Origin of the sequence: Mucilaginibacter oryzae (assembly GCF_003148845.1) — a bacterium.
GTDB classification, from domain to species: domain Bacteria; phylum Bacteroidota; class Bacteroidia; order Sphingobacteriales; family Sphingobacteriaceae; genus Mucilaginibacter; species Mucilaginibacter oryzae.
Genome location: NZ_QGHA01000008.1, coordinates 57,672 through 173,014, shown reverse-complemented (window position 1 = coordinate 173,014; position 115,343 = coordinate 57,672). Strand labels below are relative to the sequence as shown.

At 44.6% G+C, this 115,343-nt stretch carries 99 protein-coding genes and 1 pseudogene (2 of these 100 cut by a window edge); 57 read left to right on the top strand and 43 right to left on the bottom strand.

The window, feature by feature from the left end:
* Positions 1–162 carry the end of a cysteine synthase CysM gene (gene cysM / locus LX99_RS19345; RefSeq protein ID WP_109609353.1) on the top strand. It extends 711 nt beyond the left edge of the window, so 162 of the gene's 873 nt are visible here — the last part of the coding sequence; its start codon lies off the left edge, out of view; the stop codon is at positions 160–162.
* Positions 163–341: 179 nt separating this feature from the next.
* Here cysM and LX99_RS19340 read toward each other — a convergent pair whose 3' ends face one another.
* From LX99_RS19340 to murQ, 3 genes are all read right to left on the bottom strand, one after another.
* Positions 342–947, bottom strand: a complete 606-nt coding sequence (locus tag LX99_RS19340; protein WP_109609352.1) for an HAD family hydrolase — start codon at positions 945–947, stop codon at positions 342–344.
* A 307-nt stretch (positions 948–1,254) separates the two neighbouring features.
* On the bottom strand, positions 1,255–1,821 hold the full coding sequence (locus tag LX99_RS19335) for a hypothetical protein (protein ID WP_109609351.1): 567 nt from the start codon (positions 1,819–1,821) through the stop codon (positions 1,255–1,257).
* A 95-nt stretch (positions 1,822–1,916) separates the two neighbouring features.
* The gene (murQ, locus tag LX99_RS19330; protein WP_109609350.1) at positions 1,917–2,726 is read right to left on the bottom strand and encodes an N-acetylmuramic acid 6-phosphate etherase; all 810 of its coding nucleotides are present in this window, start codon (positions 2,724–2,726) and stop codon (positions 1,917–1,919) included.
* A gap of 105 nt (positions 2,727–2,831) precedes the next feature.
* Here murQ and LX99_RS19325 point away from each other — a divergent pair, with 105 nt between their 5' ends.
* Positions 2,832–4,418, top strand: a complete 1,587-nt coding sequence (locus LX99_RS19325; protein ID WP_109609349.1) for a S41 family peptidase — start codon at positions 2,832–2,834, stop codon at positions 4,416–4,418.
* Between the two features lie 129 nt (positions 4,419–4,547).
* On the opposite strand, the gene LX99_RS19320 is transcribed toward LX99_RS19325, so the two are convergent.
* Positions 4,548–4,838 (bottom strand): hypothetical protein, encoded by a 291-nt coding sequence (locus LX99_RS19320; RefSeq protein WP_109609348.1) that lies wholly within the window; start codon positions 4,836–4,838, stop codon positions 4,548–4,550.
* 479 nt (positions 4,839–5,317) lie between these two features.
* Between LX99_RS19320 and LX99_RS19315 the strand changes: the two genes are divergently transcribed.
* From LX99_RS19315 to LX99_RS19275, 9 genes are all read left to right on the top strand, one after another.
* Positions 5,318–5,917: an outer membrane beta-barrel protein gene (locus LX99_RS19315; RefSeq protein WP_022833659.1), complete on the top strand. Its 600-nt coding sequence runs from the start codon at positions 5,318–5,320 to the stop codon at positions 5,915–5,917.
* Between the two features lie 174 nt (positions 5,918–6,091).
* Entirely contained in the window at positions 6,092–7,534 is a 1,443-nt protein-coding gene (locus LX99_RS19310; RefSeq protein WP_109609347.1) for a sigma-54-dependent transcriptional regulator, read from the top strand.
* 3 nt (positions 7,535–7,537) lie between these two features.
* Positions 7,538–7,738 (top strand): hypothetical protein, encoded by a 201-nt coding sequence (locus tag LX99_RS19305; protein WP_109609346.1) that lies wholly within the window; start codon positions 7,538–7,540, stop codon positions 7,736–7,738.
* Positions 7,739–7,905: 167 nt separating this feature from the next.
* Positions 7,906–8,940, top strand: coding sequence for an AI-2E family transporter (locus tag LX99_RS19300; RefSeq protein ID WP_109609345.1), 1,035 nt, complete (start codon positions 7,906–7,908; stop codon positions 8,938–8,940).
* Positions 8,941–9,103: 163 nt separating this feature from the next.
* Entirely contained in the window at positions 9,104–9,370 is a 267-nt protein-coding gene (locus LX99_RS19295) for a YtxH domain-containing protein (RefSeq protein ID WP_022833663.1), read from the top strand.
* A 61-nt stretch (positions 9,371–9,431) separates the two neighbouring features.
* Positions 9,432–9,782 (top strand): phage holin family protein, encoded by a 351-nt coding sequence (locus tag LX99_RS19290; protein WP_109609344.1) that lies wholly within the window; start codon positions 9,432–9,434, stop codon positions 9,780–9,782.
* A gap of 3 nt (positions 9,783–9,785) precedes the next feature.
* Positions 9,786–10,232: a hypothetical protein gene (locus LX99_RS19285; RefSeq protein ID WP_109609343.1), complete on the top strand. Its 447-nt coding sequence runs from the start codon at positions 9,786–9,788 to the stop codon at positions 10,230–10,232.
* Positions 10,233–10,571: 339 nt separating this feature from the next.
* On the top strand, positions 10,572–11,231 hold the full coding sequence (trmB, locus tag LX99_RS19280; RefSeq protein WP_022833666.1) for a tRNA (guanosine(46)-N7)-methyltransferase TrmB: 660 nt from the start codon (positions 10,572–10,574) through the stop codon (positions 11,229–11,231).
* The gene (locus LX99_RS19275; protein WP_109609342.1) at positions 11,231–11,563 is read left to right on the top strand and encodes an MGMT family protein; all 333 of its coding nucleotides are present in this window, start codon (positions 11,231–11,233) and stop codon (positions 11,561–11,563) included. Before trmB ends, LX99_RS19275 begins: the two co-directional genes overlap by 1 nt.
* Positions 11,564–11,829: 266 nt before the next feature.
* Here LX99_RS19275 and LX99_RS19270 read toward each other — a convergent pair whose 3' ends face one another.
* Positions 11,830–12,192 (bottom strand): VOC family protein, encoded by a 363-nt coding sequence (locus LX99_RS19270; RefSeq protein WP_109609341.1) that lies wholly within the window; start codon positions 12,190–12,192, stop codon positions 11,830–11,832.
* A 51-nt stretch (positions 12,193–12,243) separates the two neighbouring features.
* Positions 12,244–12,624, bottom strand: coding sequence for a VOC family protein (locus LX99_RS19265; protein ID WP_109609340.1), 381 nt, complete (start codon positions 12,622–12,624; stop codon positions 12,244–12,246).
* A 103-nt stretch (positions 12,625–12,727) separates the two neighbouring features.
* Between LX99_RS19265 and LX99_RS19260 the strand changes: the two genes are divergently transcribed.
* The 8 genes from LX99_RS19260 to LX99_RS19225 all read left to right on the top strand — a co-directional run bounded on the left by LX99_RS19260 (position 12,728) and on the right by LX99_RS19225 (position 23,101).
* Positions 12,728–13,075 (top strand): carboxymuconolactone decarboxylase family protein, encoded by a 348-nt coding sequence (locus LX99_RS19260; RefSeq protein WP_109609339.1) that lies wholly within the window; start codon positions 12,728–12,730, stop codon positions 13,073–13,075.
* A 61-nt stretch (positions 13,076–13,136) separates the two neighbouring features.
* Positions 13,137–13,769: a biopolymer transporter ExbD gene (locus LX99_RS19255; RefSeq protein WP_109609338.1), complete on the top strand. Its 633-nt coding sequence runs from the start codon at positions 13,137–13,139 to the stop codon at positions 13,767–13,769.
* Positions 13,769–14,332 (top strand): DNA-3-methyladenine glycosylase I, encoded by a 564-nt coding sequence (locus LX99_RS19250; RefSeq protein ID WP_109609337.1) that lies wholly within the window; start codon positions 13,769–13,771, stop codon positions 14,330–14,332. The genes LX99_RS19255 and LX99_RS19250 overlap by 1 nt, the downstream gene beginning before the upstream one ends.
* Positions 14,333–14,492: 160 nt before the next feature.
* A complete protein-coding gene (gene polA, locus LX99_RS19245) occupies positions 14,493–17,300 on the top strand; it encodes a DNA polymerase I (RefSeq protein ID WP_109609336.1) in 2,808 nt (935 codons plus the stop codon).
* Between the two features lie 224 nt (positions 17,301–17,524).
* On the top strand, positions 17,525–19,990 hold the full coding sequence (locus LX99_RS19240; RefSeq protein WP_109609335.1) for a TonB-dependent receptor: 2,466 nt from the start codon (positions 17,525–17,527) through the stop codon (positions 19,988–19,990).
* A 169-nt stretch (positions 19,991–20,159) separates the two neighbouring features.
* Positions 20,160–21,584 carry a glycogen synthase gene (locus tag LX99_RS19235; protein WP_109609334.1) on the top strand — a complete coding sequence of 475 codons (1,425 nt, stop codon included), beginning with the start codon at positions 20,160–20,162 and terminating at the stop codon, positions 21,582–21,584.
* Positions 21,581–22,843 carry a glucose-1-phosphate adenylyltransferase gene (locus LX99_RS19230; protein WP_022829563.1) on the top strand — a complete coding sequence of 421 codons (1,263 nt, stop codon included), beginning with the start codon at positions 21,581–21,583 and terminating at the stop codon, positions 22,841–22,843. The genes LX99_RS19235 and LX99_RS19230 overlap by 4 nt, the downstream gene beginning before the upstream one ends.
* A 72-nt stretch (positions 22,844–22,915) precedes the next feature.
* Positions 22,916–23,101: a hypothetical protein gene (locus LX99_RS19225; RefSeq protein WP_109609333.1), complete on the top strand. Its 186-nt coding sequence runs from the start codon at positions 22,916–22,918 to the stop codon at positions 23,099–23,101.
* Positions 23,102–23,242: 141 nt separating this feature from the next.
* Here the strand turns inward: LX99_RS19225 and LX99_RS25930 are convergent, their stop codons facing one another.
* The 3 genes from LX99_RS25930 to LX99_RS19210 form a co-directional block, all read right to left on the bottom strand.
* Complete coding sequence (locus LX99_RS25930; RefSeq protein ID WP_211319057.1) at positions 23,243–23,527, bottom strand: FAD-dependent oxidoreductase; 285 nt, start codon at positions 23,525–23,527, stop codon at positions 23,243–23,245.
* A 406-nt stretch (positions 23,528–23,933) separates the two neighbouring features.
* Entirely contained in the window at positions 23,934–24,644 is a 711-nt protein-coding gene (locus LX99_RS19215) for a LytR/AlgR family response regulator transcription factor (RefSeq protein ID WP_109609332.1), read from the bottom strand.
* Positions 24,641–25,660 carry a sensor histidine kinase gene (locus LX99_RS19210; RefSeq protein WP_109609331.1) on the bottom strand — a complete coding sequence of 340 codons (1,020 nt, stop codon included), beginning with the start codon at positions 25,658–25,660 and terminating at the stop codon, positions 24,641–24,643. The genes LX99_RS19215 and LX99_RS19210 overlap by 4 nt, the downstream gene beginning before the upstream one ends.
* 235 nt (positions 25,661–25,895) lie before the next feature.
* Here LX99_RS19210 and LX99_RS19205 point away from each other — a divergent pair, with 235 nt between their 5' ends.
* Positions 25,896–26,708, top strand: a complete 813-nt coding sequence (locus LX99_RS19205; protein WP_146203165.1) for a DUF3108 domain-containing protein — start codon at positions 25,896–25,898, stop codon at positions 26,706–26,708.
* Positions 26,709–26,791: 83 nt separating this feature from the next.
* Here the strand turns inward: LX99_RS19205 and LX99_RS19200 are convergent, their stop codons facing one another.
* Together LX99_RS19200 and LX99_RS19195 are read right to left on the bottom strand one after the other, a co-directional pair.
* On the bottom strand, positions 26,792–28,186 hold the full coding sequence (locus LX99_RS19200; RefSeq protein ID WP_109609329.1) for a glycosyl hydrolase family 18 protein: 1,395 nt from the start codon (positions 28,184–28,186) through the stop codon (positions 26,792–26,794).
* A 302-nt stretch (positions 28,187–28,488) separates the two neighbouring features.
* Positions 28,489–29,907, bottom strand: a complete 1,419-nt coding sequence (locus LX99_RS19195; RefSeq protein WP_109609328.1) for a glycosyl hydrolase family 18 protein — start codon at positions 29,905–29,907, stop codon at positions 28,489–28,491.
* Between the two features lie 601 nt (positions 29,908–30,508).
* On the opposite strand from LX99_RS19195, the gene LX99_RS19190 reads away from it, so the two are divergent.
* The 3 genes from LX99_RS19190 to LX99_RS19180 all read left to right on the top strand — a co-directional run bounded on the left by LX99_RS19190 (position 30,509) and on the right by LX99_RS19180 (position 36,488).
* Positions 30,509–31,039: an OmpA family protein gene (locus LX99_RS19190; RefSeq protein WP_022830216.1), complete on the top strand. Its 531-nt coding sequence runs from the start codon at positions 30,509–30,511 to the stop codon at positions 31,037–31,039.
* Positions 31,040–31,222: 183 nt separating this feature from the next.
* Positions 31,223–33,673, top strand: coding sequence for a TonB-dependent receptor (locus LX99_RS19185; protein ID WP_109609327.1), 2,451 nt, complete (start codon positions 31,223–31,225; stop codon positions 33,671–33,673).
* Positions 33,674–34,007: 334 nt separating this feature from the next.
* Entirely contained in the window at positions 34,008–36,488 is a 2,481-nt protein-coding gene (locus LX99_RS19180; RefSeq protein ID WP_109609326.1) for a glutaminase family protein, read from the top strand.
* 574 nt (positions 36,489–37,062) lie between these two features.
* On the opposite strand, the gene LX99_RS19175 is transcribed toward LX99_RS19180, so the two are convergent.
* Positions 37,063–38,103, bottom strand: coding sequence for an NAD(P)-dependent alcohol dehydrogenase (locus tag LX99_RS19175; RefSeq protein WP_109609325.1), 1,041 nt, complete (start codon positions 38,101–38,103; stop codon positions 37,063–37,065).
* Positions 38,104–38,191: 88 nt separating this feature from the next.
* Positions 38,192–39,079, bottom strand: coding sequence for a helix-turn-helix domain-containing protein (locus LX99_RS19170; protein ID WP_109609324.1), 888 nt, complete (start codon positions 39,077–39,079; stop codon positions 38,192–38,194).
* 245 nt (positions 39,080–39,324) lie between these two features.
* Between LX99_RS19170 and LX99_RS19165 the strand changes: the two genes are divergently transcribed.
* Positions 39,325–41,484 (top strand): glycoside hydrolase family 3 C-terminal domain-containing protein, encoded by a 2,160-nt coding sequence (locus LX99_RS19165; RefSeq protein ID WP_109609323.1) that lies wholly within the window; start codon positions 39,325–39,327, stop codon positions 41,482–41,484.
* Between the two features lie 64 nt (positions 41,485–41,548).
* Here LX99_RS19165 and LX99_RS19160 read toward each other — a convergent pair whose 3' ends face one another.
* The 4 genes from LX99_RS19160 to LX99_RS19145 all read right to left on the bottom strand — a co-directional run bounded on the left by LX99_RS19160 (position 41,549) and on the right by LX99_RS19145 (position 48,491).
* Positions 41,549–43,105: a RagB/SusD family nutrient uptake outer membrane protein gene (locus LX99_RS19160; RefSeq protein ID WP_211319056.1), complete on the bottom strand. Its 1,557-nt coding sequence runs from the start codon at positions 43,103–43,105 to the stop codon at positions 41,549–41,551.
* 12 nt (positions 43,106–43,117) lie between these two features.
* Complete coding sequence (locus LX99_RS19155; RefSeq protein ID WP_170122747.1) at positions 43,118–46,453, bottom strand: TonB-dependent receptor; 3,336 nt, start codon at positions 46,451–46,453, stop codon at positions 43,118–43,120.
* Between the two features lie 238 nt (positions 46,454–46,691).
* On the bottom strand, positions 46,692–47,780 hold the full coding sequence (locus LX99_RS19150; protein ID WP_109609320.1) for a FecR family protein: 1,089 nt from the start codon (positions 47,778–47,780) through the stop codon (positions 46,692–46,694).
* Between the two features lie 117 nt (positions 47,781–47,897).
* The gene (locus tag LX99_RS19145) at positions 47,898–48,491 is read right to left on the bottom strand and encodes an RNA polymerase sigma factor (protein WP_109609319.1); all 594 of its coding nucleotides are present in this window, start codon (positions 48,489–48,491) and stop codon (positions 47,898–47,900) included.
* A 371-nt stretch (positions 48,492–48,862) separates the two neighbouring features.
* Between LX99_RS19145 and LX99_RS19140 the strand changes: the two genes are divergently transcribed.
* From LX99_RS19140 to LX99_RS19125, 4 genes are all read left to right on the top strand, one after another.
* Complete coding sequence (locus LX99_RS19140) at positions 48,863–49,414, top strand: hypothetical protein (RefSeq protein WP_109609318.1); 552 nt, start codon at positions 48,863–48,865, stop codon at positions 49,412–49,414.
* Positions 49,415–49,713: 299 nt separating this feature from the next.
* Positions 49,714–50,253: a carboxymuconolactone decarboxylase family protein gene (locus LX99_RS19135; RefSeq protein WP_109609317.1), complete on the top strand. Its 540-nt coding sequence runs from the start codon at positions 49,714–49,716 to the stop codon at positions 50,251–50,253.
* Between the two features lie 71 nt (positions 50,254–50,324).
* Positions 50,325–52,550 (top strand): CRTAC1 family protein, encoded by a 2,226-nt coding sequence (locus LX99_RS19130; RefSeq protein WP_109609316.1) that lies wholly within the window; start codon positions 50,325–50,327, stop codon positions 52,548–52,550.
* 42 nt (positions 52,551–52,592) lie between these two features.
* The gene (locus LX99_RS19125) at positions 52,593–52,955 is read left to right on the top strand and encodes a hypothetical protein (protein WP_109609315.1); all 363 of its coding nucleotides are present in this window, start codon (positions 52,593–52,595) and stop codon (positions 52,953–52,955) included.
* Between the two features lie 213 nt (positions 52,956–53,168).
* Here LX99_RS19125 and LX99_RS19120 read toward each other — a convergent pair.
* A pseudogene (locus LX99_RS19120) lies at positions 53,169–54,431 on the bottom strand (IS1182 family transposase); the annotation flags it as partial.
* Positions 54,432–54,575: 144 nt separating this feature from the next.
* Here LX99_RS19120 and LX99_RS19115 point away from each other — a divergent pair.
* From LX99_RS19115 to LX99_RS19105, 4 genes are read left to right on the top strand one after another with little or no spacing between them, the layout of a single operon-like run.
* Entirely contained in the window at positions 54,576–56,291 is a 1,716-nt protein-coding gene (locus LX99_RS19115) for an IlvD/Edd family dehydratase (protein WP_109609314.1), read from the top strand.
* A 6-nt stretch (positions 56,292–56,297) separates the two neighbouring features.
* Positions 56,298–56,432: a hypothetical protein gene (locus LX99_RS26295; protein WP_281270979.1), complete on the top strand. Its 135-nt coding sequence runs from the start codon at positions 56,298–56,300 to the stop codon at positions 56,430–56,432.
* 25 nt (positions 56,433–56,457) lie between these two features.
* The gene (locus LX99_RS19110) at positions 56,458–57,225 is read left to right on the top strand and encodes an SDR family NAD(P)-dependent oxidoreductase (protein ID WP_109609313.1); all 768 of its coding nucleotides are present in this window, start codon (positions 56,458–56,460) and stop codon (positions 57,223–57,225) included.
* 53 nt (positions 57,226–57,278) lie between these two features.
* Positions 57,279–57,722: a hypothetical protein gene (locus tag LX99_RS19105; protein ID WP_109609312.1), complete on the top strand. Its 444-nt coding sequence runs from the start codon at positions 57,279–57,281 to the stop codon at positions 57,720–57,722.
* 45 nt (positions 57,723–57,767) lie between these two features.
* Here the strand turns inward: LX99_RS19105 and LX99_RS19100 are convergent, their stop codons facing one another.
* The 9 genes from LX99_RS19100 to LX99_RS19060 form a co-directional block, all read right to left on the bottom strand.
* Positions 57,768–58,625: an NAD-dependent epimerase/dehydratase family protein gene (locus LX99_RS19100; RefSeq protein WP_109609311.1), complete on the bottom strand. Its 858-nt coding sequence runs from the start codon at positions 58,623–58,625 to the stop codon at positions 57,768–57,770.
* Positions 58,626–58,628: 3 nt separating this feature from the next.
* Complete coding sequence (locus LX99_RS19095) at positions 58,629–58,922, bottom strand: GNAT family N-acetyltransferase (RefSeq protein ID WP_109609310.1); 294 nt, start codon at positions 58,920–58,922, stop codon at positions 58,629–58,631.
* A 52-nt stretch (positions 58,923–58,974) separates the two neighbouring features.
* Positions 58,975–59,304, bottom strand: coding sequence for a hypothetical protein (locus LX99_RS19090; protein ID WP_109609309.1), 330 nt, complete (start codon positions 59,302–59,304; stop codon positions 58,975–58,977).
* Between the two features lie 156 nt (positions 59,305–59,460).
* Positions 59,461–59,829, bottom strand: coding sequence for a hypothetical protein (locus tag LX99_RS19085; protein ID WP_146203164.1), 369 nt, complete (start codon positions 59,827–59,829; stop codon positions 59,461–59,463).
* 108 nt (positions 59,830–59,937) lie between these two features.
* On the bottom strand, positions 59,938–60,771 hold the full coding sequence (locus tag LX99_RS19080; RefSeq protein WP_109609307.1) for a universal stress protein: 834 nt from the start codon (positions 60,769–60,771) through the stop codon (positions 59,938–59,940).
* Positions 60,772–60,973: 202 nt separating this feature from the next.
* Positions 60,974–62,419, bottom strand: coding sequence for a PQQ-dependent sugar dehydrogenase (locus LX99_RS19075; protein WP_170122746.1), 1,446 nt, complete (start codon positions 62,417–62,419; stop codon positions 60,974–60,976).
* A gap of 16 nt (positions 62,420–62,435) precedes the next feature.
* The gene (locus LX99_RS19070; RefSeq protein WP_109609305.1) at positions 62,436–62,936 is read right to left on the bottom strand and encodes an RICIN domain-containing protein; all 501 of its coding nucleotides are present in this window, start codon (positions 62,934–62,936) and stop codon (positions 62,436–62,438) included.
* Positions 62,937–63,344: 408 nt separating this feature from the next.
* Positions 63,345–64,616 carry a DUF1501 domain-containing protein gene (locus LX99_RS19065; RefSeq protein WP_109609304.1) on the bottom strand — a complete coding sequence of 424 codons (1,272 nt, stop codon included), beginning with the start codon at positions 64,614–64,616 and terminating at the stop codon, positions 63,345–63,347.
* An 18-nt stretch (positions 64,617–64,634) separates the two neighbouring features.
* The gene (locus tag LX99_RS19060; RefSeq protein WP_109609303.1) at positions 64,635–66,554 is read right to left on the bottom strand and encodes a DUF1800 domain-containing protein; all 1,920 of its coding nucleotides are present in this window, start codon (positions 66,552–66,554) and stop codon (positions 64,635–64,637) included.
* Between the two features lie 168 nt (positions 66,555–66,722).
* Between LX99_RS19060 and LX99_RS19055 the strand changes: the two genes are divergently transcribed.
* Positions 66,723–67,094 carry a Spy/CpxP family protein refolding chaperone gene (locus LX99_RS19055; protein WP_109609302.1) on the top strand — a complete coding sequence of 124 codons (372 nt, stop codon included), beginning with the start codon at positions 66,723–66,725 and terminating at the stop codon, positions 67,092–67,094.
* A gap of 158 nt (positions 67,095–67,252) precedes the next feature.
* On the opposite strand, the gene LX99_RS19050 is transcribed toward LX99_RS19055, so the two are convergent.
* Positions 67,253–69,079, bottom strand: a complete 1,827-nt coding sequence (locus LX99_RS19050; protein ID WP_109609301.1) for an FAD-dependent oxidoreductase — start codon at positions 69,077–69,079, stop codon at positions 67,253–67,255.
* A 90-nt stretch (positions 69,080–69,169) separates the two neighbouring features.
* Here LX99_RS19050 and LX99_RS19045 point away from each other — a divergent pair, with 90 nt between their 5' ends.
* On the top strand, positions 69,170–69,706 hold the full coding sequence (locus LX99_RS19045) for a YfiT family bacillithiol transferase (protein ID WP_109609300.1): 537 nt from the start codon (positions 69,170–69,172) through the stop codon (positions 69,704–69,706).
* A gap of 109 nt (positions 69,707–69,815) precedes the next feature.
* Here the strand turns inward: LX99_RS19045 and LX99_RS19040 are convergent, their stop codons facing one another.
* From LX99_RS19040 to LX99_RS19025, 4 genes are all read right to left on the bottom strand, one after another.
* Positions 69,816–73,553: a sensor histidine kinase gene (locus LX99_RS19040; RefSeq protein WP_109609299.1), complete on the bottom strand. Its 3,738-nt coding sequence runs from the start codon at positions 73,551–73,553 to the stop codon at positions 69,816–69,818.
* 89 nt (positions 73,554–73,642) lie between these two features.
* Positions 73,643–74,530 carry an ACP S-malonyltransferase gene (gene fabD / locus LX99_RS19035; RefSeq protein ID WP_109609298.1) on the bottom strand — a complete coding sequence of 296 codons (888 nt, stop codon included), beginning with the start codon at positions 74,528–74,530 and terminating at the stop codon, positions 73,643–73,645.
* A gap of 90 nt (positions 74,531–74,620) precedes the next feature.
* Positions 74,621–75,262 carry a GTP cyclohydrolase I FolE gene (folE, locus tag LX99_RS19030; RefSeq protein WP_109609297.1) on the bottom strand — a complete coding sequence of 214 codons (642 nt, stop codon included), beginning with the start codon at positions 75,260–75,262 and terminating at the stop codon, positions 74,621–74,623.
* Positions 75,263–75,271: 9 nt separating this feature from the next.
* On the bottom strand, positions 75,272–75,688 hold the full coding sequence (locus tag LX99_RS19025) for a 6-pyruvoyl trahydropterin synthase family protein (protein ID WP_031266389.1): 417 nt from the start codon (positions 75,686–75,688) through the stop codon (positions 75,272–75,274).
* A 75-nt stretch (positions 75,689–75,763) separates the two neighbouring features.
* On the opposite strand from LX99_RS19025, the gene mqnB reads away from it, so the two are divergent.
* The 5 genes from mqnB (at position 75,764) to LX99_RS19000 (ending at position 79,308) form a co-directional block, all read left to right on the top strand.
* Positions 75,764–76,384, top strand: coding sequence for a futalosine hydrolase (gene mqnB, locus LX99_RS19020; protein ID WP_109609296.1), 621 nt, complete (start codon positions 75,764–75,766; stop codon positions 76,382–76,384).
* A gap of 11 nt (positions 76,385–76,395) precedes the next feature.
* A complete protein-coding gene (locus LX99_RS19015; RefSeq protein WP_109609295.1) occupies positions 76,396–77,265 on the top strand; it encodes a menaquinone biosynthesis family protein in 870 nt (289 codons plus the stop codon).
* A 7-nt stretch (positions 77,266–77,272) separates the two neighbouring features.
* Complete coding sequence (locus LX99_RS19010; RefSeq protein ID WP_146203163.1) at positions 77,273–77,566, top strand: hypothetical protein; 294 nt, start codon at positions 77,273–77,275, stop codon at positions 77,564–77,566.
* A complete protein-coding gene (locus LX99_RS19005; protein WP_109609293.1) occupies positions 77,563–78,024 on the top strand; it encodes a type II toxin-antitoxin system VapC family toxin in 462 nt (153 codons plus the stop codon). The genes LX99_RS19010 and LX99_RS19005 overlap by 4 nt, the downstream gene beginning before the upstream one ends.
* Positions 78,025–78,102: 78 nt before the next feature.
* Positions 78,103–79,308 carry a hypothetical protein gene (locus LX99_RS19000; RefSeq protein WP_109609292.1) on the top strand — a complete coding sequence of 402 codons (1,206 nt, stop codon included), beginning with the start codon at positions 78,103–78,105 and terminating at the stop codon, positions 79,306–79,308.
* Positions 79,309–79,310: 2 nt separating this feature from the next.
* On the opposite strand, the gene hflX is transcribed toward LX99_RS19000, so the two are convergent.
* Positions 79,311–80,495: a GTPase HflX gene (gene hflX, locus LX99_RS18995; protein ID WP_109609291.1), complete on the bottom strand. Its 1,185-nt coding sequence runs from the start codon at positions 80,493–80,495 to the stop codon at positions 79,311–79,313.
* A gap of 418 nt (positions 80,496–80,913) precedes the next feature.
* Here hflX and LX99_RS18990 point away from each other — a divergent pair, with 418 nt between their 5' ends.
* The 7 genes from LX99_RS18990 to LX99_RS18960 all read left to right on the top strand — a co-directional run bounded on the left by LX99_RS18990 (position 80,914) and on the right by LX99_RS18960 (position 88,467).
* The gene (locus tag LX99_RS18990; protein WP_109609290.1) at positions 80,914–82,848 is read left to right on the top strand and encodes a DUF3857 domain-containing protein; all 1,935 of its coding nucleotides are present in this window, start codon (positions 80,914–80,916) and stop codon (positions 82,846–82,848) included.
* An 8-nt stretch (positions 82,849–82,856) separates the two neighbouring features.
* The gene (locus LX99_RS18985; RefSeq protein ID WP_109609289.1) at positions 82,857–84,794 is read left to right on the top strand and encodes a DUF3857 domain-containing transglutaminase family protein; all 1,938 of its coding nucleotides are present in this window, start codon (positions 82,857–82,859) and stop codon (positions 84,792–84,794) included.
* A gap of 13 nt (positions 84,795–84,807) precedes the next feature.
* On the top strand, positions 84,808–85,446 hold the full coding sequence (gene aat, locus LX99_RS18980) for a leucyl/phenylalanyl-tRNA--protein transferase (RefSeq protein WP_109609288.1): 639 nt from the start codon (positions 84,808–84,810) through the stop codon (positions 85,444–85,446).
* 20 nt (positions 85,447–85,466) lie between these two features.
* Positions 85,467–86,051, top strand: a complete 585-nt coding sequence (gene ruvC / locus LX99_RS18975) for a crossover junction endodeoxyribonuclease RuvC (RefSeq protein ID WP_031266390.1) — start codon at positions 85,467–85,469, stop codon at positions 86,049–86,051.
* A 267-nt stretch (positions 86,052–86,318) separates the two neighbouring features.
* Positions 86,319–86,885: a hypothetical protein gene (locus LX99_RS18970; RefSeq protein WP_109609287.1), complete on the top strand. Its 567-nt coding sequence runs from the start codon at positions 86,319–86,321 to the stop codon at positions 86,883–86,885.
* Positions 86,886–87,000: 115 nt separating this feature from the next.
* On the top strand, positions 87,001–87,657 hold the full coding sequence (locus LX99_RS18965) for a metal-dependent transcriptional regulator (RefSeq protein WP_109609286.1): 657 nt from the start codon (positions 87,001–87,003) through the stop codon (positions 87,655–87,657).
* 114 nt (positions 87,658–87,771) lie between these two features.
* Positions 87,772–88,467, top strand: coding sequence for a molybdopterin-dependent oxidoreductase (locus LX99_RS18960; protein ID WP_109609285.1), 696 nt, complete (start codon positions 87,772–87,774; stop codon positions 88,465–88,467).
* 83 nt (positions 88,468–88,550) lie between these two features.
* Here the strand turns inward: LX99_RS18960 and LX99_RS18955 are convergent, their stop codons facing one another.
* Both LX99_RS18955 and LX99_RS18950 read right to left on the bottom strand, forming a co-directional pair.
* Positions 88,551–89,042, bottom strand: a complete 492-nt coding sequence (locus tag LX99_RS18955) for a hypothetical protein (RefSeq protein WP_109609284.1) — start codon at positions 89,040–89,042, stop codon at positions 88,551–88,553.
* Between the two features lie 158 nt (positions 89,043–89,200).
* Positions 89,201–90,184, bottom strand: coding sequence for a pyruvate dehydrogenase complex E1 component subunit beta (locus LX99_RS18950; RefSeq protein WP_109609283.1), 984 nt, complete (start codon positions 90,182–90,184; stop codon positions 89,201–89,203).
* 380 nt (positions 90,185–90,564) lie between these two features.
* Between LX99_RS18950 and LX99_RS18945 the strand changes: the two genes are divergently transcribed.
* The gene (locus LX99_RS18945) at positions 90,565–92,454 is read left to right on the top strand and encodes a DUF4153 domain-containing protein (protein WP_109609282.1); all 1,890 of its coding nucleotides are present in this window, start codon (positions 90,565–90,567) and stop codon (positions 92,452–92,454) included.
* Positions 92,455–92,463: 9 nt separating this feature from the next.
* On the opposite strand, the gene LX99_RS18940 is transcribed toward LX99_RS18945, so the two are convergent.
* Both LX99_RS18940 and pdxA read right to left on the bottom strand, forming a co-directional pair.
* Positions 92,464–93,651 carry a DUF5009 domain-containing protein gene (locus LX99_RS18940; RefSeq protein ID WP_109609281.1) on the bottom strand — a complete coding sequence of 396 codons (1,188 nt, stop codon included), beginning with the start codon at positions 93,649–93,651 and terminating at the stop codon, positions 92,464–92,466.
* An 81-nt stretch (positions 93,652–93,732) separates the two neighbouring features.
* Positions 93,733–94,788 carry a 4-hydroxythreonine-4-phosphate dehydrogenase PdxA gene (gene pdxA, locus LX99_RS18935; RefSeq protein ID WP_022833650.1) on the bottom strand — a complete coding sequence of 352 codons (1,056 nt, stop codon included), beginning with the start codon at positions 94,786–94,788 and terminating at the stop codon, positions 93,733–93,735.
* A 282-nt stretch (positions 94,789–95,070) separates the two neighbouring features.
* Here pdxA and rsmA point away from each other — a divergent pair, with 282 nt between their 5' ends.
* Positions 95,071–95,850, top strand: coding sequence for a 16S rRNA (adenine(1518)-N(6)/adenine(1519)-N(6))-dimethyltransferase RsmA (gene rsmA / locus LX99_RS18930; RefSeq protein WP_109609280.1), 780 nt, complete (start codon positions 95,071–95,073; stop codon positions 95,848–95,850).
* A gap of 475 nt (positions 95,851–96,325) precedes the next feature.
* Here the strand turns inward: rsmA and LX99_RS18925 are convergent, their stop codons facing one another.
* Positions 96,326–97,087 (bottom strand): phosphosulfolactate synthase, encoded by a 762-nt coding sequence (locus tag LX99_RS18925; RefSeq protein ID WP_109609279.1) that lies wholly within the window; start codon positions 97,085–97,087, stop codon positions 96,326–96,328.
* A 275-nt stretch (positions 97,088–97,362) separates the two neighbouring features.
* On the opposite strand from LX99_RS18925, the gene LX99_RS18920 reads away from it, so the two are divergent.
* The 4 genes from LX99_RS18920 (at position 97,363) to LX99_RS18905 (ending at position 101,315) form a co-directional block, all read left to right on the top strand.
* Positions 97,363–97,707, top strand: coding sequence for a four-helix bundle copper-binding protein (locus LX99_RS18920; protein WP_022829751.1), 345 nt, complete (start codon positions 97,363–97,365; stop codon positions 97,705–97,707).
* A 58-nt stretch (positions 97,708–97,765) separates the two neighbouring features.
* A complete protein-coding gene (locus LX99_RS18915) occupies positions 97,766–99,046 on the top strand; it encodes a replication-associated recombination protein A (RefSeq protein ID WP_109609278.1) in 1,281 nt (426 codons plus the stop codon).
* 63 nt (positions 99,047–99,109) lie between these two features.
* Positions 99,110–100,585, top strand: a complete 1,476-nt coding sequence (locus tag LX99_RS18910) for a DUF5687 family protein (protein ID WP_109609277.1) — start codon at positions 99,110–99,112, stop codon at positions 100,583–100,585.
* Between the two features lies 1 nt (position 100,586).
* On the top strand, positions 100,587–101,315 hold the full coding sequence (locus LX99_RS18905) for an ABC transporter ATP-binding protein (RefSeq protein ID WP_109609276.1): 729 nt from the start codon (positions 100,587–100,589) through the stop codon (positions 101,313–101,315).
* 358 nt (positions 101,316–101,673) lie between these two features.
* Here the strand turns inward: LX99_RS18905 and recA are convergent, their stop codons facing one another.
* The 4 genes from recA to LX99_RS18885 form a co-directional block, all read right to left on the bottom strand.
* Positions 101,674–102,693 (bottom strand): recombinase RecA, encoded by a 1,020-nt coding sequence (gene recA / locus LX99_RS18900; protein ID WP_022829901.1) that lies wholly within the window; start codon positions 102,691–102,693, stop codon positions 101,674–101,676.
* Positions 102,694–102,848: 155 nt separating this feature from the next.
* On the bottom strand, positions 102,849–103,607 hold the full coding sequence (gene nth, locus LX99_RS18895; protein ID WP_109609275.1) for an endonuclease III: 759 nt from the start codon (positions 103,605–103,607) through the stop codon (positions 102,849–102,851).
* Positions 103,608–103,921: 314 nt separating this feature from the next.
* Entirely contained in the window at positions 103,922–104,116 is a 195-nt protein-coding gene (locus LX99_RS18890) for a hypothetical protein (RefSeq protein WP_022829899.1), read from the bottom strand.
* A 242-nt stretch (positions 104,117–104,358) separates the two neighbouring features.
* Positions 104,359–104,943: an RNA polymerase sigma factor gene (locus LX99_RS18885; RefSeq protein ID WP_022829898.1), complete on the bottom strand. Its 585-nt coding sequence runs from the start codon at positions 104,941–104,943 to the stop codon at positions 104,359–104,361.
* A 495-nt stretch (positions 104,944–105,438) separates the two neighbouring features.
* Here LX99_RS18885 and uvrA point away from each other — a divergent pair, with 495 nt between their 5' ends.
* The 3 genes from uvrA to LX99_RS18870 all read left to right on the top strand — a co-directional run bounded on the left by uvrA (position 105,439) and on the right by LX99_RS18870 (position 110,065).
* Positions 105,439–108,327 carry an excinuclease ABC subunit UvrA gene (uvrA, locus tag LX99_RS18880; RefSeq protein WP_109609274.1) on the top strand — a complete coding sequence of 963 codons (2,889 nt, stop codon included), beginning with the start codon at positions 105,439–105,441 and terminating at the stop codon, positions 108,325–108,327.
* Positions 108,328–108,628: 301 nt separating this feature from the next.
* On the top strand, positions 108,629–109,222 hold the full coding sequence (locus tag LX99_RS18875; protein WP_109609273.1) for a glycoside hydrolase family 19 protein: 594 nt from the start codon (positions 108,629–108,631) through the stop codon (positions 109,220–109,222).
* A 42-nt stretch (positions 109,223–109,264) separates the two neighbouring features.
* Positions 109,265–110,065: a Fic family protein gene (locus LX99_RS18870; RefSeq protein ID WP_245927965.1), complete on the top strand. Its 801-nt coding sequence runs from the start codon at positions 109,265–109,267 to the stop codon at positions 110,063–110,065.
* Between the two features lie 126 nt (positions 110,066–110,191).
* Here LX99_RS18870 and purD read toward each other — a convergent pair whose 3' ends face one another.
* Positions 110,192–111,466, bottom strand: coding sequence for a phosphoribosylamine--glycine ligase (purD, locus tag LX99_RS18865; RefSeq protein ID WP_109609271.1), 1,275 nt, complete (start codon positions 111,464–111,466; stop codon positions 110,192–110,194).
* Positions 111,467–111,544: 78 nt separating this feature from the next.
* Here purD and LX99_RS18860 point away from each other — a divergent pair, with 78 nt between their 5' ends.
* Complete coding sequence (locus tag LX99_RS18860) at positions 111,545–112,081, top strand: hypothetical protein (RefSeq protein ID WP_109609270.1); 537 nt, start codon at positions 111,545–111,547, stop codon at positions 112,079–112,081.
* Positions 112,082–112,385: 304 nt separating this feature from the next.
* Positions 112,386–115,343, top strand: partial view of a preprotein translocase subunit SecA gene (secA, locus tag LX99_RS18850; RefSeq protein WP_109609268.1) — the 5' portion only. The gene runs 354 nt beyond the window's last position; only the first 2,958 of its 3,312 coding nucleotides appear in the window; its start codon is at positions 112,386–112,388; its stop codon lies off the right edge, out of view.

The window sequence follows — 115,343 nt, the reverse complement described above, 5'->3', positions numbered from 1 at the left end:
GCCCGCCAAATGGCCAAAGTTGAAGGAGTATTTGCCGGGATGAGCAGCGGTGGTGCACTTTCTGCAGCTATACGATTAGCCGGGGAATTGGAAGAAGGCGTGATTGTATTTATTTGCTGCGATAGAGGGGACAGGTATTTAAGCAGTGAATTGTTTGGATAACATAATGTTGCATAGTATAAAACTCTTGCGCTAGTTTTAAACGGGCGCTTAACATGGGTTGGCGTTTGTAACGCCATTAACAAAGCTTGCGTTACAAACGCCAACCCATTTTAAGCACTCATCAAAGATGAGCGCAAGTGTGTCAAACTTTCGCGAGGCCGTGTCTCCACGGCCGGTTGCTATAAAATTTTCAGCCTTTTCAACTCCTCTTCCAAAGCTTCCGAAGATGCAAAATGGATACTCTTAATCCCCATCTCTTCGGCTGCTAAAATATTGCGGTAGTTATCATCAATAAACAGAGCCTCACCTGCATCAACGTTATACCTGTCCAGCAAAACCTGGTAAAAGGCAGGCGTTGGTTTGCGCATCTTCTCCGTGCCGGATACCACAATGCCATCAAACCATCCTAAAAAATCAAAGCGTTCCAATGCCATCGGGAAGGTTTCGGCCGACCAGTTGGTTAAAGCGTAAATCTTGTATTTGCCGCTGGCTTTCAGCTGCCTGAAAATTTCTACCGTACCGTGCAACGGCTCTCCCAGCATCTCAATCCAGCGGCCATAAAAAGCCCTGATGTTGGCTTCATGCTCCGGATATTGTGCCACAAGCAGATCGGTGCCCTCCTGCAGCGGCCTGCCTGCGTCCTGTTCTTCATTCCAGTCGGAAGTACAGATATTGGCCAGGAATTCTTTCATTTCCTGTTCGTTGCTAAACAGGGTGCGATACATGTAGTGAGGGTTCCAGTCAATTAAAACGGCGCCCAGATCGAATATGATGGTGTTGATCATTGAAGGCAAAAGCTTAAAACGAATAAACTGTTTAAAGTTAAATTAGTAAATTAGATTATTAAATAGTTGATGATGCTGACCAAAAAAGAAGTTTTGAAAACAGTGAATGAGCTCCCCGGTGAGTTTACTTTTAATGAGATATTAGCAGACTGATGCTATTGAATAAAATAGATGTTGGTATTGAACAATCAAAAAATGGCGAAATATTTTCAACAGAAGAAGCTAAGGCGAGCCTGGGTAAATGGTTGAAATAAACTGGACTAAGCAGGTTATTGTAGACACTGGTTCCTGACCTCCCGCCTCTCCCCTAATTCAATCTCCTCATCAACTGCTCTTCAACCTTCTTGAAAACCTGGATAGGTTTCAATGTTCTCCAGCCCAGGTTATCCAGTTCGCCGCCAAAGTTGATGTAATAATCGATGTTGTTGTTTTTGAACTCATCTATTACATGTTCGCGAAAATTAACTCCGGCAATCCAGCCATCTTCCACATCCTGGAACCATTCCTCATAATAGCAATCATCGCTTGAATGAAAGTTGAGCACATTTTCACCGATCAGGATAAAATGACTGATGCCGTTATCAACCATCAGGTCTAACAGCTCGCGTTTTAGCATCATAATATCGTTATTAATGGCATCGTTCCACTCGCCAATCAATTCGATAATGGTATAGCCTTTATCATAATCGGCAAAAAGTACTTTTAAATAAAGGGTATTGGAGCCGAACGAATCCCATTGCGGGTGCAGCAGGTAATTGTATACCTGCTTGTCAAATTCAAACTCGCTGTATTCTGTCGCGTAAAAAGGCGAAAACTCATCTTCCGATGCTACGTAATCGTCTCTCCAGCGATAATATGGTTCAATCTCGTGCATTGTTTTTATTCGATTTCAAATTTCGGATGTGCAGATGTGCGCATGCAAATCAAAATCATCTGCACATCCGGGATTTGCACATTTGCACATCGAAACTACTTTTTAAAATAATGATCAACAGCGCTCCTTACGCTGCCGTATTGTTTCAGCATCCCGGCTGCTTCTTCTTCACTTAGCCCGGTTGCTTCCATTACCATGTGGGTGCCCCTGTTCACCAATTTGTGGTTGCTTAACTGCATATCAACCATCCTGTTCCCTCTAACGCGGCCAAGCTGTATCATTACGCTTGTGCTCAGCATATTTAAAACCAGTTTTTGCGCGGTACCGGCTTTCATCCTGGTGGATCCTGTTAAAAACTCCGGACCGGTTACCACTTCCACCGGGTATTGCGCTGCGGCGGCTACCGGGCTGCCGTTATTACAAACAATGCAACCTGTAACTATATGGTGTTCATTAGCAGCCCTTAAGCCGCCTATAACGTATGGCGTAGTGCCCGAAGCAGCTATGCCCACCAATACATCCTTATCATTAATACCATAAGCCTGCAGGTCGATCCATGCTTGTGCCGCATCATCCTCGGCAAATTCAACAGCCTTGCGGATGGCAGTATCACCGCCCGCTATCAACCCCACCACCATATCAAACGGAACACCAAAGGTTGGCGGGCATTCTGATGCGTCAACCACACCTAACCTACCGCTGGTGCCCGCGCCTATGTAAAATAAACGGCCGCCGGCCTTCATCCTTTCGGCAGTTATCGCAGCCAGGGCCTCTATCTGCGGCAATGCCTTTTCAACAGCCAGCGGAACGGTTTTATCTTCATTATTAATATGCTCTAAAATTTCCCTTACGGTTTGTTTTTCGAGGTCTTTATAGTGCGATTCCCTTTCGGTAGTGGTTTCCATAGGCTATTTTCAAATAATTTATAACAAAATTCGGTAAAAAACATCAAATGCAAGGTTGCCGGTAAAAATTATTGGCCATGCAATTGTTAACTTTGTGTTATAACTATGAAGAGGACCGCGGGTGTAATTTTCCGGACAATGATCCTGTTATTTTTGGGGATAATGATAGGCTTGTTGCTTAACAGGGATTTTGCTACACATAACCTTGGCCTTCCATTTGCCGGCAACAGCAAAATTGCCAAAGTGCTGCAACTGGTTGACCGTAACTATGTAGATAGTGTTAATATCGACAGTATTGAAGGCGTATCGGTAAATAACCTGCTCCAAAACCTCGATCCACATTCCCTATACCTGCCGCAACAGCAGGCGCAGTCTATCAACGAACGTTTGGATGGCGGCTTTAACGGCGTAGGCATTGAATACCAGGTGCTGCGCGATACGTTAGTGATTACCCAGGTTTATGCCGGCGGACCTGCGGAAAAGGCTGGCTTGCAGGTTGGCAGCAAAGTGGTTACCGTAGATGGCGAAAAATTTGCAGGTATAAAGCTTACCCCGAAAAAAATCAACAAAATATTCAGGGGCGATAAAGATGCTGAAGTAAAACTTGGCGTACTCCCCCCTTTAACAACAGCTGTAAGAAATATAAACATCAGGCGCGGCCATGTTGATTTGAGCAGCGTTGATGCCGCTTACATGGCCGATGCCAAAACCGGCTACATCAAAATCAGCAAGTTTTCGGCCACTACGGATGTTGATTTCAGGAAAGCCCTAACCAGCCTTAAGGTTGATGGCATGGATAAATTGATGCTTGACCTGCGCGGCAACGGCGGCGGCTACCTGAACGCGGCAACGTCACTGGCGGACGAATTTCTGACTGCTAAAAAGCTTATTGTTTATACCAAAGGTGTTCATGAGCCCCGCACTGATTACTTTGCCACAGATTCGGGAATGTTCCAGAACGGGAAAGTGGTTGTACTGATTGATGAGTATTCGGCTTCGGCCAGCGAGATCCTGGCAGGCGCCCTGCAGGATCTGGACAGGGCTACCATTGTTGGCCGCCGTTCGTTTGGCAAAGGCCTTGTACAGCAGCAGTTTGGTTTTGAAGATGGCTCGGCCGTGAATTTAACTGTGGCGCGGTATTACACGCCATCGGGCCGGTCTATCCAGAAATCATATAAAAACGGTGTGGATAGCTATCGGGCCGAACTTGCGCAGCGCATGCAAAAAGGCGAGCTTTTTTCGGAGCAAAGCAATTTGAACGATAGTATTTTTAAAAGCCCGTCTGATTATCATACCTCCGGCGGGCGTAAAGTTTTTAGCGGGGGCGGGATTATGCCCGATGTTTTTGTGCCTGCTGATACCACCCGCAACACTATGCTGATCCAGGATCTGAGCCAGCAGCAATTGTTTACCGCTTATGTGATAGACATGCAGCAACAACTGCTAAAAGCGTATCCTACCGAAGAGGCGTTCTTAAAACAGTATAACGTTACCGATGATGATGTAGACAAGTTTATCCGGTATGCATCGCAAACCATCAGGGAAATGGATTCGCGCGAGATAATGATATCCCGCGAGCCGATTAAAACTATCCTTAAAGCACAAACAGCCCGCTTTAAATGGGGCGATAACGCTTATTTTAAAGTGGTGAATGGTGATGATGTTACCTTTAAAAAAGGATTGGAGCAGTAGGCTTTTAAACCCAAGTTATCTCAATTCATAAACAACAGCCTCATAAGGTAATAACTTTCGGTTTTTTGATGGCTACCTGTAATTCCCCGTTAAAACCCTGCTTTTTGCAAAATCAACGCCGTGTTCGTGTCAACAGGTTTGTCCCTGAAGTTTAGTATGACCAATAGTTTTTTTGCAATCCAGTTCTCGCGTATAGGTGTAGGCATCCGGGTTTTGCGCGTCAAGCAGTATATATTTATCACATACCAGCACCAGGTTGTCTTTCCTGAGTTTCACCAACCGCCTGAAATAATTTAACGGGCTGTTCGGGTCTTTTTTCTGCAGCGCGGCGTTAATGATTTTATAGTTAGGGTTCACTTTTATGGTACACACAACTTTTAATATAGTTAAACTTGGATATGATTCCCCTTCAAATCTCATGGTAGTAACTTTTGGTATCAGCGCAAATCATGTCGGACCCGTAAACGGTAAATCATCATAGAATACATCCACCTGCTTTTTGCTTTCAGGCGGTTTACATAAGTTTGATTTTTCAAACCATTTTAGTGATACTGCTAATGTAACCGTGTAGCAAACTTTACTGTATTCAACCTCTCTTTTACGTTACCCAAAACAGGAATACTTTTTTGGGTTAAACCCCGGATTTTGCCAATTTCACGCAGATTTCATCTTGTTTCACCCTAAAACCCCATGTTAAGCCAATGTTAAATTTGACAAAAGAAAGGCAATTCCCAATCTGTTTGACAATAATCTGACCATTAAACCCATATGGTCAAAAATTAAATTATTATTAATCAATCGATTAAATATTCGTGACTTTCGGATGAAAAATCTGATTTATTTTCTGTTGTTACTTTGCCATGTGTTTAAATCACAATATCAAAAACACAACATTAGTCATGAAAAATTTATTTAAAATTTCAGCATTAGCCCTTGCATTTGCAGGCTTATCATTTGGAGCAAAAGCACAAACATCTACACCTGCTCCGGCAACTTCTGGTACTACTACTCAAAGCGGCATCCGCTACAGCATCGGCGTTGAAGCCGGTTTACCGGTTGGCGATTTCAAAGACAACTACAAATGGAACTTAGGCGGTTCGGTACAGGCGGATATCCCGGTTGTTTCAAACCAGTTATTTGTTACTGTTAACGCTGGTTACAACAACATTTTCGGTAAAAAAGATCTCGGCGGTGTTCAAGGCCTTGATGTAACCAACTTTCACCTTATCCCGGTTAAAGCAGGTTTAAAATACTTCCCTGTAAGCAACTTTTATGTACAAGGTGAAGCAGGCGCAGCGTTTTTATTAAACAAATCTGACGTTAATGCCAACAAATCAACCGCCTTTGTTTATGCTCCGCAAATTGGTGTTCAGTTCCCGGTGAGTGCAAGTAGCTTTATTGATGCAGGTATCCGTTACGAAGCAACTACCAAATACGCAACCGGTGTTGATGCAAGTAAAGTGAATTTTATTGGTTTACGTGTAGCGTACGGCTTTTAATATATGGCCCTACATGTACCTTATTAAAAAAGGGGAGCCCCAACCGGCTCCCCTTTTTTATTGTTTATTTTTTTAGTTGAGCCCAACCCTATAATTAAATAAATCGTATAAATTAGCACATTATTTGTATTTTAACACCTACAATACATTTACCGCTAACACTGATTGCCGAATATGAAGAGGATTCTCATCATTGATGATGAAGTTAATGTGGCGTTATTGCTCTCGAAGTTTTTAACGCGCAACGGGTTTGACGTAAGTACCGCATCCAGCGGTACCGGGGGGATGGAAGCGCTTAAAAACGGCGAATTTCAACTCGTGCTGTGCGATTTCAGGCTGGAAGACACGGATGGCCGCGAGATGCTGCGCAACATTAAACAGCAATATCCTAAAACCGGCGTTATTATTATTACCGGCTACTCGGACATTAAAATGGCCGTGGAGCTGATTAAGATGGGGGCTTATGATTATATTACCAAACCCCTTTATCCCGACGAAATATTAAATACTATTAATAAGGCTTTTGAAACCCATCATGCACTGGTTGAGGTTGATGAAGAGCCGCAGGCCGCTATAGTGCCCGAAAAAACCAAAGCCGCTAAAGACGCCAAAAAAACCGTTTTTGCCGCCGAGTTTGTTACCGGATCAAGCAAGGCATCAAAGGAACTGGCCCGCCAGATTGAACTGGTAGCACCAACCAATTACAGCGTTATTATTTTGGGCGAGAGCGGCACCGGTAAAGAATCGGTTGCCAAAAGCATCCACCTTAACAGCCCGCGGCATAACCAGCCTTTTATAGCGATGGATTGCGGATCATTAACCAAAGAACTTGCAGCGAGCGAGTTTTTTGGCCATGAAAAGGGATCGTTTACGGGCGCGCTGTACACCAAGATCGGTCACTTTGAAATGGCAAACGGGGGCACCCTGTTTTTGGACGAGGTAGGCAACCTGTCGTACGAGATCCAGGCGGCCCTGCTGCGTACCGTGCAGGAGCGCAAGGTAAAAAGAATAGGCAGCACCAAAGAGATTGATCTGGATGTGCGGATCATTATAGCCACCAATGAGAACTTACAGGAAGGCATCCAAAAGGGGCGTTTCCGCGAAGACCTTTACCATCGCTTTAATGAGTTTAGCATTTATATGCCGCCATTGCGCGACAGGGGGCAGGATATTATACTACTTGCCGAGCATTTCTTAAAAATCGCCAACCAGGAACTGGGCCGCAACGTAGAGTCGTTATCGCAGGAGGTGATTGATTGTTTTATGAATTACCGCTGGCAGGGCAATATCCGGGAGCTGAAAAACGTAATGCGCCGCGCCACCCTGTTAACCGAGGGAAACGAAATTACAATGAAAGCATTGCCGCTGGAGATGTCGACCTATAAATTATCGTACGAGCCATCCTCATACAGCGCCGGGCAGTACAACACGCAAAATGATGTGCCGGAAACGAAAGAAAACCGCCATGATTTGAAAAACGCCGCGCTCGAGGCCGAGTATGAAACCATTATACGCGTGCTGCGGGAAGTTAATTTTAACAAAACCAAAGCTGCCGAGATCCTCAACATCGATCGTAAAACTCTTTACAATAAAATGAAGGCCATTAACCTGAAATAAGAAATGACGGTGGATGAAGCAAACAATGACGAGGCTTTACGTAAGCTGCGGCATGATATCAAAAATCAGCTATCAAACATTATACTGGCACTCGAACAGCTGCGATACGAGATCCCTGAGCCCTCGGCCGATATTTTATTTTATATCGATACGATAAGCATCAGTACAAACCGGATAAACGCCCTGCTTAAAAATAACGAATAGTGATTTATAAGCCGAAATCTGAACCGTTAAGCCGGAAGTGCAAGGTTTCTAACTGGCTGCATTTGAAACTTAAGAATCAGTATTTTACACTTCAAACTTTAACTAAAAAACGCCAAACCTTTTGGCGTTTTTTTTCTTTTTAGCAATGTATTATCACACCAATCAAAATGTCGGTTTTTAATTATAAACAGCGCAACAACATTATCCTGGCCAGTATCATTATACTCGGCTGCTTTTTACTTTACGCACTGAGCGGTTTATTCAGTTCCATACTCGGCGCTATTGTGCTGTTTACCATATTCAGGCCGCTTTATATCAACCTTGCCGAAAAGCGGGGCTGGAACAGTTCGCTTGTAGCTTTGCTCATTATCTTTATTTCGCTTATCGTTATCGTGATACCTTTTGTTACCCTAAGTATCATGGTGGTGGGCAAAATCACCTCTATCAATATCAAGGATTTACCTATCGACCAGTGGACAACCAAAATAGATACCTTCGCTGCCGCTAACCTTAACCAGCCGCACCTTGCCGAAGAAACCCTGCAAAAATTAGGTGGTTTTGCAACCGGTCTTTTCCCGTCTATACTGGGCAGCGCAGCAAACTCTATCATCACACTGCTGGTGCTGTATTTTATTTTGTATTTTATGTTTACCCAAATGCGTGAATTTGAGGCTGGGTTGCTTAAATACGCGCCTTTTCGTGAACAACATGCCCGACGATTTGCCGACGCCCTGCGCGATTCTACGTATTCGAACGTTTTAGGGCAAGGCATCATCGCGTTAACCCAAGGTATTTTACTTGCCAACGGTTTTTGGATTTTCGGCATCCCCGATCCTATTTTTTGGGGCGTTATCGCTATCTTTATTTCGTTTTTACCTGTGGTTGGCGCACCAACGCTGTGCATACCGGCCAGCGTAGTTCTTTTTGCCCAGGGACAAAACTGGCAGGGCGTACTGTTACTGGCTTACGGCCTGCTGTTTATAGGCAATATTGATAACTTTTTGCGCATGATCATTAACCGCCGGGTAGCCAATACGCACCCTATTATATCCATCATAGGGGTATTTATCGGGTTACCGCTTTTTGGTATTGTGGGTTTGGTTTTCGGGCCGGTGCTGTTATCGTACTTTTTATTACTGATGGAAATTTATGAAACCAACCGTTTGGCGGCCGACAGGCTGGAGCGGATTGCCAATGTATAATATTAAGCGTACAGTGCTGCACAGTTTTGTGAACAACAGGTAAAATTTAGTGCGTACCTGAAAATTAATTTATACTTAAATAAAAATAAATGGGCCAAATACACATATTTGGCAGGATATTTACAACTAATAAATCAAGTGTTCAACTTATAATTATATTACAATGAACGATAACTCAAAAATAGTTGTTGCATTATTGGCCGGTTTGGCGGCCGGGGCAGCGTTAGGAATTTTGTTTGCACCAGATAAGGGCAATGAAACCCGCGACAAGCTTAGCGAATCATTAAAAAATCTTGGCGAATCTATCAAAGATACCGCCGCTGCCGAAATCGATAACCTTGTTGGTTTAAAAGACAGGGTTGTAGAAAACATCAAAACCAAAATTAAAGGCGCCGAAGAGGAATACCAGGACGACCTGGAGCACGCTTAAACATCATTATACCCCGTCCCGGTGTTAGCGTTAGATAACACCGGGATAAATAACCATACCTATGGAAGAGAAAAAAGATACCACACCACCCGTACCTCCCATTATTGATCAGTTAAAAGAATATGCCGAACTGCGGTTTAAGCTTTTAAAGTACGAAGCAATAGAAGGCGGCACATCCATTTTGGCAAGCATCATTGCCGATCTGGTTGTTGTGATCAGCATGGTGCTGGCCTTTCTTTTTGCCAGTGTTACGCTCGGTTTCTTTCTGGCCGGTTTATTTCATTCGTATTGGATTGGGTTTGGTTGCGTAGCCATGCTTTACTTTTTGATAGCCATTTTTATCAGGATATTTAAACGAAGCCTCGAGAGGCCGCTTATCAACATCTTTATTCAAAAAATATTTAAACGATAAACAATGGATCTTCATATCACCAATATAAGCGATTTACAGGCCGAAATATTCAGGCTGAAAGCCCTCGAAAAAGAACAGGCCATTGCGCTGAAAGCAAGGGTTAACAGCCCTTCGGCCGTTTTTTCAACGGTTTTAACCCTGTTCCCGCGTTCAAACGATACCGACGGCATCAAAGGCACCAGCATTTTCCACCCGGATATGCTGAACCTGATATCCCGGTTCATTATTCCCCTGGCTTTAAATAAAACACTGTTTAAACACTCCAACTTTTTAGTGAAAACCCTGGTCGGGCTGGTATCGCAAAAAGCATCAAACTACGTAAGCGAAGAAACCGTAACAGGCGTTTGGGATAAGGCCAAAGCCCTTTTTGCCAAATTTGTTAAAAAGAAAGAGGAAAAGACGTATAAACCTGCACCCTATGTTAAACCGGCTGGCGGAGCGGTAGTTTAATTACTGACACTAATTATTTGAATTAGATCGAATTTCACGAATTGAACAAGCGGCGATCCTCGTTTAAAATTTCTCCACGAGTTTTTACGAATTAACGAATTACATAAATTCTCTTAATTAGTTTCTGTTTAAAACATTCGTTTAATTCGATTAATTGTTATTGGATATGCAAATCAATTCGTGTAAAAAGTTCTATCACGAATTTTGTCAACAATCCGAATATCTAAAATCTACCTCAAACAAAATAATCCCTGTAATTCGTTTTAATTACTCAACACCACACAAATCATTCGTGTTAAAATAATTCAATACTTTTGCGCTTTATTTCAAAAAATTAAAGTGGGAAAAGATAAGTTAAGGCGCTTTGCCGAAGTTGAGACTTTTAGCAATGTTTTACAGTTAGATGCCGGTAAGCCATTTAAAGGCCAGTGGAGCCGCGATTTTTTTAAAAATGATAACCCTGTAGTGCTTGAACTGGCCTGCGGCAAAGGCGAATACACCGTTAACCTTGCCCGCTTATTTCCTGGTAAAAATTTTATCGGTATCGATTATAAGGGGAACCGCATTTGGCGCGGGGCAAAAACCGCTATTGAAGATGGCGTGCCTAACGTTGGTTTTCTCCGGATCCAGATAGAAAACCTGCTGGATTACTTTGCACCCGGCGAAGTGGATGAAATCTGGATCACCTTCCCCGATCCGCAGCCACAATTAAGCCGCGAAAAAAAGCGCTTAACTTCACCGCGATTCCTCGAAAAGTACGTCAGCATCCTTAAACCCGGCGGCTTCGTTAACCTGAAAACGGATAACGACGGCCTACACGCCTACACCGCCGAAAAAATTGAGGAGTTGAAATTAAACCTGCACATAAAAACAGAAGATTTATATCATTCGGAATATGCCGATGAGGTGCTTTCAATAAAAACCTACTACGAGAAGAAATATTTAAAGGATAACAAGAACATTAACTACCTTAAGTTTTCATTTCCTGAAAACGCTTAATGGAGGACATTAATTTTTTTGAAAAAGTGTACCAGGTTGCCAGGCTTATACCATGGGGCAGGGTAACGTCTTACGGTGCTATTGCAGCTTACCTGGGTACCAAAGGTTCATCGCGCATGGTAGGCTGGGCTATGCAGGCGGCTGGTAACGTTAAACCACCGGTTCCGGCACACAGGGTGGTAAACCGGGTTGGTTTGCTAACGGCCAAAGGGCATTTTGGCGGCAACCGTATGGCCGAGATGCTGGAGAGCGAGGGCGTTAGGGTGGTTGATGATCAAATCCAGGATTTTAAAACCCATTTCTGGGACCCCGCGGTTGAATTGGCGTTGTAATGATCACAAAAAGTGTACAACCGTTCTCTCCAGCCGGGTGGCAACTACCCCAAGGCCTCTTCCCTACACCGCTTCGGCGGCCAGAGCCCGCCCTTATAGTCGACACTCGGCCGGATTTTGGATGCTTTAGAGCCTGTGGTCGGTGTTTTCACCGCACCACTTTCGGGGTAGGTTGTTGTCGTTTTGATTAGTGTAACATCTGATCACCGACCACAGGCTTAAGTTAACGGCTATGGTTGTAGCCAAGCGTCTGGACTTTGGATGCTTTATCTATCTGTAAACTGCAGCAACTCCATCCTGTTGCCAAACGGATCAATAAACGAAAACCGGCTACGCCCCGGAATAACCGGCTCTTCCCAAAATTCAACCCCATAGCTTTCTAAATGCCTGCGGGCCGCGGCAATATCCTCAACCTCAAAAGCGGTATGGCGTGATGACCGGGGGAGCGCCTCCTCGGTACTTAAATGCAACTGGATATCGGCTATCCGGAACCAATATCCTTTTGAATTGAAAGCAGGGCGTTCAATACGCTCCAGACCTACAACATCGGTATAAAAAATCCTTGCCTCTTCCAGCCGTTCCAACGGAACGCATACCTGAATGTGATCGGCACGTTTAAAATTGATCATAACACCCTCTAAATCTCCCCCAAGAAGGGGAGACTTTAATAAACAATTCAATTAAGCCTCGTGCTCCGCAAAAGTAAGTACGTAGCCGTTGTTATCTTTTATCGAAAACTCGGTAGCTCCGTAAAAAGTTGCTTCAAGCCCTTTTAATACAGTTACCTTATCTTTGATCTCGTCAAAAAATCCGCGGATATTTTTCAGGTTGATGTACAGCAGCAACGAGCCGCCATCGGTGCGGTGTATTTCGGGCAGCTCTCCGGCAAGGCTTTCATAAGTTTGGAACATTATGGTTACGTTGCCATTGGTCATCATGGCCCAAACCAGGTCGGCGCCGGTTTCGGGTACGGTCATCACGGTTGTAAACCCCAGCAGCTGGTAAAAGCTGATGGTCTCGTTCATATTGCTCACAAAAATATTGGGCGAAAGGCTTTCCATAACAGTTACGTAAAATTTTGATTTGTGCCGATAAAAATAATCATCAATATTTTAAAATGCTAATTAATTTAGCTTTATTAGCTTAATATTTATTCAACATCCCATGGGAAAATTAGTAGAAGAATTTGATGCCTATCGTACCAAAATGAACGACAGGATCATGGAAACCGCCAACACCAATATTAAACGCTTTTTCGCGCTCGATACCACCAGCTACGCTGAAGGCGCACTGGATGTTAAAACCAAAGAAATGCTGGGCCTGGTAGCCAGCATGGTTTTGCGTTGCGACGATTGTATCAAATACCACCTGGGCAAATGTTTTGAAGCCGGTGTAAAGCACGATGAAATGAACGAAGTGTTTATGATCGCTAATTTGGTTGGCGGTTCTATAGTTATCCCGCACTATCGTAGAGCGGTAGAGTACTGGGACGAGTTGAACGAAGCGAAATAAGTAGACCAACAGCAACGTTATAAGGAATAATCGACTAATATAAGATTCACCCCTTATAACGATGCTGTTTAATTCGTTACTTAACCTTTCACATATGTATAAATCTAAATCCCGCAGAAAGCATTTCGGTATCGATATGTTTCCAATGTTTAACTTACTGTTAATCGTTTTGGCATTCCTTATTCTTTGCGGTCGGCCGGCTATCCGTTGTCCTATTGCCATCAATTTGCCAACAGGATCATATTTTAACACAGCTGACCCCGACGGCTATGCTACTACCATACTCATCGGTCGGAATAAATTAATGTTAGAACTTGACGCCGCGGATATTCGCAAGGCTACATTAAAGCAAATAGGTGCCAGGCACGATACCCAATTTACACAGGCAGAGGAAAGCAAATTTGGCGAAACAGATGTGATCGGGACACCCCTGGCAACGATAAAAAAATATATTTCAGGCTACTATAACGCTGCGGACTATTACAATCAGCCGGGATTAACTTCAGATGAGCTGGCCGAGTGGATTAAAATATCGCGCAAAGCTACGTTTGAAAAGTATGGCAGATGGTCGCATATTTTTATAATGGCCGATGCAGAAACCCCATATCCCGAGATCAAAAATATAATGGCGATGTTGGGCCAACAAAAAATCAACAAATTTTCAATCATCTATTCCTACATAAAACAAATATAATGAGCAATAAAACCGAAAACCTAACCCGCTGCCACTGGCCCGGTAACGACGAATTATATATCAGATACCACGATGAAGAATGGGGTAAAGAAATTCACGATGACCATACTTTTTTCGAGTTTTTAATTCTTGAATCGGCACAGGCGGGATTAAGCTGGATCACGATCCTGCGCCGCCGGGAAGCCTATCGTAAAGCATTTGCCGACTTTGACGTGGAAAAGGTAGCGGCCTTTACCCAGGATGACGTTGAAAGGTTACTGCAGGATGAAGGCATTATCCGCAACCGGCTCAAAATTCAAACATCCATTACCAACGCCCGGCTGTTTATCGGTATCCAAAAAGAGTTTGGCTCGTTTGATAAATACCTGTATAGTTTTATGCCGGGTGGTAAAGCCATTATGAATCATTCGAACGCTACGCCTGTTACCAGCCCGGAGTCGGATGCTATTGCTAAGGACATGAAAAAACGCGGATTTAAGTTTTTCGGCACCACCATTTGCTATGCCTTTATGCAGGCTACCGGCATGGTGAATGATCATATCCCTACCTGTAGTTTCAAATAAAAGAGCACGAATTTACACGAATGGAATCGAATTGTCGCGAATAGATATCTGAAATTAAACGACAATCAATTCATTAAAATTAGTGTTCTTTGCATAAACACCGGCATCAAAAAATTCGAGCCAATTCGCTTAAATTCGTGCAATTAGTGTTAATCAAAATATGAAAAAACTATTTCTATTGGATGGCATGGCGCTTATTTACCGGGCGCATTTTGCTTTAAGTAAAACTCCCCGCTTTACATCAAACGGGTTAAACACCTCGGCCATGATGGGTTTTACCAATACCCTGCTGGATGTGTTGAAAAAAGAGGCCCCCACCCACATGGCGGTAGTTTTTGATACCGATGCCCCCACCGAACGCCATACCGATTTTGAAGGCTACAAAGCCCATCGCGAAGCCATGCCCGAAGACCTGGCCAAAGCTTTGCCTTATGTTATCAAGATCATATTAGGCTTCAATATCCCCGTTATTACTTCGGATGGTTATGAGGCCGACGACATTATAGGTACCCTTGCCAAAAAAGCAGAGCAAAAAGGTTATACCGTTTATTGTATGACACCCGACAAGGATTTCGGGCAACTGGTTTCCGAAAATATTTTCATTTACAAGCCTGCCCGTATGGGTAACGAAATGGAAATATTGGGAGTTAAAGAGATCCTGGCCAAATGGGAGATTGAACGCGTTGACCAGGTAATAGACATTTTAGGTTTATGGGGCGACGCTGTAGACGGCATTCCGGGCATTCCCGGCATCGGCGAGAAAACGGCTAAGGCACTCATCAAGCAATATGGCTCGATGGAAAACATTTTTGCGCACAGCCACGAGCTTAAAGGCAAGCAGCGCGAAAACATTGAGCAGTTTAAAGATCAGGGCCTGATGTCGAAAAAGCTTGCTACGATATTGCTGAATGTGCCTGTTGAACTGGATGAAGAGGGCCTGGAAGTTTGTGCCCCAAGCAAGGATTTATTGGAGCCGCTTTTTGCCGAACTGGAGTTCCGCACCTTAGGCCGTCGTGTTTTTGGTGATGATTTCAGCATAACCGAACTTAAACCGGCCGGTACACAGATCGATTTGTTTGGTAATGCAACCGCTACCGGTCGTGTTACTACCGCGGTTGATGTGGAAGACATCCGTGAAGATATCACCATCGCTGCCAAAAATATTAACAATACCCCGCACCAATACCATTTGGCTGATACGGCTGAAAGCCGTGCCGGCCTCATTAAAATACTGGCAGAGCAGCAAAGCTTTTGTTTTGATACCGAAACCACCGGTACCGATCCTAATTATTGCGAACTGGTAGGCCTCTCGTTTTCGGTTAAACCGGGCGAGGGCTGGTATGTGCCGGTTCCGGACGATCAAACGGAAGCATTGAGCATCGTAACCGAATTTAAGGCGGTGCTCGAAAATGAAAGCATCGGCAAAATAGGGCAAAACGTAAAGTTTGATGTGCTGATGCTGAAATGGTACAACATTGAAGTAAAAGGCACCTTGTTTGATACCATGCTGGCGCATTATATTCTCGATCCGGATACCCGCCATAACATGGATATCCTATCTGAAAATTACCTGGGCTACAAACCCGTTTCCATTACCGAGCTTATCGGCCCAAAAGGCAAAAACCAGGGTACAATGCGCGATGTGGAAATTGAAAAGATCAAAGAATACGCGGCCGAAGATGCCGATATTACCCTGCAGTTAAAAACAGTTTTCGAGCCCAAACTTAAAGAGGTTGAAGGCGAAAAACTGGTGAACGAGATTGAGCACCCGCTAATTTACGTACTGGCCGATATGGAGTACGAGGGTGTGAAAATTGACCATGATACCCTGCGCGATTTCAGCAAACAACTGGAAACCGATATAGCCCAGTATGAAAAAACGGTTTACGAAAAGGCCGGTGTAAAATTCAACATCGCTTCGCCAAAGCAACTGGGAGAGGTGCTGTTTGAAAAGTTGATGCTCGATCCGAAAGCCAAAAAAACCAAAACCGGTCAGTACCAAACCGGGGAGGATGTACTGCTTTCGTTAGCGGCCAAAAGCGATATTGTGCGCGACATCCTTGATTTTCGCCAGCTGCAAAAATTAAAATCCACTTATGTTGACGCCTTGCCGCAAATGGTGAACCCTAAAACGGGCAGGGTGCATACTTCCTACAACCAGGCCGTGGCGGCTACCGGCAGGTTGAGCAGCGTTAACCCCAACCTGCAAAACATCCCTATCCGTACCGAGCGCGGCCGGGAGGTGCGCAAGGCTTTTATCCCAAGGGATAGTAATCATACCATCGTATCTGCCGATTATTCGCAGATTGAACTGCGCATCATTGCCGAGATCAGTAAAGACCCGAACATGATGCAGGCTTTTATTGATAACCACGACATCCATACCGCCACGGCGGCCAACGTTTACGGCGTACCCCTCGACCAGGTAACCAGCGATCAGCGCCGTAATGCCAAGGCGGTTAACTTCGGTATCATTTACGGGCAATCGGCTTTTGGCTTATCACAAAGTTTAGGTATTCCGCGTAAGGAAGCTGCCGACATCATTGAGCAATACTTTGTGCAGTTTGCTGGTATTAAACAATACATGAGCGATACCATGAACTTTGCCCGCGAAAATGGGTATGTATGTACGCTGATGGGGCGCCGCCGTTACCTGCGCGATATCAATTCGGCTAATGCCACAGTTCGTGGTTTTGCCGAACGAAACGCGATCAACGCGCCCATCCAGGGTTCGGCAGCGGATATGATCAAAATAGCGATGATCAATATCCACAAGGAATTTAAAGCACAAAAACTGGCCTCGCGCATGACCATGCAGGTGCATGACGAGTTGGTGTTCGATGTGCCGAATAACGAGGTAGAGATTGTTAAGCCAATTATTATGCATAACATGAAAACCGCCATCAAAACCGAAGTGCCTATTATGGTAGAGATCGGTACCGGTACCAATTGGCTGGAGGCGCATTAAGCCTCCCCGGCCCCCTGAAAGGGAAGTATAACATAGATTACCCTTGCGCTCATTTACAATGAGCGCTTAATGTGGGTTTGCGTTTATAACGCGAACCACGCGATTCAATCGCGAAACTATGTTAAGCACTCGTTGTAAACGAGTGCAAGAGGGATGATCGCAAATACCCGGGTACCGAATAGATTGAGATTTGAAATATTGCCTGCTTACAATAACCTGAAACAATGCCTGTCGCTACTTTTTCCTTAAAATACGTTTGCAACATCCAGCAATCAAAAACATATGCTGCAAAAAACACATTTTATAAATTACTGCCCTTCAAAATAAAAATTGCCTTCATCAGTATTTTTGTAGTAGGGTGCTATTCATCAGCTACGGCGCAAACTGGTAAAATTAAAGGTACCGTAACCAGCGGCTTATCCAATATCCCTGTTGCCGGGGTTTCAGTAAAGGTGATCAACCTGGCTATCGGCACGGTTACCGATTCGCTGGGCAACTACGTTATTGAATTAAAGCCCGGCAATTTCGGGTTGCAATTTTCCAAAGTCGGTTTTAAAAGCAAATCATCGCTTGATATCCAGGTAAACAACGTGAAACCAACCATTATTGATATTGCGCTTGATGAGGATGTTGCCAGCCTGAGCGAAGTAAAGGTTACCGCGAGCAGCCGCCTCAACAAAACATTGGAGAGCCCTGTATCATTACGGAGCATCGGCGTTGCCGAAATTAAGCGAAACCCCGGCGGCAACCGCGATATTTCGAAGGTGATCCAGTCATTACCGGGTGTTTCGGCGCCGGTTAGTTTCCGTAACGATATTATTATCAGGGGTGGCGCGCCTAACGAAAACAGGTTTTACCTGGATGGGGTGGAGATCCCCAACATCAACCACTTCGCTACCCAGGGCTCATCCGGCGGACCGGTGGGGCTCATCAATGTCGACTTTGTGAAAGAGGTTAACTTTTACTCGGGCGCGTTTCCGTCAAACCGGGGCAATGCCTTGAGTTCGGTATTTGAGTTCAATCAAAAAAATGGCCGCTCGGATAGAATGGGAGCTACGCTTACCGTTGGCTCAAGTGATTTTGGCGCCACGGTTGAAGGGCCGTTAGGATCAAAAACCACCTACCTGGCCTCGTACCGGTATTCGTACCTGCAAGGTTTATTCAAGTTGCTGAAGTTGCCTTTTTTGCCATCGTACCAGGATTTTCAGTTTAAGGTTAAAACCAGGTTTGATAATAAAAACGAGTTAACGTTGATTGGTCTCGGAGCGCTGGACAAGTTTAAACTCAACTTTAATACCGAGCAAACCGAAGAAAACGAGTACATCCTGGCTACCATCCCTACCAACGATCAAAAAAACTATTCGGTAGGCGCGGTTTATAAACATTTTGGCAAGCGGGGATTTTCGCAGGTAGTGATCAGCCGCAGTTACCTGAACAACGGTGCGCAAAAGTATCAGAATAATGATGAAAGCCTTGGTCAGACACTCAATTACCAATCGGCCGAGGCCGAGAACAAGTTCAGGTTTGAGCATACCGAACAGGCGGGCAGCTATCGCATCAACTTCGGAACCGGCGAAGAAACCGCATCGTACAGTACCAATACATTTAACCTGCTGCCTTTTGGCAACCAAATTTATCAATCAAAAATTAACTTTTTTAAGTACAGCCTGTTCGGGCAAATCAGCAGGCCTTTTTTTGATAACAAGCTCTCGCTTTCATTGGGCGCCAGGGCCGATGCCAACAACTATTCAAGCCGGATGAATAACCTGCTCAAAACGTTTTCACCACGTTTTTCGGCTTCCTATAATTTTACCGACCAGTTAAGCCTCAACTTTAACACCGGAATTTATTACCAGCTTCCGGCCTATACGGTTATGGGCTACCGCGATAGCACTAACCGTTTGGTAAACCGCGATGTGAACTATATTGAAAATAAACAGCTGGTATTGGGCTTTGAGTACAATACGCTCAAAAATACCCGTTTTACAATTGAAGGCTTTTATAAATACTACAAGCATTACCCGGTTATCCGCCAGTTGAATGATTCTATCCCGCTGGCTAACCTCGGCGCCGATTTTGGTGTTATCGGCAATAATCCGGTTGTGGGCGAAAGCTCCGGGCGCAGTTACGGCGTTGAGTTTTTCGCGCAGCAAAAATTAAACAAGGGCTTCTACGGAATCTTCGCGCTTACGCTATTTAAAAGCGAATTTCAGAACAAGAACGGCAACTATATACAATCCTCATGGAACAGCCGGTACATCCTGAGCATGACCGCCGGCAAGATCCTTAAACGCAACTGGGAGATAGGCGCCAAGTTCAGGTTTACCGGGGGCAGCCCTTATACGCCTTATGACCAGTCGCTCTCTTCACTTAAGTCAACTTACAATATTTACCCACAGGGCATACTCAATTACGCGCGGCTTAACAGCGAGGTGTTAAGCCCTTTTTATCAGCTGGATGCCAGGGTTGATAAAAAGTACTATTTTAAACATTACTCGTTCAACTTTTACTTCGATATCCAGAATCTAACCGCGCATACCTACCAGCAGCAGGCCGTAATAGTACCGGTGAAAGACGCGAACGGCAACCTGCAGGACCAGCCCGGCGACCCATCCCGCATCCAAACCAAATTGCTTAAGCGCACGGGGGGCAATGTTCAGCCAACGCTCGGGGTTATTTTTGAATTTTAATTTTTTAAAGTTGAAACCTGTTAGCTAAAACACTTGTCATTTTTACAACCGTTGGCTGCTGCCAGTAATAAAATTTCAGTAGTCTTATTCTAAAATTTTCAAAACTATATTAATTCCCGCAGGTTTCTCATTTGGTAATCTTTGCTTAAATTGAGCCAATAAAACCCGGATGAAAATATACCATTTGAGTGCCGAATGCTACCCGGTTGCCAAAGTTGGCGGCCTTGGCGATGTTGTTGGCGCATTGCCTAAGTACCAGAATCTTGCAGGATTGCAGGCCGCTGTTGTACTGCCTTTTTACGACAGGAAGTTTACCCAGGAAAACGAATTTGAAACCGTATTTGCCGCGGCTACCCTGCTTGGCAACAAGCGATACTTCTTCGAGATATTGAAAGAAAAAACCGATAAGCTTGGTTTTGAGCTTTACCTTGTTAAAATTCCGGGCCTGTTAGACAGGGAAAATATTTACAGTTACCCCGACGAGCGCGAACAATTTATAGCTTACCAGCTGGCATTTCTTGATTGGATCAGCTACTCGCAGCAAACACCGGGCCTGATCCATTGCCATGATCACCACACGGGGCTTGTGCCATTTTTGCTATACCATTCAAAACTGTACACCCGGCTGGCTAATGTACCAACGGTATTTACCATCCATAACGGCCAGTACCACGGCGCTTTTGGATGGGATAAACTATCGCTGCTACCCGAGATCGACCTGACCAAAACAGGTCTGCTTGACTGGGCTGGTGGGATCAACCCGCTGGCTGCGGCTGTGAAATGTAGTTGGAAATACACCACGGTATCGCCAAGCTACCTCGAAGAACTCACCTACAACTCCAACGGCCTGGAATACCTGTTTTATACAGAACGCCTTAAAGGCACCGGCATTATGAACGGCATTGATACCGAAGTGTGGAACCCGCAAACCGATGCCATGATAGCGGCTAAATTTACCGCGCGCACGCTGGCTAAGGGTAAACGGGCTAACAAAGAGGTGCTTTGCAGCCGTTTTGAGCTTAATCCCGAAAAACCGCTGTTTACCTTTATAGGCCGGTTGGTTGTTGAAAAAGGCGCCGATTTGTTGGCCAGGGCCATTGAGCGTAGCCTGCTTGAAAACGAAGGTGAAATAAACTTCCTGGTATTGGGCACAGGCGATAAGGAAACCGAACAGGATCTGCTTAAATTAAAAAATAAATACCCGGAGCATTGCGCCGTTTTTATCGGTTACGACGAGGCGTTGGCGCACCAGATTTACGCCGGGGCCGATTTCCTGCTGATGCCATCGCGGGTAGAGCCCTGCGGCCTTAATCAGCTGTATGCGCTGCGTTACGGCACCATGCCTGTTGTACGTGCAACCGGCGGCTTAAGAGACTCGGTTATTGATTTTGGCGATGAAGGAGGCTATGGTATCCGTTTTATCCAGGATAATGTGCAGGATATCTGCCACTCGGTTTTCAGGGCCAAACAATTATATAAAGACACTGCCAAGCTGCAGCAACTTCGCAAACAAATGATGACGCTCGATTTTTCGTGGGCGCGTTCAACCCAACAATATATTGATCTGTACAAAAGCTTAAATCCAATTATATGACATCTAAAGTAATTTCTATTGTGCTCGGTGGCGGCCAGGGCAGCCGCTTATCACCGCTTACCGCTACGCGGTCAAAGCCGGCAGTGCCGATAGGGGGTAAATATCGTTTAGTGGATATTCCTATTTCAAACTGTCTGCACTCGGGTATTACCCGTATCTACGTGCTTACGCAGTTTAATTCGGCTTCGCTAAACAAGCATATCAAAAACACCTACCACTTCAGCAGTTTCAGCGATGCGTTTGTGGATATCCTTGCCGCCGAGCAAACCCCATCAAACGTTACCTGGTTTCAGGGTACGGCCGATGCGGTTAGGCAGAGCCTGCACCACCTGGCGGTACATGAGTTTGACTATGTGCTGATTCTATCCGGCGATCAGCTGTACCAAATGGATTTCGAAGATATGATCAACAACCATATCGACACCAACGCCGAAATTTCGATAGCTACGATCCCGGTTGATGCCGCCGATGTTCCCGGCTTCGGCATCCTGAAAACCGATGAGAATAACATGATCACCGCTTTTATTGAAAAGCCGAAAAGCAATTTTGAAAGCTGGGCATCAGAAGTTAGCCCCGAAATGCAGGCTGAAGGCCGTGTGTACCTGGCATCAATGGGTATTTACATCTTTAACCGTAAGCTGCTTTATGAATTGCTGGAAGGCAACGAGCGTACCGACTTTGGTAAGGAGATCATCCCGCAATCAATAGAAGGGCACCGCGTAGCCAGCTATCAATATGAAGGTTACTGGACAGATATCGGTACCATTCCATCATTTTTTGAGGCCAACCTTGGCTTAACAGATGATATACCCAAATTTAACCTGTTTGATAAAAACCCGATATATACCCGTGCGCGCATGCTGCCGCCATCTAAAATTTCGGGCACACTGCTTGAAAGTTCAATTGTTGCAGATGGCTGTATCATCAGCGCCAAGGAAGTTAAGCGCTCTATAATAGGTGTGCGCACACGTGTAGGAACCGGCACTATTATCGAAAACTGCTATGTAATGGGCAGCGACAACTATCAAACCCTCGAGCAAATTGCCGAGCTGAAACTAAGCGCTTCGCCAATTATGGGTATTGGCAATAACTGCCATATCAAAAACGCCATCATCGATAAAAATACGTACATCGGCGATAACGTAACCATCAACTGCGGCGAAAAACTTGAAGATGGTGATTATGGTACACACACTGTGCAGGATGGTATTGTGGTGGTGAAAAAGCGTGCAATTATACCAAGTGGTACTGTTATTTAATTTAAAATAAAAAAATAACAATTAATGGTTAATTTGTTATGGATAGTATAAACTATTTAAAACAGATTAATTATGAAAAAGGCACTTTGTATGATCGCTTTAGCAGCGATCTCATTCGGGAGCGTTTTTGCTCATGGTACAATTGTAACGCCTGCAAAAGGTGTGATGCAAACTGACACCACTAAAAAGAAAACGAAGAAGATGAAAAAAATGAAAAGAGATACCACCATGAAAAAAGACACGACGAAGGTGAAGTAACCGCTTTTAGCCGGAAGTTTTCCGGCGGTATCAAGCAGCACAGGCTGTATCATAAATCCAATGATGCAGCCTTTTTTATGATCTAATAACTTAAGATCAGACAAATTATTGAATTGAGATTTAAAGGAAAGTTTTAGAAGTCTAAAATGGGGAGTGTAAACTTTCTAACGCGTTCAACATCGCCATGTTCACGCCTTCGCCCGCATATGGTGGCATCAGGTGCGCGGCATCGCCAAGCATGGTAAGGTTCGGTAAGGCTTGCCAGGTTTGATCTAAAGACATGCAATATTGCGGGCGGGGGATGAACGCGGGTTCGGCGTTCTCAAAAAGCTCGTTCCATATTTCGCCCCAACCAGCAAAGTCCTGTTTAAACCAGTTAAAAACCTGCATTTTGTTTTTAAAATCAATACCGGAGTCGTGTACCATGTTTCTGCTGTTTTTAGTCCTGCGTAAAATATCAGACTGCCATCGCCTTTCGAATTTATTATCAGTGTTTTAGCGTCGTCTCCCATCGCAAATATTTTACCGCCGTTTAATAATTGATAAACTTTCGGGCTGTTCTTCTCTGCGTTATAAACCGCCCCCTCAATCATGCTGACCCCTGTAAAAAAGGGTTTGACATTAGTAATGTAGGGCCGTATTTTTGAGTTTGCACCATCTGCGGCTATTACTTTATTGTAGATGAGGTACTTTACGACTAATAAGCAATTAACAGGTTAAACACGCCGCAAGCCATAATCAGCAGCGATATAAGGCCTGTATTGTAGGGAATTTTTTTTTCAAAAAAGCAGATAAATTTGGCTCTAATGTTTCCGGTCGGTGCTTACGCCCCCTAAAATATCCTCCTGCTAATTATCGCCATAAATCCCTCCTTAAATTTTTCGCTTACCGGGATGTGTTTATCTGCTATATAAATATGGTTATCCTGAATTTTTACCAGTTGTTTGGTGTTTACAATATAGGAGTTGTGTACCCGCACAAAGGGTGCCGAAAGCTGTTCTTCAATATCTTTTAACCTCCGGTAAATCAGTAATTGCTCCTGACTGGTAACCAGGCGTACATATTCCTTTTCGCCCTCAAAATACAAGATCTCATCCAGCAGGATCCTGCGGAGTACCTTGCCCGATTTTACAAAGAAGTAACCTTCGTCTATTGGCTCTGTTTTTGGCGTAACAGGTTCCGGCTTTTTGAAATAGGCCTCAATTTTTTGTTGTGCCGTTAAAAAGCGTTTGAGGGTAATGGGCTTCAGCAGGTAATCGATAGTTTGATAGGTGTAGCTCTCGGCAGCGTACTCGGAATAAGCCGTAGTGAAAACGATTTTAGTTTGCAGCGGCAGTAACCCGGCAAGCTCCATGCCGCTGAGCTGGGGCATGTTGATATCTAAAAAAATAAAATCAACCTTGTGGTTTTTCAGGAATGCCAGCGCTTCAAGCGCGTTATAGCATTTGGCTTTAAGCTGCCATTGCGTGCTTTGTTGTACCAGCATCTCCAGCAGGTTAACGGCGTTCGGTTCATCGTCAATAATGATGCAGCTTAAATTCATGATACCGGAATTTTTAAACAGGCTGTAAAGTTATGGTCACGCTGATCAACTTTAAGCTCAAAGTTTTGACCGTATAATATGGTTAGCCTTTGCGTTAAGTTAACGATGCCAAACCCCGTATCCCGGTTACCCGCTGTGCCGGTTGGGATGGCATTATCAGTTTTAAAAAATAAGTAGCCATCCTGTTGCACCAATGACAGCGCAATGATATTTCGCTCGCTTAACTTATCAATACCGTGTTTAAAAATATTCTCTACAAAAGTCATGAGCAGCATTGGTGGTATCCGCAGCTCTGCATTGTAGTTTTTCTCAAACACCACCACCACTTCATGCCTGATCCTTATTTTTTCTAAGGCTATATAGTTTTCAATAAATTGTACCTCGGTACTGATAGCTACGTCGTTTTTAGGACTTTCATCAACAAAATACCGCATAATGTCGCTCAGGCGTTCAATAAGCGCGGCGGTGCGCGGGGCTTCGCGGTAAGCCTCGTAGTAAATATTATTCAGCGTGTTAAACAAAAAGTGGGGTTGCACCTGCGATTTCAGCAAATTCAGTTCGGCCCGGCTTTTTTGTACCAGGATCTCTTCAGTTTGCTGCTTCAATTTAAAATAAGCTATCGCGATGCGTACAATCAGGCTCATCACAAAAATAAGCACCCCACCTGATGCGTATTTGATAATAATCTCCCGGCTAATGCGCTCCGGCGTTTTGGCAAAAAAGGTATTGTAAACCCACATATTGGCATAGCCGCGGAGTATGCCGGTGACGGCTATAAAGGCAATCACCAGCAGTGCATACCAGGCATACCTGCCCCTTTGGTAAAACACCGGGAACAGGTACAGGATGTTGCCGTAGATAATCATGGCGTAAAACACCACGTTTAAAATGGTGTAAACGGCCGACTGCCCCGCGCCGTCCATCGGCAGGTAGGAAAAAAACAGTAGCAGCGATACCGCCAGCCATACTAAAAGCTGAAGCTGCAGTACCCCTGGTTTGCTTTTAAAAAATTGCATGCTTTAAAAATACAAAGCTTTTTGCTGGCCGGTAAGGTTTTTAAATAGATGCCTTTATTTATTCAATAACTGCGAACTAATATTCAATGAACAAGGATAACGCCATGTTATTGAATATTTACAGGCTGATGTTAAAAATTAAAACAGATTGGTTTAAACGGTTTTAAAGGGCGGCTGATATAGTACAGTTTTGAAGTGTTAACCCAAATTATCCTTACCAAAAACAATAACAAATATGAAAATTGAACAATTAGCCCCCAAAATAGCAGCGCTTGGTTTAACCTTTTTATCGTTGCTGTTAAACATGAAGCAAGTAATGGCCCAAACCGATACCATCCGTGTAAAAGATAAGCGGTTGGTTACAACGAAGCTTAAGCCGGGCTTAAATCAATATGCCGTTTATTTTCAAAATGCAAAGGATAGCCGGAGCCTGAAATTTTCACTCTGGCTGCGCGATATCAAACTCGAAAATCGAGGTGGCGAAAAGGTATTTGCGATAACCCAGCATTGGTACGGAAACGACACCTCATCGTACCGCGCTATTTATTCGGTAAACAGGGCATCTGATTTTGCGCCGTTATATCACTCAGAAACCATAGGCAAAAAAACAAAAGCCTTTAACTGGTTTGCTGATAAGGTGCTGAGCGCGGATACCGTTGCCGGTAACGAGGTAAGGAATTTTAAGTTAGATTTTCAGTTTCCCAACTTTAACTGGAACCTGGATATCGAAACTTTTGAGATGCTGCCCCTGGCCGAAGGAAAAAGTTTCGCCATCCCGTTTTTTGAAGCCGGTATGCCCACACCGCTTTATGTATTGTATAAAGTTACCGGCAGCGAAGTAATCACTACGCTTGATGGTAACAAGGTTGATTGCTGGAAGCTGTATAACGAAAGTGACTACAACGGCAGGCATTTTACCGAAACCTACTGGATCAGCAAAAAGAACCATGAGTTTTTAAAGGAGGAGGACGCTTTTGCCGGAGGGTACAGGTATAAAGTGAGAATGATAGGCGCGGCGGCTAACCCGTTGCCGAGGTTTGTGAAGTAAATCTCTATAAAAAATTCCGTATTAAATAACCCGGACTATGACTGCATAGCCCGGGTTTTGTTGTACGTTAGTTTAACTATTTTTTACTGGTTTAGCCCGAAAGCTTCCCAGCCCGAGGCGGAGGCACGGGTACAGGTCATGGCCTGGGTGCCGTTTTCGCTCGATATGAATTTGCCATTGTTGCCGCGGAGGGTAATTTTGCCGTCGGCGGTTACTATCCAGTCAAATTTCTCCCAGTCGCCCGGAGTGGTACGGTTACAGGTGATGGCCTGCGTTCCGTTTTCTGATGACACGTATTTGCCCATGCTGCGCAGGTAAATTTTGCCTGCACCAGCGTCGAGCACGGTAAAATGCTCCCAGTCGCCGGCTGTAGTACGGGTACAGGTCATGGCGGTTGTACCGTTTTCGCCGCTTACGTATTTGTTGTTAAAGCCTTTAAGGGATATTACCGTACCGATAGGCGGATTACTGCCCGTTGGCGGGGTTGAAGTACCGTTAATGACCGAATTTATGGCCGATAATAACGAGTTGCTGCCCGTGGCATCCTGCGACAATTCCCAGATCATGATACCGCCGCCCTGATTAATTGCCAGCGTGGTTTTACTTTGAATGGTTGGAATGCCGTTGTAGCCTATGCCGTTCCATGTATCCGAATTAGGGCTGCCGCCGCCGGCCAAAATATCTGCATAGGAGGTATAGGGTTCGCGGCCATAAAAAGGAACACCCAAAATAGCTTTAGCCTTGGGTAAACCGCGACCTATCCAGTAGTTTAACGATGTTTGAGCCAGTGAATAGGGCGAGTGATTGGAACCATCACCATCATAAGCCATCAGGTTTAAAAAATCAACCACGCCAAAAACGCTGTTTAAAACACCCGAACCGTCGTGTGAAATTACGGCTGCTGTAAGCAGTTTACCCTGGTTATGCAGGGCGGTGCTTAATGATGACATTAATGCGGCGTAGTTGTTGGCCGAAGCGCCATCGTCAGGGTATTCCCAATCAATATCAATACCATCCAGGTTATATTGGTTGGCAAAGTTTACCAGGTTGGTTACAAAATTATTGCGCGATGTAGCATTGGCCGCCAGCGTTTCGAACGCGCTGTCGTTACCATCATTCCAGCCGCCGAATGATACCAGTACTTTTACGCCGTTGGCGTGCCCGGTTGATACCAGGCTTTGCAGTTTGGATACATTATCAACCGGGCCGATGCCGCCCGAGCCGGTAGGCTGCACAAAAGCGTAGTTAACATGCGTTAGTTTTGAAAACTGTACCGAACTAACCGCCCCTGCCCAGCTTGGCAGGTACCCTACTACTTTAAAGCCCGGAACCGCGTCAACATTAATTGCCTTTTGAGGGGCTTTATCAAGCGGACCGTCGGGCTGATTGGCTGAAAAATTGTCTTTACGGCAAGAGGATAGCGCAAACAAAACTATGGCTATGCAATATAGCAGGCGTGAGTTTAAATTTTTTTTCATGACAGGTTGTTTTATTGGTGGATGATGTGGTATTTGCAGGTGTAGTTTTAAAATCCCCTCTCGAGAGCATAGCCGTCAAATTCAGCGAAAAAGCGGTGGATTGTGCGAATCCCCTCTTGAGAGGGGTGGAGGGGTGTGTTATTCTAAGCGAAGTTATCGCTCGCATAACACACCCCTTCTCTCGCTCTTTCCCGTCGCGCCCCCTATCAAGAGGGGATTTTAAGATCCTGATTATTAAGTTGATTGCTATGATCTCAAGAGAGGAACCGCACATTCCTGCGCTTTTAAGAACGCTTATTCACTTACTGATTTACCCCGAAAGCTTCCCAGCCCGAGGCGGAGGCACGGGTACAGGTCATGGCCTGGGTGCCGTTTTCGCTCGATATGAATTTGCCATTGTTCCCCCGCAGGGTAACTTTGCCATCAGCGGTAACTATCCAATCAAATTTTTCCCAGTCGCCGGGGGTAGTACGGTTACAGGTAATGGCCTGGGTACCGTTTTCTGATGATACGTATTTGCCCATGCTGCGCAGGTAAATTTTGCCTGCACCGGCATCAAGCACGGTAAAGTGTTCCCAATCGCTTGCGGTGGCACGGGTGCAGGTCATGGCCTGGGTGCCGTTTTCGCCGCTTACATATTTACCGTTGAACCCTTTAAGTGATATCACTGTACCTATAGGCGGGGTACTGCCGGTAGGTGGCGTTGTGGTACCGCCGGTAATGATGGAGTTCATGGCCGAGAGCAGCGAGTTTGCGCCTGTGGCATCGCCACCCAGATCCCAGATCATCATACCACCGGCCTGGTTAAGTGCCAGCGTGGTTTTACTTTTAATGGTAGGGATGCCGTTGTAGCCATAGGTTTGAAAGGTATCTGAATTTGGACTGCCGCCCATGCTCAAAATCTCGTTATAGTTTTTGGTAGCATAGTCATAACGGTTATCCCTCGCATAAAAAGGAACGCCCAGTATGGTTTTAGCTGCGGGTAAGCCGCGGCCGGCCCAATAGCTTAAACAATCAACAGCCGATTGATAGGTAGAGTGCTGATAGTTGTTGTCGTCATAATCCATAATGTTGATCCAATCTAAAATGGTAAACATATCATTGGTTACATATGATGCGCCAACCGAGATAGATGCTATGGTACACAACCTGCCGCTATTGTGCATAGCGGTTGAAAGTTGTTGCAGCATGGTATAAAAATTATTGGTTTCGGTACCCACCGACGGAAATTCCCAGTCGATATCCACACCGTCAATACCGTATTGGTTACAAAAGTTAACCATGTTATTAACAAATGTGGTACGGTAACCCGAGTTGGCTACAATAGAGTGGAAGGCATCGCCGCCGCCACCACCGCCAACGGATATGATCACTTTTACATTGTTGTTGTGGGCTGTGGTAACCAGGCTGGTAAATTTCGACAGGTTATCTAAAGTGTTTAACCCACCCGAATTGGTTGGCGTAAGGAAAGCGTAGTTAATGTGTGTAAGCTTGCTGTATTGAACAGTATTAACGTCGCCCTGCCAGCTGGGTAAATAACCGATCACTTTAAACGAGGCAAGAGGTACGGCGTTGTTCTGCGCTACCGCTTTGGTGTTGCCGGTTGGTGCGGGCGAATCGCCGTTTTTAAACTGGTTCATGTTGTCCTTTTTACATGACGAGAGTGCAGCCAGCACGGTTAGTGTAAGGCCAAGAAGATAAGAGTTAATTTTTGATCTCATAAGTTAATTTATTAAGTAATATTTGATGTAGGTTATAATTGGCTTGGTAATACCCCTCCGCTGTTAATCCAATTTTTTAATACTTATGAAAGGCGTATGTTAATATTCAGTATCGCTTTTCAATAGGTTTTTTGGCCGTTTTGGTATGGAGTAAAAATATATAAACATCTTATTATAAATATCTTATAACAGTTGTAATACGGCTTAATCACAAGCGTAGTAGTGCTTTTGTAGTGTGAAACCTGCGCCTAAACAGGGTTTTTGCAGTGATTTTTTTTGAAGCTGATACGCTTAACTCACGGTTTACTTGTTTTTCTTAAAAAGGTGAGCGGAAGATGAGCGCGTGCCTGATCAGTAATTGTACACCGCTTTCAATTTTGCCGTGGTAAGTGTTCACCCTGATGTTAAAGTGAGCTGTAGAGAGCTTGCCTGATAAACGCGCTTTTGTTTACTTATGCAAAGGGAGTGCTGGCTTATTGGTATAACTATTGATTAAATAAGATACACCGTAAAGTAAAAAGCGTGGTGACTGCTTAAAAATATGGTAGTGCACTATTAACAATATCCCAACGTTTTTTATGTTTACACAAATACTTAGAATATGAAAACTCTAAAAACATCTTTCTTTGCTCTTGCTGTAGCCGTTTTGGCTATCACTGCACAGGCCTGCAAAACCAAAAAGGCGGTTGTGCAAACACCTCCGCCTGCCGCTCCCGTTCAGCAGACACCTCCGCCCCCTGTAAAACCAACACCTCCGCCACCGGCACCACCTGCGCCACCGGCTCCGGCAAAACCCGATTATAACTTTAGTAATATCCAGTTTGAGTTTAACTCGGCTGTGTTAAAAACAGCGTCATATCAAACTTTAGATCATATCGCTGCCGAGCTGAAAAAAGATCAATCAGTTAAGTTTATCCTGAACGGTAACGCATCTGCCGAAGGTACAGCAGAACATAACATGTCGTTATCTGTAGACAGGGCAAACTCTGTAAAACTTTACCTGATTAATAGTGGTGTTAATGCCGATAACCTGACCGTTAAAGGCTGGGGCGAAAGTAAACCTATTGCCGATAACAGCACCGAAGAAGGCCGGGTGTTAAACCGCCGGGTTGAAGTTAAGGTAGCTCAATAATAATCAAGCTCTTTTTTTAATATAAAGGCAGTCTGCAAAACAGGCTGCCTTTTTTGCTTATAAAATAATGTATTGCTTCAATTGATAATATTAGTTAGCTTTATATTAATTATAAGCCTGTTGGCATAAGTCTTCCACCAAACGGGGCTGTTGCCGTATTGATACCTAAATCTTCTGTAGCCTATGTGTAATCTATCGAAAAGCATCTTTTTATCGTTAATGCTGCTGCCATTTTTTTGCGCGGCGAAGAGTGTGCCTTATATTGATACTGTAGCTAATGCTGATACCATTAAACAGATGGTGGTAAACAAGCTTAAAACTTATAATGAAACTCACATTATCGAAAAAGCATACTTGCATTTTGATAAACCCTATTACGCCACCGGCGATACCGTTTATTTTAAAGCCTACACAACAGTCGGCCCTAAACACGAACTATCAACCATCAGCGGGGTTTTACATGTCGAGCTTATCAATCCCGCAGGAAAAATAAAGCAGGCGATAGCATTGCAGTTAACTAATGGGATTGGCTGGGGGGATTTCGCCCTGCCGGATACTTTGCAGAAAGGCAATTACCGTATCCGCGCTTATACCCGGTGGATGCGTAACAGCAATAATTTTTATGAACAGGAAATAAAAGTTGGGGCCTTGTTGCCCGATCAAGTACCCGAAAGTGCCACAAAGCAGGCAGTTGTAACCAACAATAAAGCAGATCTGCAATTTTTTGCCGAAGGCGGCGCGCCGGTAACAGGCCTCAACAACAAAATAGCCTTTAAGGCCATTGCTGCCAATGGTAAAGGCATCGATGTTAAGGGTGTTGTTTTTGATGACGATAACCGGCAAATTACTTCGTTCACATCATCGCATTTAGGCATGGGATATTTTATGTTGAAGCCCGAGCCTGGTAAAACTTACCGCGCGGTATTTAGCGATGCTACCGGTTTAGAGCAAAGTATACAGCTTCCACAGGCTTCGGATAAAGGCATCGCCCTGACAGTTAATAATGACGAAATAGCAAAGGCATCAGTTAAAATAACCGCAAACGATGCTTTTTACAGAGAAAATAAAGATAAAGGCTTGATGCTGCTAATCTACTCCGGAGGTACGGTTGTAACTGTACCCTGCAAATTGGATAGCCAGAGCATCGCTCTCGATATTTTAAAGCGGCGTTTAAAAACAGGCATCACCCGCGTTACTTTGTTTAACGATGTCAACGAGCCGCTTTGTGAACGGTTAATTTTTATCCAGAATTATGACGAGCTAAGTTTCCATATAAATACTGATAAAACAGTATATAAACGCAGGGCGCAAACCAACCTGAATTTTGATATTAAAAACCGGGCGGGTAACCCGGCGGCCGGGCATTTCTCGGTATCGGTAGTTGATGAAAGCAAGGTGCCGGTAGATGAAAATGCAGAACATACCATTTTAACCAATCTGCTTTTAACCTCCGATTTAAAGGGTGGCGTAGAGCAGCCCAATTATTACTTCGCCAATATCAACACCGAAACGCAGCACAACCTCGACCTGGTAATGCTCACCAACGGCTACCGCGGATTTGAATGGAGGCCTTTATTAAATGATAGCTATCCGGCTACTGTATTTCAACCTGAAAAAGGATTAAGCATTAGCGGCATAGCGAAAACACTCGGCGGAAGAGCGCTGAATACCGGAACGGTATCGTTAGTTTGGTCTTTCCCCGAAACACATGTTTTAAGCCAGCACATAAACATTGACGGTAGCTTCAAATTCAACGATTTGCTCTTCACAGATTCAGGTAAATTTATATTGCAGGCCGTAAACGGAAAGGGAGCTAATACTACCACGCTTATTTATAAAAAAGAAGATCCCCCTGCCACAGCAGCTTTATCGGGCTATATGCAAACCGATGTTAATTTGCTGATGAAAGATTATCTCGAAAACAGCAGATTGAAATACGATGATTATCTGAGGTACAATAAAGTTAAAATGCTGAAGGAGGTTAAGATCAGGGCTGTTAAGCGAAATGATAATTACAAATCGTCGGCCTTAGGCGGGCCGGGCAATGCCGATCAGGTAGTGCATATAGGTGATATTCCTGTATCGGGCCCACTCTCGGTAATGGTTGCATCCAGAGTGCATGGCGATAGAGCACGAAGTATGCTTAGCAGCAATTTTGATGGCCTGATGCTTATTGATGGCGTGCCGATAGCCGGTGGCACGCTTGATCCAAACGGATCGGCTGATATTATCAGTGCATCGGATGTTGAAACGGTAGAGTTATTTTATGGGCCCAGCGCGGCAATATATGGGGTGCGGGGTGGGCATGGTGTAATTGTAATAACCACCAAAAACAGAGGCGGGCTTAAACCCCAGGATATTCCTTCGGTAGGAATTTTGCCTGTTACCGTTGCCGGGTTTTATAAAGCCCGGGTGTTTTACTCGCCAAAGTACCAAAGCCTTGAGCAGGCCGGTAACCGGCCCGATTTGCGCAGTACCATTTACTGGCAGCCGGAGTTAACTACCGATAAAGAAGGCCACGCCTCAATCAATTATTTTAACGCCGATGGTATTGGCCCGTACAGGGTAGTTGTTGAGGGGATTGATGAAGATGGTAACCTGGGCAGGCAGGTGTACAGGTATAATGTGGAGTAAAACTGATTCGCTATTTAGAAGTATTTAATAGTTACGACGTAATTGAATGCTTTAAAGATTTTTCCCAATCGCACCTTATCATCGCAAAATTGATACGATTTCACCAACTATTGAACCATTTTGTGTAAAACGATTGTTTTATTTTGAGCCGGGAGAAACCGTTGGCCGCGTGACTTGGGGACGGCAGCTCGTTTAATGCTGAACCCAACGCCCCCGGATGCAGTTATCAACCGTCGTGTTTGGGGCAATATGCATGGCTTATTAAGCGGGTTGAACCAAAGAGTAACAACAATTCCCCATAAATAAATCAAAACCAAAAAGTAAAACGTAGTCTATGAATCGCATTTTCAAAAAAACGTACCTGCTTGTTTCCGGACTGGCAGCATCGTTTATTGTACAAACAGCGACGGCACAGGATAAAATGCCGTCGTACCCGCTCATTACGCACAATACCTATTTTTGCGTATGGAGCAATACTGACAAACTAAACGAATCGACCACCAAACACTGGACAGGTAAAGACCAGTCGCTGTTAGGCCTGATCAAAGTTGATGGCGATTTCTACCGTTTTATGGGTGCTTCCGCCGTTAATTATAAAACCATTTTAGCCGCTACCGACGAGAAATCATATACCAGCCAATATGTAGCCGAAACTGCCCCCGCCGATGATTGGGCGAAGCCCGGCTTTAACGATCAAGGTTGGAAAACTGCTACTGCGCCTTTTGGTGACGAACGTGCGGTTAAAGGCACCGGCTGGAGAGGAAAAGACATCTGGGTTCGGCGCAAGTTCAATGTTTCTGAACTGCCTCAGGGCCGTTTAATGCTGAAAATTTACCATGACGATGAGGCCGAAGTGTACCTGAACGGTCAGCAAATAGCTGCCGAAGGCGGCGCTAACGGCGATTTTGAAACGGTTGCTTTACCGGCCAGCGCTAAATCGAATTTAAAGGTAGGCGAGAACGTTTTGGCCATCCATTGCAAAAATACAGGCGGTGGCTCATTTATTGATGCCGGTTTAACTGAAGAGGTATTGAGCAAGGATGACGAAGCCGTTAAACTTGCCCAACAAACCAGCGTTAAAGTTACCGCTACCCAAACGGTATATAACTTTAAGGCAGGCGATGTTAACCTGAAAGTTACCTTCACCTCGCCATTGGTGATCAACGACCTGAAATTGCTCACCACCCCGGTATCATACATCACGTACCAGCTAAAAGCAACCGATGGTAAAGCACACGACGTGGAAATTTACCAGGGCGTATCAAGCAATCTGGCTGTTAACACGCCATCGCAGGAAGTTACCGCTTCAAGGTACACTGCCAACGGTTTAAAACTGTTAAAAGTAGGCACGGTTGAGCAACCAGTATTGCAGAAAAAAGGTGATAACGTACGCATTGATTGGGGGTATGCTTATGTGGCCTCATCAACCGCGGGCGCAAAACAATACATCACTCCCGAAGCTGATGCAGTAACCTCATTTGTAGGCGGTAAAAGCGGCGGGGCTTCGGCTACCGGCAAACAGTTGATGTTAAGCACCGTAATTCCGTTTGGCAAAGTAAGCGCTGCGCCGGTATCTAAATTTATTTCGGTGGGTTATGATGATATCTACGCTATTCAATACTTTAAAACCAATTTAAGGCCGTGGTGGAGGAATACCCCGGGCGCTACTATCGAAGGTGTATTGAGCGATGCTACAAAAGGTTATGCCAAAGTATTAGGTGTCTGTGCAAAAACGGATTCAAGGATTTGGACGGACGCCATCAAAGCAGGCGGCGAAAAATATGCTAAGCTTTGTGTGATGGCTTATCGTCAAAGCATTGCTGCTCACCAGGTAGTAAAAAGTCCGCAGGGCGAGCTGTTGTTTTTATCTAAAGAGAACTTCAGCAATGGCTCTATCAATACGGTAGACATTACCTATCCATCGGCGCCAATGTACCTGCTTTATAATCCTGAATTGCTGAAAGGCATGATGAACGGTATTTTCTACTACAGCGAAAGCGGTAAATGGACAAAGCCTTTTTCTGCGCATGACCTGGGCACTTATCCGCAAGCCAATGGCCAAACCTACGGCGAGGATATGCCGGTTGAAGAAAGCGGTAACATGATTATCCTGGCCGAAGCCTTGGCCAAAGTGGAAGGCAACGCCAACTACGCCAAAAAACACTGGAAAACCTTAACCACCTGGACAGATTACCTGGCACAGGCAGGTTTTGATCCGGGCAACCAGTTATGTACGGATGATTTTGCCGGTCACCTGGCGCACAATGCCAACCTATCGGTAAAAGCCATTGTGGCCATTGATGCTTATGGAGAATTAGCCGGTATGCTGGGCGATGCCGCTACCGCTAAAAAGTATAAAAACATGGCTAAGGATATGGCCAAAAAATGGCAGGATAAAGCCGACGCCGGAGATCATTACGGTTTGGTATTTGACAGTAAAGATACCTGGAGCCAGAAATACAACATGGTTTGGGATAAAGTGTTAGGATTAAACCTGTTTCCGCAAAAAGTGTATGATAAGGAGTTTAAGTTTTACCTGGCGCGCCAGAACGAATTTGGCTTACCGCTGGATAGCCGCAAAACTTACACCAAAAGCGACTGGATTTTGTGGACCGCCGCTATGGCCGACAACAAAGCAGATTTTAACGCTTTAATCGCCCCGGTTTACAAATTCGCTACCGAGACATCGTCGCGCGTACCACTAAGCGACTGGCACGAAACTACCAACGGTAAAATGGTAGGCTTCCAGGCACGAAGCGTTATTGGCGGCTATTATATGAAAACTTTGAGGGATAAACTGGCTGCTAAGAAATAGTTAAGCGCAGTTATGCTGATAAAAAAAGGGATGCCGCGTAGCAGCATCCCTTTTTAGCGTTTTTATTCTGGATTTTTTATTTGGGGTTTTTTATTCTGGTCGAAGTTTAGCATAGCGTAACTTCGTCCTATACCTATGGAAGCATTCTGCTTCCGTAGCAGGATCTGTTATTTAAATACATAGAAAATGCAGCTTTTAAAGTTAGGCTGAGCTTAACACATTTTAGGACGAAGTTACGACAAACTTCGACCAGTAAGGTGTAGCCGTTGAATAGATTAAATTCAAGCCTGTGGTCGGTGTTTTCACCGTACCACATGATCTTAATAAGTTACACTAATTAAAAAGATAACAACCTACCCCGAAAGTGGTGCGGTGAAAACACCGACCACAGGCTGAAGATAACAACCTACCCCGAAAGTGGTGCGGTGAAAACACCGACCACAGGCTGATAAAGTTATCTGCCATTATTTTCATTACTTATAGCTGTACTCATATCCTATGCGGGGCCCGATTATAACAACAAAGGCGGCAATTGAATTACAATGCCGCCTTTATCATAAAAGTTTAAAATCGCTTACAAGGTAGCCATGTCAATCACAAACCTGTAACGCACATCGCCTTTTTCCATTCTTGCATAACTTGCGGTGATATCTTTAATGTCGATCAGTTCGATATCTGATACGATGTTATGTTCGGCGCAGAAATCAAGCATTTCCTGGGTTTCGCGGATGCCGCCGATACCGGAACCTGCCATGCTTTTACGGCCGCCCAATAACGAGAACGGACGGATTGAGTACGGTTGTGAAGGAACACCTACACCAATCAATGTGCCGTTGGTACGTAATAACGAAAGGTACAGATCCATATCATGCTCGGCCGAAACGGTATCGAGGATAAAATCAAACGAACCTTTTACGGCTTCCACCTGTGCCGGGTCTGAAGTTACTACAAAATGGTGTGCGCCCAAGTCTTTAGCGGCCTGTTCTTTCGAGGCAGAAGTACTTAATACAGTTACTTCGGCGCCAAAGGCAACCCCAAATTTAACACCCATGTGGCCCAAGCCGCCTAAGCCCAACACCGCCAGTTTATGGCCTTTGCCAACTTTCCAGTGGCGCAGCGGCGAGTAGGTAGTGATCCCTGCGCAAAGCAGTGGCGCAGTAGCGGCAAGCGATAGTTTATCTGATACGTGCAGTACAAACTCTTCGCGCACAACAATGGTGTTTGAGTAGCCTCCATAGGTTGGTACACCCTGCCTGTCCAAATTGTTATAGGTTTGAGTGTTACCTTCAAGGCAGTATTGTTCTAAACCGTCTTTGCAGTTTTCGCAAACCTGGCACGAATCAACCATACAGCCAACACCGGCAAGTTCACCTACACTGAAATTTTTAACGTGGTCGCCCACTTTAACTACTTTGCCCACAATTTCGTGGCCCGGTACCATAGGGAACACGCCCGGGAACCAATCGTTTTTAATCTGGTGAAGATCAGAGTGACAAACGCCGCAGTATTGGATCTCGATCTGAACATCATGAGGACCAACCTCACGGCGTTCAAAATCCCAGGGCGCAAGATCTGTTTCGGGGCTTTGAGCCGCGTAAGCTTTTGCTTGTATCATAGTGTTGATTTTGTGTTTTATAATTAAACAAAATTAAAGCGGTTTGTTTCTGCCGCCAATAAAGTTTTCAAAGTAATAATTATACTTTTCAAAGTGTTTTCCGGAAAGCGAGCGGCGTATAACCGGTATGTTTCTTGAAAAAATTGTTAAAGTACGATGCATAGTCAAAACCAAGGCTGCCGGCAATATCAGCTATGGTCCAATCGGTATGGGTTAACAACGAACGGGCTTCGGCCAGTATCCTGTCGTTAATATGCATGGTTGTAGATTTTCCGGTTACTTCGCGTACTGCCGCGTTTAAGTGGTTTACGTGTATGGCCAGTTTATCGGCATAATCACCGGCTTTTTTCAGCTTCAGCGAAAACTGTCCCGAATCTACCGGGAACTGTTTTTCTAACAATGTTGAAAATAATTTAGCTATGCGCGAGGCTGCGTTTTGCGGGTTAAAGTAGCCTGCCGCGGGTTGCATTTTTATCGCCTCATGAATAACGAGGTTAAGCTGGTTGCGCATTAAATCGTACTTGTAAATGTATTCTGTTTCAGCTTCTTGCAGCATCCTGGTGAAAATGCTGTGCAGGTACAAGGCCTGTTCATCGCTTAAAAAATAAACCGGGGTGCCGCCGGATTTAAAAAGGTTAAGGTCTTCCAGGCTTTCCATGCGGTTGGCGCCCTGTAAAAACTGGCTGGTAAATACGCAAAAATACCGTTCGCTCTCATCATGTACATCCTCCCACGCGTACGGGATTTGCGGATTGGTAAATATCAGGGCGGGCCTGTCAATAACGATGCCGCGGTTGGCATAAAACAGCCGGGAGTGGCCTTTCATGGATAACGTTATTTTATAAAAACCACGCCTCATGTAGGCGGTCAGATCACAGTTGGCTGTACAGTTGTTAGCTACCTTGAATTGGGCTTTGTCGGTATGGATATTGTCGAGATAGCTGTTAGTGATCGTTGAAACTTCAGGTGCTTCCATTACTCTAAATTAAACAAATCAAAGCAAAAAAAAGGATTATGCGCTCAGCCAGAAAAAGGGAACCGTGTTATTTGATAATATGACAGTGACATGAAACCATCAGGGCCCATATGCTTCAGGCGATACCAATCTGTGTCAAATTTTTTAATTACCCGTCCGGATGTTAAAAAGGTATTATAATTGAGCAAAAAGCCATTACTTATACCGCTTAAAACCCTATATTTTAGACATTAAAAACCGCGGATATGAAATACATAACAGCCTGCATTGCCACACTTTTTTTATTCGGGCATGTATCGGCACAAAATAAGCAGGAAGCAGCCCTGAAAGTAAAGATCGACGGTATTATCAAAAAAATGACCCTCGAAGAAAAGATAGCCATGCTTCATGGAAACGCGCTCTTTTCGTCTGAAGGCGTAAAGCGGCTGGGAATCCCGGAACTTACCTGTGATGACGGCCCTTTGGGCGTACGTGAAGAAATAAAACGCTTTGATTGGGCCTCGGCCAACTGGACAACCGATTCGGCCACATTTTTGCCTAACGGATCGGCCATTGCCGCCACCTGGAACCCGGATATGGCTCATAAATACGGCGTTGTTTTAGGCGAAGAATCAAACGCCCGCAAAAAGATAGTGATCCTGTCGCCGGCCTTTAATATTTGCCGGATGCCTTTGAACGGGCGCACTTACGAATATTATTCTGAAGACCCTTATCTTAACGCGCAGTTAGCCGTACAATCGGTAAGGGGGATCCAGAGCCAGCATGTGGCAGCTTGCGTAAAACACTTCGCGGCCAATAACCAGGAGGTTGACCGTAATACGATCAATACCATTGTTGACGAGCGCACGCTGCGCGAAATTTACCTGCCCGCGTTTAAGGCGTCGATCCGGGAGGGTAACGCTTACACCATCATGTCGGCTTATAACAAGATTAACGGCTACTGGTGTTCTGAAAATGATTGGCTGCTTAACCAGATCCTGAAAAAGGAATGGGGCTTTAAAGGCGCGGTGATATCAGACTGGGGCGGCACACACCACACCATTGAAGCGGCAAATGCGGGTTTGGATATTGAAATGGGATCAAGCGGGCCGTATGATCAGTGGTATTTCGCCAAACCATTGCTTGAGGCGGTTAAAAGCGGTAAGGTATCCGAAAAAACAATTAACGATAAGGTTGGCCGCATTTTATGGGTAATGTTCCATACATCAATGAGCGCTAACCATCCGGCAGGTTCAATCGGCACGGCGGCACATAACAAGGCTGTGTATGACATCGCTTCCGAATCAGTTGTATTGTTAAACAATGAAGATCATTTGCTGCCTTTAAAAACAGGTAAGATTAAAAGCATTGCAGTTATTGGCGATAATGCCACCCGTACTTTTGCCTCGGGTGGTTTTGGTGCAGGCGTTAAGGCTAAATATGAAATTACCGCTTTGGCAGGTATCAAAGCGCGTTTTGGTAAAACCGCCGCTATTAAATTTGCGCAGGGTTACAAAGCCAATTATAGGGCAGGTAATACCGACGCGCAGAATGCCGGTTATGATAAACCTGATCAAACTTTGATAGATGAAGCGGTAGCTACAGCAAAAAGCAGCGAGGTTGCCATTCTGTGCATCGGCTCCAACCGCGAATATGAAAGTGAGGGGCACGACCGCAAAACGCTTGAACTGCCTTTTGGCGAAATGGCATTGGTAAAAGCGGTAACTGCCGCTAACCCTAACACCATCATTGTAGTGATGGCGGGCGCGCCTTACGATTTGAACGAGATCAAAAAATTGAACCATACCATCGTATGGTCGTGGTTTAACGGCTCGGAAGCGGGTAATGCTTTGGCCGATGTTTTGGCAGGGGTGATCAATCCATCTGGTAAATTGCCTTTTTCCTTCCCGGTGTCACTGCATGATTCACCGGCTTTTGCCCTCAATACTTATCCTGGCGAAAACCAAACCACCGAATATAAAGAAGGGATCCTGGTAGGTTACCGCTGGTACGATACCAAAAAGATCGATCCGCTGTATTGCTTCGGTTATGGCCTTTCTTACACTTCGTTTGCTTATTCGGGCCTTGCGACCGACAAAAAGGCTTATGCGCCGGGCAGTAAAATTACCGTTGTGCTGAAAGTGAAAAATACGGGCGCCGTTGCCGGTAAAGAAACGGTGCAGTTTTATGTAAGTAAGATAGCACCCTCAGTTTTGAAGCCCGAAAAAGAATTGAAGGCATTTAAAAAGATCATGATAGCGCCAGGCAAAACCCATACGCTGGCCTTAAATATCAATGTTAATGATTTGGCTTATTTTAATGCTGAAAAGCACAGTTGGGTGGTTGAGCCGGGCGAGTATAAATTGCTGGCAGCTTCGTCATCAAAAGATATTAAGGAGGTGGTAAGTTTTAAGGTAGGTAAGTAAAAGGTATATTTAAAAGCAAAGCCGCTCGTATTCATACAAGCGGCTTTGCTTTTTATTGATCTTATTAATTATTGATGTATCCCGGGTTCTGATCTTCCGGACCAATATCATCATTCTGCTTTATTTCCTGCAACGGAATAGGGTAGCGGTTGTGGTATTGCTGGATAGTACCTGATTGTTTGGTCCATTTATTACGGGCCTTAACCAGGTCAACCAGTTTACCCGAGCGGATCAGATCCATCCTTCTCCATCCTTCAAAGCAAAGCTCGCGCATGCGCTCATCCAGCATTTTAGTGCGGAATTCATCCTGTCCCATCCCGCTGTTCCAGCGTTTATCGGCAGGTAAGCTACCTCCCCAGGCCCTTTTACGGATCTGGTTGTTCACAATATCAACAGCCTGTGATGTTGCCCCGGTTTCGTTAAGGGTTTCGGCGTAGCAAAGCAGGATATCGGCATAACGTAAAAGAAATATGTCCTTGCCCGAATACCAGAAGCTCAGCGTACCATCGGTGCGGGGGTCTTCATATTTCTTAACGTGCGGATCAAGTTCATCACCTCCAAAGGTTGGGTTAAGCACCGGAGTTGTACCTTTGTACGTAAAGTCGTAACGGATGCTTTCGGTTTTGCGTACGTCGCCATCTTCCCATAAACCACCAGCGCTAACGTCCGAATAGCAGTATTGCGTGGGCACCATCAAATCGTAGCCGCCAAAATAACAGTATTGGTTCAGATTAGCCAATGAGCGTGAGCCCATTTGCCATTGGGTTTGGTTGTTATCCGGATAAATGTTGTTAAACTGAAATTCGTAGATCGATTCGGCGCTGTTGGCATTAGCCGGTTTCCACAAATCGGCATAGTTGGGTATCAGCGAGTATTTACCGCTGTTAACCACCTGCTCAAAATAGGTTTTCGCTTTGGCATAATCGCGCACGTTTGCGGCTGCAGGTGCATACAGGTAAACTTTACCCAATAAAGCCAATGCTGCTCCTTTGGTTGCACGGCGCTTATCGGTTTGGGTTTCGGGCAGATATTTTATCGCGTTCTCCAAATCGTTGATGATAAACTGGTAAACCAGCGGGAGTGGCTGCCGTTTATAGCCATACTCTTTGGTTTTGGCTTGATCGATAATTGGGATTTCGCCCCAATACTGCGAAATTTCGAAGGTAAGGGCGCCACGTATAAAACTTGCCTCGCCAAGCAGTTGATTTTTTAACGAGCCCGACTCTTTGTTTACTCCAAGGGCGTAAACCGCTTTTGATGCCGATGTAATAACCAGCCATCTGCTGTTCCACTGCTCTGCCAAAGCAGTGTTACTTGGTGCCAAAAAGCCGTTGTAGCGGTCAAGGCTTGCCTGCCTGTCGTCGGTGCGTACCTGGAAGGCTCCCTGCTGGGCCTCATCAGTGCCTAATGTAAACATAAAGCCGCCGCGGTCTTTTTTAACGTTGCGCCAGTCGGTATATAAACCAAGCACGGTTGGTTCAATATTTTTTAAACTGGCAAAGGCCTGCTCCTCAGTTAAAGCTGTTTGCGGTTCCTGGATAAGGAATTTTTTGCATGAAGCTGATACCGCCATAAAAAACACAAGCGGTACCAAAATATATTTTCTTTTCATTGTACTCATGATCTTACTGTTTTAAAAGCTAACGTTAACACCTGCAACTATCATTCTCTGCATCGGGTATCCATCGCCACCTTCGGGGTCATAACCTTTGTATTTAGTTATGGTAAACAGGTTGTTGCCGGTTAAGTATACCCTTAAATTGCTCAGCTTCGCTTTTTTCATAAACGGTTGGTTAAAGCTGTAAGCAACCGTTAAAGCCGATAGCCTGAGGTATGATGAATTTTGAACGGCATAATCGGTTTCGCCAATGCTGTAACGTCCGGTTCCGATATAAGCCCGCGGAATGTTTGAGTTTGTATTTGTAGGTGTCCAGCGGTTTAGCTCGTCGGCAATACCTGCGTATTCGCCGGTGCCGCTTAATAAGCCTTCATATAAACCGCTGATTTTTTTGCCCCCGGTGCTGTAAGTGAATACGCCATTAAGCGATAGGTTTTTGTAGGTAAAGTTGGTTGAAAAACCACCGTAAAACTTAGGATCGGTATTACCCACCACAATGCGGTCGGCATCATCAATTTTTTTATCACCATTAATATCAACAGGGATAATGTCGCCCGGACGGATAGTTCGCCCCCCGTAATCAACACCTTTTATAGCGTCCATATCGCTTTGCTGCGCTATTTTTTCAAACTTATAGGTATAGATGGAATTGAGTGATTTGCCTAAAAACAGGTTGCCCTGGCGCTGGATATCAACACCGGTGAAACCACCATAATTGTAAATAGCATCTACGTTGCCATACAGCTTGGTTATACGGTTACGATATGATGAAATATTGGCGCTAAAATCCCACTGAAAATCATGATCATTAATGAGCCGTGCATTTACATTCACCTCCACACCTTTGTTTAACAATGAGCCCACATTTTGTATGGTGTTATTAAAACCGCTTATTGTTGTTATTGATCGTCTCATCAACAAATCGTTGTTGTGGATAATAAAATAATCGGCAGTAATATTTAACCTGTTTTTCAGGATGCTCAGGTCAAGGCCAACGTTCAACTGCTTTTGTTTTTCCCACTTCAGGTCGGGGTTCCCTAAACGGCCATCCGGCTTATAAGTAACCGTGCCATTTGTAATTACAGCTACATATAATGATCGGTAAGCAAAATCCGGAATGTTTTGGTTGCCTGCCACACCGTAGCCTGCACGTAGCTTAAGGTTGTCGATACCGGCATCTTTCATAAACTCTTCGCGGGCAACGTTCCAGGCCAACGCTAATGAAGGGAATATCCCCCATCTGTTACCGGCGCCAAGGCGCGATGAGCCATCATACCTGCCGGTTAATGTGGCGAAGTATTTGTTATCATAATTATAATTGAAGCGGGCTATGTAACTAATCAGGCTATTGGCCGTAAAGTTAGATTGGAGCACGAACTTATCTTTCAGGTAGGCGGCGCCCAGATTTTTAAATGAAAATTCGTCGGTGCCAAAGCCTTGTACATCAACTTGATTGTTATCGTATTGGTTTTTGGTAAGACCGAAACTCAATAAGCCTGAGAAATTGTTTTTGCCTATCAATTTGTCGTACGATATTGAATTATCCCATTGCCAGTTTACCCAGTTTTCTTTTCTTTGGGTAGCGCTGCCTTTGGTAGAGTTGCGCAGGGATTGACCTAAAGTTTGCGGAATGTAATTGAAGTAGTTTTGATTACGGATATCCACCGAAAACCCGCTGCGGATATTTAAGCCCGGAATAGGATTTACAACTAAGTAGTTGGTAGTGAGTAACCTGTTTTGATTGCCTTTGCCATCAATTGATAAACTGCGGATGGGGTTATAAAGGTTTACGTCAGGGGTGCCCTTCCAGCTTAGATAGGCAGCGGTATCATTAACAGGCAGTAAAGGGTTGGCGTTAGCCGCGATGTTAAATACACCGCCATCAATGTACGATTCTTCGGTACGTGCAAAAGTGGTATTGGTACCGATTTTTAGCCACGGTTTTATTTTTTGGTCGAGGTTAATTTTGCCTCCGTAGCGTTTATAATCAGATGTTTTAAGCAAGCCTTTTTGATCGGTGTAGTTAAAACTTACGTACATTGATGAGCCATCGGCCGATCCTTTTGAAAAGCTCATGGTATGGTTTTGCTGTATGCCGGTTTGCTTGATCTGATCCAGCCAGTTATAGCTTTGCCCTGAGTTATACACGCGTAACTCATCGGCGCCAAAAGCTGGCGAGCCGGGCGAAAGAAGTGTTTTAATGTAAGCCGCCCTGTCTGCATTCGGATTATCATCCATATAGCGGTTGGCCCAGGCATCAACACGGAGATCGGCAATTTGCTGCGCGTTTAAATAGTGTACATTTCGGGCAAAGAATGATCTGCCATACCATGCGTTATAGTCAATTTTACCCTCGCCAACCTTACCTTTTTTCGTAGTGATCAATACCACGCCATTAGCGCCGCGGGCACCGTACAACGCGGTTGCCGATGCATCTTTTAAAATGTCTACACTGGCAACATCATCGGGGTTGATAGAATTAAACCCATCTTCAATAACCAAACCATCAACCACATAAATAGGGTTTGAGCCATATTGAATAGAGTTGTTACCCCGTATTTTGATAGATACGCTGCCACCCGGTCGCGGATCATTGTTTTGAATAAGTACACCTGCTACCCGTCCCTGTATGGCCTGGTTGATGTTGGTTGTTGGTATTTCTTTCAGCGTTTTTTCATTTACACTGCCTACCGAGCCGGTAAGATCGCCTTTTTTTACTACCGCGCCTACTACCACAACTTCGGTAAGGTTGTTGTTTGACGGCACCAGGGCTATATTCATAGCGCCTTCTTTTGCCGGTACTTCCTGTGTATCAAAACCAACGGCCGAAATTACCAGCACAGTGCCCGGGGCCACATTCAGGCTGAAAGCGCCGTTACTATCGGTTACGGTACCGGTTTTGGTACCTTTAATGGTTACCGAAACGCCGGGAACCGGCAGGCCTTTTTCATCAACCACCTTACCGGAAACCGGGGCCTGGGCCAGGTCCAGATCATTACGCCGGGAGATGTTAAGTGATGGCAGGCCAACGCTGGTGTTTCTGATCACGATCACATCGCCCGAAACCTCAAAGGCCAGGTTTAAAGGTGAAAACAAATCAGTAAGTACGCTGCCTAATGTTTTTTGATTGTAGCTGGCGCTAACTTTCTGGTTGCCGTTAATCAGTTCGGGGCTGTACACAAAATTAATATGGTACTGCTGTTCCAGTTTTTTGATCACTGTTTTAAGTGCCGTATTGCTTTCGTTTACCGATATTTTGGTATCAAGAATAGCTTGTGCCTTGGTTTCTTTGGCAAAGGCGCTTCCTAATAATAAGATACTTATAGTTAACTGTAAAAATGTGATCTTCATTATTTTTACGAGTATAGGTTTATATTTCATAGATTTGGTTAGAGTTAATAATCCGTTAATAACTTGACAAAAAAAGCCCCGGCTCAACCTTTGCAAGAGGTTACAGTAAAATGGCTATCAAACATTTTGGGGCTAAACTTTTAGGCCGGTGGTACCGCAAATACCGCCGGTTTATTTTTTAGGGCTGGTTTATGTAATCATTCTGTTCATTTAAATCATAATTTGGTTAAAGTGTTAATTAATTGGCAGTGCTATGGTTAAGGTTTTGTGTGGTTATAATAATGCGGCCGTCAATAAACTGGCAGGATGCGTTTACGGCTTTGCAAATTAATTTTACTTTTTCATCAAGCGGTCTGTCTGAAAGCGAGGCCGAAAGGTGGATAGGGCCAAGCACGGCTTTATCATATTCAACATTTACACCGTAAGCGATATCTATTTTATCAATAATATCGGCCAGGGTGGCGTTATCAAACGTAAATTCTTTTTGAGCTACCGGTGTGGATAAGATTAGTGGTTTGGTTAATGATTCTTTTTTTACCTGCGTTAACTTTGCTGTATAGGTTGCAGTTTGGTTAGGCAGCAGCGTTACCGTGTTTTTTGCTTCGGGGGTTGCTTGTTTTTGATTGTAAACCAATACCTTGCCCGTATTAACAATTACTTTAAATTCTTTGTCGATACTGAAAGACCTGACGGTAAAACTGGTACCTAACACCCTCACCACCATATCATGACTATGCACCAGGAACGGCATCGCGGGGTTTTTATGAATCTCAAAAAAAGCTTCCCCGTTTAAAAACGCCTCGCGACCGCCTTTAAATGACCGGGGATATTTAATACCCGAGCCTGGTTTTAAAATTGCAAGGCTGCCATCGCTCATTTGTACCAGCTTTGATTCGGTGGTGTTATTTACAACGCTCACTAATCCGCCTGGCTGATTATCCTGCTGCCCGGCAGGTGCCTGGTTGGTGCGCACTTTCGTCAATACCAGCCCGATGGTTAAAAAAACCGTTAAAACAGCTGCTATCCGGAACCATTGCGTTTGGTAAAACTTCAGTTTCATTACCATTGGCCCTTTATTATGTAGGGCCTCCTGAACCTGCGCGGCAATACCATTCACCTCGTCATCTGTTAAGCCGGTTTCGGGCGGTTTAACAGAGACGGCCAGGATGATCTGTTTTGCACTTTCAACAACTTTCTGCCGGTCTGGATTGTTTAAAAGCCACTCATCCCAAAACGCATTTTGTTCGGCGGTGCCTTGTAAAACCCAGTTTATAAAAAAGTCGTCGTGTAAAAAATCTTCAACTTCGTAATTGGTATAGTTACTCACGGAAACTGATTCAATTGGTCTATAACCTGATATATTCCGAATCAGCCAAAAAATACCCTCCTGGATAAGATAAATTTTTACAAAATCGATAAGTGTTTTATTATCAGATGAATAATTTTAGATAACGTCCCTCAAAAAAAGGGCGATGAGGATAAGCCATTCGGAGCGGAAGCTTTTATAGGCCTTTTGCAGCAGGTTATGTACCGATTGTTTGCTGATCTCCATGATCTGTGAAATGTTGTCGAAATCCAGCCCCTCGTAAAAACGGAGGTAGATGATCTCCCGCTGGCGGTTGGGGAGCGCGTTAAGCACGTGCTGTATGCGGGCCGATAGCTCGAGGGTTTCCAGGTCAGTTATCATTTTGGTTTCGATGTTAAACTCAACCACAAACCCGTAGTTGTCATCAAGCGGCTCGCCCCGGTTCCATTTGGCTTGCTCCCTGAAAATCCTAAGCCTTAGGGCCTTGAAAAGATAGTATTTCACAGCCGGGGTTGAGCTGATCTTTAATCTGCGGTTCCATAATTCCAGAAAAACATCCTGGATACAATCCTTCAAAAAATCTTTATCCTGGCAAATGCGGAAGCCATAGTTAAACAGCGTTTTTGAATACGCTTTCATGAGCTTAGTGTAAGCCGATTCATCACCGCCCCTAAACAAATCCCACAAAACGGCGTCGTCGGGTTTAACTGATCGGTTGTTATCGTTGCTCATTATATGTATTACACGCTGAATCCTTAAAGGTTGCGTACAATTAACGCAAATTTGTAAAGGCTATTGGTAACAAAGTTATTTAAAAGATTAACTAAGTGTGGTGTTTATTACCCGGGGCTTAAAAAAATGTTAAAACTATTGATCAAAAAAAGTTTCTAATACCCCTGAACGCCCGATGCTGTTGTGGTTTTGATTATGGTAACATTAATTTATTGATGCTCCCTAAGGCAGTTACAGTGCAGGGAGATGTTATTTGGCCTGATAGCTCCTTTATATTATTATTCAGTTTTTTACGTTTAGTAAAAGCATATAATATTTGAAAATATCAATTAATAGTCTGATCTTTAGCTTACCGGCTATAACCAACACACTTGAAAAAGCTAATAGCATATATTTTATTATGCATCATCCTGTTTAATACAGCAGGGTATTTGGCTATTCATGAATACCTGGAGCACAAAACGCAGCAATTTTATGTAGATCAAACCGCTAAAGGTTTTTATAATGTTAAAGACCTTACAGAGATAACCATCCCGGTTGATATGCCTTACATTCATGACTGGACCCGGTTTGAAAGGGTGAGCGGCCAGGTACAGTTTCAAAACAATAACTACAATTTTGTAAAAATGCGCCTTACGCGCACCGCCGTGCATTTAATGTGCATCCCTAATTACGATACCACCAAGCCAACCAATAAAAATATACTGGATGCGAAGGGGATCAAAGATATCCCCGTACCTCAAAAAGAACACGTGCCTTATCCTAAATCGGCCATGCTTGAAAATACAAGTTGTTTTACGTTTGCGCAGTTTGTATTTACCTGCCCTGTTATAAAAGCAGCCCGGGAAAATGGCCTCCATACGGTACGGCCCTGGGTTAATTATTTCCACGACATCCCTGAGCAGCCACCCAAAGCCTGCTAATCTCCAGCAAAACAATTAACAGCCGCGTTTGCATTTGCAATTGCCGGTGGCGTGTTATGCCGACTTTTCTTTTTAAGCCGCTTATTAAAACCTGGCAGGTTTTAATAAGTACCTGCTGTTGTTTTATGGCTTGATAAGCAATTTCTGTAAACGCGCCGCCCGCGGTTATCGCTTCCATTTTTTTTGATTTTATAATGCCTTATATCCCACTTGAATATTTATAAGGCAACACAACGGGCCATCGAGGGCTATCAATCAAGTGTATTTAAATAATTAAAAACCCATAAACCATACATACCATGGCGCATATTAAATTAAATAACGAACAACTACCAGGCATTGTTGGCCTGCTGAATTACCGGCCAGAAACTGCCCGCCCGCTGCTTGACCTTGCCGAAACTTTATTGCGCGGACCATCAACCCTAACCAGCGGCGAAAGGGAAATTATAGCCGCGTCGGTATCGTACTGGAACCAATGCCATTTTTGCCATACTTCGCACGCTGCGGCCGCCGCGGCCCATCTTCAAAGCGGGATCAACCTGATTGATGATATCAAGGCCGGTTTACCAAATACTCCCGTATCGGATAAATTGAGAGTGTTGTTACACATTGCCCACCAGGTGCAGCGCAACGGCAAAAACGTAACTGCAGATGATATTGCCGCCGCCCGCGAAGAGGGCGCTACCGATGCGGAAATTCATGATACGGTTTTGATTGCGGCTGCATTTTGCATGTTTAACCGCTATGTGGATGGCCTGGGCACATGGGCCCCCGAACCGAATGAAGCTTATCTGGAAATGGGAGAACGAATGGCACACGTTGGATATGGGAAATATTAAAAGCCTGTAATGATGCCTCGTCGCTTAACAGCGGCAAGGCATCATTGTGGCTTACTACATCTGTAATAACTATGAAAAACAAATTTTTTTTAGCTGCGGCCTGCTTTTTAGGCTCTTCACTGGCTGTATCCTGCCAGGATTCTTCTCACGAGGAGATGATCGGTATTTTGCAAAAACTTAATAAAGAAAGCTTTACCATTTCACATCCTTTTAAAGAGGAACGAAAGCTGGCTTATTGCGATTCGTTGCTGGGGCTTCAAAAAAACGGTCAAAACTCGTATATCCGCATCGAAAAAGCCTCGTTGCTGCTTAAGGCTGGGCAGGAGCAGGAATCTGTAAATACCTATCAAAAGCTGATAAGGCAGCTCGATCCGATGGCTGTTGATCAGTTAATGCCGGCCATTGGCATTGCCTACATGCGCCTTGGCGAACGTAGCAACTGCATGCTTAACCATACCGGGTCATCCTGCATCTTTCCTATTAAGGATGATGGTGTGCATAAGATCAGAACCGGCTCAAAAACGGCAATTGATATTTACCAGGAAATATTAAAAATGCACCCGGAAGATCTCGAGTCGAGATGGCTGCTCAATATCGCCTATATGACCCTTGGCGATTATCCTAAAAAAGTTCCCAAACAATTCCTGATCCCTAATTTAAAAAGGGATAGCGCGCTATATACCAAACCCTTTATTGATATTGCCCCCAGCCTGGGCCTTAACATTAATGGCCGGGCCGGCGGCGTTATTACCGACGATTTTAATAACGATGGTTACCTGGATATCGTAACATCGGGCTGGGATTTGAGCGACCCGATGCATTACTTTGAAAATAACAAAGACGGCACCTTTAGCGACCGTACCGCGCATAGCGGACTGGCAGGCATAACGGGCGGCCTCAACATCCAGCAAACAGATTATAATAACGACGGCCTCCTTGATATTTTTGTATTGCGCGGCGCCTGGCTAAGCGGCAAGTTTGGCAACCAGCCCGGTTCGTTGTTAAAAAACAATGGCGATGGCACTTTCAGCGATGTAACAATACCTGCGGGCCTGTTGTATTATCACCCTACGCAGGCGGCTACCTGGGCCGATTTTAATAACGATGGCTGGCTCGACGTTTTTATCGGCACCGAAAGCGTTGTTAGGGCGCCGAATGGTAACGTATCAGACTGTATGCTGTTTATCAATAACCGTAACGGCTCGTTTACCAATATTGCTCAAAAAGCGCATTGCAATATTGTGGGTTTTGTAAAAGGTGTTACTGCTGCCGATTATGATAACGATGGCAAACCGGATATTTTTATCTCGACGATGGACGGGCGCAAGTACCTGTTGCACAATATCAGCAAACCGGGAGGAGAGGTTGATTTTGAAGATAATACGGCAAAAGCGGGCATTGAGAACAATGAACGTAGTTTTACAACATGGTTTTTTGATTATGACAACGATGGCTGGCAGGATATTGAGGTAAGTGATTACCAGTTTGAGCATGCCCTGAGCTATTACAGCGCCGCCGAAGCGCTGGGCAAACCTGTTCCGAAAGCAGGTAATGTGTTTTTATACCACAACAATCATGATGGTACCTTTACCGATGTTACCAAGCAGGCCGGTTTAAACAAGGTGGTGTATAGTATGGGCGCTAATTATGGCGATATGGATAATGATGGGTACCTGGATATGTACCTGGGTACCGGCAACCCCGATTTTAAATCGCTGGTGCCTAATAAGTTTTTCAAAAATGTTGATGGTAAGCGCTTTATTGATATTACTGCCTCCTCGCGCACGGGTAACCTGCAGAAAGGGCACGGTGTGGCTTTTGCCGACCTGAGGAACTGCGGTTACCAGGATATTTTTGCAGAAATGGGCGGCGCTTACATAGGCGATTCATATACAAGTTCGTTATATTTAAACCCGGGTAATGATAATAACTGGATAAGCCTTAAGCTTGAGGGCGTTAAAGCCAACAAGGCGGCTATAGGCAGCTTAATAAAGCTCACATTTACCGAAAACGGGGCTAAAAGAAGTGTTTATAAAACTGTGAGTTCCGGGGGCAGCTTTGGTTCGTCGCCTTTAAGGCAGGAGATAGGCATAGGTAAAGCCGAAAAGATAGATGAAATTGAAATAAAATGGGCCGGCAGCGGCACAATTCAACACTTTAAAAACATTTTGCCCGGTCAGTTTTTATCTGTTACCGAAGGGGTTGATAATTACAAGGTTATGTCATTAAAAAGACTTACATTTATCAATAAACAAGGGTTGATGTGTATGCCGATGACTGCCGTTAACCAGCATTAATGTTTAAAATTAATTATTCCAACACGCTAAATTAAACCAAAAATGAAAAAGTTCCTGTTAATGTGTTTCCTGTTTATAGGGATAACAACAATTGCCACAGCGCAAACCAAAACAGCTGCCGATAAGGCTAAAGGTTTGCAAAAACAATTGAAACTCACCGATGCGCAAACCACTAAAATAGCGGCTATCTACACCCAATCGTCTGAGAAGTTTGATAAGATCAAGGCGGCTCACCATGGCGATAACACCAAAATGCTGACTGCTATAAAACCCTTGCGCACGGAAACCATCAGCAAAATAAAGGCGGTTTTAACCAAAACTCAAAGCGCCGAATACGATAAATTGTTAAAGGATGATAAAGCAACCGGCGGCAGCGGCTGGGGCGACGGCTGGAGTGCCCAATAAGAATATTTGATATAAAAAAGAAAGCGCGGCATTTTTGATGGCACTGAAAAAGTAGCTTAAAAAGCTGAAGTATTAAAAGCGATCTGGAGAAAGGCAACTTTTTCTTGGTCGCTTTTTTATTCAATTTACGTGGAGATGATTTGTTGTAGCTGATTGGCTGATTAGCGATGCAATTGACAACAAAACAGCCGTTTTTGGGTTTGGCAACTTAGGTCTTGGTTTTTGCCCCGGCTTATAACAATTCTCCCTCAATGGGCAGGCTTTGCATTTTTCAACGTCAAAGTAATAGGTATTTACCTGGTGTGTCCCGGTGTTCTTTTTCCCCTGGCGTGATTTCCTAATGGCAAGGTGCTTTGCGGGGCAGACAAACATATCAGCATCTTTATTGAAATCGAACCTTTCTTCTTCTTTCCTGAACCCCTGAGTTATGGCAGGGATCAGTTTGGCCACCGCTTTTATGCCTTGCCCGTTCATCAATACAAGGTTCTCTTTTCCTGAATAGGCCGAATCGCCGATGACAGCTTCTACTTCGATGCCATTTTGCTGGCTGATCTCCAGGAGCCTAGGGAGCTCTGGGCCATCGCCTTTCTCGCCTGAGGTGACCACGGCGGCGGTAATGATACGTTTTTCGGTCATCGCCAGATGGGTCTTGTAACCAAAGAATGAGCTATCAGCTGATTTATGGCCTGTTTTGGCATCCTTATCTTTAGATAATACATAGTGCTCCTGCGTATCTGCTACCGTCTCCTTCAATAGATTCAGTTTTTCATTGCTCGGGTATCTGGCATAAGGTTGAGTCTGCTTCGATACATTTCTCCAATGCGGTGCAATAGACCAGTTCTTCTTCGAGCTCGTTTGTCGTGTTCTTTTCCGGCATCACAGCCTTCATATCGTCATCTATGGCATATACCGCTTTGCGGAGTAGCTTTGATCGCTCACTTAAAACCTCTAATGCTGAATATGGGTTGACCTTGACAAGGAATGTGTAGCATCAACAATGATCGACTTTGAACGGATGATACCTTTTTCAATAGCTATCGTTACCGTTTTATTGATAAGCAGGTTTAATAAGTCATTATCCTTCAGCCGCAGCTTCCTGAACTTTGTTAATGAACTGGGATCGATAACCCCTTCCTCGGGTGATATCTCCAGGAAATATTTAAAGGACATATCATACTGCGAACGTTCCACCACATCGACATCTGAAACCGTAAAAATCGTTTTCAATAACAGATATTTGAACATCCGCACAGGGCTTTCGGCTGCCCTGCCGTTGGTTGTGCGATATTTGCTGACCGGTTCATCGTAAATAAATGTAAAGTCTACCAGGTCATTGATCTTGCGCAGAAGATTGTCTTTGTGAACGATCAATTCGTATAGCCCGGAAAATGAGCTAAACTGGATTTGTTGTTGTTGAATAAGGGTCTTGGTGTCTTTCTTTCGATACTTTAAGATACAAAAACGGGTAGAAATCATAGTTTTTCTACCCCGTTGCCCTAAAAGGACTTTTTCAGTGCCCTCGCGCGTTTAAAAGGCTTTATTAACTTTTTATTTACAATAGCCAAAACGGGTTACAGAAATTTATATTTGTTGAACAACCAATTAAACACCATACGCCTTATGGAAGATAAACCGCTACGGAGCCGGCAATGGTTTGGCAAGCAGGGTAAAGACGGCTTTATATATCGTGCCTGGATGAAAAACCAGGGCATTCCCGCCCACCAGTTGCAGGGGAAGCCCGTGATCGGCATCTGCAATACCTGGTCGGAACTTACGCCCTGCAATGCACATTTCAGGGAACTGGCACAATCTGTAAAAAATGGCATTTATGAAGCAGGCGGCTACCCGGTAGAGTTCCCGGTAATGTCGTTAGGTGAAACCCTGATGAAGCCGACTGCCATGTTGTACCGGAACCTGGTAAGCATGGATGTGGAAGAAAGCATCCGGGCCAACCCGGTTGATGGCGTGGTACTGCTTTGCGGCTGTGACAAAACCACGCCCGCGCTTATAATGGGTGCATGCAGCGTTAATATCCCAACCATTGTGGTATCCGGCGGCCCCATGCTTACCGGTAAATACCATGGCCGGGATATAGGTACATCAGATATCTGGCGTTTTTTTGCCGATCACCAAACCGGGCAAATGAACGATGAAGACCTGTACACTGCCGAAGCCTGCATGGCGCGCAGCCAGGGGCATTGCGCGGTAATGGGCACCGCATCAACCATGGCTTGTATGGTGGAGTCGTTGGGTTTGTCGCTGGCCGAAAACGCGGCCATACCCGCTGCCGATTCAAGGCGGAAAGTACTGGCGCACCTATCGGGTAACCGTATTGTTGATATGGTGCGCGAAAATTTGAAGCTATCAGACATCCTCACCCGCCAGGCTTTTGAAAATGCCATTACCGTTAACGCCGCCATTGGCGGCTCCACCAATTTTATTATCCATTTACTGGCTATAGCCGGGCGCATAGGAGTTGATCTTTCGATGGATGACTTTAATACGGCTGCCCGTAATATCCCGTTAATCGCCAATCTGCAGCCATCGGGTAAATATTTTATGGAAGATTTTTATTATGCCGGGGGACTGCCCGCCTTAATGAAAGAACTTCATCAGCATTTAAACAGCGAAACTATTACGGTAAGCGGGCACCCCGTTTTGCGCAATTATGAAAACGCGCAGTGCTTTAACCGCCAACTGATCGCGCCTGTGCATTCCCCGTTTAATCCGGTTGCAGGGATAGCAGTGTTGAAAGGTAATTTATGCGAAAACGGGGCGGTGATTAAACCTTCGGCGGCAAGCGCCGATCTGATGCAGCATACAGGTAAAGCTGTGGTATTTGAAAACATAGAGGATTTCAATCACCGCGTTAACAACCCTGATCTGGATGTGGATAAGGATAGTGTGCTGGTATTAAAAAATTGCGGCCCTAAAGGTTACCCCGGCATGCCCGAGGTAGGCAATATGCTGATCCCTAAAAAGCTGATGGACCTGGGCGTTACCGATATGGTACGAATTTCGGACGGACGCATGAGCGGTACGGGTTTCGGCACGGTGGTGCTGCATGTATCGCCCGAGGCGGCAATTGGCGGCACATTGGCCATAGTGCAAAACGGCGACCTCATCACGCTGGATGTACCGGCGGGTGTTTTACACCTGCATGTTAGCGATATGGATATAGCCGAGCGCAAAGCGGCATTAATTTTAAGTAACCAAACAAGTACACGCGGTTACACTTATTTATATCAAACGCATGTAGACCAGGCCCACCTCGGTGCCGATCTGGACTTTTTAAAAGGTAACTCCGGCAGTGAAGTAACAAGGGATTCGCATTGAAAACAAATGAGTGCCATACTGAGCGATAGCGAAGCATCTTCTCCGCCCTGTATAGCGGCCATGCTCATCGCAAATGATCCCTCGCTATCGCTCAGGATGACAAAGCTTCACTTAGATTTAACAGGCCGGGTAACCGGATAAATAACAACAAAACATCAACTCAAAAATGATAACCAATAAATTCGCCAACCAGGTAGCCATAGTAACCGGAGCAGGACAAGGCATTGGCTTTGAAATAGCCAAGCAACTAAGCCTTGCCGGTGCCGCGGTGTTATTAAATGATTTGAGCGCGGAACTGGCCGATCAGGCATCGGGGACTATTAAGGCTCTTGGCGGCAACTGCCACCCTTTCGCTGGCGATGCATCGGATATCGGTTTTATACAACAAATGGTTGATGAAGCCGTACGGCGCTTTGGCAGACTCAGCATAGTCATAGCTAACGCGGGCATTACCCTTTTTGGCGATTTTCTGAATTACCCGGCAGCATCCCTGCAAAGTGTAATGAACCTTAACCTGCAGGGGAGCTTTTTTTTGGCGCAGCGGGCGGCGAGGCAAATTATCGCGCAAAAAACCGGGGGCAGTATCCTGTTCATGTCATCGGTAACCGGTCACCAGGCGCATCAAAACCTGGCAGCCTACGGCATGACTAAAGCAGCCCTGGAAATGCTGGCCAAAAGCCTTGTTGTTGAATTGAGCCAACACCAGATCACGCTAAATACCGTTGCCCCCGGCGCCACCCTAACCGAGCGGACCATGGAAGACGAAAATTACCAGAACACCTGGGCCCGCATCACCCCAATGGGCCGCGCGGCTACCGTTGAAGATGTTGCCAATGCTGTTTTATTTTTAGTCTCGCCGGATGCAAGGCATATCACCGGGCAAAACCTGATTGTTGACGGCGGATGGACGGCCGTTAGTACGTCGCCTTATTGAGTAGAAGCTTAATTGAATTGTAATAATTATCAATAAATACTTAAACCTAAAAATTGGATCATTTAGATTTTGCTAAGTGGAGGTTTTCGCTTGAGGCAGAAGCTCCTTTCCCTCCATCAACCGTTATAGATGATATTGCCAACCAGCTTATTTCGTCGGGATATCGTATTATAAAACAAACCTCCACAAATATTGAATTCGACGATGAAGGCAATCACTCATATAATTACCGAATTAAGAACCTCTGGATGTTGGAAGGCGGCACATTTGAGGTAATCCGTCTTGATGGCAAATGTGTTATTAAGCTTACCTATTTTATCGATATGTTTTTCCGGGCCTTGTTTATATTGCTATTTTTAATTGTATCACTCATGGTAATCTACCTTGATTCCTGGAACAGCGCCTCAATGTTTTTATTGACCGGCATTTTGGTACAAGGCATATTCCAAATATTCTGGTCGAAAAAAATTGCCCGAAAACTGCTCTTGAATCTTTAGCTACACAACGGTAAACGGCCTTAATGTTAATACAAGATGTGAACCTTAAATAATTTTAATTAAATCGGCCAGCAAATAATCAAACGTAAACTTCGGCTCATATCCAAAGCATCGTTTAGCCTTATCGCACACATAAACCCTGTCAATACTTTTGGGTAACTCCCACTCTTTTGATTGATAAATTGCTTCGGCCTGCGGATAATATTTCCTGATCACTGCAGCCGGATCATGTTTCAGAGGAAAAAGATCATCCTTGCCAAAAGGAGAACTGCTGGTAAGGTTAAAAACTTCAAAATCGCTAAAGTTATATTCTAAAGCTAACCGCAATCCTTCTGCACCATCCCGCTCATCCAGGCCACGGTACAAACGATGGTTTAGCTTCAGGTTATCATCCTCGGGCAAAAAACGCCCAACCCGGTAAACAGAGGCTTGTAACCCTTCGGCGTAGAAAAAATCCCGGCAAAGCTGTTCGGCGGTTTGCTTGGTAATATCATAAATATCCCGGGGCCTTATCGGCAGTTCCTCTTCAACCCAAACAGCTTTTTCTGCATCAACCATGGCATCGCCATAAATAGAGGTGGTACTGGTGTACAACAGCCGGGGTACTTTGTTGGCTATACAGGCGTTGAGCAAATTAAGCGTCCCGTAAATGTTTACATCAATAAATGCCTGGCGCGGATAATTAAGTTCATAGTGCTTACCATGGATAGCCGCGGTGTGAATAACAGCATCAATGTTTTGGGTTGCCGATAAAACAGCTTCTTTATGGGTTATATCAATAAGCAGGTTTGTTGCCTGCGCCGGAATAACATCTACCCCAATTACCTCATGCCCGTGCGCACGCAGGTGACCGGCCGTTACACTGCCCAGCCTGCCCGATGAACCCGTTACTAACACACGCATAGCTTAGTTTTGAATGGCCAGAATCCTCGCCCACTCCGGGTGCCGTTTCAGGTAACCGACCACATACACGCACAGCGGAATAAGTTTTAAATGCTTTTCTTCAATATAGTTAAAGGCCTTTTCAACCATGGCCGATGCTACGCCTTTACCCTCCAGTTCAACGGGTACTTCGGTGTGGATGAGGTAGATCTTATCATCTTTTCGTTTATAATCAATAAAAGCCCGGTGGCCATCAACTGTAAATTCAAAATTGTGGATAGCTTCATTATCGATCAGGGGGATGTCTTCGTATTTCATAGCGGTATGTATCGAACAACAAATTTACAAACTTAATGTTCCCCCTCTTGGCTTAATTAACGTTAAATATCCGGGTGTTTTTAAACAGTTCGGCAAAGCGGAATGCCATATGTTCAAAAAGGCTTTGATCAATACTGTAGGTAATATGGCCTTTATACCCCTGCACCTTTAAGATGCCCAGATTTTTAAGTTCGGCTACATGTTTGTTAATGGTTTCTATATTAAATGGAATTTCCCAAAGCGCTTCGCGGTTAACAGCGTTGTTGTTTTCCATGATAATGCGGATTATCGCAATCCGCACAGGCAGCGCCAGGGCTTTGGCAAAATTGGAAAGTTCCTTATCCCCCTCGTCAAAATTTGAATATGAATAAGATAGTGGCATAACTACGTATAATTAAATCACATCAGTTAGCCAAACGGGCCACCCGATGTGAAATGATATAGCCTGAATAAATCATGCTATGGTTACTAAAAAATTAACGGTCTCTCCGGCGGTTTAATTGTGCCGGGCAGGAAACATGATAAGTAAGTTACATTGTTAAACTATCAACCGGCGGTTTACCAGGTACGTTGGCAGGGGATGCGGTACCCGTTGTTTTTTAAGGTATAACAGTATGTAATAACCGAAAGTAGGAAGAACTGAAAACAATAACAGCAATGCTGACAAAAATGTTACAAGCAACCTGTTTTGCGGGGTGCCGAGGCGTTTCTGTACTGAGGCCATGGGGTTTAAGCTGCCATCGCGATATTGAAATATCCTTTTGCCGAAGGCACGTTGCAGCGCCAAACCATCAATTTTTGCGGGCGGGTGCAACCTGTTAAACTTAACAAAGCCAATAAAGGGCTTTACCACAACCATCAGTGTAGCGATAATTAAAAATATCCTGAAGTTACGTTGTAGTTTCATTTGGCTGTGGTGCCGACTTATTGTTTAACCTTACTTATTGATAGTTGTTTACAAATATATACTTAACAATCAATATTTAATTTAACCTTATGAAACATCAGGGATAAATTATTTCAGGATCAACACCGGGTGTTTGGCATTAAAAGATAGTGCATCGGTAATACTGCTATGGGTAAGGTTATAAAAAAAGCTATGCTTGCCGGGCAGCGCTATAATCAGCTGTGCGTTGTTATGGAGGGCGAAATCGAGGATTCCCTTTACCGTGTCTTTAGCTCCAGAGTAATACAGTTGGCAATCATAACAGTTAACCAGCTTTTTAACGGCAGCTTCATATTCCTCTTCCCGCCCGATATGTTTATTTTTCGGATCGACATAAAGCACCATGAGTTTAGGATTAAGCCAACCGTGCGAATTGTTTAAGCCCTGCAGCAGGCCCAACCGGGCAACAGCCTCAAAATCGCAGGGAACCAGCGCTTGTTCAATTTTTTTGTACGAGGCATTTGCGGGTATTACCATTACCTTAACCGGACTGCTTTTGGCAATTTCAATAATTTGCTCGCCTACCATACTCACCTCACCGGGAGCATCGCTGCCAACTATCAGCAAATCGGGTTTGCTGTCGGCAATGGCCTGGTATATGGCACGTAAAACAGGCTCGGTACTGATCACGGTTTCCACCTCGATGGTTTCATTGCAGCGGTTGTGTAACTTACGGCTTATTGTGGCCAGCTGGGTTTCTATTTCCTCTCGTTCCGTCTCTATATCTTCGGCACTGACCTGCAAAAAATCGGGCGTGGGCAATATCTGCTCATACACTGAAGTGTAAAAACTTTTAAGCAGGATGATTTTTTTAACGGCGGCATCCCGGCTCAGGTCGGCTGCAAACTTGATGGCATTGGTGCTTGTTTCCGAAAAATCTACCGGTATCAATATAGTTTTCATAACAAAGAGGTTTGGCTAACTGGTACGTTAATATCTTATTAAATTTACGTAATAAAACATTAATTATTGTCAGCCAATAATCTTTCGGATCATCAAATACAAACAGCAAATTTTTGCCTTTACACAGGGAGATTCAGCAAAATCGCCGGTCCTGCAGATGGTCTAAAACCGGGTGCCGATGATCTGCAACCTCGCTTACAGCTTATTTTGACGGCTTCTGTTTAGACTTTACCCAAACATAATCGGCAATTTTAGCGATATCCTTTTTGCTGATGGCCCCCCGCCAGGACGGCATGCCCTTAGCAATAATGCCGTTGGTAATATTATTGATGATGGCTGCCTTATTGGCTCCATGGCTAAAATTTCGCCCAAGCAGGCTTTTGGTTTTCTCGGTACCCTGCAAATGATTGCCGTGGCAGGCGGCACATAATTGCTGAAACATCACGGCCGCGGTTTGCTTTTGCACCGTAATTTTTTTGTTGATAGCGATGCTTTGCGCCTGCTGTTTTGTTTTTTCTTTGGATGGCCTTAACCTCAGGATCATATCATATGGCGGTTCACCTTTGCCTTCGGGCGGATCATGGTGTGATGTGGAGATATACAGGTAGCCATCGGGCCCGGTTACCAATGACCGGATACGGCCATACTGCTTTTTAAGCAATACCTCCTGGGCTACGGGCTTATCATTATCCAGCTTTATCCTTAGTATCGATTCTCCTCTTAAGCATGCTACCAATAAAATCCCCTTTAGTTCCGGAAAGGCGTTACCATGATAAAACATGGCTTCTGATGGACCGATGGATGGCGTATATTCCAGTAAAGGCGAGGTCATGCCTTCACGCTTATCCTGGTGATGAATTAGCGGCCAGCCATAGTTTTGGCCGGGCTTGATGATATTGATCTCATCGCCGCCAGTGGGTCCATGCTCGCTATCAAACAAAACACCTGTTGTAGGCTCAAATACCAGCCCCTGCGGGTTGCGGTGACCGTAGCTCCAGATCTCTTTACGGGCGGTATCGTTTTTGGCGAAAGGGTTATCCGCCGGGATAGTGCCGTCATCATTAACCCTTAAAATTTTTCCGTTCAGGGCTTTGAGGTCCTGCGCCAGGATGGGCTGATCGGCATCGCCGGTGGTAATGTACAATTTTTTATCCGGCCCGAAAACCAAGCGGCAACCGGTATGGTTTTGATTGCCGGGAATATCTTTAATGATAGTGAACGGGTTAACCAACGAATCATTTCTGAACGCGTAGCGGGCCACGCGTACCCTGATTCTGTTATTATCTGTGTAATTACTGGCAACATAAATCCATTTGTTTTGCGCGAATGCGGGGTGCAGGCACATGCCCAATAAACCAGTTTTTTTATCGAGGGCTACATCGCTAATCGTGAGTGCCGGTTTAGGCAAAAGTTTTTTATTGCGGTAAATCCGTACCCGGCCTGCGCGCTCGGTAAACAGCATAGAACTATCGGGCAAAAAAGTAATTTGCCAGGGCACAATAACATTGGTTACAAGGGTATCTATTTTAAAACCAACCGAAGTATCGGCGAGCCTAACCTTTTTATCAGTTTTAGTTGTGCCGATAAACGCGCTTATCAACACCGCGCAGCCCAGTAGCACAACAACATAAACCGGCCTCAATTTCATAAGCAGGAATTTTAAATTACATGGTTGGCGATTGCTGGTAGATATCCCAATACTGATCTTTAGCATTGGTTTTTTTAGCGAGGATGATCTTTGAGTTCACACTGCCCTTTTTATCCGATAGGGTTAAGTACAGCTCAGTACCTTTAAGCTTGATCATGTATGTATCCTGATCTATCGGCTCAAATTCATATTGCTGGTTGGCATTACCGGCATTTAGCGGTTGCTCATCGAGGGCTACACCGGGGTTGGCTTCTGCTACGGGCTGAAAGGTTTTGCCGGTGAACAGGTTTTTAAGTTTATAGGTATTGCCTTCAACCTGCTGAAAATCCCAGGTCATGCATTTCCAGTTTTCTGGGTTGTAGGCTACCAGTGGTGTACCGTTCTCTGAGCGGGCATCTTTAACCCGCAGTAGCATGCCTGTTTGTTGGTTTTTAATGGCGTAGGTTCCTTTTATTTGCTGGGCTGATACAGCAAGATAACATGCTAAGAAGTAAAGCAGGCAAACGATTTTTTTCATGGCAGATATCGGTTTGAACAAATTTATGTATAAAGCATAAATAGCTGTTATACAATTTGGTTCAGTTTTTAGTCGATATGTATCAAAGAGGAAATTTGTTGCGACATCCGGGTTTCTGGTCGAAGCTTAGCGCAGCGCAATCTCGTCCTAAACTCTGTAAAGCTTTCAGCTTAACTTGGCTACAAATCTTAAAGCAGTATTACAATTATCAACCGGTACACGCAAGCAGAATGCTTACCCGGGTTTAGGACGAAGTTGCTATTCTTCGACCAGAAAAGAGCGAAATGCGACCATAAGAAGATAATCAGCTATATTTTTTGGGGGGACTGAAGTTGAAAACTTCAATCATACCCAACCACGGGTTACGCTGCGCTAAACCCCCGGCAGTTAGGGTGTAGGTCCTCCTTTTTATCCCCTCATCACATTCACCCGCTCTCCGTTCCAATCCGGGAAAAGCACATGATCATTATTGATACCGAGGTGCTTATCGGCTACCGAACTGAACACGCTTCTAAAGTCTGTAGTTACAGCGAGGTCGCGGCCATCTTCCAGGTTTTCTATGGCGAGGGGTTTTACATCGCCGTAAACCAAACCGCCGCCAACATCATTACCTAAAATAAAATTGCATGATGCCCTACCATGGTCGGTACCGCCGGTGCCGTTTTGATGAACGGTGCGGCCAAATTCGGTCATGGTCATTACGGTAACATCATCCTGGTAGGCGCCGAGGTCGGTCCAGAGGGCCATAATGCTGTTGCTCAGATCAGCTACATTATTGGCAAAAATGCCATTTTCGGCCCCCTGGTTAAAATGGGTATCCCATCCGTTCGATTCGGCAAAGGCTACTTCCAGGCCTACATCCATTTTAATGAGCTGGGCTATTTGCTTAAGCGAATTGCCTAAGGCCGAGTTAGGATATACAGCCCCGTTTGCAGGGCTGTAATTTTTAATATCGGTTTTCTGAAGCATTTTCATCGCTTCAAAACTTTCTTTACCGGTTTGCTTGAGTAAGCCCGACGCGGTTTGATCATACAGGTCTTCAAAGCTTTTAGCCGCCATATTGGCGCCGGTTGGGTTGCCCCGCATTTGGATGGTAAAATCCTGCAGGTTGCTCATGGCTACAGAAGGGTTATCGCCATAAAAAGAACGCGGCATGGCCGATGTAAGGCTTACCGCCGTAAAAGGCGTAAGCGCGTCATGCCCTAACAAACCCACGGCGCGGTTAAGCCAGCCGCTTGCCGTGCCTTTATTAAAAGGCGTGCCGGATTCCATATAATCCTGCGCATCAAAATGCGAACGGGTATTGTTGGGCGATCCTATACCGTGTACTATACCCAACCGTTTTTCGCGGAACATGGGTTCAAAAGCTTTCATGGCCGGGTGCAAACCGAAACGGCCATCCAGATCAATTAGGGGGTTGCCGTTACCACTTTTTGCGGCCGATATAAACAGGTTTGGCCTTGCGGCTTTCAGGTAATCATCGGTAAACGGTATAACAGCCATCAGGCCGTCCATGGCGCCGCGCTGAAAGATACATACCAGCGTTTTTTTCTTTTTATAAGGCGATGCTATTTTTTCGCTGGCCGCGGCTTCGGCCAAAAAGCCGGGGATCCCACCTAACAAACCCACTCCTAAAAGGGCCAGTCCGCCCGCTTTTAAAAATCCTCTTCTTGATACCATTTCATTATCCTCCTGCTGTTAACGCCGCTGATATTCGGGCGAACCAATAATTACGCCTACCACCTGCGCCAACATCGAATTGTTGCCCGCGATGGTTTGCTGCGCCATAAAATTATTTTTTTGTTTGTTTTTTATGCCTGCCTGCCCGTCCATCAACTGGTTGTTCACATTTGCCGGCGCCGCGGTTGCAGCAGGAGTTTTGGCGCTGGCAAGGTCAACTTTATCCATCAGTTTGGGGTCGTTAAGCATTGGGGTGAGGCGTTTGATGGTTGCATCAAGCGGCCGCCCGGGCATAATTAATTTGCTGTAGGTGTCAAGCGCGGCCTGAGCGCTTTCGGGTTCGTGGTGGTTATTGAGTGCCGCCAGGTCGATTTTTACACCGGGAATCCTGCCCGAGGCCAGGGCTAAGCCGAAGTTCATACGGTTAAGTAATGCGCCGGTATTGATCCAGTACTGCCCTTTGTCGGGGAAACCGGTGGGCGCCTGGTAGTAATACATCTTTTCGCCCATTTTATTAACCCAGTTAAACACCTGGTTAGGTTGGTTAACATCGGCATGCAGGGCGCGTATAGCGCCGATGGCCAGTTCAAAAGGTGATTTGGTTTTTTCACGCACAGCGGCCGCGCTCCAAAACTCGGGCGAGTTTACCATCGTGATCAGTACCTTTTTTATGTCGCCATCCTCGTTCATAAAGGTGCGGGCCATTTTATCAATTAACGTTTGCGGAGGGGTATCGTTCACAAAACGAACCGCAATTTTTCTGGAAATAAATTTGGCCGTGGCTTGCTGATGAGCCAGCATATTCAACAGTTGTACCCCCTCTTCATACCCACCCCCGGCAGCAAAATGATGGCCTAAAACTGTTTTCTCGCCGGTGTCATGACGGTTGGGGTTAAATAAAAAATCGCCCTCGTGCACAAAACCGCTGTTTTGCAGTTTATCAGCACTTACGCGGTTCATTAGTTTCTGGCCGGCCTCGCCGTTGTTGTCCATAGGGTAAACCGTCCAGCCGGTAAGTACTTTAGCCGCCTGGGTAACATCCTGCTGGGTATAGCCGCCGTCAACACCAAGGGTGTGCAGTTCCATCACCTCGCGGGCATAGTTTTCGTTTAAGCCCAGGGCTTTCTTGGCCTTAAATTTCGGCATAGTGGCCATTCTGCCTGTATCGCTTTTTATTTGCTGTTTTTGCGCTTGTGGTTTTTCAGCGTTATTGCCCGAACTGTTAAAATTATCCAGGTAATACAGCATGGCCGGCGATTTAGCCGTAGCCAGCAGCAGGTCATTAAACTTACCCAACGCGTTAGGCCTGATCACGTCGCGCTCATAATCAGGGATAAACTGCGCGCAATCATTTTTTACTATAGATACATTGAAATGGTTGAACCAAAAGCTGGTCATCACTTCCTGTAACTGGTTATTACTATAAGCAGCCCTTAATATTTTTTGATTAATGAATTGCTGCAGCAGCTCCTGCTCGGGCTTAAGGCCATTTTGCTGCATGTAATTTTGCAATTGGGCGCGGTAAGCTTTAGGGTTGGTTCTTACCGAATCGCGGTTCACCACGCCATCTTTTACAGCTATGCGCAGCACCTGCGCGTTTTTGGGGAATTGCGCTACAATTTGGGTGTTGCTTAATTTAAGGGCATCGTATTTATTGAGCAGTTCATTGAGGGAATCATCGGGCATTTGGGCTTCCAGTTGTTGGGCGAACCATTTTTCGGGGCCCTCTTTTACTACTTCATCAACCTCGCCGGGCGTTGCGCCATAGGTAAACCGGCTAAGCAGATGGGCTGCCGCCTGTTGCGGTGTTAAACCGGCTTTCCTGTAAGGGAATTTTAATTTCCCCGGATTGGGATAGCCCGGTAAAAAGGCAGTAAACACGGTAAACATACACAACAACAATCCGGTAACACACCAGTATTTAACAGCCTTTTTCATAACATCCGGGTATATTTTTAACTATTAATTTTGTTGCAGGTGCTTGTATGACACCCAAAAATTGGTTTGGTTTAATTTAAATGTAAAATGAAATTAAATTTTTAAAGGGTTAAACCAAAACCAGGCTATATTGTCAGTACGATTAGTTGTTTAAATAAAACCAAAACGATGAAAAAATTAATGATGATTATGGCTCTTGCCGGTGGCCTGAGCTTCGCGGCTAACGCGCAAAATAAGGTTGAGAAAACACCCGCTCAAAAAGCAGGCAATAAAACCGAACACCTGGAAAAACACCTGAAACTTACCCCCGACCAAACTAAAAAAGTGAATGCTATTTTGCTGGCACAGGCTAACAGTATTGATAGTTTGAAAAAACTGAAACAGGATAAAAAAACAAGTCACCTGGCCGATCAAAAGATCAAAAAACTGGCACAGGAAAGACTGGATAAAGTGCTAACGCCTGAACAGAAAAAGGAATATGCCGCTATGAAAGCCGAAAAAAAGGCAAAGAAGGATGCCGTTAAAAAGGCAGCGCAGTAAAGCATCACGATTTTAGGACTGGGATAAACCAGGCACTTAAAATTATACTACCCGTATAATAATTAAATAGATTGATAGGTTAAAATTTTTGGTCAGCATATCAATTGCTTCCGCCAAAAATATATTAACCTGTCAATCTTTAAATCTGATAGCTTCTGCTAATTCACCATCCGCCCGGTAATGTCCACCGTGCGGGCGAAGGGATTAAAATAACGGTTAGCCAGTATCGCAAACTCCCTGCGGGTTACCGGCCGCTTCAAATCAAAATCCGAGTTAAATTTATATTGAGCTTTCCAGGCTTTTTGCATGCCGGTTTCCAGCGTACGCGGATCAGTTAATGTTGTTTCGCTGATAAAGGAGAGCAGGTTGCCTATGGTAAATACCTTACCGGGCTTTTCGCGGTTAAACCATAAAAAAGCGCGGGTATAAATTTCTTTTAGTACCGGCTCAACTTCGGCAGTGGCCACCAGCGAATCTGGCTGAAACATCACTTTCGCGCTGTTACCATCAGCTTTTTGCACACCCTTCAGCAATCCGGAGGCCCCAACTTGTTGTATGGCCCTGAAATAGGGATCGGTTGGCCTGATATCAGCAAAAGGCATAATCCATGCTTTAAAATCAAGCAATTCGCCCTGTATTATCCTTACATTTAAGTTTTTGGTGGTGGTTTTGAAAAACGCGCAGAAGGCCGCCGTAGCCCCGGCTCCCTGCCCTACGGCCATTTGTACCGAGGGATACATGGTACATGCATTTACCAGGTGCGTTACCGACATCGCTTTTTCGGTTACCAGCAAATTATCCAGATCTTTTAAAACGATAGCCCCGAGAGGGATACCATAAGCCGGGAACGGTTGATAATCAACCAATGGTACCGGTTCGCCGGTGTAATGCTGACCGGGATCAGCATCGCCCACAGCTATCGCCGTGCGGTAAAGTTTTGATTCGCGATCATATGGTTTATAAATATCATCAAGCGTAAGCCTTACCAAACCTTTGGTTGCCCGGCCTGCTTCACGCAGGTAGGGGGTATAAGGCAGGTGATCGGGCGTTGTAAATCCTTCATCAAGGCCAAGGTTTTTATAGCCAAGCTCTGTTTGTAAATAATATATTAACCCCAAAGTGTGCAGCCGGGCTTTGGCGTAAAAGGCCTCCCGGTTTTCGGGCTTCAAATCGGCCGCTGTAACGGGGAACTCATTACCGCATCCTGTCCAGTTTATCATGTACTTATCGTTTGGCAGGCGGCCAATGCTAAGCATTTGCTTAACGTTTTTTGTTTTGAGGCAAGCGTACCGAGCTGCATCATATCCCTCAGGTTTAGTAACTGTTTTATCTGCCTGCGGGCCGTAATCTTTCAAAATAGCTATCCAGCTCAAATCCTGCATCCGGGTCGAACTTTCTGTAGCCAGCGTTTCACCGGTTTCCTTTTTGCCGTCGAAGCCGTATACATAGGTTTCACCGGCACTTGCTGCTACATCGCCGGTTTCGGTGGCATCAATAACCACTTTGGCTTTGATGGTGGTTGTACGCCCCTCAATTGTGGCAATCACCTCCCAGCCGGTGCCATCTTTTTTTATGGAGATGAAAGGGCTGTTTAGTTTAACCGTGAGGTTTTTTACCGTATCGGTAATTTTTTTGAGGATGGCCGCGCCGGTATAGGGTTCAAATCGCAGGGGCGCGTTGTAAGCGGTATCAAAACCTGGGGGTTTACCATAAAACTCCCGCACCCTCTGCCTGAATTCGCCCCAGATACCGGTGGGTAAATTGCGGTTGCCCTCAACCACGCACATGCCGCCCGATGTAAGGCTGCCACCCAGCCAGGGGCCCTGCTCAATCAGCATGGTTTTCAATTTGCTGCGGGCTCCCTGAATAGCTGCAGCTGTTCCGCTGGCGGAGCCTCCTATTACCAATATATCCGTCTTAATAGTTTCGCCAAAGGATATTGTATCATTAAAAATTAACAGCAACAACAGTAACTTTTTTATCATCAGTTAAATTAACAATCTGTAAAACGCTAAAATAGGCTAAAAGCTTGTGGCTATATGAAATTATAACTACATTAATTTTTTTTTAATACGATGCTTACAGACGAACAAATGCGATATCCTATCGGGAGGTTTGTATCCCCGGTTTCTTACACTTCTGCTGATTTACGCGGCTGGATTGATGATATAGCCACCCTGCCTGGCAAGTTAAGGCATGCCATTGCCGGTCTTAACTACCAGGAGCTTGACACCCCTTACCGTACCGGTGGCTGGACATTGCGCCAGGTGATCCATCATTTGGCCGACAGCCATATGAATTCCATCACCCGGATTAAACTCGCCCTTACCGAAAATAATCCGGTTATAAAGCCTTATGAAGAGGCCGACTGGGCCCTGCTGCCCGATTATCGCCTGCCGGTTGAACCTTCAATCAAAATGCTGGAAGGTATCCATCAACATATGGTTACCCTTTTTGAAAGTTTTACTGAAAACGAATGGGAACGCACCTTTGTACATCCCGCGTCGGGCGATACTATATCGCTTAAAAAATGCCTCGCCACCTATTCGTGGCATAGCCGCCACCATTTGGCGCACGTTACCGAAACGGTGAAGACATTTGCTGTGAAGTAGGTTAAGGGCGAAAGGTAAAAGGCGAAAGGCTTTTTACTCACGGCAACTCTTTCACCTAAAGGGCTGGTCTTCCTTTTACCTTTCGCCTTTTACCTTTATCCTTTCAAACTCAGGAAGCCGCAGGTAAACTCAAATAAAACGTAGTACCTACGCCAATGGTAGTTTCGAACCAAATTTTGCCGCTGGCGTTCTCGATGGAGTTTTTGATAAAGGCAAGGCCCAGGCCCGTGCCCGAACTTTTGGTTGTAAAGTTGGGTTCGAAAATCTTTTCGCGCATTTCTTCGGGGATGCCGTTGCCGTTGTCTTTTATGGTAAGCAGGATGTTTTTACTGGTAACCAGATAGTTTACCTCAATAATGCATTGCCTGCCGGGAGGTGTGGCCTCGATAGCATTTTTAAGCAGGTTGTTAAAGCAGCGCAATAGCTGATCGCGGTCGGCGTTGATAATAAATGGGGCGGCAGGCTGCATATAGGCGATAAATACGCTGTCCATCTGCTTAAAAATGGTAACAGCCTGGTTAAGCATCTGGAAAACATCTATCTGCTCAATTTTGGTATCGGGCATTTTGGCAAAGGCCGAAAACTCCGACGCGATAGACGACAAACTTTCAATTTGCTCAACAAATGATTTGCTGAAACGCTCAAATTTCTGGTCAAACTTAGGGTCTTTATCCTTCCACGATTTATCAAGCAGCTGCAAGCCCAACTTTAAGGGTGTTAAAGGGTTTTTAATTTCGTGCGCTACCTGTTTGGCCATTTCGCGCCAGGCGCTTTCCCTTTCTGACTGGGCCAGTCGCTGGGCGCTGTTTTCTAATGCCGAGATCATTTTATTATACTCCTTCACCAGCGCCCCGATCTCATCATCGCGCGACCATTTGATCTGCTCGTTCTTTTTACCATAGATGGTTTTACTTAAGCTTTGCTGTATAAAATTGAGCGGCGCGGTTATTTGCCGGGCTATGATAATGGCAAACAAACCTATAGCTATAAACACTATAGCGTAAACGTTTATCATTACATTAAGCAATGAACTTATGCGCTCGCGATAATCAGTTTCATTACTAAAATAAGGCAGCTGGATGTAGGCTACGGTTTTATAAGTATTTGGTATAGTTATAGGCGCGTAAGCTGTTTTGTAATTTAAATCGCCAATTTTCTCGTCGTTAACAAAGCCGGTTTTTTGCAGCCCGTTTAAATTAATAAACGCCCGGGCGTTCATGCGTTTAGCAACCAGGCCGTATTCGTAAATTTTGGGCTGGGTGGTTAACAGCGGTACACCTGTGGTATCAAACAAGGTAAGATCTGTTGCGTAGGTATTGGCCAGTTCATTAAAATGTACCTGGCTTTCCTCATCAACATGTTCAATGTATTTAGTGAAAATGCCATTTTCAAGCGTAGCGGAAATGCGGGTAATTTTATCCCTGATCATTTTTTCCTGCTGGCTGTAATATTGGTTGCTGATAGATAAAAAGGTGATAAAACCAACCAATACCAGCGTAATAACCACGGCAAGTATCATCGAGATCTGGATGCGGGTTTTATACAGCAGCTTATCAAAATTTATCCTGAATTTGAACTTAACCCCGTCTTCGGCAATATTGAGTATTTTGATTCGTGCCCACAACCAGCGGATGGTAATGATAACCGCGCTGAAAATGAGCAGCACCACTAAAAAGAAGGTTAACGAAGTAACACCATAATAAAGGGAGTTTTCTTCTTTACTCACAACAATCAGGTTGCGTTGGCTGGGCTTATAAATAAGGTGACTGTAAGTTGTAAACCTTTTATACCAGGTTGCGCTGCGGCTCCGGGTGGTTTTGATCAGATATTTTTTTAATTCGCCTTTAAACTCGTTGTTATTGCGCGAGTAAACATAAGCGCCGCGCTGGCTCAGTAGTTTATTGTCGCTGTAAAACGCGTACGAGTAATCTTTAAAATCGTCTTCCCGGTTCAGGTTACCATCTATCAGCAATTCAGGAAAAGCGCTAAACGATTGCAGGGGTTTTGATTTTAATTCGATAACAATGGTGCCCAGCTGTTTCCCTTTGTTGGTAACAGGCAGTATGGCAAAATAATTCTGGAAGCCGAACGATTCGTTTTCGCGGTAAAAGTAATCTGATACTTTAAATGAACTATAAACCACCAGGTCTTTAAAAACATTAAGCGAGTAGTTTTTATCATCCGATGTAGGCTCATCATTGGCATCATACTCATGTACCCTGAATTCATATTTTGACAGGTAGCCATCAAAATAAAGCTTTTGAAAACGGTTTTTCAGGTAATCGCCATTATGGGTGCCGTTGGCGAAGTATTTAAGTATGGCAGTATCAGCAATGATCTGGGTTTCAATTTTCTTGAATATTTGATCGGCCTCGGTATCGTCGGGTAGTTCGAGTTTCTGGATGAGGGCCTTACGGGTTTCGTGCTCTTTTAAATCTTCAAAATGGCTCAGTTTTATCGCGGCTATCATAGCGCAGATAAATACGATGCTTAAAAACGAGGCGGCAAAAAGCTGTTCTTTGTAATAGATAAAGTCGTACGCCCGTATAATCACCATCACCATCCACAAAATATAAAAAACTGTAAACTCGTGGTAATAGGCCGTAACCGCGGTGGTTAACGTCACACCCAACAAAAGCAGGATTGCCTGGTGCAACCGTGGTACAGTAAGCCTGAGGCATATGGTTAAAACAATTTCGTTAACCAGGTAAAATATTAAAAAGCTAAAACAAAGCATCAGCACACCAATCACGCTGAAACCGGTTAAGCTAAGCACATTATTTACATCGAAACTTATGTTTGAGTTGATAACCAGGCCATAAAACAACCGTAACAATGATGTTGATACGGCTATCAGCAATAATATTGAAGCTATAACAATGATATAGCCAATCAATTTATCCTGCACATCGTTCAGCAGGCGGGCGCGTTGCCTGTAGGTAAAGCATACCAGCCAAAAAATAAGCAATATATTGATACATAAATCGCCCAATGACGGGTAAATAGCGCTTGAAGCATAAAATTCGGGGTTAAATAGGTCAAGCTTGTCGCTCAGATCCGGAAGGTTGTGATACAGGTTGATAAACCTGAGCACCACAATGAATAGAGCCAGCAACGCAACGGATAATATTACATATCCCTTACCGGCCAGCAGCTTTAACAGACTGTGAACAAGTACGCATAAGGCCAGGATGCCCGACAGCCAAAGCAAAAACTCGTAGTAAGCTAAGGTGTTATCGTTAACATTAGGCTTAAGCCTTACCGAAAACAGGTAATCGTTTTTACTGCTATGGATTTCGTAAACGTTGATATCCGTAAAATCGGCTATATCTATATTATCTTCGTTAAGCAGCTCTTTCGAAAAGCGGTTTTTGAGGTACCTGTTTTCGAAAGCGTAATTTGCTTTTACCGGGATAAAGAAAATTACAGATGAGCTGCCTTCTGTACGGCGCACCGTTTCATAATAACCATTGGGCCTTTTTATAAATGAGTAGCCCTCTTTGATCATGGCGGCACTATCGGGCAAAACCTTGATGCCGCTCCAAAAGCTTAAGCGGTTATTGGTGAGTACCAGGAACCAGAGGTTATGATTGGTAGTGAATTCATTAATGGCGTCAAGCGCACCCTGTTCATTGGTACGCAGGCTTACCAGTTTTTTAAACTTTGCGGGGTTGTTTAGCTGTTCACTTACGTAAGCCTCTTTTTTATGCAGGTTATCTTCAAGCTTGCGTGCCGATTGAACCAGGCTGTTTGCAGGCGTATATGTTTTTTGAACAATAATAGCTGTTGCCAGCAAAGTAACAACAAGCAGGGCAAGTAAAAGGCGTATTTTTCCGGAGGTGGTCAAGTGATAGCTATAAATATAAATTTTTATTTTGTTACAACGCCTATAACAAAAGCAAGGGCCACAATGTTGATTGCGGCCCTTAAAAAAAATTATTGCGGCAGTGCGGCGCTGGCGGTAATGGCTGTTTTATCAACCTTTTTTACCAGTCCCTGCAAAACGTTGCCTGGCCCTACTTCGGTAAATGAGGTGGCGCCGTCTTCCAGCATATGCTGTACGGTTTGTGTCCACCTAACGGCGCCGGTAAGCTGGGCAATCAGGTTTTTCTTGATCAATTCCGGATCGGTATATGGTTTGGCATCTATATTTTGATAGATAGGGCATACCGGGGCTTTGATCTCTGTTGCTACTATGGCTGCTTCAAGTTCAACCCTTGCGGCTTCCATCAACGGCGAGTGGAACGCACCGCCAACTTTTAGCTTCAGCGCGCGTTTGGCTCCGGCTTCGGTCATTTTCGCGCAGGCTTCGTCAATACCGGCAATGGAACCTGATATTACCAGCTGGCCTGGGCAGTTGTAATTTGCCGGCACAACTACTTCGCTAATACGCTCGCAAATATCTTCAACAGTAAAATCGTCCAAACCTAAAATAGCGGCCATGGTTGATGGCTGGATCTCGCAGGCTTTTTGCATGGCGTTGGCGCGGGCAGCAACAAGCTTAAGCCCATCCTCAAACGATAATGCACCGGCGGCAACCAGCGCCGAAAATTCGCCTAACGAGTGGCCGGCAACCATTTCCGGCTTAAAATCATCGCCCAAAACAGTGGCTAAAATGGTTGAATGTAAAAAAATGGCTGGCTGGGTAACGTTGGTTTGCACCAGATCATCTGCAGTGCCCTCAAACATTACATCGGTAATGCGGAAACCCAAAATGTCGTTAGCTTTTTCAAACAGCTCGCGTGCTTGCTCTGATTGCTCGTACAGGTCTTTACCCATACCCGAAAACTGGGCGCCCTGGCCCGGGAAAATATATGCGTTCATTAGCCCCCTACCCCCCTAAAGGGGGAATTTTTGTTTAGTGTTTATAATAAAATTTCTGCTCCTCGCACCCCCTTCGGGGGGCCTGAGGGCTTAACTTAACTTCGAACTTATTAAATTTAAAAACTCTGTTCTTGTTTTTTCTTTCAGAAACTCGCCGGTAAAGGCCGATGTGGTGGTTACCGAGTTTTGCTTTTGTACGCCGCGCATGCTCATGCACAGGTGGCGGCACTCAATTACTACACCTACGCCTATTGGGTTCAGGGTTTGCTGAATACAATCGCGTATCTGGTTGGTTAAACGTTCCTGCACCTGCAGGCGGCGGGCAAAAACATCAACCACCCGCGGTATTTTACTCAGCCCAACCACATGCCCGTTAGGGATGTAGGCAACATGGGCCTTACCAAAAAAGGGCAGCATGTGGTGCTCACACATCGAGTACACTTCAATATCCTTTACCACCACCATCTGGCTGTAATCTTCTTTAAACTTGGCCGAGTTCAGGATCTCTTCGGCGTTAAGCTCGTAGCCGTGCGTAAGGTACAGCATGGCTTTGGCCACACGCTCGGGGGTTTTTAGTAAACCTTCACGCCCGGGGTCTTCGCCAATTTGTGTAAGCACGTTATGGTAATCGGTTTTTAGGCTATCTATGCGTTCCTGGTTATAACGGTCTATTTTGATGTACCCGCCGAAGTCGTCATCGTCGGTATCCTGGCTAAATTGTGAATCGCTCATGGTAAAAAATTAACCGCCAAAGTACTCGGCAGAATTATTTTCGGTTTCGTACAGTTTAACAGAGTGTAAAAACACACCTTCGTAAGCTTCGATAGGGCCTTTTAACTGGTTAAATATCTCGATGCAAAGTAACTCGGTCGATGCCATTTTGCCTGCCATAAAATCAACATCCTTGTTAATGTTTTTATGGTCCAGCTTCTCGATCACGTACTCGTTAATTATGGCTTTGAGCTCTTTCAGGTCAATCAGGTAACCGGTAGCGTGGGTAATCTCGCCTTTCACCGTTACAAACAGGTTGTAATTATGGCCATGCCAGTTGGGGTTGGCGCATTTGCCAAACACCTCAAAGTTTTTTTCAGCGCTCCATTCCTCACGGTACATCCGGTGAGCGGCATTAAAATGTTCTTTGCGCGTTATATGTATCATCATAACAAATTGGGTGCAAATATACAAAACAAAAGCAGGTGAGTTGTTTTATATTAGCTGTCAAAATAATGCAATATGCTTATACTCATTGTTGCAGCAACCAAATTTGAAGTGGAGCCCTTGATGAACGCGTTTGGCCGCAAGGCCGACGTATTGATTACCGGTGCAGGCATGGTGCCCACAGCCTTCGGCATTGCCCGGCAACTCAGCAACCATGCTTATGATCTGGCCATTAACCTGGGAATAGCCGGTAGTTTCGACCGTAATTTCAATTTAGGCGATGTGCTGGAGGTTACCGAAGATACTTTTTCCGAACTGGGCGCGCAGGATGATGAGGCGTTTATCAATATCGATACGCTTGGTTTTGGTGAAAGCCGTTTTACACCTACAACCTCGCTTCATGAGGTTTATCCGGGTTTTTATTTAAAGAAAGCACGGGCTGTAACCGTAAATACGGTGCACGGGCATGAACCATCTATAAAAAAAATACGGGAACGTTTAAATCCGCAGTTGGAGAGCATGGAAGGCGCCGCCTTTTTTTATGCCTGCCGGCAAATGAATGTGCCCTGCATGCAAATCAGGGCAGTGTCAAATTATGTGGAAAAGCGTAACCGGGAGGCATGGAACATCGGGCTGGCCATTAAAAATCTGAATACCTTTGCAACCGACCTGCTTAGCCGGATCATTAACACGTAATCTACTTCGCCATGAAACTAACACTCGGATTTTCGCCCTGCCCTAACGATACTTTTATTTTTGATGCCCTCATCCATCATAAAATTGATACCGAAGGCCTGGAATTTGAGGTGTTTTATGATGATGTGGAAACGCTGAACCAAAAGGCTTTTCGTGGCGAACTGGATATTACCAAACTGAGTTACCATGCCTTTGCTTATGTAACGGATAAATATGTATTGCTTAATTCGGGCAGCGCACTTGGGTTTGGCGTAGGACCTTTGTTAATTTCGGATTTGGAAATTTCGATTTCGGATTTGGAGAAAAACCTGATTAACGATCCAAAATCAGGAAGCAGGAATCCGCTGATCGGCATCCCCGGAAAATACACCACCGCTAACTTCCTTTTAGGCCTGGCTTTTCCGGAAGCTACCAATAAACAGGAACTCGTATTTTCAGATATTGAAGATGCTGTGCTGGATAGCCGCATCGATATAGGCCTCATTATTCATGAAAACCGCTTTACCTATCAAAATAAAGGGCTTAAAAAAATCATTGATCTTGGCGATTACTGGGAAAAACGTACCGGCTGCGCTATCCCCCTTGGGGGCATTGTAGCCAACCGTAATTTGCCGTTGGATGTTCAGCATAAAATAAACCGGGTGCTGCGTAAATCTGTGGAGTTTGCTTTTGCCAACCCCAAATCGGGGTTGGATTTTATCCGCCGGCACGCGCAGGAGATGAGCGAAGAAGTGATGTACAAACACATCGAGCTTTATGTAAATCAATACTCGGTTGATTTGGGCGTAGAAGGACGTAAGGCGATTAATTTGATGTTTGATACAGCGTTGGAGAAGGGAATTATACCCGGGATAAAGGATGGGATATTTTTAACGGATTGATTTGTATTTGGCTGAACATGTAAATACACTTGTGTTATTTGAGTATATTTGTTTAGGAGGATTAAAAATGAAGACGACAAAACTTAAGGTAGAGGAACTTAAAACTCCGTATATGCCGCCTATACCTGAATCATATTCGGTAGAAGAGATTTTAGCTGCAGGCGGTGCAACAGCCTTTGCCAATAAAATGGGAAAAAAACCAGAGAATATCGAAAGAGCGCTTGAAGCTTTACCTGATGAAGGTTTTTTAACAGATGAAGATGTTAAAGCTGCACTCGAAATTTTGAGAGAGAAAAGATGAATTTACTGCTTGATACCAATATTTTCGTTTTCATCTCAAGAAACCCTAAATCGAAGTTGTTAAGCACGGTTATTAACCCGGATAACCGGCAGTTATATGTTTCCGTTGTTACCATAGCCGAATTGCGGTCTATTGCACTTCAAAATAATTGGACAAAAGAAAAATGGGATTTTATTCAACCGATAATTGATGAATGTTATCAGATTGAGGCAACGCAAATTTTGGTTAATTCCTACTCACAAATAGATGCCTACTCTCAGCGCCGCAACCCGTCCTTTCAAGATTATAGCTTTGCCACACCACGCAATATGGGTAAAAACGATTTGTGGATAGCCTCAACGGCAGCATTGCTCGGTTTAACCTTAGTAACCACCGATAAAGATTTTGATCACCTCCATCAAGTTTTTATGGAAGTGAAACGTATATCGCCCGATATGCTACACACCCCGGCGAAATAACCCGCGTATAAATATTTTACAATTAACGTGCGCTTTGTTTTATAATTACGTATATTTAATATACCAATCATAAACTTCATGATACGGCTGCCTAATGTATGGTTTACATTACTGCTGATCTTTTCATTGACTTTCGCGTACGGCCAACATAAAGATCAAAGGCTTCGTTTTGACTTTTATGAAGGAACCTTCGATGCCCCTGTTGAGAGCGCTATGTGGGTTGATGCCCCGCAGCAACTCACTTCAAAAGATGTAAAGGCTTTTTATCAAAAGGTAAGCTTATCCAATTATCGATCGGTAATCGATTCATTAAAAACATTTCAGCAGCGCTATGAACTGAGCGACTGGCTTTACTTCCAGCTTATCCGCAAAACAGCGCAACAAATCAGCCGCAAAGAGGATAATTATGCACGCTATACCCTCTACAAATGGTTTCTGCTTACACATTCCGGGTATGACGCCCGGCTGGCACTTACATCAACCAAGGTTATTTTTTATGTACTGAATGATGAGGATGTTGAAGATATCCCGTTTTTTATGGTGGGTGATAAAAAATATATCTGCCTCAATTATCACGATTATCCGAACACCAATTTAAACCAGGATCCGCCTGTTCCGGTTAATATCAATGTTCACGGGGCTATCAAAGCATTTTCATACAAAATAACCCGGATGCCCGATTTTAGTCCGGCCAGCTATGTTGATAAGGAGCTTCAGTTTACCTATCAACACAAGGTTTACTATTTTAACATCAAACTGAATAAAGATGTTGAAACCATATTTGCCAACTATCCTGTGGTTGATTTCGAATCGTATTTTAACATCCCCATGAGCAAGGAAACTTATGGTTCGCTGATCCCCCTGCTTAAAAAGAATGTTAAAAATATGGATCAGAAAAAAGGCGTAGACTACCTGATGCGCTTTACCCGCTACGCCTTTTTGTATGAAACAGACGAAGAAAACTTCGGCAAAGAAAAGCGCCTGTCGCCCGAGGAAACGCTGTTTGCGAAATACAGCGATTGCGATGACAGAGCCGCCCTGTTTTTTTACCTCGTGAAGGAGATTTATGATTTACCTATGATAGCCGTTTTATATCCTACCCACATTACAATGGCTGTTCAGTTTGATAAACCCATAGGCAAACCAATAATTTACAAAGGGCGGGTGTACTCGTTTTGCGAACCTACCCCCCAGGCCGAAAACCTAAATATAGGTAGCATCCCTAAAAAATGGGTGGATAAGCCTTATGAAGTGGTTTATCAGTACACTCCTGTTGGTAAGTAGCCTCAATACAACAACTGATCGTACGGATACCTCTCGGTATGGATAGCTTTCACCTCTTTGTAAAGCAAAGTCCTAAACTCATCCACATTCTCCTTTTTGGTAGCCGAAATAAATATGGCCGGCGCGTTATTTTTGGCCATCCAGCTATGTTTAAAATCTTCAAGCGTTAAAGGCTCGCCCTGGGTTTCAACCAAATGATCCTCGGGTTTAAAGGCATCCACTTTATTAAATACCGTAATAATCCGCTTATCAATAGCGCCGATATCTTTCAAAGTTTCATTCACCGTGCGGATCTGGTCTTCAAAATTAGGGTGCGAGATATCCACCACATGGATCAGGATATCCGCTTCGCGGGTTTCATCAAGTGTTGATTTGAAACATTCAACCAAATGGTGAGGCAGCTTTCGGATAAACCCTACCGTGTCCGACATCAGGAAGGGCAGGTTCTCGATAACAACTTTCCTCACCGTAGTATCCAGTGTGGCAAATAGTTTGTTTTCGGCAAGCACCTCCGATTTGGCAATCATATTCAAAATGGTTGATTTACCCACGTTGGTATACCCCACCAAAGCCGTACGCACCAACTGGTGTCGGTTTTTGCGTTGGGTTTCGTTTTGCCTGTCAATTTGCTTCAGTTTATCTTTAAGCAGGGAGATTTTATTGAGGATCAAACGGCGGTCGGTTTCAATTTGCGATTCACCCGGGCCGCGCATACCAATACCACCTTTCTGGCGTTCAAGGTGTGTCCAGAGGCGGGTAAGGCGGGGTAACAGGTATTGTAGCTGGGCCAGTTCAACCTGGGTTTTAGCCTGCGCGGTTTGTGCGCGGCTGGCAAAAATATCAAGGATTAGGTTATTACGATCAAGGATCTTTACCTGTAATTCATTCTCAATATTACGTAGTTGCGATGGCGAAAGGCCGTCATCAAAAATAACAATATCAATCTCTTCTTCCTTAACGTAAGCCTTAATTTCTTCAAGCTTACCCGAGCCTACAAAAGTTGCCCTATCTGGTCGCTGTAATTTCTGCGTAAAATGGTCAACAGTTAAAGCCCCAGCCGTACTGGCTAAAAACTCCAGTTCTTCCAGGTATTCCTTCTCCATTTCGTCAGTTTCATCGGGTGTTATTACACCTACCAATACAGCTTTCTCCTGCTTCACAGCAGTATCATAAAATTTTTGTCTCATTAATTACAGTATATCAATCCCAATGCCAGTTAATTAAATGTACGTAAACCGGCGCTTCAAATAAAAATTTAATGCCAAAATAACATAAGTTAATGCCATTGGGCAGCATAGCCCAATATTTTTCGAAAGAATAATAAAAAGGCGGTTCAATCCCCTATGTAACAATATTGTTTTATTGCTATCTTAGTGCCCATCAAACCTTATTGCAATGAACAGGCTTTTAACATCCAACAAATTAGCCCGGCACAGTAACCCTATCGCCGGCTCAGATCTGATTTTACATTTACAATCATCTGATAAAATAAACTCAAAACAGTTATTTAACTATTAACTATGTGTTTAATGCCTAAGCTCAAGGCATCATTAAGCACTGTAACTGCTCATAATTCACAACTAACCGAAATCCTATTAATTTAAAATGAATAAGTTCCTTACCCTTATGGCTTTGGCTGCTCTTGTTACAGTTGCCAAAGCACAAGCCCCTGCTCCCGTCGCTATACCGGTTACCAAATCGTTCGGTAAAGTTGACAAGGCCGACCTGGAAATGACCAAATGCGATTTTGAACCTGATGCTAATGCCGAGATCCTTTTTGACAAAGGCGAGGTATATTTTGACACCCAATATCAAATTGTGTTCGAGCGTCATAAACGCATTAAGGTGTTTAATGATCGCGGTAAAGACGCGGCTAACGTGCGTGTGGAGTACCTGAGTTATAATCATTCCCAGTTTATTACCGGCGTGGAGGCCCAGACTATCAATCTGGAGAATGGTGCTATTGTACCCGTAAAAGTGGACAGAAAACAGATCTTTACCGAATCTGTGGATAAATACCGCTCGGCTGTTGTATTTTCATTCCCCAATGTTAAACCGGGCAGCATTTTAGAGTTTAAATATCGCTTAACTTCTACCAACATCGGCAACTTTCCCGACTGGTATTTTCAGAGTACCATTCCAACACGTTACAGCGAATTAAACACCAACATACCCGATATATTGACTTATAAAAACCTCCAAAATCTGCACTATCCTTTTGTGGTAGACAAAACCTCTGGAACCAATACGCATACCCAGGCGTTGATGAACATTCCATCGGTTAAAGAAGAGCCTTATATGGGGGCTTTAAGCGATAATATGGAACGCATCCTGTTTCAACTACTTAGTGTACGCTTAACCTATACCAAAAGCTATCAGGATACCTGGACCAAGGTTGGTGAAAACGTAATGGAGTGGGACGATTTTGGCGACCAGCTTAACCGCAAGCTTACCGGCGAAGAAGCAATTGTTGCCAAGGCAAAATCCTTTAAAACAAATGATGAGCGTATTGCCTACCTTTTTAACGAGGTGAAAAATACTATGAAATGGAATGAGAGCTACGGCAACTACACCATGGACGGCACTGTTAAGGCATGGGAGAAAAAAGTGGGAAATGCTACCGAGATTAACCTGATCCTTTATCACCTGCTGCAAAAAACCGGTGTAAATGTTTACCCGATGATGGTAAGCACCCGTAAGCATGGGCGCGTAAACCCGGCCTTCCCTAATTCGTACCAGTTTAACAGTACAGTAGCTTATATACCTGTTGACAGTGCCAAATACTATGTGCTTGATGCCAGTAACAAATACAACCTGTACAACCAGGTGCCAACCAATTTTTTAAATTCATTTGGCCTGTTGCTGAATAAGGCTGATAAGGTTTATGAGATGACCTTTTTACAGGATGCCGAACCTGTAAGGCAGGTAGTTTTAATTAACGCCGAAATTAAGCCGGATGGTAAAATGGCCGGTGCTGCAGATATCAGCAGTTTTGCCTATAACCGCATAAATATTGTTAAAAGCTACAAAACCGATGGCGAAAAAAAATACATCGAAAATCTGAGCAGCAATAACAACAACCTGAAAATTTCATCGCTTAAAATAGAAGACATAGATGTAGATACTGTACCGGTAAGGCAAAATATCGATTTTAACCTCGACCTTGCAGGTTCAGACGATAATTATATCTATTTTAATTCGAACCTGTTTACAGATTTAAATAAAAACCCCTTTCTGAGCGAAAACCGTACCACCGATATTGATTTCGGTTACCGCGACAATTATAATGTAACCGGTATTTTTAAACTGCCCGCAGGTTATAAAGTTGATGCGTTGCCCAAAAGCGTAAGTATGGCTATGCCCGATGGATCAATTGTTTTTAAACGTTTGATTGCCGAGCAGGATGGCTCACTAATGGTACGTTTGAGCATCGACAATAAAAAAACAATATTTTTCAAGGAGAACTACCCGGAGTTCCATGAATTCTGGAAAAAAATGTTCGAGATGTTAAATGAGCAGGTTGTTCTTAAAAAATCATAGCTGGCAGTATGCGTATTAAATATTTTAACAGGCTGATGCTAACCGTAGCGGCGCTGTTTTTTTTGGAGGGAAAGGGTTTTTCGCAGGAAAAAAATATCCCGAAAGAACTTTATATAGCCTCAACTATTCCCGATTCATTGAAAGAAGATGCCAACTCGGTGGTGCGTTATAGTTTGGAGGATCATAACATTACCGGCCCCGGGAGAGCTGAAGAGCACTACCATACCATCATCACCATTTTAAATGAAAAAGGAAGCCATGAAGCCGAAATGGTTTTACCTTATAATAAAAAGTATGTTTCGTTGAGCTCGTTTGAAATGAGGATTTATGGCGCCGACGGCACTTTGATCAAAAAATATCATAAAAGTGATATGTATGACCGTTCGGCAGTGGATAACGAAACATTGGTTACAGACGACCGGATGCTTTCCATAAGCCATACGGTGGCCACCTATCCAACCACTGTTGAACTTATTTTTGACTACGACATGAAAAGCCTGATGGACCTCGGTTCATGGGCCTACCAGGACTATGAGCAATCGGTTCAGAATGCCACTTATCATATCTCCATAAACAGCGATGCGGGTTTTAGATATAAAAACCGCAACACCAATATTAAACCGGTAAAGGCTACAACCGACAAAGTTGATAGTTACACCTGGAAAGTAAGTAACCTAAAGGCAATCAAACCGGAAGCAGGTTCAAAAAGCTGGCGCGTTTTACCCCGGGTTTATTTTGCCGCCGCCGCTTTTGAATTTTATGGGGTACCAGGCGATATTTCAACCTGGCAAGGCTATGGCAAATGGCAGCAACGGTTAAATGCAGATGTGAACAGCCTTACTCCTGAGCGTGCGGAGGAAATACGAAAAATGACCGCTGATATTAAAACTGACAAGGAAAAGGCGAAGTTTTTATATGAATACATGCAAAAAAACGTACGGTATGTAAGCATACAATTAGGTATCGGCGGTTGGAAACCCTTCCCGGCAACCTTTGTTGATCAAAAAAAATATGGCGACTGTAAAGCACTGTCTAATTATATGTCGGCATTGCTTAAAGCTGTAAACATCCCATCGTGCTATGCTATTGTTAATGCCGGCTCTAACATGCAACCGGCGGATCCGGCGTTTCCTAACGACCCTTTTAACCACGTTATATTATGTGTGCCGTTTAAAACTGATACGGCCTGGCTGGAATGCACCAGCTCAACGCAGGCTTTTGGTAAGCTGGGGCCGTTTACCGAAAACAGGTATGCGCTTTTGGTTTCAGAAGAAGGCGGTAAACTGGTGAAAACCCCGGCGAGCACAGATTTTGATAACCAGTTTAACAGCGAAGTACACATTAAACTCAATGAAGACGGCAGCGCCCAGGCTCAGGTTAAAATATTAAGCACCGGCGATTACCGTGCCGATTATATGGGCCTGATGTACCTGAAAGAAGATGAACAGAAATCGAGGATAATAAGAATGCTGAATATGCGTCAGCCATCAGTTTTCAGTTTTACGCCGTCAACCGATAAGGATGGAGTAAAGGAAGTGGGCTTTGAACTGGAGTATGACAGGTTTTGCGACGTACTATCGGGCGATAAGCAATTTTATAAACCACGGGTTTTTGATTTATGGCAGGCGACACTTCCGGTTGAAGAGAAGCGGAAAACCGATTTTTACTTTAACGTGCCTATGATAAAAACATGCGTTACTACCATTAATTTACCTGCCGGGTTTGAGGTGGAAACACTACCGGCCAATCAAAACCTTAAATTTACCTACGGTAGCTATGACGTTAAATATGTTTATGATGCCGCCAGGAACCAGGTGGTAAGCACCACTAAATTCAATTTGAAGAACCAGGTTATTCCCGCGGCTAAGTATTCAGAAATGCAGGTTTATATGGATGCGATAGCCAAAGCCCAAAATAAAAAGCTGGTGATCCGCCGTAAAGCTTAAATTTGCCACCTGGATGATATTCAGGCTCGACGAACGATTAATATTTCCGAAGCCCGATCTGGCCGAACCAGACGGGCTTTTGGCTTTTGGGGGCGACCTTTCCATAAATCGCCTGTTACTGGCTTATCAAAACGGCATTTTTCCGTGGTATAGTGATGACAGCCCCATCCTGTGGTACTCACCGCACGAGCGGTTTGTATTGTTTCCCAACGAGTTAAAGATATCCAAATCAATGCGGCAGGTAATACGGTCAGGTAAATTCAGGGTAACGGTTAATACCTGCTTCAATGAGGTGATCACCGCCTGCTCTACCGCGCCGCGCGAAGGACAGGACGGCACCTGGATAGTAGCCGATATGATAGCCGCTTACAATAGCCTGCATGTTGCGGGCCACGCCCACTCGGTAGAAATATGGCAGCAGTATGAATTGGTTGGCGGCCTGTACGGTGTGCAGGTTGGTGATATATTTTGCGGCGAGAGCATGTTTAGCCGGGTAAGCAACGCATCAAAAATGGCCCTTATTTATTTATGCAACACTGGGCTTTACCAAGTGGTAGATTGCCAGGTGCATACCAGCCACCTTGAATCGATGGGTGCCCGGATGATCAGCCGGGAGCAATATATGAGCATACTGCAAAATAGTTTTGCTTGATTGGTTACCTTTGGGATGATATGCAGCAGGCGATAAACACAAAAGAACGGATTATTTTAGGTATCGACCCCGGTACCGTGGTAATGGGCTACGGGCTGGTTAAGGAAACAGGGCCTAAAATTGAACTGCTTGCCATGGGCGTTGTAAAGATGCCGGTTACTGATGACCCTATGCTGAAACTGCAGCGCATATTTGAAAAAACTGTTGCCTTAATTGATAATTATCACCCCGATAGTCTCGCCATCGAAGCGCCGTTTTATGGTAAAAATATACAGGTGATGCTGAAGCTCGGCAGGGCGCAGGGTATGGCCATTGCCGCAGCCCTGTCCCGTAATGTAGACATTACGGAGTACGCCCCGCGTAAAATAAAGCAATCCATCACCGGTAACGGAAGCGCTACCAAAGAGCAGGTGGCCGCTATGCTGCAAAACTTACTTAAGTTTAAAGAAACGCCTGATTTTTTAGATGCCACCGATGGGCTTGCTGTTGCCGTTTGTCATTCTTTTCAAAGGGTTACCACCGGTGCGGGTAAAACCGGCAGTAAGAAAGCGTACTCGGGATGGGATACTTTTGTAAAAGATAATGTAAAAAGGGTGATCAGGTAGCTGTATTGCTTTTCTTTGATGGAAGCAGACCGCCTGTATAATTTTACGTATGCATGTCGTGTATAAGCATTTGTAATTTTAGACCAAAAATGAAGCGTGGCTATAGCACTTCTCTACCCCCGAGCCGGTAGCCAGACCGGTTTAAAACCGCCGCCCTGTTTTTGCTAAACTTATGGCATTATTTTAGCTTAGGGGAGGTACGGTATTCAAAAACGTTAAACCATAGGCTTTAATTGTAGTCATACCTGCATAACTTATTACACGTTTATGAAAAAGATCATTTTATCGGCAGCTATCCTATTAAGCTGCTTTACTGCAAAAATAGCTTCGGCACAGGTTAGTATTGGTTTGGGTATTAACATAGGCAGCCAGCCCGATTGGGGCCCTGTAGGTTACGATCATGTGAATTACTATTACATGCCCGATATTGATGCCTATTATGATGTGCCAGCCCATAGCTATGTGTACTATGAAAATAATGTTTGGGTACACCGCAGGTATTTGCCCGTAAGGTATCGTAATTATAATATTTACAATGGTTACAAAGTGGTGGTAAACGAGCCTAACCCATGGGTGCGCCATGCGTATTATCGCGATCATTATTACGGATACCGCGGCCGTCATGACCAGGTGATTATTCGTAACAGCCGCGATGTACGTTATGCCAATCACTGGCGCGGCGACAACCGTTATGTAACACGTACCGTAGTTTATCGCGATCGTCATGATAACGGCTGGCACGGGGGTAACCCCGGTCGTGGTGGGTGGCATGGTGATCATGGCCCGGGCCACGGCCCTGGTGGTCAGGGTCCGGGCGGACACGGCCACCATTAATCAAAATTTCTTACAGCAGGCTTCCGTTTTGGGGGCCTGTTTTGTTTATAAATGGTTACAATTTAATAAGCCCCCTGCTTTTGCTTATGTTTGTATGCTATCAAATTTATTGCTGATGTACACGCTATCGGAAGAGAATTATTTAAAAGCCATTTATCGCCTTGCATCGCATGGTAAGGATTTTAAGATAACCCCAACAGCCATTTCCGAAACCCTGAACAACAACCCGGCATCGGTGGTTGATATGATCCGGAAGCTTACTGAGAAGCAGCTGATAGAGTATGATAAAAAGAAAGGCGTAAGGCTAACCAGCCAGGGCTTAAAGGATGCCACGCTGATAGTACGCCGCCACCGCCTATGGGAGGTTTTTTTATTAGAAAAACTGGGCTACCACTGGGACGAGATCCATGATATTGCCGAAGAACTGGAACATATAAACGATGCTACCCTGGCCGATAGGCTGGACAAATTCCTGGGCTTTCCTGAATATGACCCCCATGGCGACCCAATCCCCAAAGCCAACGGCAAAGTGCCCAAGCCTTTTTCTGTAACCCTGTCTGATTTAAAGCCCGGCACACTGAGCCGCGTGGCTGCGGTGCGCGATACCAGCAGCCCGTTTTTACAATACCTACAAAAACTGAATATTGGTATTGGTACCCGCATTCAGGTTGTTGAAAAAATAAGCTATGATAACTCGCTGGTAATAAAGATTGACGATAGGGAAGACACCACCGTATCGCAAAAGTTTGGTGAGAACATTTTGGTGGATTAAAGCTTAAGGCAAAAAGCCGAAGGCTGAAAGCTTTTAATTGCTGGGGCTTTTTTTACTAAAGCTTTTCACCTTCGCTTTAAGCCTTTCTACCTAAATTTATATAAAACCGCCGCTATGGAAACCCCTGACAAACTCGAAAAGATTATTGAAACCCGCATGAAGCTGAAAGCCCGTTTTGAGGAAAAAATGAAGCTCACGCCATCGGTTGCAGATGATAAGCCCAAAGGATCTGGCAAGCCCAACAGGCACGGTATGCCCAGCCTGCCCATTGGCCAAACGGCTACTGTTAAATGGCCGGTGCTTGATCTGGGCTATCATCCCAATATTCCACTGGATAAATGGAGGCTTACCATAGATGGGGCCGTAGATAACCCGGTTAAATTAACCTGGAAGCAGTTTATGGAGTTACCGCAAACCAAAGACACCTCTGATTTTCATTGCGTTACTACCTGGTCAAAATTTGATATGCATTGGAAGGGTGTAAGTTTGCTTGACCTGGCAGCACTGGTGCATCCAAAAGAAACAGCCACACATATCATGTGCTATGGTTATGATACCTACAGCACCAATATATCCTTAGAAGAAGCCTTAAAGCCTGACGTACTGCTGGTACACACGTTTGACGGGCAGCCGTTAAGTATTGAGCATGGCGGGCCGCTAAGGATGATAACCCCGCAGCTTTACGCCTGGAAAGGCAGTAAATGGATAAAACGTATCGAATTTTTAACTGAAAACAAATTAGGTTTCTGGGAGGGGCGGGGCTACTCCAATACGGCCTACCCCTGGCGTAACGACCGCTACGATGACTGAAGCCTAAAGCAAAAAGCCGAAGGCTAAAAGCTTTTGCTCTTAATCTTCGGCTTTGCTTTATTGCTTTATGCCTTCCGCTCAAACTACGGCTTCCCGGTTATCTTGGCCGATTCGGCCAGTTCGCCGTCAACATCTACATCAAAATATAAGCGGTAAATTTCCCACTCGTTTTTAGGTTTATAAAACATAAAGGTGATACGTGCAGGCTGAACCTCGTGCTTAACCAGGTAGCTGTACAACACCAGGCTGCCGGAAGCTTTGCGCTGCACAATCAGATCTTTACCCATGTATTTGCCGATCACGCTCCGCATCGAATCAATTTTAACGATGAGGCCGGTAAGGCGGGTTGAATCAATATTTTTATTGGTTTTAAAAATGTCGATCACGGCCCGGGCAGTGCTTTGCTTATCGTATGCCTTAAAAAATTTGTCGATGTGGGTTTGTACGCCCGGGGCGGCAGCAGGCGAAGCGGCAGTAGCAGCCTGTTGGGTTTGAGCCGAAGCTTTAGCAGATAAAATCAGCGCCGATATAATAAAAAATAAAGGTTTAAATGCTTTAAAGTAGGCGTGTTGCATGTTACGGAGTGTTAATTTTTAAAAGTAGGTATTTTTTGCAAAACCGCCAATAACCATGGCCGGGGGGGGGTAAAATATCAGGTAAGCCGTACTTTCAATACCAACAAAAATGGCCGGTACGCACATACCGGCCATTTTAATATTTCAATATACCCAATTTATTTGGTAACGTATAATACTTCTTTTACTGCTTTGATCACGCGTTCAGGGTTTGGTAAAAATTCCTGGATCAAAGTAGGGGCGTAAGGAAGCGGCACGTCGCCACCCATAATACGCAGGATAGGGGCGTCAAGGTAATCAAACGCGTCTTTTTGTACTTTAAATGCAACCTCGGTAGCTATGGAGCCTAAAGGCCAGCTTTCTTCAACAATCACCAAACGGTTTGTTTTTTTAACCGATTGGATAACCGTAGCGTAATCAATAGGGCGTACGGTACGCAGGTCGATCACTTCGGCGTTGATACCTTCTTTTGAAAGTTCAGCAGCAGCGGCATTAACCACTTTCATTATTTTACCAAAACCAACCAAGGTAACATCAGTACCCTCTTTAACCACTTTGGCTTTACCCAGCGGTATGTAATAAGTTTCTTCAGGAACTTCACCTTTATCGCCATACATCAATTCTGATTCCATGAAAATAACCGGATCAGGATCAAGGATAGCTGATTTTAATAAGCCTTTGGCATCGTAAGGGTTTGATGGCACAACCACTTTTAAGCCCGGACAGTTGGCATACCAGTTTTCAAAACACTGGCTGTGCTGCGAGCTAAGCATACCCGCGTTACCGGTAGGGCCACGGAACACAATCGGAACCGAAAACTGGCCGCCGCTCATCGACATCATTTTGGCAGCGCCGTTAATGATCTGGTCGATAGCTACCAGCGAGAAGTTGAAGGTCATGAACTCGATAATAGGGCGTAAGCCGTTCATAGCCGAGCCAATGCCTATACCGGCGAAACCTAATTCAGAGATAGGGGTGTCAATAACGCGTTTCGCGCCAAACTCATCCAGCATGCCCTGGCTTACTTTGTACGCGCCGTTATATTCGGCAACCTCTTCACCCATCAGGTATATATTTCCGTCGTTGCGCATCTCTTCGGACATAGCCTCTCTTAGCGCTTCTCTGAACTGTATTTCTCTCATTATAATAAAATGATGTTTTTTGCGACCGCAAATATAAACACTAATGTGTTAAATGCAATTAACCACGGTATGCTATTGGGTTTTAATACATATATTTTATATTTTTTGTTCCTGGGATTACACCGATTGGAGGATTGATTACACCGATTTTGTCTGAACCGGGATTTGGGATGATTTTTAAGATGGGCAGGATGATGTCTGAACCGGAATTTATAGAATTAAGAAATGAACAAAATGCTTTGGAAATTCGATAAATTCTAATAATTCCCCCAAATTCGAGTTCAGACAAGAAAATCGGTGGAATCCCCAAAAACAAATCCGAAATCGAACATCCGAATTCCGAAATCAAAACACTAAATTAGCCTGCAAACCTTATACAAATGAAATTTCCGTCTATTAAGAACCTGGTGCAAAGCACGGTAAATACTGTAAAACGCTTTCCGATCGAAACACTTTTTGCCTTAACCGGTACCATAGCGGCAACTGTCAAGATCGAGCTCGATCGTTTGGATCTGACTGCCGAAAACTGGTGCATGCGTATCATCATGATAGCTAATCTTGGCTTTTTGCTCAGCTTATCGACAACCCTGTTTGCACAGGGCAAAAACCGGAGCGCCGGTAAAAAAGCAGGGCTGAAAATAGCGGCGGCGGTTGTAGCAATCTGCCTTATATTTATTCTTGATCCGCCCTCCCGGCAGGCAGATTATGTTCGCTTTTTTTTATTGAGTCTTGCATTCCATTTAATGGTTTCCTTCGCTGCCTTTACGGGTAAAGGGCAGATCCAGGGTTTCTGGCAATTTAATAAAACCTTGTTTTTACGCATCCTGGCAAGCCTGCTGTACGGTACAGTGCTGTTTGCAGGTTTGGCGGCGGCCATAGGCGCTACAAATTTTTTGTTCAACTTCAGGTTCGAATCTGATACCTACTTTATTTTATGGGTGTGGATAACCGGCATGTTTACCACCATTTTCTTTTTGGCCGGTGTCCCTGCCGATATCCAAGCGCTTGATGAAGATAAAAGCTATCCTAAGGGCCTTAAAATTTTTACGCAGTATGTACTGATCCCGCTCTCAACGGTATACGTGATTATCCTGCTGGCTTATGAAATCAAAATCCTGGTGGAATGGAAACTTCCCAAAGGTCTGGTATCAAACCTTATTTTAGGGTATGCCGTATTCGGGATCTTGTCCCTGTTGCTGGTATACCCCATCCGCGAACAAAACGAAAATAAGTGGCTAAAAACTTACTCCCGCAGTTTTTATTTTTTGCTGATCCCTTTGCAGGCGCTGCTGTTTGTAGCTGTTGGCACCAGGGTTAGCAGCTACGGCGTTACCGAATTCAGGTATTTTTTAATTGTGCTGGCTGTTTGGCTGCTGGGAATTTCGCTTTACTTTTTGTTATTTAAAAAGCAGAATATTAAGGTTATTCCCATATCGCTGGCTTTGTTAACCTTGTTGAGCATTTACGGGCCGCAAAGCGCGTTTACGGTAAGTATGTATTCTCAAAGGCGGATAGTTGTTAATTTTTTTAAAAAGCACAACGCTTTTAAGGATGGGAAATTGATGGCTGTTGACAGTAACAAGATTAGTATGGAGGAGGGTAGTAAAGCGGCAAGTAGACTTAGTTATTTTATTGATCATTATGACCTGGTTGCTCTACAGCCCTACTTTAAAAAGAACCTTACCCCGGTGGTTGATTCATTAAGTAAACAAAAGAACGAGTATGATCATCTTCCGATTAATAGAGAAGAACTGCGGGGGTTAAAATATCTTTGGGCCAAACAACAGCTTGGTCTTAACCGCTTTAGCGAGTTTTCCTATTATGGAAAGGGTTCGGAAATGATCGAACAGATAAATTACGTTTTCGCGCGCGATCAAAATATAATGGTTATAAAAGGATATGATATAATCCTGTCCAATTATCAGCCAGTTGATACTGTTGTTAATAATTACAACGGATTGAAGATTTTACAAACCAAAATCAACGATATTAATGTTTTAAGGCTTAACAGCGAGGTGTTGCAATTTGATCCGTTTGAGGTGGTGAAAAAGATCACGGCTGATACAGTGGCAATGGGAAAATATTTTGTAAAGGAGGATAAATACTCGCCGTTGAGATATGAATTGCCTGGAAACTTAATGCAACTAACAAGGGAAACTCCGAAATACACTGTAACCTATCAATTTGATGAAATATACTTCGATTTGCCGAAAAGAGATAAACCTGTTTTAAGAGGCTTCAGAGGGCAATACCTCATTAAAATAAAATAGGGGCCCTTATTATATCTTCAGCCTGATATTGATCTTATCCAGCAGCCCGGTAAGCCATACCACTACAAAAGCGAAGACAACGCATTTGATCAAGCCGCCTATGCCCTGGCTCAGATATTCGGGGTAGCCTATGCGGGTCATTTCGTAAATGGGATAAAACAGGAAAGGTACAATATAACAGGTAAAGGTGTTGGTGCCGGCGGGTTCAATCACCTTAAACCAATCGTATTTGTTTTTAACATCAACCAGGTAAATGAAAAAGGCATACACCACCAGGCTGATACCGGTACAGATCAATACCCACGATGGGGTGTCGCGCTCTTTAGAGATGCCGCCGCTAAAATAGCGTACTATAAAACCGAGGTTAAACAGGATAATGGCTATCAATATCATGGCTACCCACAGCATTTTCATTTCGTTATTGGCTTTGAGGCGCATATACAATACCGAAACAAATACCCCCGCCATAGTGAACGATTGCATGGCGCCGTTTCCGGCTATCCAGATGTAACCTTTCAGCTTGTCAATAAAATCTAAAAAACCAAAGTGTACATCAAGGTTAAAGAACATGAAAAACATCCATGCTGCCAGCTGGATCCAGAGGTGCCCATCAGAGTAATAGTAAATAAGGGCGCAAACCATGTAGGCCCAGCCTATCAGCCCTAAAATGCCCCACCAGGTAAAGTGCAGCCAGGTATGGCCGGGGTCGCTGGTTTTATAAAGTGCCGCCATCAGCGCCAGCAGCGCTATCCCGAAGCCTTGCAAAAGGTATTTGCGCAGGGGTGGCGTGTTTTTCCCGTAATCTAAAAAAATAAAGAAAAAACTGAAGGTTACCAGGCTTTCCCAAACAGGTTTGGGCAGCAGGGTAGCGGCCTCATTATAGGTTTCCATATTGGCATGGAAAAAGCCGATGAAAATGAGTGAAAACGAACGGCTTACCACGCGCGATAACAGCTTGAAGTTATCGCCCTGTTTTAACCTGTTTTGAAAAGCAAAGGGTATAGATAAACCAACGATGAATAAAAATGCCGGAAATATGGTATCGGCGAGGCCAAGCGCATCAACGTTTTGTCCCGCGTGCTTAAGCCATGTAGGGGTATTCGGAATGCCATCCAGGTCATTCACAAATATCATCAGGAACATTGTTACAGCACGGAAAGCATCAATTGAACGTATACGACTCAGAAAATTACTCATTCAGACATGTAAATGCACAAGCAGGGCAAATGTTTTAATTTAACGGCAATTAAATTAAAACATTGCTGTTACAAGCCGTATTTAGTCGCGGTCGCGGCTCAGTTTGCTAAATGCAAGCGGGTTTTCGTTTAGTTGTAAGCCTTCGCGGCGGCGTTTTACAATATGTATGGCGGTAAACAAAGCTTCGCGGAAAGAGATTTCGGAAGCCTGGTTTTTACCGGCGATATCATAAGCGGTGCCATGATCGGGCGAGGTGCGTACAAAATTCAGCCCGGCGGTAAAGTTAACGCCCGATTCGAAAGCGATCTGTTTAAAAGGGATCAGGCCCTGGTCGTGGTACATGGCTAACACGGCATCAAACTGCAGGTAAGTGCCGTTGGCAAAAAATCCATCGGCCGAATACGGACCGAAAGCAAGGATATTGTTATTCCGGGCTTCTTCAATGGCCGGGATAATGATCTCTTTTTCTTCGCTGCCGATAAGGCCGTTATCGCCCGCATGGGGGTTTAAGCCCAGCACAGCAATTTTAGGCTTGCGGATCCAGAAGTCGCGCTGCAAGCTGTTGTTCATCAGTTTCAGCTTTGCAAGTATTTTCTCGGCGGTAATGCTTTCGGCAATTTTTGATACCGGGATATGGCCGGTAACAACGCCAACACGCAGGGTGTCGCTCACCAGAAACATCAGCGATTCGGCAGCGCCGTCATATTGCTGCAGATACTCGGTGTGGCCCGGGAAATTGAATTTATCGTTCTGGATATTATCTTTATTGATGGGCGCTGTAACCAGGGCATCGATATAGCCTTCTTTTAAATCATAAACAGCACGCTCTAACGATTTAAACGCGTATTTACCCCCGGCCTCGGTAACCTGACCCAATTCAATTTTTACATCCTCATCCCAGCAGTTAATCATATTGGGCTTGCGGAAATGCGTTTGCGACGGGTCATTGATCACCAAAAAATTGAGCTCGTTAACATGGGTAGCCCTGCGGTGAAAAGAAGCCACCTTGGTATGGCCGTAAACTATAGGCGTACAATAATCATAAATTTTGCTATCCGCCAAAGTTTTAATAATTATTTCCAAACCGATGCCGTTTACATCGCCAATGCTGATCCCTATTTTTAATTTGTCGCTCATTATTATATGTTGATTTCACTGGTTTTTTTGATTTCACCGATTTTTTGCGGTAATTTCAATCGATTTAACAGTGATGATTATTAATGGTTTATAAGTGTTCAACGCTCAATGCAAGCCTTTAACCTTTTACCTTTCGCCTTTAACCTGCGGCTTTATGCAAACCTTTTACCTTTAACCTTTCGCCTTTAACCTATCTTTACACCTGCAAATAAAAGATTTTAAGCTTATAGTTCCTGATAAAAGCACAAATATGATTTAATTTGCTCAAATATTTGATTAATAATGACATTGGTTAGGGCAAAAAAACATTTAGGGCAACACTTTCTTACCGATAAAAACATTGCAGCCAAGATAGTTGACAGCCTGAAACCCGAAGGCCGTTTCACCCAGGTGCTTGAGGTTGGACCGGGGATGGGCGTGCTTTCTGATTTTTTGTTGCAGAAGGAGGCGTATCAAACTTCACTGATCGATATCGATACCGAATCGTACGAGTTCCTGAAAAAGATATATCCGCAACTGGGCCAAAGATTAATCAATGCCGATTTCCTTGAGCTTGATTTTAAAAGCATTTTCAGCGATAATTTTGCCATCATCGGCAATTTTCCATACAATATTTCATCGCAGATTTTATTTAAGGTTTTGGATAACCGCCAGCAGGTGGTTGAGGTGGTAGGCATGTTTCAGAAAGAAGTTGCCGAGCGCTGTGCCGCCAAAGCAGGCTCTAAAGAGTATGGCATCCTGAGCGTATTTTTGCAGGCTTACTATAAAGTTGAATATCTTTTTACGGTAAAGGCAGGCGTATTCAATCCGCCGCCCAAGGTGCTTTCGGCGGTGATCAGGCTGAGCCGTAATGATAAGCAGACGCTGGATTGTGACGAAAAGCTGTTCTGGCAAATAGTAAAGGCCGGGTTTAACCAGCGCCGCAAAACATTACGTAATGCGATATCATCCCTTATCAATAAGGAAAAACTGGCCGATGAGCCCATGCTCGATCTGCGGGCCGAAAGGTTAACGGTTGATGATTTTGTGAAACTTACCAACGCCGTGGCGGCAAGCAGATAGTATTTTTTGTAGAAACGCATAACTACTATGTTAGTTGAACCTTTGCGTTATACTGGGTTGAATTTTCTTAAAGAGGCTATATCATAAATTGCAAGCTCTTGCACCTTCGGGCTGCGCACCTCCCTCCGTCCACTATTTATCAGATCTCCCCGGGTAAGAACGCAAGCTTTCTCTCCATATACCTATCAGATATACAGCACCATGTCTCGGATAGTTTTGAGCTTCGTTTTGTTGTGCAAACTCACCCACATGGAACGGTCTGGTCTGCTTCCTGTTCGTCTTGGCGGAGATTTACCTCCGGCTTCCTTCAGATTCGCAGTTCCTCACAACACCCTTGCCTTTGGTTAACGCTTCCCGCTATCAAGTCGCGTTCGGGACTCTCACCCTATAGCTTGCGCCTGCGCCGGGCGTACGCAAAAAGGTCTTCAGCAAAACACTGAAGACCTTGGTTAATTGTATAAGATCAGTCAAACAATTACATTTCTAAAAAATGATCAAAAGTATCACTGCGAATACCTAAGCGAAGCGTTTCTAAGGGGATGATATCCGCCGGGGCGATATTGCCTAAACTTACATTGGCGCCTATCAGTTTAATAAACCAAACCTGTTGCGCCTTTTGGGGGGCTTCCCAGATGATAGCTTCCTCCGGGATCTGGGTCAGGATCTCATCAACCAATCCCTGGCGTACCTCACCCGAGTCGCGGTAAATGCCAACATTGCCGCTTTCGCGGGCCTCGGCAATCACTTTCCATGAACCGGCCTCTAATTCCGCGCTCATCAGCTTGATCCATTTATACGGGGCGAAAATTTTCTGTACATCTTTCGAGCCCACTTCCGAAATCACGGTAACCTGTTTGGCCAGTTCGCTGATGTAGTTACATTTAATGTCGTGCTCGATGGTAATCGACCCATCAGATACCTCGGCATGCTCCAGTTTATATTTATCTAGTAAACGGCGGTAATCGTCAAACTGGTTACGGACTATAAAGGCTTCAAATAAGGTACCGCCGAAATAAACGGGGATGCCGGCCTCGCGGTAAAGCTTCAGCTTTTGATCAAGATTGGGCGTTACATATGATGTAGCCCAACCCAGTTTCACAATATCTGTATACGGACCGCCAACTTCAATAAAATCTTCAACCTGGCGCAGGCTAAGCCCTTTATCCATAACCATGGTAATGCCTTTATCACGTGGTTTAGATGTACGTTCGGGAAGATGATTGATAGTGTAGTTCATCGCGGTGTGGTGGTTATAGCCTATAACTAAAAGTTCTAATAGCGGTAAAGGTCGCAACAAATGTGCAGATGTGCAAGTTTCAAATGTTAAATGATCTTAAAGTGAATTGTAATTTTATTGTTATTCCCTGTTGAATTTTTAATGGCTTTGATGAGCCTGTAGCCGCCGTATCCGCATGCAGACACCATATCATCAATTACAGGCTTAACTAAATTTGTAAAAACATTTATTAACTACAGCAGGTAATATATTAAGTTAAAATTAAAATATTACCTATGCAAAATCAAGATCACCGCGCTTTAATTCAAAAATTATTGAATTGCGCCCTTGCCTGCGAAAATTGTGCAACAGCCTGCCTGCACGAAGAAGATGTAAAAATGATGACCGGCTGTATCAGCCTTGACCGCGATTGCGCTGATATTTGTACACAAGCCGCGCGCCTGTTGCAGCGCGACTCAGTCATCGGTCATCAATACCTGATTTTATGCGAAGAGATTTGCCACCTTTGTGCTGATGAATGCAGCAAACATGATCATGACCACTGCCGTATTTGTGCCGAAGCCTGCCGTATTTGCGCCGAGGCCTGTCATGCACATCATGAACACATTACTCAGAACTGACAACGTTATTTACTAATCTTTTTAGGATTTAGCGTTTTCTTTTCTGAATTTTACGCCTATGAATAATCTGCCGCCTTTAGCCGAACGTATGCGCCCCAAATTGCTTGATGATTACGCGGGGCAAAAGCACCTGGTTGGGCCGGGGGCGGTATTGCGTAAAGCCATCGAATCGGGCGCGTTGCCGTCGATGATATTCTGGGGGCCGCCCGGGGTAGGTAAAACCACGCTGGCTTACATTATTTCACAATCCTTGTTCCGCCCGTTCTTCGCGCTCAGCGCTATCAATTCGGGGGTGAAGGATGTGCGCGAGGTTATTGAAAAGGCGTCAATGTTAAAGGCGCAGGGCGGTACGCTGCCTGTTTTGTTTATTGACGAGATTCACCGTTTTTCAAAATCCCAGCAGGATTCGTTGCTGGGCGCCGTTGAGCGGGGTATTGTTACGCTGATTGGCGCTACAACCGAAAACCCTTCGTTCGAGGTGATCTCGGCTTTGCTGTCGCGATGCCAGGTTTATATCCTGCAGCCCCTGGCCGAGCAGGACCTGATCGATCTGCTCAACAAAGCCATGAAGGAAGATGAGGTTCTCCGGCAAAAAAACATCACAATTAAAGAACATGAAGCCCTGCTGCGCCTTTCGGGCGGCGACGCGCGCAAACTGCTCAATATTTTTGAATTGCTGGTAAACGCTTTTGATCAACTGGATGTAGTGCTCACCAATGAGGTAGTGCTGGAACATGTGCAGCAAAACATGGCCCTGTATGATAAAACCGGCGAACAGCATTATGATATCATTTCGGCCTTTATCAAATCTATGCGCGGCTCTGACCCTAACGGTGCGGTTTACTGGCTGGCGCGGATGATCGTGGGCGGCGAAGACCCTTTGTTCATTGCCCGGCGCATGCTCATCCTTGCTTCAGAAGATATCGGCAACGCCAACCCCAACGCCTTGCTGCTGGCGCAGAGTTGTTTTGAGGCTGTGAATAAGATCGGCATGCCCGAATCGCAGCTCATCCTGTCGCAAACGGCCATTTACCTGGCCACATCGCCCAAAAGTAATTCGGCTACTACGGCTATCGGCGCGGCTATAGCGCTGGTTAGGCAAACCGGCGATTTGCCCGTACCCCTGCACCTGCGTAACGCCCCAACCAAATTCATGAAAAATATAGGCTATGGTAAGGATTACAAATATGCCCATAGCTACGAGGGTAATTTTGCCGATCTCGATTTTTTACCGGATGCCCTCCGCGGAACAAAAATTTACGAACCTGGTAACAACGCGCGCGAAAACGAATCAAAAGAAAAGTTAAGAAAACTTTGGGGCGACAGGTATAAATACTAACTTACAACCGTACTCCGGGGCATAATAAATTAGCTATGCCGCAAACCTTAACCGTTTATAGCTATGTTTTCTACATTTCTAAGTCATGAGTTAAAAGCATTTTGGCGGTCAAAAAATACCGGAAAAAGTATTGCCATCCGTGTGGTAATGGGCTTGATGATCCTTTACCTATTTGTTTGTATTCTTCTTGCCGGGCTGTTTTTAAACAAGGGGCTGGAAGACGCTTTTCCAAATGATGACGTGGTTGTGTCCTTTTGTGGCATTATCCTTATTTACTTTTTGTTTGATTTGCTGATGCGCCTGCAATTGCAGGAATTGCCCACCCTGCGCGTACAGCCCTATCTGCATCTGCCTGTAAAACGGAACACGGTAGTATCATACCTGGCTTTTACGGCCATGTTATCCGTTTTTAACCTGTGGCCAATCCTGCTTTTTTTACCCTTTATTTTAAAAGTGATCCTGCCCGATTCGGGCCTGATAACCACCCTTGCCTTTATAGTAGCCATTGCGGGGTTAATGCTTTTCAATAATTATTTTTCGCTGTTCATTAAGCGCAAGGCAAACCTTAACGGCTGGGTTTTCCTCGGTTTCGCGGCTGTACTTATCCTGATCATTCTCGGCGATTTCCGGTTTCACCTGTATTCGGTACGCCATATCTCCTACCTGTATTTCGGTCACCTGATTACCAGCCCTGCCCTCGTATTGCTGCCGGTGATCCTTGCGGCGGCAATGTATTACATCAATTTCGCGTATCTTAAACAAAACCTTTACCTCGAAGAGCTAAGCTCGCGCAAGGCATCGGCCTATAAAAGCAGTACCGATTTTCCGTTCCTGAGCCGTTTCGGCCGCGTTGGCGACTTGGTAGCTAATGAGTTAAAGCTGATTTTCCGCAACAAACGGCCGCGATCAGCCCTGGTGATGGGGCTGTTTTTTATGTTTTACGGGTTGATATTTTATACCAACCCGCTTTACGGACAGTCATGGTATATTTTTGTGGGGATGTTTATGACCGGGATTTTCATCATCAGTTACGGGCAATTTATGTTTAGCTGGCAGGCCGCCCATTTTGATGGCTTACTGGTAACCAAAATTAACTTTGCCGACTTTTTAAAAGCCAAATACCTGCTGTTTACCATGATCTCTACCGTGGCTTTTATCCTTACCACGCCCTACGCTTACTTTGGCTGGAAGATAGTGTTGGTACATTTTGTAATGTACTTATGGAATATTGGCATTAATACCACCATTGTACTTTTTTTTGCCAACCGCAACGCCAAACGCATCGACCTGTCAAAAGGGGCTTCATTTAACTGGGAGGGCGTGGGTGCTACACAAATGCTGCTTTCTTTTCCGCTTATTATAACCCCCTATGTTATTTACCTGCCTTTTTCGCTGTTTAAACATGCCGATATAGGTTTGGCTGTTCTGGCCGCTACCGGCATCGTGTTTATTTTAACCCGTAACTTTTGGATCAGGCAGCTGGAAGCAGATTTTATACAAAAACGATATACCATTGCCGAAGGCTTCAGAAACAAATAATATGATCGAAGTAAGAAATTTAAAAAAGGTTTATAACGGTATTACCGTGGTAAACGTGCCGGCGTTGCAAATAAACAAAGGCGAAAGCGTTGGCCTGGTGGGCAACAACGGTGCAGGCAAAACAACATTGTTCAGGATGATCCTGGATTTGATCAGGGCCGAAAGCGGCGAGGTGTTATCTAACGGTGAGGTTGTTGCCGGGCATGAACACTGGAAGGATTATACGGCGGCTTACCTGGATGAAGGTTTTTTAATAGATTACCTTACCCCCGAAGAGTATTTTTACTTTATAGGAGGCTTGCACGGCCACAACAAGGCACATGTTGACGAAGTGCTGGCTGGCCTTACCGATTTTTTTAACGGGGAAATCCTGCAAAAAGGCAAATACATCCGCGACCTGTCCAAGGGTAACCAGTGTAAGGTTGGCGTGGCCGCCTGCCTGCTGCAAAACCCGCAGTTACTGATGCTGGATGAACCTTTTGCCAATATCGACCCAAGCACCCAGTTCAGGCTTAAAAAACTGCTGAAAGACCTCGCCAAAAAAGGTGTGACAACCATTGTATCCAGCCACGACCTTAACCACATTACCGATGTATGCGACCGTATTTTGCTGATGGAAAAAGGCGTGATCATTAAAGATATAGCCACAGGCTCGTCGACATTGGATGAGTTGGAAGCGTATTTTGGTGTGCAAGCCCCCCCGCCCCCTGAAGGCAGGGTGATAGATTAACTTATGCAAACTAAAGAGTTTCCAACCTGGCGTTGCTTTCTTGTTACTTAACTCAGAGACTTAAGTAATTTTACACAGCGTATTTTTGTATTCGCGCCCTGTAAAAACATCTATCAGTATATATAACTGTAAACGTTACGAAATATGGGAATTACTGGTTATGGAATTTGTAGTTACGGCTCATTGGGTTTAGGGTATTTGTTTGGGGTATTTAAGCTGGAAGCTTAAATGATAGTTCCCCACGGGTTACGCTACGCTAAACCCGTGGCAGATTGCTTTATAGACCAAGAGCTTTCCGAAGGAAAGCTCTTGGTCTATTTTACTTTAAATCACTTTATTTTTTGGTTGGCCTGGCTTACTACGCCTCTTCCATGCTCTCGCCGGTTACCGTCTCGCGGATCCTGTTTTCCAGTTCCTCCTGCAATTCGGGGTTATCAAGGATGAGTTGTTTAACCGCGTCACGCCCCTGACCTAAGCGGGTTTCGCCGTAGCTAAACCATGAACCTGCTTTTTTGATGATGTTGTATTCAACGCCGAGGTCAATGATCTCGCCTGCTTTTGAAATACCTTCACCAAACATGATATCAAACTCGGCCACGCGGAATGGCGGAGCTACTTTGTTTTTAACTATCTTAACTTTAACGCGGTTACCTGAAACCTCGTCGGTATCTTTAATTTGCGAAATCCGGCGTACATCCAAACGTACCGAAGCGTAAAATTTCAACGCGTTACCACCGGTAGTAGTTTCCGGGTTACCGAACATCACACCAATTTTATCGCGCAGCTGGTTGATGAAAATACAGCAGCACCCGGTTTTAGCGATTGTACCGGTTAACTTACGCAAAGCCTGCGACATTAAACGGGCATGAAGACCCATTTTCGAATCGCCCATTTCGCCCTCGATCTCCGCTTTAGGAACCAACGCGGCAACCGAGTCGATAACCAGGATATCGATAGCGCCCGAGCGGATCAGGTTGTCGGCAATTTCCAATGCCTGCTCACCGTTATCGGGTTGAGAGATCAATAAATTTTCTACATCAACACCTAATTTCTTGGCATAAAAACGATCAAAAGCATGCTCGGCATCTATAAAAGCTGCAATACCGCCTTTTTTCTGCGCTTCGGCAATAGCGTGGATAGCGAGGGTGGTTTTACCCGATGATTCCGGACCATAAATCTCGATGATCCTGCCTTTTGGCAAGCCGTTAACACCTAAAGCAATATCCAAACCTAACGAACCGGTCGAGATCACCTCGGTTTGCTCAATGATAGAATCGCCCAGTTTCATGATGGTACCTTTACCATATGATTTTTCAAGCTTATCTAAGGTAAGCTGCAACGCCTTTAATTTATCCGAATTTTTATTGTCTGTAGCCATCGTTATACTTTGTTCAACAAATATAAATACATTTTTTATAAATACTAATTTTTTTAGTAATTATTTTAAGTGAGTGGAGAGCAGTTGATTAAGTGAATGGTTAGTTAAGCCTTTTATAATGTAACAACTACTCACCTAATCAACCACTCACTCAATCAACTATTATTAACACTCCGCTTCTTCAGTTCTTTACTTATAGCGTTAAGCTCTTTCCTCTTTTTAGCTTCCTTAGCCTTTTTTTCTTTCGCGGCTTCTGCCCTTTTCAAGGCTGCCTCGGTATTGTTACGCTCGTAATAACGGCAAAACCAGGTAAGCGGACAAACATCGCATTTGGGGCTGCGCGCCAGGCAAATATACCGGCCATGTAATATCAGCCAGTGATGCGCAACGGCTATATATTCTTTAGGGATATTTTGCACCAGTTGCTTTTCTACTGCCAGCGGCGTACGGGCATTATTGGTTAAGCCAATCCGGTTGGCCACCCTGAAAACGTGGGTATCAACCGCCATTGCAGGCTCCTCAAATATTACTGATGCTATTACATTAGCTGTTTTGCGTCCAACCCCAGGTAGCTTTTGCAGGTTCTCGATTCCTGATGGTACCTCGCCATTAAAAACATCGATCAGCATTTTGCCCATGCCTACCAGATGCTTCGCTTTATTGTTAGGATAACTTACCGAGCGGATATAATTAAAAACTTCGTCGGATGTTGCAGCCGCCAGATCCTGAGCCGTAGGGAAACGCTCAAACAGCGCCGGGGTAACCTGGTTAATGCGCTTATCGGTACACTGTGCCGAAAGGATCACGGCCACCAGCAACTGGAACGGGTTGTTATAATGCAGTTCGGTAACAGGGTTAGGCTGGTTTTGCGAAAAGTATTCAACAAAGTTACGATAGCGTTCGGCTTTAAGCATTTTTTAGTTCATGGTTGATATTTCATGGATCATGGTTAAGGCGGCGGCGCTTAAGCTACCATAATCCGGCTCAAAAGTATGGAATTTAGTTCATGGTTGATAGTTCATGGATCATAGTAGCAGTAGCTCCGTTCAAGCCCTTAACTATTCCACTCAAATAAAAAAACATAAACTATGAATCATCCACCATAAACCACCATAAAACCATGAACTATGATCCATGAACCGCCTAAAAATAGAAAGGTTCATAAATCAATATCGTTAACCGAGGTTAACCATGATGATCTATGAACCAGTGGGGGCCGCAATAAATACTAACGAAGGCTTTTGGAGTAGTCCAGTATCTGGTGGATGGTCTGCAGTTTTGGTTTTTTAACCAGCAGATCTAAATCGGCACGGATGGAATTATAAAAAATAACATCGTCGGCATCCAGGTTTTCTTGTGTGCTACTGTTCATCTCGCCTTGGTTAGCTAATGCATTTAACGTTTTTGTAAAGGTTTCATCCATAAGCTTATTTTACTATAAATTTTATATGATTTATAACGGTGGCTTAAAGATAATATTTTGCTAAATGAAAATTAAATGAATTTTTTTGTTTTTTTGATCAGAATGGCGAGAAAAAATCAGAGACTGGAGGATAGAGATTAGTTGATAATCAGAAAGATTGATCAACACAAGAGGTTAGGATGCCCATGCTTAATTTAACCTAAACATAAAAACCCTAACCTCTAATCTCCAGTCTCTAATCACTAATTCTTCAAACTCAGCTCCTTGCTCTGCATCATTTTGCGGAGGTTATTCAAGGCGTAGCGCATCCGGCCGAGCGCGGTATTGATGCTTACATCCGTAATATCGGCTATCTCTTTAAAGCTCATATCGCCAAAATGACGCATAATGAGTACCTCTTTCTGTTCGGATGGCAGCAGCTGGATCAGGGCCTTCAAATCTTTGTGGGTTTGCTCCCTGACCATTTTATCTTCGGTACTTTCGTCGTAATTACCAAGCACTTCAAAAATGTCAAAGTCGTCGCCGTTGCTGATCATCGGCGCACGTTTTTCACGACGGAAGTGATCGATCACCAGGTTATGCGCAATACGGGTTACCCATGGTAAAAACTTACCTTCCTCGTTATACTTTCCGGCTTTAAGGGTGTTGATCACCTTGATAAAAGCATCCTGAAAAATATCTTCGGCAAGGTATTCATCTTTTACCAGCAGGTAAATGGAGGTATATATTTTTGATTGGTAACGTCTTATCAGTTCCACCAGGCCTGCTTCATCGCCTGCCACATACAGATGGATTAGATCCTGATCACTTTTCAATTGAAAATCCATAGAAAGTACTACTTAAACTTAATTCTTAGTTAAAACCTTTTAAAGTAAAGTGTATTCTATAGCTTGCTCGTTAGGGGTTACAGATTTGTTTCTTCAAATAAAATAAATAATTGAATAAAAAACAAATAAAATTTTTTTTTTGGAGTTATAGATTACTATTAATCGGTTTAATTGCCTACAAAACCAACAATAATTTTGCAAGCCTACTTTAGACTGACTTTTAATACCGAAGGTTTAATCATTAACCAAAATAAATTTTTCAAAAATTAGTTGTTAAAAAAGTATAAAGCACCCAAAAAGTCAACCAACTGTAAACACATGAAAATGACCTGTTAAATTGGTATAAACAATTAAAACCAATTTGGATACTGCTAAATTTTTTAGGATTTTTGCATTCCGAAAAGTTCATGGTTCATAGTTGATGGTTCATGGTAAAATATTTGCTGTGGCACCGTATAACCCAGGCTATGATCTATGAACTATCAACCATGAACAATGAGCACAGAAGCAGAAAAAGATCCGCAGAAACATATAATTATAAAAGGAGCAAGGGTGCATAACCTTAAAAACCTTGATGTGGCCATCCCTAAAAATAAACTGGTAGTGGTTACAGGCATGTCGGGCTCGGGCAAATCATCGCTCGCGTTCGATACCTTGTATGCCGAGGGTCAGCGCCGTTATGTGGAAAGCTTGTCATCATACGCCCGCCAGTTTTTGGGCCGTATGAACAAACCCGATGTGGATTATATTAAAGGCATAGCCCCGGCTATAGCCATCGAACAAAAAGTAATCACCTCCAACCCGCGCTCAACCGTGGGTACCTCTACGGAGATTTACGATTACCTGAAACTGCTTTTTTCCCGCATCGGCAAAACCATTTCACCCATATCTGGCAATGTGGTTAAAAAGGATTCGGTAACCGATGTGGTGAACTTTGTACTTTCCTTACCTGATGAAACCCAGGTAACCATACTGGCCCCGCTGCACCCGCATAACAACCGCAGCCTTAAAGAAGAACTGGCGGTATTGATGCAAAAAGGTTTTGTAAGGGTTGAGTACAATGGTAAGCTTTCGCGCATTGAAGCGTTGCTGGAAGACGAAACCGTTGAAAACGTGCCTATGATGGCAGCCGAACCGGTAGTTGAACTAAAAAAGCCTAAATCAAAAAAAGCTGCCACCGAAGCCTCAGAAACCATCCAACCGGTTACCGTGCGCATTGTGGTTGACCGCGTTAATAAAAGCAACGAGGATGAAACCATAAGCCGCTTAGGCGACTCGGTACAGACCGCGTTTTTTGAAGGAAAAGGCGATTGCTTCGTCCGTTTCCAGGAACCGGATGGCGAAACCGAGCACGAGCGCTTTTTTTGTGACCGCTTTGAGCTTGACGGCTTGAAATTTGAAGAACCTACGCCAAACTTTTTCAGCTTTAACAACCCTTATGGTGCCTGCAAAAAATGCGAAGGCTATGGTAAGGTAATCGGTATTGATGAAGACCTGGTGATTCCAGATAAAAGCAAATCTGTTTACGAGGGCGCCATCGCCCCCTGGCGCGGCGAAAAAATGCGCGAATGGAATGATGCACTGGTACGCCACGCATTGAAATTTGATTTCCCGATACACCGCCAGTACAACCAGCTTACCGAAAAGGAACAGCGCCTGTTGTGGACGGGCAATAAGTTTTTCCGCGGCCTTGATGAATTTTTCAAGGAGATGGAAGAGCAAACCTATAAAATTCAGTACCGTGTTTTACTGTCGCGGTACAGGGGCAAAACTACCTGCCCGGAATGTAAGGGCAGCCGCCTGCGAATGGATGCATCGTACGTAAAAATCAACGCCAAATCAATTACCGATGTGGTGCTGATGCCGCTTGATAAAGCTTATGAGTTTTTCAGTACGCTTGAGCTGAGCGAGAACGATGCAAAAATCGGCAAACGTTTATTAATGGAAATCACCAACCGTTTAGGCTTTTTAAACGATGTTGGCTTGAGTTATTTAACGCTTAACCGTTTATCAAACACCCTATCGGGCGGTGAATCGCAGCGTATTAACCTGGCTACTTCATTAGGCAGCAGTTTGGTTGGTTCGGTTTACGTGCTGGATGAACCGAGTATCGGTCTGCACCCCCGTGACACCGAGCGCCTGGTAAGCGTTTTGAAATCCCTCCGTGATGTGGGCAATACCGTTTTGGTAGTTGAACACGAAGAGGAGATCATGAAAGCGGCCGACCATATTATCGATATCGGCCCGGAAGCCGGTACACACGGTGGTGAGTTAATTTTCAGCGGCACTTATGATCAGATCATTAAAGATGATAAAAGCCTTACCGGCAAATACCTGAGCGGAAGGGAAGAGATCGCCATCCCGAAAAACCGCCGCAAATGGCATGATTTTATCGAGATAAAAGGCGCGCGAGAAAATAACCTGAAACATGTTGAGGCCAAATTTCCATTAGGTGTACTTACGGTAGTTACCGGTGTATCAGGCTCGGGCAAAACAAGCCTGGTGAAACGCATCCTCGCACCGGCCGTTCAAAAAGCTTTAGGTAACTACTCGGGCGAGCAAACCGGTTTATACGACGCTATTGACGGTGATTTTGGCAAGATAGAGCAGGTTGAACTGGTTGACCAAAACCCCATAGGCCGTTCATCCCGCTCAAACCCGGTTACTTATGTTAAAGCCTGGGACGAGATCCGTAACCTGTACGCCTCGCAACCTGCGGCAAAAGCGGCGGGACTAAAACCATCGGCTTTTTCTTTTAACGTAGAGGGAGGCCGTTGTGATGTTTGCCAGGGCGAGGGTGAAGTGAAGATAGAGATGCAGTTTATGGCCGATATTTTCCTTACCTGCGAAACCTGCGGCGGACACCGTTTTAAACAACACGTGCTCGATATCCAATACAAAGAAAAAAACGTATCGGATATCCTGAACATGACCATCGACGAAGGCGTTGAGTTTTTTGCCAAAGAGCCTAAGGTAATTGCCAAAATAAAGCCTTTGGTTGATGTTGGCCTGGGCTATGTGCAATTGGGCCAGTCGTCAAACACCTTATCAGGCGGTGAAGCACAGCGCATCAAGCTGGCATCGTTCCTGGTTAAGGGCAATAATACCAACAAAACACTTTTCATTTTTGATGAACCTACCACGGGTTTGCATTTCGCCGATATAAAAAAACTGCTCAAATCGTTTGACGCGTTGATTGATCACGGCAACACCATCATCGTTATCGAGCACAACATGGATGTAATTAAATGCGCCGACTGGGTGATCGACATCGGCCCCGAGGGCGGCGACCGTGGCGGTAAAGTTGTGTTTGAAGGCGTTCCTGAAGATTTGATCAAGCAGAAAAACAGCTATACCGGCAAGTTTTTGAAAGACCGGTTTTAATTTTTCATCTATTCGGGGATTATATTTTTTCACTTGCGCTCGTTTGTAACGAGCGCTTAACGTGGGTTTGCGTTTGCAACGCAATTAACCAACAGCGCTAAGCAAACCTCTTTTGATTCATGACAGTTCGCGTTATAAACGCAAACCCATATTAAGCACTCGTCACAGATGAGCGCGAGGTTCGAGATTGATATTCAGACAATGATGTTTATATTTATCTAAACCTTACTACCCCTCTTTAATTCAAACTCCAATCGCGGAGACATTTATTTTTATTCACTAACACCTAAATTTTATTACCATGCCAGGTACAAAACACCTTTATGACACCATTCGTTCGGCATTATTTGGCGGACATTTAACCCAAAACCATGTTGATGGCATTGAAGCCATTATTAGTGCCGCCAAAAGCGGCGGGGTGACAGACAACCGGCAAATTGCCTATATGCTGGCCACCGTTTACCACGAATGCGGCAGAACTATGCAGCCGGTACGCGAGAACGGTCGCGGGGCAGGGCACCCTTACGGTCAGAAACTTAAAATGGGCGGCGGTCCCGGGCACCGGGTGCCTTATACCACGCCCGATCAGATTTATTACGGTCGCGGTTATGTACAGTTAACGTGGTACGAGAATTACGAAAGTATGGGCAAACTGCTGCATATTGATTTGCTGAACAACCCCGACCTTGCCCTGAAGGATGATATTGCCGCCCAGATCATGGTAAAAGGCATGACCAAAGGCATATTCACGGGTGTTAACCTTGATAGATATTTTAATGTCGAACGTACCGATTGGGTAAACGCACGTAAAATTATCAACGGGCTGGATATGGCGGAAAAAATAGCGGGCAACGCAAAGCTATTTTATAAAGGCCTAACAAGGTCTGGGGCCTGAATTTAGCATATAAAAACTTATAGCTATTTTCGTGGTACTTAAATGATGGAAATAGTTGATCTGATAAAAAAATACAATGATCTCGGCATCGCCGATGTGATCGATCATGAAAAATTTAACCTGATCTCTATCGACCATCATTCAACCCGGATAGAGGGTTCAACCCTAACCGAAGTAGAGGCCCAGGTGCTGATAACAGAAGGTCGCACTCCCAATGGTAAACCTTTAACCGAAAGCCTGATGGTTACAGACCATCACGCGGCGCTACTGTTTACGATTGAAAACGCAAAAGCAAAAAAAGCTTTATCTGTAAACCTGCTACAGCAGATCAATTCGTTGGTTATGCAAAATACCGGTAAGGTTTATAACACGATACTTGGCACCGTTGATTCGCGAACCGGCGCTTTCAGGAAAGGAAACGTTACAGCCGGGATATCCTACTTCCCTAATTTTGATAAGGTTGAGCGGCTAACTACAGAATTAATAAAAAAGCTTGGAGACACGATGAAGTCGCCTTTATCGGTTGATGAACAATTAAACCTGTCGTTTGACGCGCATTTTACTTTGGTAAGCATACATCCATATTACGATGGCAACGGTCGCACTTCACGCCTGTTGATGAATTTTATACAGGCTTGGTATAACCTGCCACTGGCAATAGTGCGCAGTGAAAATAAAGTAGCTTATATTCAGGCGTTAATAGATACGCGCGAACAGGAAAATATCGAAATATTCCACGGGTTCATGCGAGATGAATACCGCGATTTGCTTCAAAAAGAGATTGAAAAATTTGAAGAAATGCAAAAGCCCTCAAAAGGCAGCGGGTTTACTTTTCTGTTCTGACCTTTATCTACTCTTCCTTTTCCGATCATCATCGTACGCAGGCTATCTGCATTCAAAATATCTGCGTGGATGAATAATTTTACTACCGCGGGTTTAGCGGTAGCATAACCCGCGGTAGTAGGGCAACTACAGCAAATCAAACCCGATATCTTTCCTAAAGTACATGCCGTCATAGTATATCCGGCTGGCATCGGCTGTAGCCTGCTGCAGGGCGTTGAACATGGTATCCTGCAAAGTAGTAATAGCCAAAACGCGGCCGCCTGTTGTGATCACGTTTTCGCCATCCATAGCCGTACCGGCATGGAACACAATCGAGTCGCGCACATTCTCAGTACCGGTTATTACCTTGTTTTTCAGGTATTCGCCGGGGTAGCCGCCTGCTACCATTACTACGGTGGCAGCGGTTTTAGGGCTTATGATTAACTCTTTGGTATCTAAATTCCCTTCGGCAACACCCGCAAGCAGATCAACAAAATCCGAATCGATGCGGCGCATTACGCTTTCGGTTTCCGGGTCGCCCATGCGGCAGTTATATTCAATTACCCATGGCTCGCCGTTGCTGTTCATCAGGCCGATAAAAATGAAGCCTTTATACGGAATGCCATCTTTTTTCAAACCCTCAACCGTAGGGATAATAATGCGCTCTTCTACCTTCTGCATAAAAGCGGTATCGGCAAATGACACCGGCGAGACCGAACCCATACCGCCGGTATTTAAACCGGTGTCGCCTTCGCCTATACGTTTGTAATCTTTGGCTTCAGGTAATATTTTATAGCTGTTACCATCGGTCATTACAAATACCGATAGTTCAATGCCTGTTAAAAATTGCTCTACAACCACGCGCGAACTTGCTTCGCCAAACTTGGCATCGGCCAGCATGGCTATAAGTTCAGTCTGCGCTTCCTCTAAAGTAAGGCAAATCAGTACGCCTTTACCGGCGGCCAGGCCATCGGCCTTTAATACTACCGGCAAACCGGCGGTAGCCAGATAGCTCAAACCATCCTGCAGGGTATCTTTGGTAAAAGTTTTATAGGCGGCAGTTGGGATGCTATGTTTCTCCATAAACTGCTTTGAAAAATCCTTGCTGCCTTCCAGCTGGGCGCCTTCCTGCTGCGGACCAACAACCGGGATGTTTTTCAATTGCTCATCGGCCAGGAAAAAATCGTGAACACCTTTTACCAGCGGCTCTTCAGGCCCAACAAGCACCAGGCTAATGTTTTCCTGAAGTACAAGCGCTTTTATACCTTCAAAGTCGGTAACCTTGATGTTTACATTTGTACCATATTGCGTAGTACCGGCATTACCGGGCGCAATAAAAAGTTTCTCGCATTTGGGGCTCTGGGCTACTTTCCAGGCGAAGGCACTTTCCCTTCCACCCGAACCAAGGATCAGGATATTCATGCGGCAAAGATAGTTTTTTTAACATGCCTTTAATACTACAGGTAAGGCTACTTCTGTTATTAATAGTAAATTTACCCCATGGCCCGTAAACCCGCAAAATTTGAAAAGCTCCCGGTATATCAAAAAGCGCAGGAACTATTTGACCTTGCCGATGTAATTGCTGAAGCCTTAAAAGACGACAGCATGAAGGAGCACCTCGCAATCCAGATCTGCAGCAATGCCGCCATCATCCAGGCAAAAATTGCCGGCGCTGAAGGGGGTAACCTGTATTCCTTACGTATGCAAAACGCCGTGCTCATCAAACTGGCTGTACAGGATATGTTCAACGCCGTATCCTTTGCATCCATGGTAAAAATAAATGAAGAGGATTACGTGCAGCTGATGCGCGAAAAGATAGAAGAGTTCCGGCTGGTGTTTGTAGACTGGATTCGCGGGTTCGATAAAACTTACGATATCCCCGATAACTGGGCCATCCGCTTTGATACCAGCACACCCGAGCAGGAAAAAATGGAAGAACTGATGTTTGATGAAGACCGTTTTTTCGGTGAGTTTAACGAAGATGACCTGAACGACTTTGATAGTGATGAGTGGGAAGAAGACGATGATGAAAAATGATTTCGGATTTCGGATATTCGATTTCGGATTTTGTCAGAACCGGGATTTGGGTGGATTTGCAGGATTTATTAGATTTTTTTGGAAAATTAGCCGATCAAAATCCTATCCATCCCATAAATCCACCCAAATCCCGGTTCAGACAACCTTTAACCAACACCTCAATGTCAATCTTTCGCTGCTAACAATGCTTTAAACCCTTAAACCTTTCAGCTTTCGGCACAAAATCTTACATTTGCCTGTCAATTTGGCTCTAACGGATGCTATGGCGCAATTGTTGAACCGGGTTGAATCATAATAAAATAATATGTTAAATTTTATCAGTAAGCTTTTCGGAAGCAAATCAGAACGGGATGTAAAAAGTATACAGCCTATAGTTGAGAAAATTAAGGCTGAATATGCCAAGCTTGGCTCCCTGAGTAATGATGAGCTTAGGGCTAAGACCATATATTTTAAAGATACTATTGCTCAGGGCCTTTCGGGCATCGACAGCGAGATCCAGGCGATTAAAGATCGTACAGAAAACGAGCTTGACATGGACGTGGCCGAAAAAGTTGAGTTATACACCCAGCTTGATAAGCTTGAAAAAGACCGTAATAAAGAGCTTGAAGATATATTAATGAACATATTGCCCGAGGCTTTCGCCGTGGTTAAAGAAACCGCGAGCCGCCTTGCTGCCAATCCTTCATTAGAGGTTACCGCTACCGATTTTGATCGCCAGTTAGCGGCCCGCAAACCAAACGTAACCATCAAAGGCGATAAAGCCATCCACAGCAGCACCTGGATCGCGGCCGGCAACGAGGTTACCTGGAACATGGTTCATTACGATGTACAGCTGATTGGCGGTACTGTATTGCACCAGGGTAAAATTGCGGAGATGGCCACAGGTGAGGGTAAAACGCTGGTAGCCACACTGCCTGCATACCTTAACGCGTTGGCCGGACAAGGTGTACACATTGTAACCGTGAATGATTACCTGGCCCGCCGCGATAGCGAGTGGATGGGGCCGCTGTATGAGTTTCATGGCCTTTCGGTTGATTGTATAGATAAGCACGAGCCCAACTCTGAGGCCCGCCGCGCCGCTTACATGGCCGATATTACTTTTGGTACCAACAACGAATTTGGCTTTGATTACCTGCGTGACAATATGACACGCAGCCCCGAAGAACTGGTGCAACGTAAACTGCACTTTGCCATGGTGGATGAGGTTGACTCGGTTTTGGTTGACGATGCCCGTACACCTTTAATTATATCAGGCCCTATACCACGTGGTGATGAGCACGAGTTTTATGAACTGAAACCACGCATTGAGCGTTTGGTTAACGCGCAGAAAAATTACATTAACGGCGTATTGAACGAAGCCAAAAAAGCTATTAACGCCGGTGATACTGATGTTGAAGGCGGTGGTTTAGCCCTGTTACGCGCTTACCGCGGTTTACCAAAAAACAAGGCCCTGATCAAATTTTTGAGCGAAGGCGGTAACCGTACTATACTGCAAAAAGTGGAGAACCACTACATGCAGGATCAAAGCAAAGAAATGCCGAAGGTAGATGCTGAGCTTTTCTTTGTGATTGACGAAAAAAACAACTCGGTTGAGCTTTCTGAAAAAGGTATCGAACTGATCACCGCTTCGGGCGAAGACCCTCACTTTTTTGTGATGCCTGATGTTGGTACCGAAGTTGCCGAGATTGAAAAATCGAACCTGAGCGCCGAAGAGAAAATTGCCCGCAAGGATGAATTGATGCGCGATTTCTCGATCAAATCTGAGCGGATCCACTCGGTTAACCAGTTACTGAAAGCTTATACCCTGTTTGAAAAAGATACCGAATACATTTTGGATGAAGGCAAGGTTAAGATAGTTGACGAGCAAACCGGCCGTGTATTGGATGGCCGCCGTTACTCGGATGGTTTACATCAGGCCATCGAGGCTAAAGAGAATGTAAAAGTGGAGGACGCTACCCAGACCTTTGCCACCATCACCCTGCAAAACTACTTCAGGATGTACCACAAGCTTTGCGGTATGACCGGTACCGCGGTTACCGAAGCGGGCGAATTCTGGGAGATTTACAAACTGGATGTGGTTGAAATTCCAACCAATACACCAATTACCCGCGACGACCGCCAGGATTTGGTTTACCGCACCGTGCGTGAAAAATACAACGCCGTTGCTGAAGAGATTGTGAAACTGACACAGGCTGGTCGCCCGGTGCTGGTGGGTACTACCTCGGTAGAAATTTCTGAATTATTGAGCCGTATGCTTAAGCTGCGCGGCATTAAACATAACGTACTGAACGCCAAACTGCACCAGAAAGAGGCCGACATTGTGGCCGAAGCCGGTAAGGCAGGCACGGTTACCATCGCTACCAACATGGCCGGCCGTGGTACGGATATTAAATTGGGCCCCGGTGTTAAGGAAGCCGGAGGTTTGGCCATTGTAGGTACCGAGCGCCACGAATCGCGCCGCGTTGACAGGCAGTTGCGCGGTCGTTCTGGCCGCCAGGGTGACCCGGGTTCTTCGCAGTTCTTCGTATCGTTGGAGGATAACCTGATGCGTTTATTCGGATCGGAAAGGATCTCGAACCTGATGGTGCGTATGGGTATTGAAGAGGGCGAGGTGATCCAGCACTCCATGATCTCCAAATCAATAGAGCGCGCACAGAAAAAAGTGGAAGAAAACAACTTCGGCATCCGTAAGCGTTTGCTGGAGTACGACGACGTGATGAACTCACAGCGTACCGTAATTTACACCAAACGTAAAAACGCCTTGTTTGGCGACCGCTTAGATGTTGACCTGAGCAATACCATTTTTGATGTTGTTGAAGATATCGTAACCGAATATAAAGAGAGCAACAACTTTGAAGGTTTCCAGCTGGAAATTATCCGCCTTTTCTCGGTAGATGTTGATTTCGGTGCTGATGTATTCGCCTCTAAATCTGCCGCTACCTTAACCGACGAGGTTTTTCATGGCGTGATGGAGTTTTACAAACGCAAACAGGAAGCCATTGCACAGCAGGCTTACCCGGTTATTAAAGATGTTTACGACACCCGCGGCGAATACATTGAAAACATTGTGGTTCCGTTTAGCGATGGCATCCACGGCATCCAGGTAGCTGTTCCGTTGAAAAAAGCGGTTGAGAACCACGGGCACGAGGTATTTAAATCGTTCGAGAAAAACGTAACCCTGTACCTGATTGATGATGCCTGGAAAGAGCACCTGCGCGAAATGGACGAGTTGAAACAATCGGTACAGAATGCCGTTTATGAG

Excerpts from the sequence above, each read along its gene's own strand:
- LX99_RS19340 (WP_109609352.1), bottom strand. The coding sequence starts at position 947 with ATGATCAACACCATCATATTCGATCTGGGCGCCGTTTTAATTGACTGG.
- LX99_RS19335 (WP_109609351.1), bottom strand. The coding sequence starts at position 1,821 with ATGCACGAGATTGAACCATATTATCGCTGGAGAGACGATTACGTAGCA.
- murQ (WP_109609350.1), bottom strand. The coding sequence starts at position 2,726 with ATGGAAACCACTACCGAAAGGGAATCGCACTATAAAGACCTCGAAAAA.
- LX99_RS19325 (WP_109609349.1), top strand. The coding sequence starts at position 2,832 with ATGAAGAGGACCGCGGGTGTAATTTTCCGGACAATGATCCTGTTATTT.
- LX99_RS19320 (WP_109609348.1), bottom strand. The coding sequence starts at position 4,838 with ATGAGATTTGAAGGGGAATCATATCCAAGTTTAACTATATTAAAAGTT.
- LX99_RS19315 (WP_022833659.1), top strand. The coding sequence starts at position 5,318 with ATGAAAAATTTATTTAAAATTTCAGCATTAGCCCTTGCATTTGCAGGC.
- LX99_RS19310 (WP_109609347.1), top strand. The coding sequence starts at position 6,092 with ATGAAGAGGATTCTCATCATTGATGATGAAGTTAATGTGGCGTTATTG.
- LX99_RS19305 (WP_109609346.1), top strand. The coding sequence starts at position 7,538 with ATGACGGTGGATGAAGCAAACAATGACGAGGCTTTACGTAAGCTGCGG.
- LX99_RS19300 (WP_109609345.1), top strand. The coding sequence starts at position 7,906 with ATGTCGGTTTTTAATTATAAACAGCGCAACAACATTATCCTGGCCAGT.
- LX99_RS19295 (WP_022833663.1), top strand. The coding sequence starts at position 9,104 with ATGAACGATAACTCAAAAATAGTTGTTGCATTATTGGCCGGTTTGGCG.
- LX99_RS19290 (WP_109609344.1), top strand. The coding sequence starts at position 9,432 with ATGGAAGAGAAAAAAGATACCACACCACCCGTACCTCCCATTATTGAT.
- LX99_RS19285 (WP_109609343.1), top strand. The coding sequence starts at position 9,786 with ATGGATCTTCATATCACCAATATAAGCGATTTACAGGCCGAAATATTC.
- LX99_RS19275 (WP_109609342.1), top strand. The coding sequence starts at position 11,231 with ATGGAGGACATTAATTTTTTTGAAAAAGTGTACCAGGTTGCCAGGCTT.
- LX99_RS19270 (WP_109609341.1), bottom strand. The coding sequence starts at position 12,192 with ATGATCAATTTTAAACGTGCCGATCACATTCAGGTATGCGTTCCGTTG.
- LX99_RS19265 (WP_109609340.1), bottom strand. The coding sequence starts at position 12,624 with ATGGAAAGCCTTTCGCCCAATATTTTTGTGAGCAATATGAACGAGACC.
- LX99_RS19260 (WP_109609339.1), top strand. The coding sequence starts at position 12,728 with ATGGGAAAATTAGTAGAAGAATTTGATGCCTATCGTACCAAAATGAAC.
- LX99_RS19255 (WP_109609338.1), top strand. The coding sequence starts at position 13,137 with ATGCTGTTTAATTCGTTACTTAACCTTTCACATATGTATAAATCTAAA.
- LX99_RS19250 (WP_109609337.1), top strand. The coding sequence starts at position 13,769 with ATGAGCAATAAAACCGAAAACCTAACCCGCTGCCACTGGCCCGGTAAC.
- polA (WP_109609336.1), top strand. The coding sequence starts at position 14,493 with ATGAAAAAACTATTTCTATTGGATGGCATGGCGCTTATTTACCGGGCG.
- LX99_RS19240 (WP_109609335.1), top strand. The coding sequence starts at position 17,525 with ATGCCTGTCGCTACTTTTTCCTTAAAATACGTTTGCAACATCCAGCAA.
- LX99_RS19235 (WP_109609334.1), top strand. The coding sequence starts at position 20,160 with ATGAAAATATACCATTTGAGTGCCGAATGCTACCCGGTTGCCAAAGTT.
- LX99_RS19230 (WP_022829563.1), top strand. The coding sequence starts at position 21,581 with ATGACATCTAAAGTAATTTCTATTGTGCTCGGTGGCGGCCAGGGCAGC.
- LX99_RS19225 (WP_109609333.1), top strand. The coding sequence starts at position 22,916 with ATGAAAAAGGCACTTTGTATGATCGCTTTAGCAGCGATCTCATTCGGG.
- LX99_RS25930 (WP_211319057.1), bottom strand. The coding sequence starts at position 23,527 with ATGGTACACGACTCCGGTATTGATTTTAAAAACAAAATGCAGGTTTTT.
- LX99_RS19215 (WP_109609332.1), bottom strand. The coding sequence starts at position 24,644 with ATGAATTTAAGCTGCATCATTATTGACGATGAACCGAACGCCGTTAAC.
- LX99_RS19210 (WP_109609331.1), bottom strand. The coding sequence starts at position 25,660 with ATGCAATTTTTTAAAAGCAAACCAGGGGTACTGCAGCTTCAGCTTTTA.
- LX99_RS19205 (WP_146203165.1), top strand. The coding sequence starts at position 25,896 with ATGAAAATTGAACAATTAGCCCCCAAAATAGCAGCGCTTGGTTTAACC.
- LX99_RS19200 (WP_109609329.1), bottom strand. The coding sequence starts at position 28,186 with ATGAAAAAAAATTTAAACTCACGCCTGCTATATTGCATAGCCATAGTT.
- LX99_RS19195 (WP_109609328.1), bottom strand. The coding sequence starts at position 29,907 with ATGAGATCAAAAATTAACTCTTATCTTCTTGGCCTTACACTAACCGTG.
- LX99_RS19190 (WP_022830216.1), top strand. The coding sequence starts at position 30,509 with ATGAAAACTCTAAAAACATCTTTCTTTGCTCTTGCTGTAGCCGTTTTG.
- LX99_RS19185 (WP_109609327.1), top strand. The coding sequence starts at position 31,223 with ATGTGTAATCTATCGAAAAGCATCTTTTTATCGTTAATGCTGCTGCCA.
- LX99_RS19180 (WP_109609326.1), top strand. The coding sequence starts at position 34,008 with ATGAATCGCATTTTCAAAAAAACGTACCTGCTTGTTTCCGGACTGGCA.
- LX99_RS19175 (WP_109609325.1), bottom strand. The coding sequence starts at position 38,103 with ATGATACAAGCAAAAGCTTACGCGGCTCAAAGCCCCGAAACAGATCTT.
- LX99_RS19170 (WP_109609324.1), bottom strand. The coding sequence starts at position 39,079 with ATGGAAGCACCTGAAGTTTCAACGATCACTAACAGCTATCTCGACAAT.
- LX99_RS19165 (WP_109609323.1), top strand. The coding sequence starts at position 39,325 with ATGAAATACATAACAGCCTGCATTGCCACACTTTTTTTATTCGGGCAT.
- LX99_RS19160 (WP_211319056.1), bottom strand. The coding sequence starts at position 43,105 with ATGAGTACAATGAAAAGAAAATATATTTTGGTACCGCTTGTGTTTTTT.
- LX99_RS19155 (WP_170122747.1), bottom strand. The coding sequence starts at position 46,453 with ATGAAGATCACATTTTTACAGTTAACTATAAGTATCTTATTATTAGGA.
- LX99_RS19145 (WP_109609319.1), bottom strand. The coding sequence starts at position 48,491 with ATGAGCAACGATAACAACCGATCAGTTAAACCCGACGACGCCGTTTTG.
- LX99_RS19135 (WP_109609317.1), top strand. The coding sequence starts at position 49,714 with ATGGCGCATATTAAATTAAATAACGAACAACTACCAGGCATTGTTGGC.
- LX99_RS19130 (WP_109609316.1), top strand. The coding sequence starts at position 50,325 with ATGAAAAACAAATTTTTTTTAGCTGCGGCCTGCTTTTTAGGCTCTTCA.
- LX99_RS19125 (WP_109609315.1), top strand. The coding sequence starts at position 52,593 with ATGAAAAAGTTCCTGTTAATGTGTTTCCTGTTTATAGGGATAACAACA.
- LX99_RS19115 (WP_109609314.1), top strand. The coding sequence starts at position 54,576 with ATGGAAGATAAACCGCTACGGAGCCGGCAATGGTTTGGCAAGCAGGGT.
- LX99_RS26295 (WP_281270979.1), top strand. The coding sequence starts at position 56,298 with ATGAGTGCCATACTGAGCGATAGCGAAGCATCTTCTCCGCCCTGTATA.
- LX99_RS19110 (WP_109609313.1), top strand. The coding sequence starts at position 56,458 with ATGATAACCAATAAATTCGCCAACCAGGTAGCCATAGTAACCGGAGCA.
- LX99_RS19100 (WP_109609311.1), bottom strand. The coding sequence starts at position 58,625 with ATGCGTGTGTTAGTAACGGGTTCATCGGGCAGGCTGGGCAGTGTAACG.
- LX99_RS19095 (WP_109609310.1), bottom strand. The coding sequence starts at position 58,922 with ATGAAATACGAAGACATCCCCCTGATCGATAATGAAGCTATCCACAAT.
- LX99_RS19090 (WP_109609309.1), bottom strand. The coding sequence starts at position 59,304 with ATGCCACTATCTTATTCATATTCAAATTTTGACGAGGGGGATAAGGAA.
- LX99_RS19085 (WP_146203164.1), bottom strand. The coding sequence starts at position 59,829 with ATGAAACTACAACGTAACTTCAGGATATTTTTAATTATCGCTACACTG.
- LX99_RS19080 (WP_109609307.1), bottom strand. The coding sequence starts at position 60,771 with ATGAAAACTATATTGATACCGGTAGATTTTTCGGAAACAAGCACCAAT.
- LX99_RS19075 (WP_170122746.1), bottom strand. The coding sequence starts at position 62,419 with ATGAAATTGAGGCCGGTTTATGTTGTTGTGCTACTGGGCTGCGCGGTG.
- LX99_RS19070 (WP_109609305.1), bottom strand. The coding sequence starts at position 62,936 with ATGAAAAAAATCGTTTGCCTGCTTTACTTCTTAGCATGTTATCTTGCT.
- LX99_RS19065 (WP_109609304.1), bottom strand. The coding sequence starts at position 64,616 with ATGGTATCAAGAAGAGGATTTTTAAAAGCGGGCGGACTGGCCCTTTTA.
- LX99_RS19060 (WP_109609303.1), bottom strand. The coding sequence starts at position 66,554 with ATGAAAAAGGCTGTTAAATACTGGTGTGTTACCGGATTGTTGTTGTGT.
- LX99_RS19055 (WP_109609302.1), top strand. The coding sequence starts at position 66,723 with ATGAAAAAATTAATGATGATTATGGCTCTTGCCGGTGGCCTGAGCTTC.
- LX99_RS19050 (WP_109609301.1), bottom strand. The coding sequence starts at position 69,079 with ATGATAAAAAAGTTACTGTTGTTGCTGTTAATTTTTAATGATACAATA.
- LX99_RS19045 (WP_109609300.1), top strand. The coding sequence starts at position 69,170 with ATGCTTACAGACGAACAAATGCGATATCCTATCGGGAGGTTTGTATCC.
- fabD (WP_109609298.1), bottom strand. The coding sequence starts at position 74,530 with ATGAACGCATATATTTTCCCGGGCCAGGGCGCCCAGTTTTCGGGTATG.
- folE (WP_109609297.1), bottom strand. The coding sequence starts at position 75,262 with ATGAGCGATTCACAATTTAGCCAGGATACCGACGATGACGACTTCGGC.
- LX99_RS19025 (WP_031266389.1), bottom strand. The coding sequence starts at position 75,688 with ATGATACATATAACGCGCAAAGAACATTTTAATGCCGCTCACCGGATG.
- mqnB (WP_109609296.1), top strand. The coding sequence starts at position 75,764 with ATGCTTATACTCATTGTTGCAGCAACCAAATTTGAAGTGGAGCCCTTG.
- LX99_RS19015 (WP_109609295.1), top strand. The coding sequence starts at position 76,396 with ATGAAACTAACACTCGGATTTTCGCCCTGCCCTAACGATACTTTTATT.
- LX99_RS19005 (WP_109609293.1), top strand. The coding sequence starts at position 77,563 with ATGAATTTACTGCTTGATACCAATATTTTCGTTTTCATCTCAAGAAAC.
- LX99_RS19000 (WP_109609292.1), top strand. The coding sequence starts at position 78,103 with ATGATACGGCTGCCTAATGTATGGTTTACATTACTGCTGATCTTTTCA.
- hflX (WP_109609291.1), bottom strand. The coding sequence starts at position 80,495 with ATGAGACAAAAATTTTATGATACTGCTGTGAAGCAGGAGAAAGCTGTA.
- LX99_RS18990 (WP_109609290.1), top strand. The coding sequence starts at position 80,914 with ATGAATAAGTTCCTTACCCTTATGGCTTTGGCTGCTCTTGTTACAGTT.
- LX99_RS18985 (WP_109609289.1), top strand. The coding sequence starts at position 82,857 with ATGCGTATTAAATATTTTAACAGGCTGATGCTAACCGTAGCGGCGCTG.
- aat (WP_109609288.1), top strand. The coding sequence starts at position 84,808 with ATGATATTCAGGCTCGACGAACGATTAATATTTCCGAAGCCCGATCTG.
- ruvC (WP_031266390.1), top strand. The coding sequence starts at position 85,467 with ATGCAGCAGGCGATAAACACAAAAGAACGGATTATTTTAGGTATCGAC.
- LX99_RS18970 (WP_109609287.1), top strand. The coding sequence starts at position 86,319 with ATGAAAAAGATCATTTTATCGGCAGCTATCCTATTAAGCTGCTTTACT.
- LX99_RS18965 (WP_109609286.1), top strand. The coding sequence starts at position 87,001 with ATGTACACGCTATCGGAAGAGAATTATTTAAAAGCCATTTATCGCCTT.
- LX99_RS18960 (WP_109609285.1), top strand. The coding sequence starts at position 87,772 with ATGGAAACCCCTGACAAACTCGAAAAGATTATTGAAACCCGCATGAAG.
- LX99_RS18955 (WP_109609284.1), bottom strand. The coding sequence starts at position 89,042 with ATGCAACACGCCTACTTTAAAGCATTTAAACCTTTATTTTTTATTATA.
- LX99_RS18950 (WP_109609283.1), bottom strand. The coding sequence starts at position 90,184 with ATGAGAGAAATACAGTTCAGAGAAGCGCTAAGAGAGGCTATGTCCGAA.
- LX99_RS18945 (WP_109609282.1), top strand. The coding sequence starts at position 90,565 with ATGAAATTTCCGTCTATTAAGAACCTGGTGCAAAGCACGGTAAATACT.
- LX99_RS18940 (WP_109609281.1), bottom strand. The coding sequence starts at position 93,651 with ATGAGTAATTTTCTGAGTCGTATACGTTCAATTGATGCTTTCCGTGCT.
- pdxA (WP_022833650.1), bottom strand. The coding sequence starts at position 94,788 with ATGAGCGACAAATTAAAAATAGGGATCAGCATTGGCGATGTAAACGGC.
- rsmA (WP_109609280.1), top strand. The coding sequence starts at position 95,071 with ATGACATTGGTTAGGGCAAAAAAACATTTAGGGCAACACTTTCTTACC.
- LX99_RS18925 (WP_109609279.1), bottom strand. The coding sequence starts at position 97,087 with ATGAACTACACTATCAATCATCTTCCCGAACGTACATCTAAACCACGT.
- LX99_RS18920 (WP_022829751.1), top strand. The coding sequence starts at position 97,363 with ATGCAAAATCAAGATCACCGCGCTTTAATTCAAAAATTATTGAATTGC.
- LX99_RS18915 (WP_109609278.1), top strand. The coding sequence starts at position 97,766 with ATGAATAATCTGCCGCCTTTAGCCGAACGTATGCGCCCCAAATTGCTT.
- LX99_RS18910 (WP_109609277.1), top strand. The coding sequence starts at position 99,110 with ATGTTTTCTACATTTCTAAGTCATGAGTTAAAAGCATTTTGGCGGTCA.
- LX99_RS18905 (WP_109609276.1), top strand. The coding sequence starts at position 100,587 with ATGATCGAAGTAAGAAATTTAAAAAAGGTTTATAACGGTATTACCGTG.
- recA (WP_022829901.1), bottom strand. The coding sequence starts at position 102,693 with ATGGCTACAGACAATAAAAATTCGGATAAATTAAAGGCGTTGCAGCTT.
- nth (WP_109609275.1), bottom strand. The coding sequence starts at position 103,607 with ATGCTTAAAGCCGAACGCTATCGTAACTTTGTTGAATACTTTTCGCAA.
- LX99_RS18890 (WP_022829899.1), bottom strand. The coding sequence starts at position 104,116 with ATGGATGAAACCTTTACAAAAACGTTAAATGCATTAGCTAACCAAGGC.
- LX99_RS18885 (WP_022829898.1), bottom strand. The coding sequence starts at position 104,943 with ATGGATTTTCAATTGAAAAGTGATCAGGATCTAATCCATCTGTATGTG.
- uvrA (WP_109609274.1), top strand. The coding sequence starts at position 105,439 with ATGAGCACAGAAGCAGAAAAAGATCCGCAGAAACATATAATTATAAAA.
- LX99_RS18875 (WP_109609273.1), top strand. The coding sequence starts at position 108,629 with ATGCCAGGTACAAAACACCTTTATGACACCATTCGTTCGGCATTATTT.
- LX99_RS18870 (WP_245927965.1), top strand. The coding sequence starts at position 109,265 with ATGATGGAAATAGTTGATCTGATAAAAAAATACAATGATCTCGGCATC.
- purD (WP_109609271.1), bottom strand. The coding sequence starts at position 111,466 with ATGAATATCCTGATCCTTGGTTCGGGTGGAAGGGAAAGTGCCTTCGCC.
- LX99_RS18860 (WP_109609270.1), top strand. The coding sequence starts at position 111,545 with ATGGCCCGTAAACCCGCAAAATTTGAAAAGCTCCCGGTATATCAAAAA.